Below are 112,052 nucleotides of genomic sequence, written 5' to 3'. Positions count from 1 at the left end.
ATCGCCCGCGACAACGGCGCACGCATCGTTGCCGATCCATCGATTGCGCTGGACGCGATCACGCAGCAGCAATCGACCTTTTCGCGGCGCGACATGGCGAAGTTCGCGCACCGGCACAGCGACGGCATCGAGCAGTTCAACGAGGTGATGGGAGCAATGCGGAACGCGCCCGATCTTGTCGAATTGGGTAAGGACGGACGCGGCGAGGATCGTTTCACCACGCGCGACATGATCGAGGCCGAACAGCGCTTGCATCGCTCGGCGCAATTTATGGCCGAGCGCGAACGTCATGCAGTTGGTGATGCGGATCGCGATGCTGCATTGGCCCGTGCCGAACAGCGCGGCCTTGTCCTTTCCGGCGAGCAGGCGGACGCGCTGGCGCATGTCACGGACGGGCGCGATCTTGGTGTTGTCGTCGGCTATGCCGGGACGGGAAAGAGCGCGATGCTCGGCGTTGCGCGCGAGGCATGGGAAGCGGCGGGCTATCAGGTTCGGGGTGCTGCGTTGTCCGGCATTGCTGCTGAGAATCTGGAAGGCGGATCGGGCATCGCGTCGCGCACCATCGCCAGCATGGAACATGGCTGGGGACAGGGCCGCGACATGCTCTCGAGCCGCGACGTGTTGGTCATCGACGAGGCGGGCATGGTCGGCACGCAGCAGTTGGAGCGGGTACTGTCCCATGCCGCCGAGGCCGGCGCGAAAGTCGTTTTGGTCGGCGATCCGCAGCAGTTGCAAGCAATAGAGGCGGGTGCGGCGTTCCGTTCGATCCATGAGCGCCACGGCGGCACGGAAATCGGCGAGGTGCGCCGCCAGCGCGAGGACTGGCAGCGGGACGCCACGTGCGATCTGGCGACCGGCAAGACCGGCCATGCGATCCATGCTTATGACCGCCACGGTATGGTGCATGTCGCCGAGACCCGCGAGCAGGCGCGCGGCGAATTGATCCAGCGCTGGGACCGCGAACGGCGGGCCAGTCCCGACGCCAGCCGCATCATCCTCACCCACACCAATGACGAGGTGCGCGCCTTGAACGAAGCGGCGCGCGACAGGATGCGGGACGCTGGCGACCTTGACCACGAGGTGCGCGTCACCGTCGAGCGTGGCGCGCGGACCTTCGCCGCCGGAGATCGCATCATCTTCCTGCAAAACGAGCGCGGGCTTGGCGTGAAGAACGGAACGCTCGGCACGGTTCAGGAAATCAGCGCGCAGAGCATGACCGTGCGCGTCGACGATGGGCGTTCCGTCGCCTTCGACCTGAACGACTACAAAAAGATCGACCACGGCTATGCCGCCACGATCCACAAGGCGCAGGGCATGACGGTGGACCGCACCCATGTCCTGGCGACGCCGGGCATGGACGCCCATAGCAGCTATGTCGCGCTGTCCCGTCACCGTGACGGCACGGACCTGCATTATGGCCGTGATGACTTTGCCGATCAGAACCGGCTCGTTCGCACCCTGTCGAGGGATCGCGCCAAGGACATGGCGACGGATTACGAACGCGCCGATCCAGCGCAGAGCTACGCCGAGCGGCGCGGCATCACCTTCCGCGAGCGCGTGGTCGAGATCGTCAGGAAGATCGTGCCGGAGAAGGTGCGCGGCATGTTCGACGGCCCGCGCTCACCGGCTGACACCACGCCCGGCGACAACGCCATCCCGTCGCCACAGCGGGCAGCGCCGGAAAGGACAGTGGCGGCAGACCCGGAGGCGGCGTTGCGCAAGGCGCGTGCCGACGCGCTCGTGCGCCATGCCCGCGCATCCGACGCTATCATCGAAGCCAAGCAGCAGGGGCTTGCGCCTTCCGACGAGCAGCGGCGCGAACTCGGTGCGGCACGGCGCGCCTTCGACGAGGTGCGGCCCCACGGATGGCAGGATGCGGAAGCCGCTTACAGCAAGGACAACGGCCTCGCGCGTGAGGCGGGTGGTGGCAGGATCGGTCGTGCAATCCGCGCCCTCCAGCTCGAAACCGAAATCCGCACCGGGCGGAATGCTGATCCGGGGATCACGCCCAGCGCCCGCGCCGACCGCTTCGTGGAGCGCTGGCAGAACCTTAGCCAGAACAGCCAGCGCCAATATGCGGCGGGCGACTATTCCGGCTACAAGGCCGCGCGCTCACAGATGGGCGACATGGCGAACAGCCTGCAACGCGACCCGCAGCTAGAATCGCTCCTCGCCGGTCGCAGGAAGGACCTCGGCATCGGCGGTGACTTCGATACAGGCATGGGCATCGGCAAGGACCTCGCCCTCAGTCATGGCCTTGGTCTGGGCCGGGGGATCGGGCTATAGACCAGCGGCATCAGAAGCGTTGATTTGATGTCGGCGGGATAGCTGAAAGTCCGAGCTTATCGTCACCTTTGCGCGGGAGGCAGATCGTCCCAACGGATGCGCAGGAACCGGCCAGTTCGCTTCGGCAAAAGTTTGCGGTCGATCATCCGCCCGGCGACCTGAAATTCCTCGTTGATCTTGACCACGAGCAGTTTGCTGAAATGCCGCGCCGTATCCACCACAACCAAGTCTTTGGTCTTGAACGGGGTTATGGTCTTGATCTCGACGTGATCGTTCCCGAGCCTGCCGTCAGAACCCTGCGCATAGGTCTTGTTCAACTCGATGCCGTAGGTGATTGCGCCAAATAGCTCGCCGATGTCGCCATAGACGGAGAGGTGCAGCCCGGTTTCGAGGTGATAGCTCTCGGCAAGGGAAATCAAATCTTCAAAGTAGGGAATGATCGAGCGTTTCGCGTTCGGGTATTTCGCGCCCCACTCCTTGTAGCGCAGTTGCTCATCGATTTCGGACCATGTCACCCATTCTCCGTCGTCGTAGAACGCACGGTCTGCCCAGTCGATTTCCTCCAATTCCGTGCATCCTTCATGCTTGCCTGTCAGGTTTCGGATTCTATGCCCATCCTATTTACCGCCGTTTCTTCGCCGTAGCACGACGACAGCTAAAACTCTATTGCACAAAGGCAATTCCTTCTTCTGTCTGGCTCAATCGCAATCAGAAACAGCCAGCAGGAGGCAGCGTCGCCATGCGTCAACCAGACCGTATTATCCGTCTGAAAACCGTTCTCGCCCGCACCGGGCTTTCGCAGTCCACCATCTACCGCAAGATCGCCGAGGGCACGTTCCCGCCACAACTCAAAATCAGCGCCAACGGCACAGGCTGGCACGAATCCGAGATCAACCGCTGGATCGCCAATCCCGCCGGGTGGCGGCAGCGCTCGCGCAACGAGTTCGACTTCCTCGATGACTATTGATCGCAGGGACGACAACAGGCCCGTGGCGGCATCCCGATCCCGGCACGCAAAACGCCCGCCCACGGCATCGGAACAGCTTGAGGAACTGCTGGGCTATCCGTGGCCATTCCCCGGCAGACCGCCCAAGCACGACCTCTCCACATGGACCGTTACCGACGACTGGCCCGATCCCGTTCCCGTCACGGAAGCCGAGATCGAGGTGTTCGAGCGATGGTTCGGCGACCTGCTCGATGAGTTATTCGGCCCCGGCGGTTGATGCTCCCGGCGTCGAATCGGCGTTGAAATCCGCCCTTCAATGGATTACATGTAGTCACATATGTCTACATATGGAGGCGCGACATGCTGACCATCAACCTCAGAGACGCCAAGGCTGGATTCTCCAGCCTCGTTGATGAAGCCGTCAAAGGAGAAATCGTGACCATCACCCGTCATGGCAAGCCCGTTGCAGCCCTGGTTTCGGTCGAGGCGGCGGAGATCGCGCGCAAGGCGCTCGATCGCAAACGGGCGGGTCTTGTCAGCTATCTCAGGACGTTCCCAGGCGGAGAGTTCCCGCGCAACCGCAAACCATCGCGGGATGTCGAGCTTTGAGCGGCTTCCTTCTCGACACCAACGTCGTCTCCGTGCTGGCCCCGTCGAAGTCGGACGCATCCGCTGACTTCCTCACCTGGCTGGACCGCATGGACGCCGATGGACGGCTATTTCTGTCGGTCGTCTCCATCCATGAGATCGAGAAGGGAATCGCGCTCCTCGACCACAAGGGGGCAACGGCGAAGGCCGCGAGCCTGAAAGCATGGCTCAGTGGCCTTGTCTCCACATACGATGACAAGATCATTGGCTTCGATGCGCAGGCCGCCGCAATCGGCGGGCGGCTGGAAGCAAAGGCGCTTGCGGCCGGTCACGACCCCGGCATGGCGGACGCCGTGATTGCCGGGACCGCCGCAGCGCATGAACTCGTCATTGTCACACGCAACACGAAGCATTTCCTGCCATTCGGTGTCGCCGTGTTGTCGCCTGACGAGGCTGCCGCACAAGGGGGTCCGGCATGACCGCTTCCACCGTGTCGCTACGCGCCGCCCTCTATCTGCGTGTCTCGACGGCGCGGCAGGCCGAGCATGATGTTTCCATTCCCGACCAGAAGCGGCAGGGCGAAGCCTATTGCGAGGCGCGCGGCCTGCAACTGATCGAGACCTTCGTGGAGCCGGGCGCATCGGCCACCAACGACCGCCGCCCCGAGTTCCAGCGCATGATCGAAGCGGGCATATCGAAGCCCGCACCCTTCGATGTCGTCGTGGTCCACTCGTTCAGCCGCTTCTTCCGCGATCACTTCGAGCTTGAGTTCTATGTCCGCAAGCTGGCGAAGAACGGCGTGAAGCTGGTTTCGATCACGCAGGAAATGGGCGATGACCCCATGCACGTCATGATGCGGCAGATCATGGCGCTGTTCGATGAATACCAGTCCAAGGAAAACGCCAAGCACGTCATCCGGGCCTTGAAGGAGAATGCCCGGCAAGGCTTCTGGAACGGCTCGCTTCCGCCTATCGGCTATCGCACCGTCGCCGCCGAGCAGCGCGGCGCGAAGACCAAGAAGAAGCTGGAGATCGACCCGCTGCACGCCGACACGGTGCGGCTGATCTACCGGCTGGCCCTGCATGGCGACGGCACCACCGGCCAGATGGGCGTCAAGAACATCGTCAGCTACCTGAATGCTCGACGAATCTTCACTCGTGATGGTGGCCGCTGGGGCATCGGCCAGGTTCACCGCATCCTGACCCGCCGCACCTATATGGGCGAGCACGAGTTCAACAAGCGGACCAAGACCAAGGAATTGAAGCCGGTCAGTGAAATCGTGATGGTCCCCGTCCCGCCGATCATCGACCGTGACACGTTCGACACCGTGCAGAAGCTGCTTAAGGCCCGCAATCCCAAGGTCACGCCTGCCGCCGTCATCAGCGGCCCCACCATGCTGACCGGCCTGATCCATTGCGCCAAGTGCGGCGGGGCTATGACCATCCGCACAGGCAAGGGCGGGCGCTATCGCTATTACACCTGCTCGATCAAAGCCCGGCAGGGACCGACCGCCTGCGAGGGCATGGCGGTGCCGATGGACAAGCTGGACGATCTGGTCGCCAGCCATCTTGAAAACCAGCTTCTCCGGCCCGAGCGGCTGGAAACCATCCTTGCCGCCGTTCTCGACCGGCGGGAAGAACATGCCGAGCGCCGCCGCGAGCATATCGCCGAACTCAACAAGCGCGCCACCGAATCGGAATTGCGGCTCAAGCGCCTCTATGACGCCATCGAAGCGGGTGTGGCCGATCTGGACGACCCGGCGCTGAAAGACCGCATCGACGGTCTCAAGGCGATCCGGGATCAGGCCAAGGCCGACGCCGAACGAGCGCAGGCCATGCTCCAGAACTCAGGCCAGAAGGCGGTGACGCCGCAGATGCTGCGCACATTCGCCAGGAACGCCCGCCAGAGCATCCGGCTCGAAGGGGGAGGCTATCGCCGCGACCATCTGCGCGCGCTGGCTCAGCGCGTCGAGGTCGATACCGGCGAAGTCAGGATCATGGGATCGAAGTCCCGGCTGCTTCAGGCGTTGGTATCGGGCGGTGGCGTAAACGCAGTGCCCACTCAGGGACTGAAGTGGCGGACAGAGAGGGACTGCCGCCACATCGTTTAAAATCAATCACTTAGCAGGCCGTGACTGCTACAAGTTTGAGGGGGAAGTGTAGCAGTCTGCCGCGCGCTTTCAAGGTGGTCCAAGCAGGTAGCAGCAGGCTGCGGCCATCATGCTTGGTTGAGTTCAAAGCCAACGTATCGTGAAAACTCCTCGGGATACTGAGCCAGCACCATAGTGAGGTGCGCGAGCGCGGCCGCTTCATAGCGATCAGTTGACGGCGGATTGGGGCTCGCCTTGACCGCCTCGTCGTAAGCTTGAAGCCCTGCGAGATAGATGTCTGAGCCATCCCCCAAAGCATATACAACGCCCCAGCGAGCGGACATGCGTTGCTGCTCAGTCGCTCGGCTATCAAGGGCTTGGTCGATTATCGTTGTGGCGTCCAAACGCAACTGTGTCGGCTCTAAGTAAGGCTTGGCCATGCGTGTAGATTGAACGGCGGCGTATCCTTTAGCTGCCATAAGCATGTCAGGTTTTAGATAGCCGTCATCGCCCGTCTCGATCCCAGCCTTCTTCGCAGCGCCCAGAGCAGCGCCCTCTCTGGCCCGCCGCGCGTCCAACGCCGCCCTGATCCGCTTCCGCGCGTCCGACGATCCAGCGGCCTGCACAATCATCGGGCTCATGCCCTGTTGAAGCATTCGGTGCGATACGGCGGTGGTTGCAGCCAGTTCGTTCAGCAAAGCATTGAATTCGCCAGCACTCAGTTCACGCTGTGCGGCGGTAAGTTGGGCTCTCGCATCATCATCGAACATCTGAATGGAGGCTGCGCGCTGCTTTTGCCGTTTGGCTTGGCCCATGACCCACCAAACGATTGCCCAAACGATAACGCCACCAATGATCCAGCCCAGCACAACACTCTCCTAATCTGTGCCCCTAACTCGCGGCCTAGTGGTTAAGCTCGCGTTTCCAAGGATAATGCGGGAGAGTGACAAGGTTGAATGTTCTGTCTATGTTCCTTGCAGCGATTGCGAGGCTGCTATGACCATTTTCGACCATTTCCCAAAAACGCCTATCGACATCGTAGCCCCAGACGGCACGCTTCGCTGTTCGACCACCGGCATCATCAGCGCCAATGAAATACAAGTTCCTGATGCATCTGTCGATGTGGAGGCTGGGGACGAAGTTCGGCGGCTTCTTCCAAGTGGAAAAGAGGAAGTCTTCATTATACGGGATGCCGTTTATTCTGACGGCTTAGGTCCTATCCCGCCGCATTATAGCCTCAAGGTGTTTCGTAAGGGATCGTTTGCCCGGCACACGGGCGGGCACTACATCAATGTGTCGGGAAGCAATGCGCGTGTTAACTTGCACTCAACGGACAACTCAACAAACACCGTCAGCACCACGTCGATATTTGCCCAGGTCGCGTCCGCCATTGAGCAAGGGGTGGAGGACGAGGCTGAGCGCGCGACCCTCCTTGAAGCCTTAAAAGCCATAGAGGCGAGCAATAGCGCGGAAGGGAAAGGGCAAGCCTATCAGCGGCTAATCGCAAACGCTGCCAATCACATGACCATTCTTGCGCCGTTTCTCGGCCCCTTGACCCAAGCGCTTTCACAGTAACCCCCGGCCGAAATTCGGCTTAGCTATGCGAGGGTAGACCTCCGATCCTAAAAGGCATCGGCTCCCCCGGTATCCCCTCCGGGCTGGCCGCAAATCATCATGCCACCAAGGCATTGCCTGCCGCCGCCATATCGCCAGCGACGCCGCCAGAAACGACAGGCTCACAAGTTGTAGGTTATGCGCTATGGCTCATAAGATATATTGACGCCGCATTGAGCCGGGCTTATGAGCCAGCTTGTAGCGTCACCTAACTTATGAGCCAGTCATGCACCGCATCGCCTACTACCGCGTCAGCACCGGGGATCAGAGCATTGAGAGCCAGCGCCTCGCCCTTGGCGGGGACTTCGATCAAGAGTTCAGCGACGAAGGCGTAAGCGGCGGGACGCTGGCGGTTAAGCGGCCGGGCTTCGCTGACCTGCTAAGCAAGGTTCGGTCTGGCGACACCGTTCATGTCTATGCGGTTGACCGCCTCGGCCGGGACGCTTTGGACGTTCAGGCCACCGTTCGCCTCCTTATCGACAAGGGCGTCACCGTGGACGTTCACGGCCTCGGCCCCATTGGTCGCGGCGTCGGGGAGTTGATCCTCGCCGTTCTGGCCCAAGTCGCAGACATGGAGCGCCAGCGGATCAAGGAGCGGACACAGGCAGGCCGCGCCGCCGCTAGGGCCGCTCTGGAGGCCACCGGCAGGACGCACAGGGGGAAGGAAAGCCTTGGCCGCCCGATGGCTCAGGACGCCGCCGCCGTGGTCGCATGGCGCAAGGAGAACGGGGCCAGCATCGCCCAGACCGCCCGGCACTTCGCCCTCTCCCCCGCCACGGTGAAACGCTACTCGGCAGCGGCGGCGTAGGCCGGGGTCGCAGCGGCCACGCTAGGCCCGTTTTCCGGCCCGCTCACGACCTTCTCTAGCCCGCTCGACCTTGGGGGCGCCGACGCCTTCCCGGCGCTCCTCGGGCTTCTCTGCGGCGAATAACGGGATGCGACATTCTGGCTCTCCCAGCGGGACCGCGTGACGCCTGGACCTGAGGACCGGCAGGATATTTTCGACCGGCGCGCCATCCGGGAAAAGCCAATGAAATCAATCGGGACGAGTTTCGATACCCTCAAGCACAAGGGAACATCGCACCGGCTCGGCCGGTCCTGAAACGATACCCTCGGGCACAACATAACGTCCGCCTTAGGCGGGGAGCCTACGCTACGGCTATGATCGCAAAGGGGGGCCGCAAGGCCGCGATCACCAGAGGCCATCCCGACGATCCGACAACTCAAGAACACCTTGGGATTGACCGTCGAGGCTCTGCTTTCCTTACGCCAAACAGACTGATCTGTGGGGGGTAAGGGGGGCCAGAGTTCCTCCCTTCTAATCCTCCAATCTAAGAACACCTATTAGGGCTTACGCCTTGGGATAATACACCCAGCCGCCCTGCATCTGCCCTCTGAGACTGACGAGCCGTAGAGCCTCAGTCCCTGTTGGCGGCCCATGTCATTCCTAGCGGGCCGTGGGGCCATGCCATCCGTTTAACAACGGCGGAAACAGACGCATGAGCGAGGGCTATCTTTATGCCTTCGCGGGACACCTTTCGACTAACCGCCTTTGACTTAGCCGCAGGCCCCATCGGCCCGCCACGATATTACCAAGGATATTCCAATGACCATTCGCACCATTGATGACGGGGTTCTCAATAGCCCCGAGGCCGAGGCGTATTTCACCACCAAGGCTGACCGCCGCGTTCTTATCGGCTTCCGCGCCGCCCTCGAAATGCTGGCCATTCCCCTGCCGGAATACGCCCGCCGCAAAGAGACGGGCCGCCCGACGACGACCAAGCTGATCGCCCGCCAATATGCCGAGGACAATCCCCAGCCGCGCACCGGGGACACGCTATCTCCTCGCTCCGCATCAACGGGCCTCAGCGCGCAACAACGCCGCGCCCAGCCCAAGACCGGGGATGCTCGGGAAATCACCCGGCAGGCGTCCCTCTTCCGGCAGGCGTTCGCCACGCAGGGCTAACTCCCCCGCCACAACCATTCTCCTTTCCCCTCAGAGGCTCGGCATCCCCGCCGGGCCTTCTTCTTTTCAGGACAACTTTCATGACCAAGACCACCACCCGGCCGCTGGCCGAACTGCAAGCGGACTTCGTTCGCGTCGGCGCTCTGCTGAAACAGGCCCGCGAGGACGCTGAAACCCTGCGCCGCCTGTCGATGGCGGAAGCCCAGGCCGAAACGCTGGCCGCCGAACTGGACGCCATCAAGCGCCAGATGGACCGCGCCTTTGCCGATGAGGACAAGGCCAAAGAGGACGCCTTCATTGCAGGCATCAAGGACGTTCGGATCACCGAAGGCGATCAGCGGGACAATCTGATCCGCCGCACCTTCACCGTCGCCGTTACCCGCACAGGGAATGACGGGCTGCGCGACTGGGAAACCACCGCTGAGAAGACGGGCCTGACGAGCCTTAAGCCCGAGGAATACGCTTGGCTGCTTCGCCATCCTGAGCGCATCCCGGCGTCTATTCTGGCGCTGGCCGATGATCCGCGCACCGCTTTCCAAACCTACTTCGGCGGCAAGAAGCGGGGCTATTTCCGTGGGGCGTAATCATCGCAGGGCCAAGCGCCCGGCTTACCTCCGCTATGGCGAACTGGCTGTGCCGGACATCAATAGCCGCTATGTCCGGCCGGATCACCGGGCCAGCACCTTGGATGAACTGCGGGAGCGTTGCGGCCCGCTTGGACCTCAAGCTGTCGTCGCCGCTGAATACGGGGCCGCCGTCGCTTGGGTCGCGAAGGGCTATCCTGACACCCAAGCCCTCACCACGTCCCTCGGCCGCAGGGGTGTCCTCTATGCCGCCGGGAACGCCAACAACATCATCCGCCTTGGGGAGGCCAAGCCCCTGCCGGAAGACATGACGCCCCCGCAGCGCAGTCGCTTGGCCGCTGCCGCCGCCGAAGTTGTCGCCACATATCGGCGCGCCGGTTCCCCCGGCCTGCTTAAGCACATTCACAGCACACAGCACTTCGTCCATTCCTGCGCCGTCAACGCGGCCTTGGAGGAAGCCCAGCCAGAAGGAGAATGCCAATGAGCCTGACCATGAAACAACGGGTGAAGGTCAACGCCGCCCTCGCCACCATCCACGCCCACGGCCTCGACCCCTTCGCGGTCCACCAACGCGCCGTCGCCCTGCGCCAAATCCATGAGCCGCGCCGGGCCTTTGAGATCGCCCTCAATGAGTTCGCCGCCCAGCATCCTGACGTTGGCGTCATCGTGGGCAACATCGCCCGCATCGTGGAAGCGGCCCCGGCTAACGACTTGGCCCGCTATGACCACGCCCTCAACGTCTATCGGGACACCGGGGACGACGCCGCCATTGACGCCATCGCTGAGAGCGTCCTCGCCGCAGAGATCGACCTAGCCGTTCAGGCCGGGGAACTGTCGGCGGCGGACGCCCAAGCCGCCAAGATGGACGCCGCCCGCGAACTGGCGGAACGCGGCGCGCCCCTGTCGGACGGCGCTAAGGCCGCTCTCGGCCGAGAAGGCTTTGAGTTCCCAGAGGGTCAGGCCCCAGCCCAGCAGGTCCAGCCCGCCGCCATGCGGCCAGAGGACCTTTACGCCAGCCAGACCAGCAGCCCCGGCGTCCCGGTCACAGGCATCGTGGCCCCCGGCGCTCAGGCCCGTATCGACCGCGACAGGGCGTCGGACTACTCCGCGCAGGGTCCGCACGGCAGCGCCGCGCAATCCCAGCCGCAGGCGTTCGGCTTCGCGTCCGCAGGCCCGGCCGCCGTTATCTGAGTAACGCCCGCTGGGGGGCCTTGCCGCCCCTGACGAGCGACCGCCCGGCCGAGGTCAAACCACCACCCCAGCGCCCCGCTTTCCGGCCTTCTCGGCTATCTCACGGAAGCGGGCGGGGGCGGCAAGGTGAAGCCCGGCACCCGATACAGGGCCATGCCCTCGACTAGCGGCCGCAACGGATATTCCAGACCGCCATATTGGTTCGCCACGTCCCCGGTTTCGTGGCCTGTGATTTCGTTGGACACCTCTGTGGGCACGTCCACGTCGCGGGCGTAATGCTTGAAGCTATGGCGGAAGGAATGGAACACAACGCGGTCATCGGTGACGCCGCAAACCTTGCGGAGGTAGCGGCTGAACCACTTGGACCAGTTGCCCATAAGTTCGCCCTCGGCTGTCGGGTTGATCTTATGGAAGATGCGCGCACGGCGCTCTGCCTTGGCGGCCGCCACCACCTTGAGGAAGCCCAGGGCGATTAGATCAGCATGGATGGGGACACGTCGCTCGCTCCCCTCATTCTTGACCTTCTGGCCGCGCTCTTCGTTCTCCGCGAAGCGCATAACCCAAGCAGATTTTTCGGTGTCGCCATCGCTGAAGTAGGCTTCCTCATAGACGTCATCGGGATGAAGCTGACCTAGTTCTGTTTGGCGTGCCCCTGTGTAGAGCGCGAGCAAGGGAAGCCAATAGGCCGCTTCTCCTGCGCCACCGATGGGACGAGAACCGGCCTTGTGGACTGGGCCGCTGAACAGCGCCTTTAGTTCGTCCTTGTTGAATTCGCGTCTCTTGTCCTTGGCGCGTTTCTTCTCGGGAAGCTTCTTCAATTTGGCGGGGTTCGCGGGGATCAGGTCATTGTCCACCGCGTAATTGAACAACGTCCCCAAGAACGGGATGATGACGTTTATGTTTTCCGGGGTTTTGCCTTCGTCTAGCAGCGCATCTTTGAACGCAATGACGTGCTGCTTGGTTACATCTTGGACCGCCAGCTTGCCCACGACGGCCTCGAACCGCTTAACCGTCCGCGTCAGGTCCCGCACCGTTCTCGGCTGCGGCGTCCGCTCGGCCTTCCATTTGTCCAGCACATCAGCGAGCGGGACGCGGGGGCCGCCTGATGCTGTGGGCTTGACGGCGGGAGCCGCAGCAAGTGCCGCCGCGCCTTCGCCCGTAAGGATCGCCAGCGTCGCCACCCGCATCCCCTCGGCCTCAGGCAATGAAAGGCCCACGGCATCGCCCCCGTCGAGGATAGCCTGATAGGTTTCCAGCCCTTCGCGGGCCTCAAGGTTGAAGTCTTCCAACCGCCCGGCTGCGAGATATTCCGCCCGCTTTTTCCGTAGGCCGACAAGCGCCCGCGCCGCATAGGCATCTATGTCTATGGGCTTGGCCGCCGCCTTGGCTTCGACAGCGGGGGTCCTGTCGGCTGCGGCCATAGCCGCCCGCGCCTCTGCAAACTCCCGATCCAGAGCGGCCCATAGGGCAACATGGAGCCGTTTGGCCTCAGCCGGGTCCGCCGTCCCTAGCGCTTTGGTGATTACTTCCCTGCCGTCATAGGCCGGGCGGAGGTCCTTGGGGATGATGCGGCGCGTGGTATATCGCCCGCCCTCGCGTCGAAAAAGGCCAGTCAACACGTCTGCTTTCTCCGTATCGAGTGTAGCAGACATTCGGCCCCTAACGATTGTAAGTGACTGATTTTCCAACAAACTCTTTCAGATCAAGAGCTTGTAACAGCGTGGCGGACAGAGAGGGATTCGAACCCTCGGTAGGCTTTCACCTACACACGCTTTCCAAGCGTGCGCGATCGACCACTCCGCCACCTGTCCATGTCGCCAGTCACTGCGAGGTCGCGTCACTACCTATCTGTATTGGCGGCGTCAATCCGGATTGGGCGGTTTAGGGCAGATTGGCGGTGGGTTGAGGGGTTGGGCCGCCCTCGGCGGTCGCCTGACGGATGGCGGCGGCGGCGGCGTCGATGACGACGCGCAGGCGGGGCAGCATGGGCGCATAGTCGGGCCACAGGGTGTAGATGGGGCGGTGGCCGGCGACGGCGTCAGGCATCAGGGCCGCCAGGCGGCCCGAGGCGATGTCGGCGGCGGCCAGCCATGACGGGATCAGACCGACGCCGCGCCCCGCGCGGATGGCGGACAGGGCAAGAGCCGCGCCGTCCAGCACCAGGCGCGCGGGCGGGGCCCAGACCACCTCCCTGCCCGCCTCTGTGAAACGCCACGAGGCGGGGCGGCCGTCGATGGCGGTGGCGATCAGCTCATGGTCCTGCAGATCGCTGCGGCCCGCTGGCGCACCGCGCGCGGCGATGTAGTCGGCCGAGGCGCACAGGGCCAACCGCTGCACGCCGATGCGCCGCCCGATCACCCCCGCGACATCAGGCGGGTCGCCGATGCGTATGGCCAGATCGACCTGCCCGCCGCGCAGGTCCACAGGCGTGCGGTCCAGACTGAGGTTCAGCGACAGGCGGGGATGTTGGTCGGTCAGGGCGAACAGGGCCGGGGCCACGATTTCCGCGCCCAGCAGGGGCGGCAGGGTCACGCGCACAAGACCGGCGGGTTCGCTGGCGGACAGGGCCAGCGCCTCCTCCACCGCGCGGACGGAGCCGATGGCGGTGCGGCAGACGGCGCGGTAATGCTCGCCCTCTGGCGTGATGCGGAAATGGCGGGTCGAGCGTTCGAACAGACGCACGCCGATGCGGCCCTCCAGCCGCGCCACGCCCTTGGCCACCGCCGATGCGGTCAGGCCCAGCGATCCTGCCGCCCGCGCGAAACCGCCATGGTCGCAGACGGCCAGGAACAGCCGCACATCACCGCCGGGCCCGATGTCACCCATCATCATTGCCGAAAATCCTTCGCCACAGACCGGATAAATGAGCACGACTGGCGCGCATAGTTCCGCATTATGACCCATCCGCATGGAACACAGAACCTATGCGATCATCGGCGGCGGCTCGGGCATGGGTCTGGGCGTGGCCCGGGCGCTGGTCAGGCGCGGCGATCATGTGCTGATCGGCGGGCGCACCCAGGCGCGGCTGGACGCGGCGCAGGCCGAGTTGGGCCAGGCGGCGCGCATCCGTCCGGTGGACACGACCGACCGCGACAGTCTGGCCGCCTTCTTCGCCGACGCACCTGCCCTGTCCGGCCTGTTCACGCCGGGCGCCGACTATCAGACGGGCGGGTTTCGCGAGTCGTCGCCGGAGACAGCCGAGAGCCCGTTCAGGAACAAGTTCTGGGGTCAGTACTGGGCCGTCCACGCCGCCCTGCCCGTCCTGGCGCCGAATGCGGGGGTGGTGCTGATGTCGGGCGCGGCGTCGGTCAGGCCGCTGGGCAATCCGGCATACGCCGCCTGCAACGCCGCAATCGAGGGGCTGACACGGGCGCTGGCGCAGGAACTGGGGCCGATCCGGGTCAACTGCCTGTCGCCCGGCACGGTGGACAGCGACCTGTGGCGGCGCCGCCCGGACGAGGTGCGCGGCCCGGCCTTCGACGCTTATGGCCGCCTGTCGGTCGTGGGGCGGCCCGGCCATGTCGATGAACTGGTCGAGGCGGCGCTGTTCCTGTTGGATAATGGCAATATGACCGGTGCGACCCTGTATTCAGATGGTGGCTACAGCCTGCGCTGAGGCCCGATTGCGCGGCTGTCGGGCGACTGCGACCTGATGGCGCGCGCAGGAACCGGCGGGTTTAGGACGGCTTGTTTCTCTGCACCCACAAAGGAGAAACCGATGACCGACATCAATCAAAAGCCCGATCCCAAGACCGAACACGACGACGACAAGGCAACCACAAAGCCGCCCCGCAAGCTGCGCACGAACGCCGCCGGCAAGGCGCCGTCGGCGCCCGCGACAGGCGGCCTGGGCGCGGCCGGCGCAGGCGGTCCCAAGGGGTTTGGAACAGGCAGTTAAGGCCTTCGCCTGTGCTGAGGCTCAGTAGCGCAGCAGGCGGTTCAGGAAGGCGTCGGCGCGCGGGCTGCGCACGCCGCCCTCAGCAAAGAAGGCCTTGGCGGGCGCGTCGTCCAGAATCCGCCCCTCGTCCATGAAGACCACGCGATCGGCGACACGGCGGGCGAAGCCCATCTCGTGCGTGACGCAGATCATGGTCATGCCGTCCGCGGCCAGACCGGCCATGACGTCCAGAACCTCGGCGACCATCTCGGGGTCCAGCGAGGAGGTCGGCTCGTCGAACAGCATGACCACCGGGTCCATGCACAGGGCGCGGGCGATGGCGACGCGCTGCTGCTGGCCGCCCGACAGCTGGGCGGGGCGTTTGTCGCGGTGGTCGATCAGGCCGACCCGCTCCAGATAGATCAGGCCGCGCGCCTGGGCCTCGGCCTGGGACCGGCCCAGCACCTTCACCTGGGCCAGGGTCAGGTTCTGCATGACCGTCAGGTGAGGAAACAGCTCGAAATGCTGGAACACCATGCCGACGCGGCTGCGCAGGCGGGTCAGGTCGACCTTGGGGTCGTCCAGCCGAACGCCGTCCACGGTCACCGCCCCCTGCTGAAACGCCTCCAGCCCGTTGACGGTCTTCAGCAGGGTGGACTTGCCCGAACCGGACGGGCCGCAGATGACCAGCACCTCGCCCCGCCGCACCGACAGGGCGCAGTCGTTCAGCACCTGGAAGGCGCCATACCATTTGCTGACGCCCTGAATATCGATCACGACCGGGACGTCGGCGGGGGGCTCATCGGCGGGGGCGGTCATGCGGGCAGGCTCCGGTAGCGACGCGCCAGCCGTCCGGCGGCGAGCTCAAACCCCGCGCACAGAATGAAATAGAGGACGGCGACGAACAGATAGATTTCGGCGGGATAGACCATGACGCGGTTCGAAACCTGGGTGGCGACGAACGACAGCTCGGCGACCCCGATCACATAGGCCAGCGAAGTGTCCTTGGTCAGGGCGATCCACTGGTTGACGACAGAGGGCGCCATGCGGGGCAGAACCTGAGGGGCCACGACCAGCCACAGGGTCTGGCGGCGCGACAAGCCCAGCGCAGAGGCCGCCGCCCACTGACCGCGCGGCAGGGCCTCGATCCCCGCATGTACCGTATGGGCCAGATAGGCCCCGCCGATCAGGGACAGGGCGGCAACGACCGAACCCACGCCCGGCACGTCCAGACCAAAGGCGATCGGCGCCAGGAAATAGATCCAGAAGATCAGCATCAGCACCGGAATGGCCCGGAACAGGCCCAGCCCCAGCCTTAGCACCGCCAGCCATGGCCCGCGCAGCACCGACAGCAGGACGCCGAACACCAGCCCCAGAACCCCGGATAGGGCCGCCGACAGCACCGTCAGGATCACGGTCAGGGCCGCGCCGCCCAGCGGTCCCTGCGGCCACGGTCCGACCAGGAAATAGATCAGATTGTCGGTGATGACGGAGGGGTTCATCGCGCAGCCCCCGTCGGCGGGCTCGAACGCCCCCACGCCAGCTGGCTGAACCCGCCGATCAGGGCCACCGCCCCGATGTAGAACAGGGTCGCCAGACCAAAGGCCTGAAACGCCTGGAACGTCTCGGTCTCGACCTGACGCGCGGCATAGGACAGTTCGGCCAGACCGATGGCCATGGTCAGGGACGAGTTCTTGACCACATTCATCACCTGTCCCGCCAGCGGCGCACGGGCGATGCGGACGGCCTGGGGCAGGATGATGGATATCCAGATCTGGGTCGAGGTCATGCCCAGCGCGCGGCCCGCAGCCGTCTGGCCCGGCGCCACGCTGTAGATGCCGGCGCGGAACTCCTCGGCCATGAAGGCGGCGCTGTAGAGGGACAGGCCCAAAAGGCCCGCCAGCATCTCGAACGGCGGCCATGGCGCCCCGAAGGCCTCGACGCCGATGCGGTGCGGCGCATTCAGCCACGCCATCAGACTGTCAGGCAGCAGGGCCGACACCCCGAAATACCAGAAGAACAACTGCACCAGCAGCGGCGTGTTGCGAAACGCCGACAGCCAGGCGGCGGCCAGACCCGCCACCGGCCTGGACGGCGACAGACGCAGCACGCACAGCACAAAACCCAGCACCAGAGCGATCACCGACGCCAAAGCCGACAGGCCCAGGGTCACCCCCAGGCCGTCGATCATCCAGCCGATGTAACGCGGCGCAAGAAACCCGTCGAACATCGAGAAAATCAGTGGGCGGCGACAGCCGCGCTTTCACCGATCCGGTACGAGCGCGCCAGGGGCGTGCGGGTGTCGGGACCGAACCAGCGGTCATAGATGCGCTGGGCCTGACCGCTGGCCTCCAGCTCGACCAGGGTGGTGTCGACGAAGGTCTTCAGCGCCGCCTGCCCCTTGGGAATGCCCACGCCGATCAGGTCCTGCGAGATGGAGAAGGCCGGGATTTCATAGCCCGAGGCGTCGGGCGCATTGGCCAGCACGCCGATCAGCTTGGGTCCGTCCTGGCTGATGGCCTGCACATTGCCGTTGCGAAGGGCGGTGAAGGCGAAGGGGGTGTCGTCATAAGCGACCAGAACAGCCTGCGGATATTTCTCACGCAGATTGATCTCGTTGACCGTGCCCTTGTCCACGCCGATGCGCAGGCCGTTCAGCTGGTCGGGCGAGGTCAGGGTTCCGGTCTTGGCGATGAACTGCTGGCCAGAGGCGAAATAGGGGATCGAGAAATCCACCTGTTTGGCCCGCTCCTCGGTGATGGTGAAATTGGCCAGAACCAGATCGACCTTGCCCGACGCCAGCAGGGGAATGCGGTTGGCCGGATTGGTCGGGGTGATCTCCAGCTTGACCCCCAGCTTGTCGGCCAGGGCCTGGGCATAGTCGACGTCCAGCCCCTCGATCTTGCGGGTGGTCGGATTGACCGAGCCGAAGGGCGGATTGCTGTCGAAGGTGGCGACCCGCAACACCCCGGCCTGGCGGATGGCGGCGAGACGATCCTGCGGCGCGTCATTGCGCCCGCAGGCGGCGACAGCCAGCGTCATCATCAGGGTTATGGCGGTCAGTGCCAGACGCATCGGTCATTACCTCAGGACGGGAGAAGGTCCGGGACCGATCAGCGACCGGGGCCGCAGGGTCAACCGCAGAAAAACTGACCCGGTTTTAGAAAAGATATTGGCCAGCACGCCTATCCGAACGTGGGGGTCCGGTACGCAGACGTGCTGGCCGCCGACGACGCGATCACGAAGCCCAGGGGCGGCGATACTGAGTTGCGACGTAGGCTTTCGAGGCGTCCAGCCAGCCTTTGGCAAACTTGCGCAGGGCAGCCGTCAGGGACAGACGGTGGAGGGCGGACGGGGCGTGTGCGTGATGCAGGGTCATGGGGAGGAACCTTGTTTCAGTCGGGGAGGACTGATCGCAATTCATCACAAACCCGGACCTTCCGCCAACGAATGGATCGACGCAGATGATAAGCTGTGATTATCATCTGCCATGCGCCCGCTTCCGCCCCTCGCCGCCGTCCGCGTGTTCGAAGCCGCCGCCCGGCATGAGAACTTCACCACAGCGGCTAATGAACTGGGCATGACCCAGGCGGCGGTCAGCCACCAGATCCGGCTGCTGGAGGAACGACTGGGGATGCAGTTGTTCCGGCGCGAGAAACGCCGCGTCATCCTGACCGACGCCGCGCGTCGGGCGGCGGCGGGCATCGGACGCGGACTGGACGAGATCGAGGCCGCCTTCGCCGAACTGCGGGCCGAGGATCAGGGCACCCTGACCATCTCCACCACCCAGACCTTCGCCAACGCCTGGCTGGCCTGGCGTTTGGGCAGTTTCCAGATGGATCATCCCGAAATGGCCGTGCGCCTGCTGGTCAACAACAGCCTGTCGGACTTTGCCTCAGAGGGTCTGGATGTCGCCATCCGCTCGGGCATCGGCCCGTGGGAGGGGCTGGATGCGCACCGGCTGCTGACCCAGGACTTCACCCCCATGTGCAGCCCCGCCTTCCTGAAGCGCCACGGCGGCCATCTGACGCCCCAGGATCTGACCCGCCTACCCCTGATCAGCGCCCATGACCCGGCGTGGCGGCAATGGCTGAGCGACGCCGGCATCGACGCCCGCCCCCTGAACGTTCCGGGCGTGCGTCTGGACTCCCAGGCCAATGACGGACACGCCGCCATGGCCGGTCAGGGGGTGGCGATCCTCAGCCCCTTCTTCTGGCGCATGGACATGGCCGAAGGGCGGCTGGTGCGGCTGTTCGACCAGGTTTCGACCCTGGGCCACGCCTACTGGATCGTGTGCCAGCAGCATCGGCGCTCGGTGCCCAAGATCAAGCGGTTCCGCGACTGGCTGCTGACCGAAATGGACGGCTGATCCGCCCCGGCTGCCCGCTTTCAGTGAACCGGACGCGCCAGCTCCAGCGTGTCATAGACATGGGTGACGTCGTCGAAGCGCACGCGCGGCGGCTGGCTGCCGATATGGCCGGTGGTGAAGAAACGTCCCGTCGCGGACAGTTTCAGCGGATCATCGATCTTGTCGTTGTTCCAGCCCAGCAGCAGCAGTCCGCCCGGCTTCAGAATGCCCGCCATGGCCGTCATGGCCTGTTCCTGCGACGCGGGTGAATCCACGCCGAAGCCCAGCACCCCGTTGCAGACGATGGCGTCGAAGCGCAGGTCGTCGAAGACCTGGTCGATCTGGCACAGGTCGCCGGTCTGGTGACGGCCTGCCCGGCCCCAGCGCGCGGCCTTGGGGTCTATGTCGGTGGTCCAGACCTCGGCGCCCCACTGCTCCAGCGCCGGATAATCCTCAGCCGTATAGGCCCGGCACCCGACCCACAGGATGCGCCCGCCACGCGCCGCCAGCGCCGGAATATAGGCCGAGGCCAGCAGGCGGCGGTCGGGCAGGTCGCGGATGCGATCCGCGCCCCTCTTGCGACGCTGGAACAGGCCTTCAAACCGAACGGACAGGGCGGACAGGAGATCGGTCATCAAACAGGCCTGGTCAGGGTCGGACTAATGCGCGGGGCGCGGTCGACGGGTGGCTAGGGAACGGCTTTCGGTCAGGCGCAGACGCAGATCGTCCAGTTCTGCGGCGCGCAGGGCGGGCGCATGGGTCTGGGCGACGAAGGCCTGGGCCTCACGCGCCATGTCTGCCCGTTCGGCGTCATGGCGGACAAGATGCTGCATGGCCGCAGCCAGCCCGTCGGCCTCGGGCGGATCGACATAGATGGCGTGCGGGCCGCTGGCCTCGCGCAAGCCCCCTCGCCCTGACGAGATCAGGGCCGCGCCCGCCGCATGGGCCTCCAGCGCGGTCAGGCCCAGGGCTTCGGCGACGCGCGAGGGCACGACGGCGATGGCGGCGCGGCGGGCCACGGTGATGACCTGATCAGGCGACGCGGACCTGTGGATTTCAACCCGGTCGCCGAACCGGTCCAGTGCGCGCAGGTGCGGCTCGGCCCAGTCCCTGTTCCGCTCCCACTCGCCCAGCATCAAGGCGCCGCGCCAGTCGGGCGCCTGGTCCAGCGTCTCGGCCAGGGCCGCGCAGAAGGAATCGACCCCCTTCTCCTCCAGCGTGCGGCCGGAGAAGAAGATCAGGTTTTCGCGCTTGCCCGCATCCCCGCGCCAGACCTCGACGTCGATGGGATTGCAGATCACCACGGCGGCGGCGCCGAACCCCGGATAGTCGCGCAGGAACTCTTCGCGCGCCGCCTTGCTGACGAAGATCAGCCGATCGAACGCCTTCAGCCGCGCATGATAGCGCCAGCGGTCGATCAGGTTGGAGGCGGGCTTGAACCGCGTGTGGCGATAAAGGACGTGCACACGCCCCGGCAGGCGCCTGGCGATGTCCGCCGCCCCGGCCAGCTGCTGGTGATATTCGATCACGTCGGGCTGGAAGGCCTCCAGCGCCGCGACCACGGCGGCGGTGTGGCCCCGCTTGCCCAGACCGGACGGCACGAACAGGGTCTGATCCGGCGCGGCGGGGTTGGCCGCCCCCTCCTCGCAGACGAAACGGATGTCGGCGCTGAAACGGCTCCAATGGTTCAGGGTCAGGGCGACCCGCTCCATCGAATTGATCTTGCCGACGTCGAACAGGCTGCCGCGCGGCAGGACGACGGCGATCTTCATGCCGCATCCGCTTGGTTGCGCCGACGCGGACCGTTCAGCCCGAACAGGCGACGCAACTTGTACTGCAGCTTGATCCGCTTCTCGGCCGGCGACCGACGCAGCCCCTTCACGTCGATGACCGTCAGCCGATCATCGCCCGACACCGTGTGCAGCCCGTCGGCGAACCCGTCCAACAGCCCCTTCGGCGTGATCCTGTGCACCAGGCTGGCGGCGAAGTCGGTCGGGGTCAGGGCGTCGATCCTCAGCAGCCGGATCGCTGCGCCATAGGTCGGGCGGCATTCCTGCACCGGCAGATAAAGGACGCCCTCATGCGCGAACGCCGTCCCGCCCGGCCGCGATTCCAGGAACCCCGTCCGGACCGGATTGCCGGGATGCGACGTCCACGGCCCCTTCAGGTCGTCGGCATAGGCGACGTGCAGTTGACGCATGGCCCGGTCGTCCGGTCCCGGCAGGGCGTGGAACATCCACCACCGCCCGTCATGCTTGACCACGGTCGCGTCGATGGCGGGCAGGTCCAGCAGGCGCTGAACCGGCGTCCAGCGATCCGGGAAACGCTCGCACCGATACAGGGTCAGGCCGCCGCTCTTGTAGCCTTCCGGCAGCATATACAGTTCGCCGCCGTCCTCGATCAGACTGGGATAGGACAGGTGGAACGGCTCGGCCAGCGCCAGCCCCTGCCCGATCAGGTCGTCGCCTCGGTACTGATAGTAATGGATTTCCCCCCGCCGCACGCGATAGTCGAAGCCCTCGACGAAGATCGTCGTCACCCCGTCGCGCTCGATCCCGAACGGGTCGGCGATGAACTGGAAACTGCGCGGGCACGGCGGCAGCCAGACGATTGCGTCCGCCGTCAGCGCCTCCGGCTCAAGCACATGGTTTATCGGTCGCCGGGCGAAGCCGACCCGCCATTCGTCATACATGGCGTGCGCTCAGCGAAGTTCCGGCAGACGCCGCATCAGGGACCGTTGCAGCCGCAGACCCCGATCCGCCGCCGTCTTGGACTTAGTGCGCCCGCAGTAGCGCAAGCCCTTGCCCCATAGCGTATGGATGGGGTCGGCCAGATGCGGATGGCGGTCGTGCTGGTGGACGATGGGACTGAAACCGCCCGTGGGATTGACCACCCTGCCCTCATGGAAGTGCAGCATATCCCCCGGCGTCATGCCGATGGTGGCGACCCGGCGATAGTTGGGCTGGACCGACGCCCGGACCAGTCCGTAGTGGATGGCCATGTTGAAGACGGCCTGATCGGCCCCGAAGGCCCCACCGATTTCTGAGCGAGGAATGGCTGCCAGCATCAGCATGGTGCGGCACAGGCGCAGCACGTCGTCGCGCGGACCGATGATGGTGCCGACGCACAGGCAGGCTTTGTCGGCCAGGCTGGCGGCGATGTCCTCGCCGAACACGGCGGTCAGATGTTTGGTGTTGAAGGCGTGGGCGCCCAGGTCGCCGCCGTCCCACTCGTTGAAGACTTCCATCTGCGCCGGACGCGGCGCGAACGGATCGCCCTGAAAGACGACGTCGCGCACGTCGGTCACAAAGACGCTGTCCGCATCGGGCCAGCGTTCGATCAGGTCGGCATAGGCGGAAAAGCGCGCCACCACCGCATGAGGCTCCCAGCCCGCAGTCGGTTCGGGATGGACGGCGACGACCTCGTGTTCTTCCAGCAGGGCCAGGACATCGTCGCGCCGGTCGACCACCAGGGCGATGGTTCCGTCGAACCACGACCGCAGCGAGCGCACGAAGGGCGCGATCACCGCCGCGTCATAGCCCGTCGCATAGCCCAGCACGAGATCGGCGCGCTCGGTCCGTTCGGGCGCGACCTTTTTCGCCGACGCCAATACGCGGGAAAGCCAGCCGAGATAGGCGGTTTTCGGCGCAACGGTCGTCATCATCGTCCTCGATCGAGTTTGCGGCTCTTGCGGCCCCTCGACTCAGATGACGCCGCCATCTGGCGCTTGCCTCACGACTTTCGCCACGGCATTAAACAAACGCAGTTCGAACAGGCTGTGCTGCGCCTGGCGACACGCGCATGGGCGTCCAGCGGAGATGAGTTCAGTTTGCCCCCGTTCGACCCGCCCCGCCTCACCACCGTCTATCTTGAGATGCGCGACGATCTGGGTCGGTTCGCGGCGTCGCGGCTGGGCGGACGCGGCGATGTCGAGGATGTCCTGCAGGAACTGTTTCTGAAGGTGTCGCGCACCCCGGCGGACGCCGAAATCCGTGATCCGCGCGCCTACCTCTATCGCCTGACCAACAATCTGTTGCTGGACCGGTGGCGCTCCAGCCGCCGTTCAGCGGCGCGCGACGGCGCCTGGCGGGTGGCCATGCACGGCGCCGAAGACGGCGACGACGTCGATGACGCCCCCTCGGCCGAGGCCGTGGTCGCGGGACGCCAGCGGCTGCAGACCCTGATGACGGCGCTGGAGCAGCTGCCTGAAAAGACCCGCACGATCTTTCGGCTGCACAAGTTCGACGGCCTCAGCTACGCCGAGGTCGCTGAAAAACAGGGCATATCCCGCAGTTCTGTCGAGAAGCACATGATGGACGCCCTGCGTATTCTGGCCGCGAGGATGCGCAAATGAGCAGACGTCTCGACACCCGCTCACCCGTCGGTGACAGTATTCTTGGAGGCGCCGCCCGCGTGGCGACGTCGTATCCATGGGTGCTGCATGGTGCAGCACAGGGATGGGCGGGCGCATGACGCAGCACAGGCAAGTCGAGGAGCAGGCGCTGACCTGGTTCGTGCGCCTGAGCGACGTCGAGGCGTCGGAGGCCGACTGGCGCGCCTTCGGCGACTGGATCGCCGTCTCGCCCGCGCACCGCACCGCCTATGACGCGCTGGAGCAGGTCTGGGTCGATCTGGACGACGCCCTGGCCGCCGAACCCGTCGCGCCCGCCGTCGTCCCCATGACCACGGTGACGCCGCTGCGGCGCGCGGCCAACGACGATGTGCGCGTGACGCGCCGTCGCGCCTGGCTGTTCCCGGTTGTCGGCATAGCGGCGGCGGCTGCCCTGACGGCGGGCCTGTGGCCCCAGTTCATGGATCGGCCCCTCACCTATCAGACCCAGGACGCGCCGCAGACCATCACGCTGGAAGACGGATCGACCGTCAAACTGAACCGCCATTCCAGCCTGCAGGTCCGTTTCAACGACGGCCGCCGCCAGGTGGCGCTGAAGGACGGCGAGGCCGCCTTCGACGTGGCGCATGACGCCGGCCGCCCCTTCACGGTCGAGGCGGACGGGCGCGAGGTCCGCGTGATCGGCACCGCCTTCAACATCGTCAGCCACAATGATGATTTCGTCATCGGCGTGGAGCGGGGCGTCGTCTCCGTCCAGCCGAAGTCGGCCAGCGCGCCCGTGCGCCTGACGGCGGGCCAGCGACTGCATCAGGTCGGCGGCGACGCCGTAGAACTGGGTGCCGTCGACGCCGACAGCGTCTCCAGCTGGAGCAGCGGCGTTCTGGTTTACCGCGACGCCTCCATCGCCGATATCAGTCGTGACCTGTCGCGCTATTTCGACAAGCCGTTTACAGTGGCCGCCTCCGCGCGAGGCCTTCGTTTCACGGGCGCCCTGCGCATTGCAGATGAAACGACCATGTTGGCTCAACTTCGCGACTTTTCTCCCGTCACCGTAGAGCGCACCCCGACCGAAGTGCGCCTGTCCGCACGCGTCCCCGGCTAGGCTGATCGCCTAGCCTTCGTCGCACATGCGTGGCTTGATGGAGCCGGCCCTTGGCGGCCTGGTGACGCTGCTGCTTGCGGCGTCGCCTGCGCTTGCCTCGTCGCCCCGAACCTTCAGCGCTAACATCCCCGCCCAGACGGTGCGCGGCGCCCTGCTGGACCTGGCGGTTCAGGCCCGGGTGTCGCTGGGCGGCGATGTGGCGGCCTGCACCGGCGCCTCGCCCCGTCTGACCGGGTCCATGCGGCTGGATACGGCCCTGACGCGCGTGCTGGCCGACAGCAACTGCGTCTATCAGATCCGCCCCGACGGCGCGGTCATCATCCGCCGCGCGGCGCGCCCGGCCGCCCCGCCGCCAGCGCCGCCCGCGCCCGCCGCCCGCCCGCCTGCGCCGGTTACGGCCCTCAGCCCGACGCTGAGCGACGTCATCGTCACCGCCACCCGCAGTTCGGAATCGCCCCAGACCGCCCCCACCGCCCTGACCGCCTTCACCGGCCAGCAGATCATCGAAAGCGGCGCGGTCGGCGCCTCGGATCTCAGCGCCCTTGTCGCGGGCATGACGGTGACCAATCTGGGATCGGGCCGGAACAAGATCCTGCTGCGCGGAATGTCGGACGGCGCCTTCACCGGCCAGACCCAGTCCACTGTCGGTCTTTATCTGAACCGCGTCCCCCTGACCTACAGCGCCCCGGACCCGGACCTGAAGCTGATCGACATCAACCGGGTCGAGGTGGTGCGCGGCCCGCAGGGCGTGCTGTACGGCACCGGCCCCATCGGCGGGGTGCTGCGCATCGTGCCCCAGGCGCCGGACACGGAAAAACGCCTGCTCAGCCTGTCGGCGGGCTATGCCGACACGCGGGGCGGCGATCCCAGCGGGGAGACGGCGATCGTGGGCAACCTGCCGCTGTTTGACGGTCGGGGCGCGGTGCGGCTGGTCGCCTATGAGGAGGAGACGGGCGGCTATATCGACGACGAAGCCCTGAACCTGCGCCGGGTGAACAACGGCCGACGCTCGGGCGGGCGCCTGTCCTACAGTTTCGACCTCACGCCCGAATGGAACCTGTCAGGCGGCGGGGTGGGCCAGCAGATCAAGACCGAAGACACCCACTACATCTACCGCACCGTCAACGGCGCCCGGCGCGAGAACCTGGTGCGCGAGCCGCACGAGAACATCTTCAGCATGGGTTACGCCCGCCTGGTGGGCAATGGCGACTGGGGTCGTCTGGAGGCCACGGCGGCGCGGGTCAGCCATTCCTTCGTCAGCCGGTATGACGCCTCCAGCGGCCTGAAATTCTTCGGCTCCAACGGACGCATCGGCGCCCTGGACGACCACCGCGACATCGACCTGAACGTGCTGGACATCGCCTATAGTTCGCCGCGCGGCCAGCGTCTGCGCTGGCTGACCGGCCTGTTCTGGTCCGACACGGTGATCGAGAACAACGTCGACCTGACCGCCCTGTGGCCGACGCAGTACGCCGTCTATGACGAACACCGCCAGGACTGGCAAAGCGAGTTCGCCGGCTTCGCCCAGGCGACCTATGACCTGACCGACGACCTCAGCCTGATTGTCGGCGGGCGCTATTATGTCGTCGATTACGAGACCGCCTCCATGGTCCGTCAGGGCAAGGATGAGCGCCCGTTCGACGGTAAGGGCCGCACGTCCGGCTTCTCGCCCAAACTGGCCTTGAGCTGGCGGCCTGACGACAACTGGTCCTTTTACGGCCAGATCAGCCAGGGCCACCGCGCCGGGGGTTTCAACACCGCCGGCCCCATCAACGACCTATTCGCCAGCGCCGTGGTCAAGCCCTTGCGCGCCTATGGCGGAGACTCGCTATGGAACTATGAGTTCGGCGCCAAGGGCGTGATGCAGGATGGACGCATCCAGATGCGCGCGGCCCTGTTCTACGCCGACTGGCGCAACCTGCAGAGCGACCAGTTCCTGCCCAGCGGCCTGTCCTACACGGTCAATGTGGGCGACGGGGCCAACACCGGGCTGGAGATCGAGGCGAACTGGCGCCCTATCGAAAGCCTGGAGATCCGAACCAACGCCCTGCTGGCCCATCCGCGGGTCACCAAGTCGAACGACCTGTTCAACTCAAAGGGCAACTCGGGCCTGCCGGGCGTGCCTGCGGTGTCGACCAACATCAACGTCAGCTGGCGCCGTCCGATGAGCGACCGGATGGACCTGATCGCCGATGGGTCCGTCGCCTATGTCGGGCCGTCGCGCCTGACCTTCGACGCCGAGAAACGCCACAAGATGGGGGACTATGTCACGGCCCGCGCCTCAATCGGCGTCGAGACGGGGCACTGGCGGGCCAGCGCCTATGTCACCAACCCCTTCAACACCTCAGCCAACACCTTTGCCTTCGGCGATCCCTTCCGCCTGCCCGAGGCCCTGACCACCACGCCGCTGCGTCCGCGCACCATCGGCCTGACCCTGACCTGGACGACGAACTAGAGCCAGTCGAGCTTCGTCCCACAAGCGTCATTCCGGGGCGTCCGCAGGGCGAACCCGGAACCCAGGAGACTCTCATCCGGCGGGGGGATGCGTTTAAGGGGCGCGACCGTAGCCCTGGGTTCCGGGTTCATCGCTTCGCTCAGCCCCGGAATGACAATCTGAGAGATCAGCCACACGAATATCGATTAGGCTAGGCGTCAAACGCAAGACGGCGGCCCTTGCGAGCCGCCGTCCGACGATCAGAATCCGGTCCCGATCAGGTGACCTTCTTGGCCACCGTGAAGCCCAGGATCAGGAACACGGCGAAGACGATCAACGCCAGCACCGCCAGGAACTTGGCGATGCCCGCCGCCGCCCCTGCAATGCCGCCAAAGCCCAGCAGACCGGCGACGATGGCGATCACCGCAAAAATCAAAGCCCATTTCAGCATGTCGTCTCTCCTTGATGGGAGACGAACGATTCGATGCCGGGCCGGTTCCAGAAGATGGCATTTCATGGACAAGACCAAAAACCTGCGTCATGTGCGGCGTCATGACGCACAGCGAACCCCAGACCTTCTCGCCTCTCGAAAAGCGCGTGACCCTGATCGGGTTGATGATCGTCTTCCTGTTGTCCGCGCTGGACCAGACCATCGTCTCGACCGCCATGCCGCGGATCGTGGCCCAGCTTTCGGGGCTTGAGCTCTATCCCTGGGTGACCACCGCCTATCTGCTGGCCTCGACGGTCATGGTGCCGATCTATGGCAAGCTGTCGGACATCTATGGCCGCAAGCCGATCCTGGTGGTGGGCATCGCCATCTTCATCATCGGCTCGGTGCTGTGCGGGCTGTCGGGCGAGTTCGGCGACCTGCCGCTGCTGGGCGGCGGCATGGTCCAGCTGATCGTCTTCCGCGCCATTCAGGGTCTGGGCGGCGCCGCCCTGATCACCTCGGCCTTCGCCGTCATCGCCGATCTGTTCCCGCCGCGTGAGCGGGCCAAGCTGGGCGGCCTGTTCGGCTCCACCTTCGGTCTGGCCAGCGTGATCGGCCCCCTGATCGGCGGCTTCTTCACCGACCTGCCGACCGCCCATCTGCTGGGCTACGAGGTCGCGGGCTGGCGCTGGGTCTTCTACATCAACCTGCCGCTGGCGGGCCTGGCCCTGTTCATGATCCTGGTGAAGATGCCGCGCCTGACACATCGTGTGGGCGGCAAGATCGACTTCGCCGGGGCCGCGCTTCTGATCACCACCTTCGTGCCCCTGCTGCTGGCCCTGAGCTGGGGCGGCATGGCGGGCTGGAATGCGCCGCACATCCTGGGCCTGTTCGCCCTGGCTGCGGCGTCGCTGGTCGTCTTCCTGATCGTGGAGGCGCGGGTCGGCAACCCCATCATATCGCTGGACCTGTTCAAGAACCGCACCTTCGCCACGGCCAACCTGGCGGCCTTTTTGATGTTCATGGCCTTCATGGGCATGGTGTCCTTCCTGCCGCTTTATCTGCAGACGGGTCTGGGTCTGGCGGCGACCACCAGCGGACTGGCCATGACGCCGCTGACGCTGGGCCTGATCCTGACCGCGACGGCCAGCGGCTTCCTGGTCAACAGGATCGGCCGCTACAAGATGGTCATGGTCGCAGGCGCGGCCCTGACGGCGTTCGCCGCCTTCCTGCTGTCGCAGACGCCGTCGGACGCAGGCCTGTTCGACATCATGTGGCGCGTGACCCTGCTGGGTCTGGGGCTTGGCCCGGCGCAGAGCGTGTTCAACCTGGCGACCCAGAACGCCGTGCCGCGCGACAAGCTGGGCGTGGTGACCAGCGCGGGCCAGTTCTTCCGTCAGGTCGGGTCGACCGTCGGGGTGGCGGTCTTCGGCGCTGTCCTGACCCACAATCTGGCCGCCCCGATGAAGACCGCCCCGAACGCCGAACCGACCGCCCAGGTCCGCACCCTGTCGCTGGCCGAACTGGAGCGGATGGCGGTCGAGGCCCATCAGTCGACCCGGAACGGCGCCCCCGTCGCCGTCGATCCCGAAGTGCGGGAGGCGGTCAGCAGCGCCATCCTGGGCGTCATCTTCGCCGGGTTCATCGTCTGTCTGCTGGGCTTCGCCGCCACCCTGCTTGTGCCAGACCTGCCTTTGCAGGCCAGCCGCAGACCCGAGCCCCTGAACGTGCGCGCCCTGGGCGAGGCGCCCGGCGAACCACCCGCAAGCTGAGCCGCATGACCCGCCCAAAGAGTAAAATATTCGTGCGCTGATCGGCGCCAGCCCGTTTCGGTAACAAAGAATTTGCCGGAGATTGATAGCCCGGCAATCGCCGGAGTATCGCGATGTCCCCCATTCACAGCAGTATGGACCCCATTAAGGCATCGCCTGACGGGGACGAACAGCGTGAGGAGGTCGCGCGGGACTGCCTGTGCGACGAGCGGCTGGCGGTCCTGGACATGGCGGGGGTGGGCCACTGGCGCATCGACTGGGCCACCCGCGCGATCAAATGGACCGACACGACCTTTCGGCTGCACGGGCTGAACCCGGCGGACGGCGAGCCCAGTCTTGAAACCTTCCGCACCATGTTTCCAGAGGAGGACCGCGCCCGGATGGCTGCGGCGATCCAGCAGGTGGTCGCCACCGGACAAGAACAACATTACCGCCTGCGCCTGAACCGGCACGACGGCGTGCAAAGGCACGTCATGGTCCAGGCGCGCCCTGAACTGGCCCCAGACGGCGCCCTGAAGGCCATCTTCGGCGCGGTGACCGACATCACCGACCTGGAGCAGCAGGTGATCCAGGCCCGCAAGGATGAGGCGCGCTACAAGCTGCTGGCCGACAACGTCGCCGACGTCATCACCCGCGTCCGGCCCGACGGCACAAGCAAATACATCTCGCCCGCCATCTATAATCTGTTGGGCTGGACACTGGAGGAGATGTCGGGCGATCCGCTCGACTACGTCTATCCGCCCGACCGCAGGAAGGTCAGCAAGGCGATCCAGGACGCGCTGAGAACGGGCGAGCAGAATCGTCTGGAGCACCGCGCCGTCCACCGCGACGGCACGGTCATCTGGGTCGAGTGCACCTTCAGGGCCACCGTCAACGCGCAACACGGGCGTGAAGACGCCATCGTCGTCATCCGCGACATCAGCGACCGCAAGGCGATGGAGGCCGAACTGCGCGAGGCCAAGGAGCGGGCCGAAAGCGCCGCCGCCGCCAAGAGCGAGTTCCTGGCCAACATGAGCCACGAACTGCGCACGCCCCTGACCAGCGTTCTGGGCTTCTCCAACCTGCTGACCTCCAGCAAGGCCCTGCCGGAGACGGAGCGCGGCTATGTCCACCGCATCGCCACGGCGTCGAAGGCGCTGCTGGCCGTCATCAACGACGTGCTGGACTATTCCAAGCTGGAGAAGGGGGCCATCGACCTGGACCCCCGCCCTTTCAATCCGGTCCAGTTGACCGACGACGTCAGGGAGATCATCGAGACCCAGTGCGCCGCCAAGGGACTGGCGCTGCAGGTCGCCGTCGACCCCGCCCTGCCCGCCTCTCTGCTGGGCGACGAAGGGCGGCTGCGTCAGGTGCTGCTGAACCTGCTGGGCAACGCCGCCAAGTTCACGGCCCAGGGCGCGGTCTGCCTGCACGTGGGGGGACATCCGGGCGATCATGACGACTGGCGCCTGAAGATCACGGTGACCGACACCGGCATAGGCATGACGCCGGACACCCTGGCCAATGTGTTCGAGCGTTTCGCCCAGGCGGACCCCTCGACCACGCGCCTGTACGGCGGCACCGGCCTGGGGCTGGCGATCTCCAGATGTCTGGTCGAGGCGATGGGCGGCCGTCTGTCGGCGGTCAGCCAGCTGGGCGAGGGGTCGACCTTCTCGTTCGAGGTCGGCCTGCCGCTCAGCGTCGGGGCCGCCGCGCCCCTTAGGGATGAGATCGGCGGCCTGAAGGGTCAGCCGCGCATTCTGGTGGTGGACGACACCCAGGCCAACCGCGAGCTGTTCTCGACAATCCTGACCAAGCTGGGCGTCCAGGCGACCACGGTCGACAATGGCGCAGAGGCGCTGAACGCCCTGCGGTCCGGCGCCTATGATCTGGTGCTGATGGACGTGCAGATGCCGGTGATGGACGGCCTGACCGCCACGCGCGAGATCCGTCGTCTGGAAGCCCCCGGCGACCGCCGCATCCCCGTCATCGCCCTGACCGCCAATGTCCAGCCGGAGCAGATCGCCCACTGCCGGGCCGCCGGGATGGACGACCATCTGGCCAAGCCGCTTCAGATGCCGCTGCTACTGGCCGTCCTGTCCAAATGGCTGGGCTGAGGCGCGCAGGGGGCGGACCGAAACCCGCCCCCCGCGCCCGCAATCACCACTTCACGCTGACGCGGCCATAGACGAACCGCCCGTTGAAGCCGAAAGGCGAGAAGGACGAATAGGGCGAACCGCCCGTCGACCCCAGGAAGGCGGCCGGCGTCTTCTTCGGATAGGTGTCCAGCAGATTGTCCGCGCCCAGGGCCAGCACCACGCCGTTCGACAGGGTGTAGCGTCCCTCCAGATCGACCACGCCGCGCACGCCCGTGCGCACGTCGCCGCTGCCATCCGCAGGCGTGCCTGCGTTCAGGGTGTCGCCATAGAAGGTGGTGCGGGCCGTCACGCCGAACGCCTCATAGCTCCAGTCCGTCTGGAAGTTGACCTTCCACTGCGGCACGCCCCGCTCGAAGCGGACGCGCTCGCGGCGGTCGAACAGATCGACCTCCTGCGGCAGGACCGTGGTCGAGGAGAAGGTGCGCGTCGTCGGGTAGCGGGTGACCTTGAAGTCATTGATGTTGCCCGCGACCGTGAAGTCGAACCGGCCGACATCGGCGCTGTTCCAGCGATAGCGGCCGACGATGTCGATGCCCTTGGTCTTGCTGTCGACGCCGTTGATGAAGAAGCGGGCCGAGGTGGCGCCGCCCGGCACCGAGTCCAGCAGATCAGCGATGATCTTGGCGTTGGTTCCCGCCGCCGCCGTGCGGTTGCCGCTGAGCAGACCCGACAGGATGATCCGGTCTTCGACATTGATCTGATAGGCGTCGATGGTCAGCTCGAACCCGCCGTAGCGCCACACGGTGCCCAGCGAATAGTTGACCGAGGTTTCCGGCTCCAGATCCGTTCCACCCAGTGCGCGCCCGATGACGCTGTTGGAGGGGAAGGTGCCGGATTCGGTGAAGGTGGTCGGACCGCCCGGCGTCGCAGGCGGCACCAGGGTGATCGAGGTCTGGGTGAAATACTGCTGCTGCAGGCTGGGCGCACGGAAGCCCGTCGACACCGCGCCGCGCACGGCCAGGTGCGGATTGAAGTCGTAGCGCCCGGCGACCTTGCCCGTCAGGGTGTCGCCGAAGTCCGAGTAGTTTTCGTACCGCAAGGCCGCCGAGGCGGTGAAGTTCTCGACCAGTTCGCCTTCGACATCGAGATAGACGCCGACATTGCTGCGGTTCTTGGACAGGACGTTGGAGGGCGCGAAACCGCCATAGCCCTGCGACGCCGACCCCTTGCCCGCCACCGGGCCGCGATCATACGACTGGGGCTCGCCCGCGCCGATCTCATAGGTTTCGCGGCGGGCCTCCAGACCAAAGGCCACGTTCAACGGACCGGCCAGACCCACCTCATAGGCGCGGTTGGCGTCGATGCCGAACACCAGTTGGTCATAGGTCACCGAACCGGCGTAGAAGTCGGTCTTGGACTGGGCGCCGTATGAGGCGTTGATGGTGTCGTGGACGCTGTAGTCCAGCGCGTTGCGGCCATAGCCCAGGCTGACGTCGATATCGAAGCCGCCCGCCTGTCCGCGCACGCCGCCGTTGGCCGTCAGGTCCTGGGTGTCCACGCCGATCAGCGGCAGATAGCCGTCCGGGAAGATTTCCGGCACGCTCTGCGTCGGCTGGGTCAGCGGATTGCGATAGCTGGCCGCCGACAGGGCCGAACGCTCCTGATAGCCCGCCCAGCCATAGGCCGACCAACTGGCGTTCAGCGGCTTTCCGGCGTTGGCGTAGATCGACCAGTCGGTGCTTTCCGGGTCGCCGAATCGGCCCGTGATCCGCTGCGGCACGGCGGTCGGGTTCAGGTCCGCGCGGTTGCTGTAGTCGCGGTCGCGGTATTCCGCCGACACCGTCAGGAAGCCGTCGGCGCCCAGGGCGAAGCCCTGCCAGGCCGAAACCGTCAGTTGCTTGCCGTCGGTGAAGTCCTTCTTGCCCGCATTGGGCAGGTTCACGCTGGAGAGATACGAACCATAGGTCGCCGAGGCCCCGCCGCCGCTGGAGGCTTCGCGCAGACGCAGGTTGATCACGCCCGCAATGGCGTCCGAGCCGTATTGGGCCGATGCGCCGTCGCGCAGCACTTCAACCCGGTCCAGGGCCGAACTGGGGATGGCGTTCAGATCGACCGGGGCCGAGCCGCGCCCGACCGTGCCGTTGGTGTTCACCTGGGCCGAGACGTGGCGGCGGATGCCGTTCACCAGCACCAGGGTCTGGTCCGGTCCCTGTCCGCGCAGGGTCGCCGGACGCACCGAGTCCGTGCCGTCGGTCAGCGACGGGCGCGGGAAGGCGATGGACGGCACGGCGACGGCCAACTGCGACGCCAGTTCGGTCGTGCCGCGCTGCTGCAGCGCTTCGCTGGTGACGACGTCGACGGGCACCAGGGTGTCCAGACGGGTGCGGCCCGGAACGCGCGTGCCGGTGACGACGACTTCGTCAACATCAGAGGCGCTGGGCGCGCCTGCGCTTTGGGCGGCGGCGCCGGTCGCGATCGTCAGAACCGCTGTCGATGCGGCGGCGAACAGAAGGGCGCGATGGCCGGTGAATTGTCTCATGAAAAATCCCCTTGAACAGAAAACATGACAAGCCCGGGCGATCGGTTCGTGCCGTCGCCTTCCGTCTGCTGTCGTGTGTTACGTGGCCGCTGGTGACAGCGGATGTGCCGAAAACCCGGCCTAAAGCCGTGTCAGAGCCTCGATGTCTCGACATCGGATGATGCGCATTCGTGATCCCCTTTAAGTCAGTCGTCGAACTGACGCCCCCGTCAGATCATCCCCATCATCGCGACCACAGGGCCGCGGTCAACGGTGAAGCTTTTTAGAAATACTGTCGTTATCATCAGTTTTCAAGGCAACCTGCACGCGTCCGAATGCATCGCATGGGCAGCTCTAGCACGCCGCACTGGGCTCAAATCACGGCGGAGAATCTCCACCGCGTTCAAATATATGGAATTTTACAGCGTTCGCGTCGCTCGGACGGCGTCATTCACAGCGGCGTCCTGCATCGCCTCAGCGAGCTGGAAACTGGAGGGCGAGAAATCATGACAGGACGCAAGCCTAGCCCGTCATCCTCATGGAGGCGAAACCCGGCCCGAGCCGCAATTCGTCGGCGATGACTGGTTTCCCCGTCAGAAGTCTTCGCGGCCCTAGTCTTCGCGGCTCTGACGGGGTTGGGCAGAAGGTCGAACGCATCCCCCTATGCCCGCTGTCAAAGTCTCTGCATCGCCGCCGACGGGCCGCACCGCAGGACGGGTTCGACTGTAGATTTCTGGCGCCCCGCCCGCACCATCATCGCGGCGCTTCCGCCATCTGGCTGGAGCCGGTGCGGTCGATGCCGTAGCGCAGGCGCGGCATGTTCTGGGCGGCCATATAGGCCTCAAGCTCGGCGCCGTCGCCGGGCTGGAACAGCATCAGGAAACCGCCGCCGCCCGCCCCGATCACCTTGCCGCCGGTCACGCCCAGGTCGCGCTTCACATGGTCATAGAGGTCGTCGACGGCGGACCAGCTGATCTTGCCCGACAGCTTCTTCTTCTGGGTCCAGTGCTCGTCCAGCATCCGCCCCCAGCCGTCCAGATCGCCCGCGGTCCAGGCGTCGCGGATGCGGTAGCCCAGGTCCTTGATGAAGCCCAGGCTGTCGCTGACCGTCTCGCGGCGGGGCGCAGCCTCTGACAGCATGGCCGTGTGCTGGTCGGCCAGAACTACGGCGGCGTCGCGGCGCAGGCCGGTGTAATAGATGTGGGTGTGTTCGATGAACTCGGCCTCGACCGCCGCATCCAGATCGACGCGCTTGACCACCACCTGACCGTCCGGCGCGATGTCCAGCGTGGTCAGGCCGCCGAAGGCCGCCATATACTGATCTTGCTTGCCGATGCCCTTGTTCAGGACGCGGATCTCAAGATCGCAGGCTTCCTCGGCCAGGGCCTGGGGCGAAGGTTTGCGCCCCTTCAGCCCGTGCAGAGCGTTCAGGAAGCCGACCAGAAAGCTGGACGAGGAGCCCAGCCCCGTGCCGCCCGCGATATCGGCCAGAGACGCCGTCTCGACCCGGTCATCAAAGCCGTGCGCCATCAGGGCGGCGCGCACCAGTTCGTGCTGCACCTCGGTGGCGCGGTGCGACACCTCCGGCTGGGGTCCATAGACCACGACCCGGTCGTCGAAGGCCGGACGGTGGGCGACGACGCGGATGTATTTGTCCAGCGCCATCGCGAAGATGAAGCCGCCGTCGTGCCGGTAATAGCTTTCCAGGTCCGTGCCGCCGCCCCCCAGGGTGACGCGCAGCGGCGTGCGGGTCGTGATCATGACGCGGGCCTCAGGCGGCCGGAGGGGCGACGGGCGCAATCTGCTCCCAGTGGCCCTTGTGCAGGGCCAGAGCGGGGTGGGACACCAGCAGGTGCCAGACCACGGCGGCCAGACCTTCGACCAGCGGCGTGATCAGTTCGGGATCGACGGTCGGCACGACGACGCAGGCGTCCGCCGCCTGGGCCGTATAGCCGCCGTTGCGGCCGACGATGCCGGTCACGGTCGCGCCGCGCGACTTGGCCAGTTGGATGGCGCGCACGATGTTGGCGCTGACGGGCGGTTCGATGCTGCCGCCGCCGACCGAGAAGATCAGCAGACCGTCTTCAGGCTTCAGGCGGCTGGTCTCCAGCCAGGTCGAGAAGGTGCCTTCCCAGCCCTCATCATTGATGCGGGCGGTCAGTTCCGAGACGTTGTCGGTCGGGCAATAGGCCTCGAAGCCGCAGATCTTGCGGAAGTCATTGGTGGCGTGGCTGGCGTGGCCGGCGCTGCCGCCGACGCCGATCAGGAACAGGCGCCCGCCGCGCTCGCGCACCTCGGCCAGGCGCTGGGCCATGGCCTCAACGGCGTTGCGGTCGATGGCGGCCATCGCCTTTTCAGCGGCGGCGAAGAAATGATCAGCGAACATGAGCTGTTTAGTCCTGAAGTTCTGGCGTCAAGGCCGCCAGCGAAGTGTGAAGAATCCAGGCCGCGGCCTGACGAAGATCGGGGACCACGACATCCGCGCCGCTCCCGCTGTTGTAGTCACGGCCCAGAAGAACCGTATGGGCGCCCGCCGCCCGGCCGCACTGAACATCGCGGTCCATATCGCCGACCATCCAGCTGGCGGACAGGTCGATGTTCCAGCGCGCCGCCAGATCCAGCAGCATTCCGGCCTTGGGCTTGCGGCAATCGCAGGCGTCGATGTTGTCGTGCAGGCAGGCCCGCACCTCGTCCACCGGAACCGTCTGGATCAGGGCGGCGTGGATGGCGTCCAGCGCCTGGGCCGTCATCATGCCGCGCCGCACGTCGGGCTGGTTGGTGACAACGAAGGTCAGGTAACCCGCCGCCCGCATGGCCCGCACCGCCTCCGCCGCCCCGTCCGCGATCCGCAGTTCGTCCACGGTTCGCGGCGAGGCAGGCTTGCCGTCCCGCCAGACGACGTCGTTCAGCACGCCGTCGCGGTCCAGAAATATGGCGGGGCGCCCGGACATGATTACAGGCTGAACCCGGCGGCGACGGCGTCGGCGCGGAACATGGCCACGGTGTCCAGCGACAGATCGGCCAGATCCTTGCCCGCCATGTCCAGCTTCTTGAGGATGTCCGGCGTAGCGGTGATGATGTGGCAGCCGCATTCGGCGGCCTGGAAGACGTTCAGCACCTCGCGGGTCGAGGCCCACAGCACCTCGGCCAGGGGCTTGCGCGCCGCCATGGCGACGGCGGCCCGCATGACCGGCACGGGGTCGACGCCGGTGTCGGCGATGCGGCCTGCGAAGACCGACAGGATGGCGGGGGTGTCGTCGGCCAGAATCTCGATCGCCTCGGCGACCTGCTCCAGCGTCAGCATGGCGGTGATGTTCAGCTTGACCCCGTCAGCAGCCAGAGCCTTGGCCATCGGCAGGCTGGACTGGCCCTTGGTGTTGGTGATCGGGATCTTCACATAGACATTGTCGCCCCAGCTGGCGATCAGTCGGGCCTGACGCTCCATCTCGGCGAAGTCGTCGGAGAAGACCTCGAACGACAGCGGCATGTCGGGGATCAGGGTGATCAGCTGACGCGCGAAATCGGCGTAGTCGGTGATCCCGGCCTTGAACATCAGGGTCGGATTGGTGGTGAAACCCGTCACATGCCCCTGATCATACAGACGCGAAAAGTCCGCGAGGCTGGCGCCGTCGCCGAACAGCTTCAGCCCGTCGAACGACGGCGTGCGGGCCGCTTTAGCGAGAGCGGATTGATCGACCTGGGTGAGCATGGGTGTTCCTAGAAATAACGTGCGCTCTCTCATGTCCAAGATACGTGCCGCACGAGCACTGTTCTTTGAATTCGTTAACGCGGCAGGGGCGAAAAACCGTCGCAAGTCTTCAGGACAGCGGGGCGCCTTCGTTGATGTAGCCGATGGGCTGACGCCACGTCAGCTTGCCAAGTCCATGTTCCAAAAGGATGCGCCAGCGCAGACGATGGGCGGACCGGCTCTCCAGGGTGATGAAGGCCAGCACGCCGCCGACAACGGTCTGCATTAACCCTTTTACGAAAAGCTCCACCCTGGCCAGGGTCGGATTGGCCGCGCCATCGACGTAGATCGAGACATAGTGTTGCGTTTCGCGACGGGTGCGGATCAGGCGGTAAGGGATTTCTGTCCTGTTCCGGGACACGACTTCGGTCACTCTGGCGCGCGCCGCCCAGACGATGCGTCGCCCCTGCCGGTGCAGGCGCACGAACAGTTCCGCGTCCTCGCCGCCCGCATCGCCGAACGCCTCTCGCATCGCCGCCTCTCCATTCGGGAAACAGCGCGCCATGTCGAAGATGGAGTTGCCGGTGCCCAGACCATAGCGCGGCCTGCCGGTTGGGCCGGTCAGTTCGACCTCGGCCAGATCGGGCAGGTGCAGGTCGCGCACGAACTGACGCCCCTGCGGATCATAGGCAGGCGGCGCGCCCGCCTCGAATACGGCGAAACGCGGGCCCACGGCGATGTCGGCGTCGGTGGCCTGAAGGGCGCCGACCAGGGCGTCGGTCCAGTCGTCGGCCGCCGTCTCGTCATCATCAATGACCGCCAGCCAGCGCCCGCGCGCCTCGGCGAAGCCCCGGTTGCGCAGGGTCGCCATGTTGCGCGTCAGGTCAGACACATAGCGGATGGGCCATTGGGTCTGGGACGAAATGGCCTCCACCACCGCCCGGCCGCTGCCGCTGGGGTGATTGTCGACCACGACGATCTCGATGCTGAGATTCAGGCGATTCTGCTGGGCCAGACACGACATCAGCGTCGCCTCTAGCCCTGCGGGCCGGTCATAGGTCAGAATGGCCAGCGTCAGGTCGGGGGACGCCCCGCTCACGCCGCCTTCTCCTCGATGAAGCCGATCGGTGCTGTCCAGGTCAGCTTGCCCAGCCCCTTGGCCATGCCGATGCGGTGATCATAGCGGTGTTGGCGGTCCAGAAACTCGCCGCTGGCCACATAGAGACCGGCGTGGACCGTCATCTGGGCCAATCCAAGCAGCGCCACCTTGGCCGTGGTCAGGGGTTTGTTGGCGCTGGTGTCGATCCGGCACACGGCATAGTGCTGCGATCCCCGCTTCATCCGCGTGACCATATAGTCGGGACGCGCGCGGCTCTGTTCGATGAATTCATGCACCACGGCGCCGGGGCACCAGACAAAGCGTTTGCCCGCCATCGCCAGCCGAAACAGCAGTTGGGTGTCCTCGCCATTGGCGTTGCCGAAGGCCACGCTGAACGGTTCAGGCCCGGACAGGCAGGTGGCGACCCGGAAGGCGGCGTTGCCGCTGCCCAGACCCTTGCCGCGCTTGCGCAGCCGCCCGAACATATGGATTTCCTCGTCCGCCGGCATCTGGAAGTCGAGCGTGTAGCGCCAGCCTTCCGGGTCCCAGTCGGGCGCGCGCCCGCCCTCGAACTCCGGCAGCTTCGGCCCGAACGCCGCGTCGGCGCCGGTGCGGTCCAGACAGGCGGTCAGTTCGGCCAGCCAGTTTTGCTGCGGCTCTTCATCATCGTCGATGAAGGCGACGTAGCGCCCCTGGGCCGCTGCGATCCCCTTGTTGCGGACGATGGAGATGTTGCGGCGCGGATCGGCCAGATAGGTCATGGCCACGCCCGTCTCGACCGCCAGCCCCCCGACCAGAGACCGCGCCAGTTCGTCGGGGTGGTTGTCGACGACGATGATCTCGAACCCGCCCCAGTCGCCGCCCTGCGTTGCACAGCCGCGCAGCGTCCGCTCCAGCAGATGCACCCGGTCATAGCTGAGGATGACGACGCTGATGTCCACGCTCATACGCCCGTCCCCCGCAGCACCACGCCCGCCGTGCGGAACAGGATCTTCACGTCCAGCCACAGCGACCATGTCTCGATATAGCGCACGTCCAGCCGCACCCAGTCGTCGAAGTCGCTGATCCGGTGGCGGCCCTCGACCTGCCACAGACAGGTGATGCCCGGCTTGACCGTCATCTTCCCCATCTGGAAGGGTGTGAACTGGGCGTACTCATGGGTGCGCGGCGGACGCGGCCCGACCAGGCTGAGGTCGCCCTTCAGCACGCTCCAGAGTTGGGGCAGTTCATCCAGGCTGTAGCGCCGCAGGAACCGGCCCAGCGGCGTGATGCGTGGGTCGTTCTCCATCTTGAAGGCCGGACCGTTCATCTCGTTCTGCGCCTGCAGGGCCGCTTCCTGCTGGTCGGCGCCGACGCCCATGGTGCGGAACTTGTAGCCCCGGAAGCGGCGGCCGCCCTGCCCCACCCAGTCCACGCCGTAGAAGGCCGGACCCGGCGACGTCGCCTTCACCGCCAGACCGATCGCGGCCAGGAAGGGCGACAGCACGATCAGCAGCGCGCCGGAGATCGCCACATCCATGGCCCGCTTCAGCGCCAGCCCCCCGCGCACATCGCGTCCGCCCGCCAGTCGCGGCGGCGTCAATTTGTCGTGGGGCATGGGAAAGGCGGCGTCGATCATGTGCGGCATCTTATCAAGAACCAGGCCACGCCACCTGCGTCACCACGATCCCGGCAAGCAAATTGCATTCATGCTGCGCGTAGAGCACAGCAGTCGCATCAATGAACAGTCTTCCCACCAGCCGCACCCTTGTCTCCTGGCCAGAGGTCCATTTCGCGGGCCTGCGTTTCCATGCCCTGTCTCTGGACGAGGCCGTCGCGGCCGTCGCAGCCCGTCCGGCCAGCCTGCCCTTTGATATTCTGATCACGCCCAACGCCGAGCACGCCTGGCTGCGCCGCAAGGATGACGAGTTCAACCACATCAGCGCCAACGCCTGGCTGAGCACCAATGACAGCCGCGTCCTGAAACAGGCCGCGCGGTTCGGCGGTGTCGATCTGGGATTCGCACCCGGCGCCCATATCGTTGATATCCTGTTTCAGCGCATTATCGCCCCGAACGAGGCCATCACCATCATCGGCGGCGAAGACGAAGTGATCGCCGATCTGGCCCGCCAGTTCGGCCTGACCAACATCGCCCACCACAATCCGCCGATGGGCTTCATCAACAAGCCCGAGGCCGTCGCCGCCGCCATCGACTTCGTCGCCGCCCACCCGGCCCGGTTCGTCTTCGTCGCCATGGGTCCGCCCCAGTCGGAGAAATTCTGCCAGCGGCTGATCGAAGACGGGCGCGCCACGGGCCTGGGCCTGTGCATCGGCAGTTCGATCAGCACCATCATCGGCCGCACGCCCCCCGCGCCGCAGTGGGTGGAGGATCGCGGTCTGGTCTGGCTGTACCGTCTGGCGCGCGAGCCCCAACGGTTGTGGAGACGCTATCTGCTGCGCGGCTTCTATGGTCTGGGACTGGGTATGATCGACGCCCTGTCGTTCCGCCTCAGGCTCAAGACGCCTGACAGCCTGAAGTGACCGGAACCTCCGCCAAGGAAGACTGGCTGAGCCGCATCGACGCCGTGCAGGAGGCGCGCGGTCATCAGGCGGATCAGGTCCTGGCCCTGTGGGCGGGAGCCGTTCTGGTGCTGATGCTGCTCTATATCTGCATCGGCCCCAATCCATATCAGCACGACATCACGCTGGACCCGCTGACCGGGGGCGCCGAAACCTCGCCGATCAACCGGCTGGTCTGGCTGGGGCTGCTGGGACTGTCGGCGCCGATCCTGTGGTTCAGGCGCGCGGACCTGCCGGGGATGGCGCTGCGGCTGCTGCCCCTGCTGATCCTGTTCGGCTGGTTCGCCCTCACGACGCGATGGGCGCTGGACCCCGCCGTCTCGACCCGGCGCCTGATCCTCTATGTGATCAATCTGCTGATCTGCATCGCCATCACGATCGGACTGAAGGACAGCCGCCGCCTGCATCTGGCCCTGGCTGTCGGATGCGCCATTCTGGTGGCTATCGATCTGGCGTCATGGGCGGTCATGCCCGGAATCTCGATGACCGACCTGGGTCTGGCCGCCATTCATTCCCACAAGAACACCCTGGGCGCGGTGATGCTGCTGTCGGGCTTCGTCTGCGGCGCCTATGCCTGGTCGCGTGAGACGTGGAAGGCGCGGCTGTTCTGGTGGGCGGTGACGTTCCTGTCGGTCGTGCTTCTGGTCGCCAGCCAATCGAAGACCAGTCTTGGCCTGTTCGCCGCCCTGGTCAGCGCCACACCCGTCATTGTCGTCATCATGGCCCAGAGAAGGATCATCCGTTACGGCCTGATGGTGCTGGGCGCGCTGATTGCGGCCAGCCTCGTGTTCGGCTGGCTGGCCTTCTGCTACATGACGGCGGCTGATCCATGGGCGCCGTTTGCGGGCATCACCTTCACCCAGCGCACCGACGTCTGGGCCTTTGTCTGGGACGAGTTCGTCAAGCGACCCATTCGCGGCTGGGGCTTCGGCGGCTTCTGGGACATTGACCCCGGCGTCCAGCCCAGCCTGCAGACCGACGCCTGGTTCGCCCAGCCTGACGCCTTCACCAACGAGGCGCACAACGGGTTTCTGGATCTGGCGGTGACGACGGGTCTGGTCGGGCTGGTCGGGTCTGTCATCATCCTTTTCCGCTGGCTGGGCGGCGGTCTGGCGCTGATCGGCCAGACGGTCGGCGGACCGCAGCATCAAGCCTTCGGCGCGGCCCTGGTCCTGGGCGTGTTTCCCTTGATGGTGTTCGGCCACAACTTCATGGAAAGCAGCTATTTCACCGCCAACTCGATCTTCGGCACGGTGCTTCTGCTGCTGGGGATCGAGATCGAGCGTCGGTTCATCCGCGCCTAGGTCGGGGCCTGGCTTCGGACGACAGCCGCCGGATCAGGACGACCAGAACCGCCAGCATAGCCGCCGCCTCCAGCGCCTGCCCGGCCGCCGTGCCCAGGATCGCCCCGCCTGCCCCCAAGTGATGAATGCCCCACAGCACGCCGGCGGCGGCGACGGCGGAGGCGGCGGCGTTGGCCAGGGCCAGGGCCTTGAACGCCTTCAGGATCTGCAGCCCCGTCGACACCACCACCTGCATGAAGCCGAAGGCCGCGCTGATCCCCCACAGCGGCAACATCCAGCGGGCGTCGGCGTATTTGTCATCGAACAGGAAGGCGGTGATCATCGGCCACGCCGCCCAGATCACGCCCGCCCACAGGATCGAGAATACCACGCCCGCCAGGGCTGACACGCCGAGCAGGCCGACATAACCGCGCCAGTTCCTGGCCTCGCGTTTCGCCACCAGATCGCTGCGCGCCGCCATGCTCCATGACGAGGCCAGCAGGGGTGCGGGACGCAGGAAGGTCTGACTGAACGACAAGGCCGCCAGAACGCCCGGCCCATAGGCGGCGCCCACGGCGAAGACATAGAAACGCGCCAGGATTTCCGTGCTCGACACGCCCAGGAACAGCCAGCCGGACTGTCGCACATAGGCCAGATAACCGCCCAAGGCGCCGGACAGGCCATGCCGCAGCCCCGCGCTGGCCCGCCACAGCCCCGCCAGTCCGATTAGGGCGTAGGCTGCGCCCATCAGGCCCAGCACATGCTCGGCGGTCAAAGGCCTGAAGACGAAGGCGCCCCCCCCCAACAGGATCACCGCGACCACCAGAACCGCGCCGGTCTGAACCGTCGCCGTCAGCCCCTCGCCCCGGCTGAAATAGGTCAGGCGGACATATTGCTGCAGCAGATAGGCGGGCACGAACAGGACGGCGGTCCAGACGCCGAACGCCCCGGCGCGACTGGCGAACCCGGCCCCCAGCGCCGTGCCGATCGCGGCCAGCAGCAAAAAGACGCCGGTCGCGGCCAGCATCACCCGCTCTGTCTCCAGCCGCAGCGGATCATGGCCCTTTGCGGCGGGCAGGACCTGCAGATGCGCCACGCTGACCGCGTTCTGGACGCTGGCCAGCACATAGGCGACCGCGAACCAGAAGATGCAGGCGCCGAACTGCTCCGGCGTCATCAATCGACCCAGAACCAGAACGACACCCAGGTTCAGCAGCGAGAACAGTCCCTGCTCGACGATGGCCGTCAGATAGCGCGACGCGCCCGCAAGCCGAGACAGGCCGCTCATCGGAAGCGGTTCAGGTCGTAGCTGAAGCCGAAGTTGAAGGGCAGGATGCCGTTCAGATACTGGCGCACGAACAGATTGACCTCGGCGATCCGGCTGCGCGGCACGAAGACCAGATCGCCAGGATGCAGCAGAAAGTCCTGACGCTGGTCGGCGTTGATCAGGGCCCCGGCGTCCACGATGCGCGAGGCCAGGCGTCCGTCGGCGACGCGGCGCAGGATGACGACCTTGCCCGTGCCCGCCGTCTCCGCGAAGCCGCCCGCCGCCAGGATGGCCTGGGCGGTGTTCATCTCGCCCCGGATCTGCACCACGCCCGGCGTCTTGACCTCGCCGCCGACATAGATCTGGGACGCGCCATAGGTGACGACGCTGATCTGGACCTGGGGATTGCGCAGCACCGGCGCATAGGCCTCGGTCAGCCGCTGGCTGGCGTCGCGCACGGTCAGGCCGCCGACCGGAATGGGCCCGACGACCGGAAACGCCCCCTGCCCGTCCGGGCCCAGGGTCACATCCTTGTCCAGCCCGTCCTCGACGATGAACGACAGACGCAGCGCATCGCCCGCCCCCAGCCGGTACTGGTAGTCGTCCCGCCCCCAGGGCGCGAAATCATAGGGTTGCGCGCTGTCGCGCCCGCCAGTGGAGGCGCAGGCGGAGGCCAGCAACGCCAGAGCGATCACACATAGTCGCCAGGGGGACATCGGCTCTCCATCTCCGACCGACTCGCGTGCGGCCGCATAGCGCATCTTTCTGTACTTTCGCGAAGAAAGCCAATGCCGCGCTGGCCTTTATCATGCGACTCAGAGACATATAGGATGGGCTGGAGTGACAGCCTCGGCCCGGCCGCCGGGATCCGTCCGCCCAGAGCCCGCGTATTGACCGATCAAACCCCGACAGATGTGCGTGAACGACGTCCTTCCCACCAGGGTCTGACGGTGACGATCCGCGATCTGGCGACGCCGGTTTTCTATCACTGGCGCAAGGCGCTGATCGCCCTGCTGATCCCTGTGCTGCTGGCCCTGGCGGCGGCGACCTTCGCCAAGCCGGTCTATACAGCCCAGTCGCGGCTGCTGATCCTGTTGGGCGACGAATATGTGTTCCGCCGCTCGGTCGGCGATGATCCGAACGGCGGTCTGCCGACCTTTGACCGCGCCCAGATCGTCCATGCGGAAATGGAGATTCTCGGCTCGCGTGAGCTGCGCGAAAAGACCCTGACGGACATCGGCCTGGCCCGCGTCTATCCCAAGATCGGCGATGGCGCCGTGGGCATGAACCGCGCCCTGGAGCAGTTGGACCGCGACCTCAGCATCCAGAACGTGCCGCAGTCGAACACGATCGAGGTGCGGCTGCGTCACGGCGATCCGCAGGTCGCCGCCGATTTCGTCAATCGCCTGGTGCGCAGCTACATCGCCAACCGGCGCGAAATCTTCCAGCGCTCCGACAGCGCCGCCGTCACCGACCAGCAGCGCGAACTGGCCGATCAACTGGCGGCGACCGAAAGCCAGATCGCCGACCTGTCCAACCGCTACGCCATCGGCGACTTCGACCAGGAGGTTCAGGCCGTTCAGCAACAGCAGACGGCCCTGACGGCCCAGGTGGCGGCGCAGTCGCAGTTGATCGCCACCGCCGCCGCCCGCGCCGACCGCCTGTCGGACCAGTTGCGCGCGGCCAATCCCGAGATTCCGCTGAACACGGACCAGACCCGGTCCCAGCAGGTCACCGCCCTGACCCAGAATCTGATGCTGCTGCGCGAGCGCCAGCGCGTCGCCGCCGCCCGCTATGCCGCAGACTATCCGCTGGTGGTCGAACTGAACCGCCAGATCGCCGATCTGGAGGCCCAGATCGCCGCCGCGCCTCAGTCCCAGACCGATCTGGTCCGCAGCGGCCCCAATCCTGTCCGTCAGCAGATCGAGACCCAGCTGGCCACCACGCGCGGCGAACTGGCGGGCCTGCGCGCGGGCAAGGCCCAGGTCGATCAGGCCCTGTCCAACTCACGCACGCGCCTGGCCCAACTGGTCGAGATCGGCCCGCGCTATCGCGAACTGGTGCGCCAGCGCACCCTGACCGAAACCGCCTATCGCAGCGTCGCCGGAAACGCCGAGGACACCCGCCTGCAGAACAGCATCGCCGGAGCCAACGCCAACGTCCGCGTCATCGAGGCCGCCCAGATCCCCACCAAGGCCCGCACCGGGCGTATGCTGATCCTGGCCGCCGGTCTGCTGGTCGGCATTCTCGCGGCGCTGGCCGTGATCATCGTCTCGGCCGCCGCCTCGCCGGTCATGGTCACGCCGCGAGACGTGGAGAGCCGACTGCGCAATCCTGTGCTGGCCGCCGTACCGCTGATGGACGACGAAAACCAGACGCTGATGCCCCGCTGGCGGCCCTTGCCGCAGCGCCTGACCGGCGACGACGCCGCCCTGGTGCTGCGCCGCCTGCGCGAGACGCCCAGCGGATCAGGCGTCATGGTGGTCGCCGGTCCCGAAGACGGCGTGGGCGTGACCAGCATCGCCCTGGACCTGGCTATCGCCTCGGCCTTCCGCTCCGGCGTGCCGACCCTGTTGATCGACGCCGAACCCATCGCCTCGGACGGAATCGCCCTGGGCCTGCATTCGGCAGGCGCGCAACTGACCAAGATCGCCAGCAGCCCCTATGTGCTGCAGGTGGAGAACAGCAATCTGCACGTCACCACGCCGATGGCCCGCGCGGGCTCCAATATATCTGAGGCGCGCTGGCGGACCTTCATCGACGGCCTGCGTCCGCTTTATCCCGTCATCATCATCGACGCGCCCGCCCTGCACCGCTCGACCGTCGCCCTTCTGCTGGCGCCCCTGGCCGAAGCCTCGGTGATCGTGGTGGAGGCCGAGGAAACCCGCACCGCCGTCGCCGCCAACCTGATCGAACGCATCACATCCGCCGGAGGCAAGGTCGCCGGCGTGATCCTGAACATGCGCAGCTTCCACATTCCGCGGTTCATCTATTCGCGGATTTGATCGCGAAGGCCGACTTGATTCCTCAGGCCGTTTCGACCGCGCGCCAGTGCTCCAGGCGGCGCAGGAAGACCGCCGGGTCCTTGGGCGTCACCAGTTTGGAGGGGTCGTGGAAGATGCGGTCGTGCAGGCGCGTCAGGGTGAACCGCAGGGCCGCCGCCTCGCCCAGTCTGGGCAGGGCCGCCCGCTCTGCGTCGCTAAGCGGGCGCACGGATTCATAGCCGCGCTGGAAGGCGGCGATGGCGCCCGGCATGGCCCGTCCTTCGGCGTCGAAGCCCCAGGCCGACAGGGCGATGGCCAGGTCATAGGCGAAGGCGCCGTTGCAGCCGAAATAGAAGTCGATGACCGCCGACACCTGTCCGCCCTCGAACAGGATGTTGTCGGGGAAATAGTCGGCATGGATCGGCCCGCCCGGCAGGTCGGCGCCGAACACATCACCCAGCCGCGCCAGAGCCGCCTCGACCTGATCCAGCAGCACGCGGTCCTCACCCGACGCCCCCGCCGCGCAACGGTCGGCCAGACGTCGCCACATGGCCGGTCCCACCGGGTTCTCGCGCTGGATTTCGAAGCCCGCCGCCGTCTGGTGCAGGCGCGCCAGAACCGCGCCCGCCGCCGCCTGTTCGGCCTCTGACGGGTGGCGCAGCCAGGCGCCGGTCTTCCATTCGATCACCGCCGCCGCCCGTCCGTTCAGACGCCCCAGCCACGCGCCCGCCCGGTCTTCGATCGGCGTCGGACAGGGAAAGCCGCGCGCCGCCAGATGGGCGGTCAGCCCCAGACAGAAGGGCAGAGACGCCTCGTCCGTGCGACCCTCGAACAGGGTCAGGACGAAACGTCCGTTCGCCGTCTCCAGCCGATAGTTGGTGTTCTCCACCCCCTCGGCGATGGGCGTCAGTTCGACCACCTCGCCCAGGTCGTACCCGGCCAGGAAGCCCTTGGCCTCGTCAATGGAGACAGGGGTGAAGACAGCCATGATCTAGTTCAGGCCTGCATCGGCGCGGCGCAGGCGCACGATTTCCGCCAGATCGGCCATGATGCTCTCGGTCGTGGCCCAGCGGCCGGCGCCGCGGCCCCGGCAACGCCAGACGCGGCCGTCTGCGCCGTAAACCTTCAGCGCATTGCCCTCGCCCCGCAGGTTGGAGAACAGCGGATCGCCGTGATCGGCGCTCAGCGACACCGAAGGCGTGATGGCCCCGTCCTTCAGATAGGCGGCGCCCAGCTGGCGCACCCCGCCGCTGGCGTCGGTGGCTTCCGTCAGATGGTCGCGCGGCACGTCTTCGACCGCAGGAGAGACGCCGAAGGCTTCGAACGCCAGCAGGCGCACCTTGGCCGCCGCATCCAGACCTTCCAGGTCCGACGAAGGGTCCTCCTCGGCGAAGCCCGCCGCACGGGCGTCGGCCAGGGCCTCGGAGAAGGCGGCGCCGTCGCCCAGACGCTCCAGCATGAAGTTGACCGTGCCGTTCAGGACGGCCTCGAACCCGACCACCTCGCCCGCCGCGCGGGCGGCGCGCACCGTCTCGACCATCGGCGCGCCGCCGCCGACCGAGGCCGACCAGAAGACGCGTTTTTTCTTGAGCTTGGCCAGATCCTGCAGGCCGCCCGGATCACGGCTGACCGCCTGTTTGTTGGCGCTGGCCACGTCGCAGCCGGCCTCCAGCGCGGCGCGGATCAGGGCGTGACCGGCCTCGCCCTCGGACAGGGCTTCGAGGACAATGTCAGGTTTGCGTGACAGAAGCTCATCGGCGTCGGCGGTGAACAGCGACTGCGGACAGGCCACGTCGCGCACCTTGTTCGGATTGCGCACCAGCACCCCGACCACGTCATAGCGTGGGTCCGCCAGCAGCCGCCCCAGCACCCCGCCGCCGACCACGCCGCAACCGGCGACCGCCACCTTCAGCGGCGGCAGGGCGGGCGCAGGGCCGGGGGGCGCCGAGCGTTCGCCGATGACCGTGCCGTCGGCCCGGTCCAGGGCCGCGACCTCGATCTCCACGCCCCGGCTTTCGCCCAGGTCGATGGCGTCATGCTGCACCAATGCGCCGCCCAGCTTGCGCGCCACATCCCACGAGGCGCGGCGGTAACGCAGGGCCGGGGCGGCGTGATCATTGGGGTCGTGGTCGTAGAGACCGTCTACGTCCTTGACCAGGCGCACCTTGTTCAGACCCAGCTCCGCCGCCAGGAAGACCGCCGTCAGATCCGATCCGCCGCGTCCCAGCAGCGCCACCTTGCCGTCCGATTTCACGGCGCCGAAGCCGGGAACCACCACCACCTCGTGCCGGTCCAGCGCCTGTTTCAGATGATCGGGACGCAGGCCGCTGGGGCGCGAATGCTCCGGCTCGCCCTCGGCGACGATGCCCAGCTCCCTGACCGACAGGGCGCAGGCGTCCAGGCCGATCCGGTCGCAGGCGATGGCCACCAGGGCCGCCGACTTCTCCTCGCCCAGGGCCACATAGCCGGGCAGCAGGTCGTTGGAATGCGACAGGCCCAGCGCGCGCGCCTCCGCCAGCAGCCGGTCCGTCGCCCCGCCGAAGGCCGAAACCACCGCCACCACCTTACGCCCGGCCCGCACATGGCCATAGACGGCGGATGCGACCAGCGGCGCCTCGGCCGGGCTGCGCAGGATGGACGAACCGAACTTCAGCACCACGACCTCGGCGGTCTGGGCGGCTAAGGCCGGTTTCTCAGGGTTCTCTACGACAGCGAGTGAGACGGACATCGGGTTTCTCGGGTTTCGGTGGGGTGCGTGGGGTCAAATCAAAAAACCCCGCCTGGCGATCCGGGCGGGGTTGGGGTTCTGCCTTGCCGGGGTTCCGGCGTGCTAAACTCGTCCCGCCCTGGGGGGCATGGTGGTGGTCGTACCGGTGATAATCATGCCGAAGGGCGTCGCGGTGAGCGCGACGGCGGAAGTTGCGGCGATGATCGAGCGCTGTTGCACAGACGGGATCCGGTTAAATCTGAGCCTTAGGGTGATGGCTCGCCCCCCATCCTGTCAAGCGCGCTTGGATGAATTTTTCGTCGCGTGGGATTTTCGGTCCATTTCACCCCTTCAACCTGCGCAGCATCCCTAATGTGGGGTGGAATTTTTCTCTTGACGAAATGACGCGCTGCAACCAACGTAAAGTCACTCATCAAGACCAGCCGAGGGATTAGGCCCTTTGACGCTGGGGCAACCATCGGACTAACCCCCGAAACGGTGCCAACTCCTGCGGGGTCCTTCGGGCCGCGAGAGATGAGTGGAGCATCGACGAGGCGACGCTCCACGATCTGTCACCGCATCGAGAACTTGCTGAGGCGAGACGATGCGGAAGACGATGATGACCCTTGCTGAAACATCCCTGCTGGAAGACCCCGACTGTCGGGTGGAGCCGATTGACGCCCCCGTCCGCGAACGGGGCGGCGCACGTGACGTCATCGTCGCCATTCCCGCCGACTTCCGCCTGGCCTCAGGCAAAAAACTGAACCAGCCCAACATCGTAGGCCGTCTGCACGGCCGTGCAGGCGCGCCTGTCGTGGTCGTCGCCGGCGGCATTTCAGCCGGTCGTTTCGTCCACCGGACCGAGACCAACGGCCTGGGCTGGTGGTCAGGCGCCGTGTCGGTGCGCGGCCCCATCGACCTGTCGCGCTATCAGGTCCTGGCCGTGGATTTCGCGCCCGGCGCCGAGTTCCTGGACACCCCCGTCACCATCACCACCCAGGATCAGGCCCGCCTGCTGGGCCTGGTGCTGAACCATCTGAAGATCGAGCGCGTCTCCGCCTTCGTCGGCTGTTCGTATGGCGGCATGGTCGCCCTGGCCTTCGCCGAGCTCTACCCCGACTGGGCCGAGCAACTGATCGTCGTCTCCGCCGCCCACCGCGCCCATCCGCAGGCCACCGCCTGGCGCGGCATCCAGCGCCGCATCCTGCAGTTCGCCGTCGACGCCGGTCGCCCCGAAGAAGGCGTGGCCCTGGCCCGTGAACTGGCCATGACCACCTACCGCACCGCCGAAGAGTTCAACGACCGGTTCGAGACCACCGCGCCCGACAGCGTCGGCGGGGCCTATCCGATCTGCGAATATCTGACCGCGCGCGGCGAGGCCTATCGCACCCACACCACCCCGGCCCGCTGGCTGTCGATGTCCGATTCCCTGGATCGCCACAGCGTCACGCCGGAGAACATCACCACCCCCGTCACCCTGATCGGCTTCACCTCCGACCGTCTGGTGCCGATCGACGACATCCGCGAACTGGCCGCGCGGCTGCCGACCCTGTGGCGCTTCGTCGAAGCCCCCTCCCTCTTTGGCCACGACGCCTTCCTCAAGGAGGACGCCTTCGTCGGCGACATCCTCCGCACCGCCTTCAAGGATATCAAAGCATGACCCGCCGCCCCGCTGATCCGCACACCATCGCCGCCCGCACGGGCGTGGATTCGGACACGGCCCACGGCGCTGTCATGCCGCCCCTGTACCTGTCGTCCAACTATTCCTTCGCCGGCTTCGATCAGAAGCGGAAATATGACTACAGCCGCTCGGGCAATCCGACCCGCGACGTCCTGGCCGAAACCCTGGCTGAACTGGAGGGCGGCGCAGGCTGCGTCATCACCGCCACCGGCATGGCCGCCGTCGACCTGCCGCTGAGCCTGCTTGTGCCCGGCGACCTGCTGGTCGCGCCGCACGACTGTTACGGCGGCACCTGCCGCCTGCTGACGGCCCGCGCGCGTCAGGGCCACTTCGAGCTGCTGCTGGTCGATCAGGGCGATCCTGAAGCCCTGGAGGCCGCCCTGGCGCTGAAGCCCAAGCTGGTGCTGATCGAAACCCCGTCCAACCCGCTGCTGCGTCTGGTCGATGTCGCCGACATCTGCACCCGCGCCCATGCGGCGGGCGCCAAGGTCGTCTGCGACAACACCTTCCTGTCGCCTGCGCTGCAGAACCCGATCAAGCTGGGCGCCGACTTCGTGGTGCATTCGACGACCAAGTTCATCAACGGCCATTCCGACGTGGTCGGCGGCGCCGTCGTCTCGGCCGATGCTGCGGATCACGAGACCCTGGCCTGGTGGGCCAACTGCACCGGCGTCACCGGATCGCCCTTCGACGCCTATCTGACCCTGCGCGGCGTGCGCACCCTGTTCGCCCGCATCGAGCGCCAGCAGGCCACCGCCGTCCGCATCGCCGAGCTTCTGGACGCCCACCCGGCGGTCAAGGTCGTCCACTATCCGGGTCTGAAGTCGCACCCGACCCACGCCCTGGTCGCGGCCCAGCAGGCCGGTCCCGGCGCCATGCTCAGCTTTGAGCTGAACGGCGGCACGGACGCGGTGCGCGAACTGGTCGAAGAGCTGGAGATCTTCACCCTGGCCGAATCGCTGGGCGGCGTCGAAAGCCTGATCGCCCACCCGGCCACCATGACCCACGCCGCCATGACGCCGGAGCAGCGCGCCACCGCCGGAATCGGCGACGGCCTGGTGCGCCTGTCGGTCGGATTGGAGCACGTCGAGGACCTGATTGCGGACCTGATCCCGGCTCTGGACGCCCTGGCGCCGCAAAAGGCGGAAGCAGCGTAATTTTTCGCTTGCAGAAGGGGCCGATCCGGGGCAAATGCGCCGCCCCAGCCGGTCCCTTCGTCTATCGGTTAGGACGTCAGGTTTTCAACCTGAAAAGAGGGGTTCGACTCCCCTAGGGACTGCCACTGGAGCATTCAGGATGCTCCAGTCTGATCTGGAGCCTGTTTGACGGCGTCGATGAGATCGCGAGGCGATTTCCTCTCCGCCAGATCAGGCTCTGGCCTCACCCGCCGGCTGGGAAACAATCGCGTCGTTGAGCATCTGCTCCGGTCACGGATTAACCAATCAGTAACCAGTATGTCCGGATCGAGGCGGTAAGCCTTTCGATTCATGGACTTTTTTCGGACGCAGTCAGGAACTATCCACAGAGCCTGTGGTTAATTCCACATCTCCTCCGCGCAGAAGCGCACCTTCCTCCTGCATTCGAGACACTGATGTTCATCGCCATCGCCCGCCCGGCGGTGGAGCCCAAAGGCCCCGACGCCGTCGCCGTCCCCGGCTCTCCCGCCATCTTCGAACTGTCGCCCCGTGCACTTCACGCACGCCTGCTCGAAAACGCCGCACAACGCCGCCTGCGCGGCATGGAGCGGCGGCGTGAGAAACGGATGGACGACGCCGACTATTGGCTGCACGCGGCGCCGATCGCCGTGATGAAGGCCAGCGCCCTGCGCGGCCAGACCGGTTTCTTCGCCCTGCCCTGACGGGCCTCAGCGAAACTCCATCAGATAACGCGACAGCGTCGCCTTCAGCTTGGCCTGCACGCGTGAAAGACCCTGCGGCCCCGTGCGCACACGGTCGCGCGCCTCTGCGCTCCATCGCGCCCGCACTAGGCCCATCAGTTCGGGATGGCGGTCATACTGGTGCACCACCGGACTGATCGAGCCGTCAGGATTGGTGATGCGGTCCTCGTCCACGCCGACGCCGTCGATGCACTGGCCCAGGGTGGCGACCCGCGAATAGTTGGGCCGGACGCAGGCCGCGACCAGCCCCTGATGCACGGCCAGTTCCAGCGACGCCTGGTCGATGCCGAAGCCCCCGCCGACGCTGGAGCGGGGAATGGCGCCCAGCGTCAGGATCAGGCGGCACAGGCGCGCCACGTCCGCCGCCGGGCCGATGATGGTGCCGGCGCACAGACACGGCCGGTCGGCGATGGTGTCGGTCACCTCGTCGCCCGCCAGCGCGCGCAGATATTTGGAATGGAAGGGGTTCTGTCCCAGGCTGTGGTCCTCGTCCTCGACGAAGACCTCCAGGCCCGTGATCGGCTGGGCGAAGGGCGAGGCCTGGAACACCACGTCGCGCACATCCGTCAGCAGGACGTTGCGCAGCGCAGAACGGCTTTCGATCAGGCGCGCATAGTCGCCGAACCGCGCCACCACCGGCAGAGGCGCCCACCCGGCGCAGGCGGTCGGGTCCAGCGTCTCGACGCCCTGCGACGCCAGCCATGCGCGGAAATCAGGATCGGGATCGACGAACAGGCCGACAGGCCCGTCATGCACCGCCCGCAGCGAGCGCACGAAGGCCTCGACATCGCACCGGCCATAGCCGGTCGCATAGCCCAGAACCAGGTCGTCGGGGCCGCCCGCAGACGCCGATGCATCCACGGGGGCCAGCGCGCGGGCCAGCCAGCTCAGATAGGTTGAGCGGGCGGCCCCTCGGCTCACGCGCGTTCGATCAGGTCTGCAAACCGGTCGAACAGATAAAGGCTGTCCGTCGGTCCCGGAGAGGCTTCCGGGTGGTGCTGCACGCTGAAGATCGGCTTGTCCTTGACCGCGATGCCGCAGTTGGTGCCGTCAAACAGGCTGACGTGGGTTTCGGTCACGGCCTCCGGCAGGCTGTCGCGGTCGACGGTGAAGCCGTGGTTCATCGACACGATCTCGACCTTGCCCGTCGTCAGATCCTTGACCGGATGGTTGGCGCCGTGGTGCCCCTGCTCCATCTTCACGGTCTTGGCCCCCAGGGCGATGGCCAGCATCTGGTGGCCCAGGCAGATGCCCATCAGGGGCTTGCCGCTGGCGACCAGCTTCTGGATTTCCGGCACGGCGTATTCGCCGGTCGCCGCCGGGTCGCCCGGACCGTTGGACAGGACCACGCCGTCAGGATTGCGGGCCAGAACCTCTTCCGCCGTCGTCGTTGCGGGGACCACGGTGATCTTGACGCCGGTCGAGGCCAGGGCGCGCAGGATGTTGCGCTTCACCCCATAGTCGATGACGACCACGTTCTTGCGGCCCTGCGTCTTGGGGTGGCCCTCCGGCCATTCCCACAGGCCTTCGTCCCATTCGAACGCCTGCAGCGTCGAGGCGGGCTTGGCCAGGTCCAGGCCCACCAGCCCCGTCCAGGCCTTGGCCTGGGCGACCAGAGCGTCGAGGTCGAAGTCGCCATTGGGATCGTGGGCGATGACCGCATGGGGCGCGCCCTTGTCACGGATGATCTTGGTCAGGGCGCGGGTGTCCACGCCCGCCAGGCCGACAACGCCGCGACGCTTCATCCAGTCATCGAAGCTGGCGTCCGAGCGATAGTTGGCCGGGTCGGTCGGCACGTCGCGGAAGATCGCGCCGCGCGCCGAGGTGTCCGAACCGCCGCCGATCTGTTCGATGTCTTCCAGATTGGTGCCGACATTGCCGACGTGCGGGAAGGTGAAGGCCAGGATCTGGCTCATGTACGACGGGTCAGTCAGGATTTCCTGATAGCCGGTCATGGCGGTATTGAAGACCACCTCGCCCAGGGCCGAACCGGTCGCGCCGACACCGATTCCCTGCAGGATGGTGCCATCGGCCAGGGCCAGGACGCCTGTCGCGCCGGGAAGAATCTTCGTCGTCATGGGCGCACTCCTACACGCAAATCCAGCCAGAACCGAGGCAGATCGCCGCAGAGCGTGTTCGCGTCTGCACAGCGACCGCGCGGCGGCCCCCGTGAGATGCAATCATGCTTCGGGCAAACGGCGGCGTCGTTAAGCCCTGCCGCCCCTTCGGTCAACGACCATCGGTGATCGAAGGCGGCCCAATCAGCCGGAATGTCGAGGCGACGCCCCCCTGGGCGTGCGGCGCGACCCAGACATCGAACAGGCCAGGCTCGATCCGATAGGCCTCGTCCGCCCCGATGAAGCCCAGTTGGCGGGGGTTCAGGGTGAAGCTGACCTTCTCCTGCTGGCCGGGCCGCAGGCGTATCCGCTTGAAGTCCTTCAGCAGCCGCCCCGGCTGGGTCAGGCTGGCGACGCGGTCGTGGATATAGAGCTGCACCAGCTCCTCTGCCTCACGCCGTCCCCGGTTGGTGATCATGGCGGCGATCTCAATCGTTCCCGTCCATTGCAGCTGGTCCGTCTCCATCTGGATCGGGCCATAGACGATGTCGCCGTAGCTCAGGCCGAAGCCGAAGGGATAGAGGGCCGTATTGGGCGTCTCGCGATAGCGGGCCTTGTATTCCTCTTGCGCCAGATCGGGATTGGCGGGGCGGCCCGTGGTCTTGCGGTCATAGGAATAGGGTTGCTGGCCCGAACGATGCGGGAAGCTGATCGGCAGGCGCGCCGACGGTCCGTGGTCGCCGAAGATCACATCGGCGACGGCGTTGCCCATCTGCTCACCCAGGAACCAGGTCACGACAATGGCGTGGGCGTTCTTGACCGCCCCTTCCAGCGCCAGCGCCCGTCCGTTTCGCAGCAGGATGACGACGGGTTTGCCGGTCGCCGCCACGGCCTCGACCAGCGCCTGCTGCGGCGCAGGCACGACGATTTCGGTGCGTGACTGGGCCTCGCCGGACATCTGCTGGCCTTCGCCGATGGCCAGCACCACGACATCAGCGGCGCGGGCGGCGGCGACGGCCTGTTCGATGCCGCCATTCAGCGGTGCCTCGATGCCCGAACCCCGAGCAATGCTCAGCAGGGACGGGTCATCCATCGCCGCGCGGAACCCCGCCTCCAGGGACACCCGCCGCTCGGGCATTCCCCAGATCGACCACGGCCCCCAGACGTTGTCGACGTCATCGGCGAACGGGCCGATCAGGGCGATCTTCTGGCGCTTGTTCAGCGGCAGCAGGCTGTTGTCATTCTTCAGCAGGACCACCGACTTGCGGCCCGCCTCGCGCGCCAGTTCGACGTGCTGGCGCGCGCCCACCACAGCCCGCTCCCGCTCCGGGTCGGTGCCGCGATAGGGATCGTCGAACAGGCCCAGCGCCGCCTTGACGTTCAGGACCCGGCGCACCGCCTCGTCCAGCCGCGCCATCGACACTTCGCCCGACCGCACCAGCCCCGGCAGATGCTCCAGGTAAAGGCCCGACACCATCGACACATCGACCCCGGCGTTGAAGGCCAGGCGTGCGGCGTCGCGGGCGTCCTCGGCGAAGCCGTGGGCCACCAGCTCCTGCTCGGAGGTGTAGTCGGACAGGACGAAGCCCTCGAAACCCCACTCCCCGCGCAGGATGTCGGTCAGAAGCTTGCGATTGCCCGAGGCCGGGACGCCGTTCACATCGTTGAAGGCGCTCATGATCGCCAGCGCGCCCGCATCGACCGAGGCGCGGAATGGCGGCAGGAAGACCCCGCGCAGGGTCTGCTCGCTCATGTCCGTCGTATTGTATTCGACCCCGCCGATGGCGGCGGAATAGGCGGCCATGTGTTTGGCGGTGGCCAGAACGGCCTCGGGATCATCCAACCCCTTGTCGCCCTGGAAGCCATGCACCCGCGCCGCCGCCAGCACATTGTTCAGCAGCACGTCCTCGCCTGCGCCCTCGACGTTGCGGCCCCAGCGCTGATCGCGCGCCACATCCACCATCGGCGCATAGGTCTGGTGAACCGCAGAGGCCGCCAGTTCACGCGCGGCGGCTCGGGCCGTGCGACGGCACAGATCCGGGTCGAACGAGGCCGCCTCGCCCAGCGGCACTGGGAAGATGGTGGTCATGCCGTGGATCACGTCCGCCGCGAACAGCAGCGGGATTTTCAGGCGGCTCTCTTCCACCGCCACCTGCTGAATCCGGCGCCCGGCCTCGGCGCCGACGCCGTTGAACAGAGAGCCGACCTTGCCCTCGCGGATCAGGGCGGTGACGCGGGCCGGGTTGCCCTGTCCGTCCAGCGGGTTCACCGCCTTGGGCAGCCAGCGGAAGGGGTCGGCCAGCAGGTTCAACTGCCCGGCCTTCTCCTCCAGCGTCATGGCGCCGATCAGATCCTCGATCCGCTGGCGGTGACGCTGGGCGGCGGGGGTGGATTCGGCGATTGCAGGCATGGGGAGGATTCCGGCGCCCATCAAACTTAGAAGGCCGAGGCCAGACAGGACATTTCTACGCGAAGCGGCGGTCTTGGAAAATGGCGTATCCGTCATGGGTTCCCAAGGTCTTGGACAAGGCAGATTGAAGGCCTAGCCCCCCGCGCCCCACGGCATCAAGCCCTGACGTTCAGCGCAAGCTTCGCCCCAGACGTTCACCCCAGGGCGATGTCCAGGAACATCATCCCGACCAGGCCGATCATCAGGCCGATCATGGAGCCGTCGCCCTTGGACTGATGGCGGGTCTCGGGAATGATCTCGGCGGTGACCACATAGATCATGGCGCCTGCGGCCAGACCCAGGCCCCACGGCAGGGCGCCTGGCATGGCGCCGACCACGCTGGCCCCGATCAGGCCGCCGACGGGCTCGACCAGGCCCGAGGCCAGCGCCGCCAGAAAGGCCGCCCATCGGCCATAGCCCAGGGTCGCCATCGCCGCCGAGACGGCCAGCCCCTCCGGCATGTTCTGGATGCCGATGCCGACGGCGGTCGACAGGCCCTGCTGCATGTCGCCGCCGCCGAAGCTGACGCCGACGGCTGCGCCCTCTGGGAAGTTGTGCAGGGTGATGGCGATGATGAACAGCCAGATGCGGCGCGACAGATGCCGCGACCCGGCCGGCCCGATGGCCAGCATGTCGACCGGCGCGAACCGGTTCATCAGCCCGATCACCGTCGCCCCGATCAGCACCGCCCCCGCCATCGTCCCCGCCGCCCAGGCCTGTGACGCGCCGCCCGCCTGCAGCACTTCCACGCCGGGGATGATCAGGGAGAAGAAGGAGGCCGCCAGCATGACCCCGGCGGCGAAGCCCAGCAGCACGCTCTGGGTCTGCACGCCCGGTTTCCTGAAGAACAGCAGCGGCACGGCGCCGACAGCGGTCATCATGCCCGCCGCCAGACTGCCAAGCGCGCCAGCGGCGACCGGGGAAAGGGATTCCATCATTTCACTGGTCTGAGGGGCCAAGCAGCAAGAGACAAGCCTGAATGAGGGCGTTAGAGAAACCGTCATGTCGAATATGGCCTCCACCCTGTCGAAACTGGACGCGGCTTGCGCGCTGACCGGCGCGCGGCGCGTCGTGGTCAAGATCGGCTCGTCCCTGTTGATCGACGCCCAGACGCGCCAGCCGACGCGCGACTGGCTGGCGGCGATCGCGCGCGATCTGGCGGTGCTGAAAAACGAAGGGCGTGATGTGATCGTGGTCTCGTCCGGCTCCATCGCCCTGGGACGCGGGCGGCTGCCGGGGCTGGGCGTGCGGCTGGAGGACAAGCAGGCGGCGGCCTCGGTCGGGCAGTCCCTGCTGATGGCGGCCTGGTCGACGGCGCTGGAGCCGCATGGTCTGGTCGCCGGTCAGGTGCTGCTGACGCGCGACGACACCGAACGCCGTCGCCGCTGGCTGAACGGCCGCGCCACCATCGACGCCCTGCTGGCCCACGGCGTCATCCCCATCGTCAATGAGAACGACACGGTGGCGACCGAGGAGATCCGTTACGGCGACAACGACCGGCTGGCGGCGCGGGCGGCCCAGCTGGCGCGCGCGGATCTGCTGATCCTGCTGTCGGACGTGGACGGCCTCTACACCGCCGATCCGCGCCGCGATCCCGCCGCCGCCCATCTGCCGCTGATCGAGACCCTGTCGCCCGAGGTCATGGCCATGGGCGGGGGCGCCAATGCGGATGCGGGCGTCGGCACCGGCGGCATGGCCACCAAGCTGGCGGCGGCCCAGATCGCGCGTTCGGCGGGCTGCGCCACCATCATCGCCTCAGGCCAGACCCTGTCGCCGCTGACCGCCATCCGCGAGGGCGCGCGCGCCACCCTGATCTCAGCGCCCAACGGCCCCATGGCCGCCTACAAGCAGTGGATCGCCGGCAGTCTGTCGCCTGCGGGCGAGCTGCGCCTGGACGCCGGGGCCGTCACCGCATTGAAGGCGGGCAAGAGCCTGCTGCCCGCAGGCGTCACCGCCGTATCCGGCGACTTCGAGAAGGGCGACTGCGTGCGCCTGAGCGACCCATCCGGCCTGCCGGTCGGGGTGGGCCTGGCCGCCTACGCCGCCGAAGACGCCGCCCGTATTCGCGGACGCCGCAGCGATGAGATCGAGGCCATCCTCGGCTATCGCGGCGCCTCCGTCCTGATCCACCGAGACGACATGGTGTTGAGCGACCGATGACCGACCTGACCGCCCATATGCTTGAACTGGGCCGCCGCGCCCGCGCCGCCGCCCAGGGCCTGCGCGATGCGCCAGCCGCCGCCCGCACCCGCGCGCTGGACCTGCTGGCCGAAAAACTGAAGGCCGCCGAGGCGCCGATCCTGGCCGCCAATGCGAAAGACGTCGAGGCCGCCCGCGCAAACGGCATGACCGAGGCCATGATCGACCGTCTGGCCCTGTCGCCCGCCCGAATCGCAGGCATGGCCGAGGCGGTGGCGACCATCGCCGCCGTAGCCGACCCTCTGGGCGTGGAGACCGAACGCTGGACCCCGGCCAATGGTCTGGACATCGCCCGCGTCCGCACCCCCATCGGCGTCCTGGGCGTCATCTATGAGAGCCGTCCCAACGTCACCGCCGACGCCGCCGCCCTGTGCATCCGCTCGGGCAATGCGGCCATCCTGCGCTGCGGCTCCGACTGTCTGCAGTCGTCGCTGGCCATTGCGGCCCTGGTCGCAGAGGCCCTGGCCGAGGCCGGACTGCCCGCCGACGCGGTGCAACTGGTCGATACGCCCGACCGCGACGCGGTGGGCCTGATGCTGGCGGGACTGGACGGGGCCATCGACCTTCTGATCCCGCGTGGCGGCAAGAGCCTGGTCGCGCGCGTTCAGGCCGACGCCAAGACGGCGGTGCTCAGCCATCTTGAGGGGCTGAACCACACCTATCTGCACGAAGCCGCCGATCTGGACGTGGCCCGCGCCGTCGCCGTCAACGCCAAGATGCGGCGGGTGTCCGTGTGCGGCGCGACCGAGACCCTGCTGGTGGACCGGGCGGGGGCAGAGCGCCTGCTGCCCGCCGTCGCCGCCGATCTGATCGCCGCCGGATGCGAACTGCGCGGCGACGATGAGGCGCGCGCCCTGGTGTCGGCGATGAAGCCCGCCGACGACGCCGACTGGACCACCGAATATCTGGCGCCCATCCTGTCGGTCCGGGTCGTCGATGATCTGGACGCCGCCGCAGACCACATCGCCCGCTATGGCTCGGGCCATACCGAGGCGATCATCACCACCGACGCCGGGGCCGCCGAACGGTTCGCCTCAAAGGTCGACAGCGCCATCGTCCTGATCAACGCCTCGACCCAGTTCGCCGATGGCGGCGAGTTCGGCTTCGGCGGCGAGATCGGCATCTCCACCGCCCGCCTGCACGCGCGCGGCCCGGTCGGCGCCGAGCAACTGACCACCTACAAATATGTGGTGCGGGGACAGGGCCAGATCAGACCCTAATGATCTCCCTCCCCGTTCGGGGAGGGTGGCTGAGCCGAAGGCGAAGTCGGGTGGGGGCGGCTGCGCTGAGCAAGAGCAACCCTTCCTGAAACGAGAAGGAGCGGCTCGTCGCCGAGCCGCCCCCACCCGGTCGCTGGCGCGACCACCCTCCCCGCAGGGGAGGGAGATTTAATGCGTCAACTCAACCGCGCTGCGGCAGAGCATAAGCAATCACATAGTCGCCTTCCGGCGTCTCCATGAAGTGGTGGCCGGCGGCCACGATCACCAGATACTGGCGGCCGTTCTGCTCATAGATCATCGGGTTGGCCTGGCCGCCCGCAGGCAGGACGTCCGACCAGACGGTCTTGCCGGTCTCGATGTCGATGGCGCGGATCAGATCGTCGGTCGCCGCAGCGATGAAGATCAGACCGCCCGCCGTGACGACCGAACCGCCGTTGTTCGGCGTGCCGATCTCAAGCGGCAGCATCGACGGGATGCCGAACGGGCCGTTCTTGCGGGCCGTGCCGAACGGACGGTCCCACAGGGTCTTGCCGCTCTGCACGTCGATGGCGCGGATGCCGCCGTAAGGAGGCTCCTTGCACAGCACGCCGGTGAAGGGCATGCGCCAGCCCGCGTTCACATTGATCGCATAGGGCACGCCCTGCTGCGGGTCGCCCGCACCCTCGCCCTTGGAGCCCTTGCCCGGCTGTTCAGCCTGATAGCGGGGGTCGTCGCGCGAGAACCAGCCCAGCTTGTCGGCCTCGGCGCGCGGGACCAGACGGTTGTAGTTGGGCATGTCGTTGTAGTTGGCGATGATCACGCCGCGCGCCGGATCGAGCGCCAGGCTGCCCCAGTCGGAACCGCCGTTGTAGCCCGGATACTGGATCCAGTGACGGTCGACCGTGGGGGCGGTGAACTCCCCCTCATAGGACGCCTTCTTGAACTGGATGCGGCAGATCATCTGGTCGATGGGCGAGATGCCCCACATGTCGCGTTCGTGCAGCACCGGCTTGGCCAGCGTGTTGAACAGCGAATAGGGCTGGGTCGCCGCACGCTGGGCGGGCTCGACGCCGCCGCGCGGTGCGGGACGGTCCTCGACGCCGTGCAGCGGTTGGCCCGTGCGACGGTCCAGCACGAAGATCTCGCCGCGCTTGGACGGCAGGATCACGGCAGGCACGACGCCCGACGCGGTGGGCAGGTCCACCAGGGTCACCTGCGAGCCCAGGTCATAGTCCCAGACGTCCATGCGGACGGTCTGATAATGCCAGCGCGGCTTGCCAGTAGTGACGTCCAACGCGACCAGGGCGCTGGAGTACTGGTTCTCCTGCGGACGACGCAGGCTGGAGTAATAGTCCGCCGCCGAGTTGCCCATCGGCAGGTAAACCAGGCCCAGGCCTTCGTCCGCCGTCGCCGTCGTCCACATGTTCGGGGTGCCGGGGGTGTAGGTCTGGCCTTCCGGCGGGGTGGTGGTCGTCTCGGGACGCATCATGTCCCAGGCGAAGCGCAGCTGGCCGGTGACGGCGTCATAGCCCTGGATCACGCCAGACGCGTTCCAGCGCTTCTGCCCATCCAGAACCTGGTGGCCGGTCACGATGACGCCGCGCACGATGACGGGCGGCGAGGTGATCGACACCATGCCCGGATAGGGATCGCCCATGCCGACCTTGATGCTGACTTCGCCGTTCGTGCCGAAGGCCGGGCAAGGCACGCCGGTCTTGGCGTCCAGCGAGATGATGCGGCCGTCCAGCGTGCCTTCGATGATCCGCGTGGCGCAGGGCTGGGCCTGATCCGCGTTCGGCACGGCGTAATAGGTCACGCCCCGGCAGGCCGCCGTGTAGGGGATCTGGTCGTCCGGCACCTTGGGATCATAGGCCCATTTCTGCTGGCCGGTGTTGGCGTCCAGCGCGAACATCTTGTTGCGCGCCGAGCAGAGATAGACGGTGTCGCCGATCTTCAGCGGCGTGGTCTCGGCGCCGAAACGCTCGCCCGGCAGGTCGCCGGTGCGGAAGGTCCAGGCGCGCTCCAGCTTGCCGACATTGTCCCGGTTGATCTGGGTCAGCGGCGAATAGCGCTGCGCGGCGTCCGAGCCGCCATAGGCGGGCCAGTCGACGCCCGCCTTGATCAGGGCCGGATCACCAAAGGGACCGCGCGCGCTCGGCACCGGGCTGTCGACGCGGGCCTGATTGGCCTGACCCACGACCAGGCCGAAGACGACCGAAACCACAGCCAGGGCGATGATCCCGATGCCCGCCTGTTTGCCGCCGCCGCGCACTCTCACCACCGGCAGGGTGGCGATCACCAGGAACAGCAGGACCAGCGGCCCGACCAGACGCGGCACCAGGGCCCAGCCGTTCAGCCCCTTCTCCCACAGGGCCCAGACCAGGGTCAGCAGGAAGGTCGCGCCGTAAATCCAGACGCCCTTGATGTCGCGAAACACAAGGAAAAAGCCCGACACGATCAGCGCCAGGCCCGCAATCAGATAATACCAGGAGCCGCCCAGTGCGGCGAGCTGCACGCCGCCGATCGTCAAAACCAGTCCGATCACGGCAAGCAGCAGGCCGAGAAGCAGCGTCAGCCAACCTCCCAACCCGGTCGGCGAAGTCCATCGTGGCATGGAAGCCCCCTCATCTAAGGATCAGGGTTTTGCAACGCTTGGGTGCAGAGGCGGTTCCATATTGTCGCACCCCCGGAACCGCTGAAGACCATTGCTTCAACGCGCCGCTCAGTCACACGTTTTCAGCGCACAACGCGGCGCGCGCGAATGTTTCTTGCTATTTTCGCAACTGAGAACCGCTCACAGCAATAATATTTGCCTGATATGGGCTGATTGCTGCATATGCGAAAAGTGACCCATAAAACCATAAAGCAAGGCGGGACTTTCGTCGTAGAGCCGCGCCGCCTCTCCAAGGCCTCAGCCGAACTGCGTGCGCGCGGATTCGGGGAGATTACGATTCCCCATTCGACCGAGACGGCCGAGAAACAGGCGTCACGCTGCACCGACTGCGGGGTGCCGTTCTGTCAGAACGCCTGCCCGCTGCAGAACAATATCCCCGACTGGCTGCGCCTGTCGGCCGAGAACGAGCCGCGCGAGGCGTGGCGCGTCGCGTCCCTGACCTCGACCATGCCCGAAATCTGCGGCCGCATCTGCCCGCAGGACCGGCTGTGCGAGGGGGCCTGCACGCTGAACGTCTCGGGCTGGGACGCCGTGACCATCGGCTCGGTCGAGGCCTGGCTGGGCGATCAGGCCTTTGCGAACGGCTGGGTCGAACCGATCCGTCCCAAGGCTGAACGCGTCGAGACCATCGGCATCGTCGGCGCGGGGCCCGCAGGCCTGGCCGCCGCCGACCGCCTGCGCAGCGAAGGCTATCAGGTCGTCGTCTATGACCGCCACGACCGTGCGGGCGGCCTGCTGATCTATGGCATCCCCGGCTTCAAGCTGGAGAAGCATGTGGTTCAGCGCCGCGTGGACCGTCTTATCGAAGGCGGGGTCCAGTTCGTCCTGGGCTGCGACGTCGGCAAGGACGTGACCCTGAGCGAACTGCGCGACCGCCACGACGTCGTGCTGCTGGCCATGGGGGTCTATCAGCCGCGCATCCTGTCGGCGCCGGGCCGTGGCCCGGACTCGACGGTCGAGGCCCTGCAGTATCTGACCCATCAGAACCGCCGCGACCTGGGCGACGCCGAACAGGCGGGCTGGTACGAGGCCAGCGGCAAGCGCGTCGTCGTGATCGGCGGCGGCGACACCGCCATGGACTGCGTCCGCACCGCCATCCGTCAGGGCGCGGCCTCCGTGACCTGCCTCTATCGCCGCGACCGCGAGAACATGCCGGGTTCGGCCCGCGAGGTTCAGAACGCCGAAGAGGAAGGCGTCGTCTTCGAATGGCTGGGCGCGCCCAAGGCCCTGCTGTCGCAGGGCGACCGGGTCACCGGCGTCCGCGCCGCGCGGATGCAGCTGACCGAGGCGGCCCCCGGCGAGCGTCGCGACATCGTGCCGGTGCCCGGCGCCGATTTCGACATTCCCGCTGACATCGTCATCGAGGCCCTGGGCTTCTCGCCCGAGCCGTTCGCGGCGCACGAACCGGATCTGCGCCTGCGTGACGACGGCACCATCCGCGTCGGCGCCGTCAGCTTCGCCACCAGCCTGCCGGGCGTCTTCGCCGCGGGCGATGCGGTGCGCGGGGCCTCTCTGGTCGTCTGGGCCGTGCGCGAAGGCCAGGACGCCGCCGCCGAGATTGATCGCTACCTTAAGACCCGCACCGAGGAGGTCGCGGCATGACCCAGTGGCTTGATAAGTACGAACAAACCCGCGACCGTCTGGAAGCCGGCAACGCCTATGACCGCAGCTCCGAGCGCGACGCCTGCGGCGTGGGCCTGGTCTGCTCCATCGACGGCAGCCCGCGTCGCGACGTGGTCGAATATGCGATCCGCAGCCTGAAGGCCGTGGCCCACCGGGGCGCGGTCGATCCCGACGGCCTGTCGGGCGACGGCGCAGGCATCATGGCCGAACTGCCCCAGGCCTTCTTCGCCGAACAGGTGGCCTCCATCGGCCAGTCCCTGCGTCCCGGCCCGATCTGCGTGGGCCAGGTCTTCCTGCCGCGCACCGACCTGGGCGCCCAGGATCGCGCCCGCGCCATCGTCGAGACCGAGGCCCTGCGCGCCGGTTTCTGGATCTATGGCTGGCGCCAGACGCCCATCGACCTGTCGGTCGTCGGCACCAAGGCGGGCGCGACCCGGCCCGAGATCGAACAGATCATGCTGGCCCCGCCGCTGGACGACGCCGGCCAGCCGCTGGACGGCGAGGCGCTGGAGCGCGAACTGTATCTGTGCCGCCGCCGCATCGAAAAGACGGTCAAGGCCGAGAACCTGTCGGCCGTCTATATCTGCACCCTGTCCGCGCGCTCCATCGCCTACAAGGGCATGGTGCGGGCCGAACTGCTGGGCGACCTGTATCCCGATCTGGAGGACCCGCGCTTCGTCTCGGCCTACGCCGTCTTCCACCAGCGCTATTCGACCAACACCTTCCCCGAATGGAAGCTGGCCCAGCCCTTCCGCATGATGGCCCACAACGGCGAGATCAATACGCTGAAGGGCAATCTGAACTGGATGAAGTCGCACGAGATCCGCATGGCCGCCCAGGCCTTCGGCGACCGTGACGGCGAGGTGAAGCCGGTCGTCCAGCCGGGCGGCTCCGACTCCGCCGCCCTGGACAACGTCATGGAGGTGCTGGTCCACGCCGGTCGCCCCGCGCCCATGGCCAAGGCCCTGCTGATCCCGGAAGCCTGGTCCAAGGACGACGTGGTCATGCCCGAGGCGCACAGCGCCTTCTACGCCTATTGCAACGCGGTCATGGAGCCGTGGGACGGTCCGGCCGCCATCTGCGCCGCCGACGGCCGCTGGATCGTGGCGGGCAAGGACCGCAACGGCCTGCGTCCCCTGCGCGCGGTCGAAACCGTCGACGGCCTGCTGATGGCGGGCTCTGAAGCCGGTCTGGTGCCGATCCCCGAAAGCCGGGTGAAGCGCCGCCTGCACATCGGCCCCGGCAAGCTGATCGCCGTCGATCTGAAGCATGGCCGCGTCTATGACGAGCATGAGGCCATCGAGGCCCTGTCCGCCGTCCATCCCTACACCGAATGGCTGGGCAATATGGTCGATCTGGAATCGATCATCGGCCCCGGACCGGAGCCGCGCTCGGCCTCGGGCGAAGACCTGACGCGCCGTCAGATCGCCGCCGGCTACAGCCGTGAAGACCTGGACCTTCTGCTGGACGCCCTGGTGCGTGACGGCAAGGAGGCGGTCGGCTCCATGGGCGATGACGCCCCGCCCGCCGTCCTGTCGGCCCTGCCGCGTCCGCTGTCGCATTACTTCCGCCAGAACTTCAGCCAGGTCACCAACCCGCCGATCGACCCCTTGCGGGAATCGGGGGCCATGAGCCTGAAGACCCGGTTCAAGAACCTGGGCAACATCCTGGCCGTCGAAGAGGCCCAGACCGACGTCTTCGTGCTGGACAGCCCCGTCCTGACCAACGGCATGTACGAGCGCATGATCGACACGGTCGGCGCCGGTTCGACCGTGGTCATCGACTGCAGCTATGACGTGCCGTCCGACACGGCCCGCCCCGGCGCCGGTCTGCGCGCTGCGCTGGACCGGATCATGGACGAGGCCGAGGCCGCCGCCCGCAACGGCGCCGCCCTGATCGTGCTGACCGATCAGCAGGGTTCGGCCCAGCGTCTGGCCGCGCCGATGATCCTGGCGACCGCCGGGGTGCATGGCCGCCTGACCACGGCGGGCCTGCGCTCCTACTGCTCCATCGTGGTCCGCACCGCCGAGACGCTGGACCCGCACGGGTTCGCGGTTCTGGTCGGCGTCGGCGCCACCACCGTCAACGCCTGGCTGGCCCAGGACCTGTTCCAGGAACGCCTGGATCGGGGCCTGTACCCGGGCATGACGCTGCGCGACGCCTGCCTGAACTATAAGGCGGGGATCGAGGCTGGGCTGCTGAAGACCCTGGCGCGCAAGGGGATCAGCGTCATCTCCGCCTATCGCGGCGGGTGCGAGTTCGAGGTGCTGGGCCTGTCGCGCGCGCTGACGGCCGAGTTCTTCCCCGGCGCCCCGTCGCGCATCTCCGGCATCGGTCTGGCCGGTCTGGAGCAGGCGGCGCTGAAGCGTCACAGGCTGGCCTGGGGCGAGGCCCTGCCCTCTCCCGCCATCGGCGGCTTCTTCAAGATCCGCGCGGGCGGAGAGGCTCACGCCCACGAGGCCAAGACCATCCACCTGCTGCAGGACGCCTGCAACCGGGGCGACTATCGCCGCTTCAAGCAGTTCTCGGAGGCCGTGCGCAATCAGGCCGACGTCTCCCTGCGCGACCTGCTGGACTTCCGCGAAGGCGTCGCCATTCCGGTCGATCAGGTCGAGAGCGTGTCGGACATCCGCCGCCGCTTCCTGACCCAGGCCATGTCGCTGGGCGCCCTGGGCCCCGAAGCACATGAGACGCTGAACATCGCCATGAACCGCATCGGCGCCCGTTCGGTGTCCGGCGAGGGCGGCGAGGATCCCGAACGCTATCACCCGCGCCCGAACGGCGATGACGCCAACTCGGCGGTCAAACAGGTGGCCTCGGGCCGGTTCGGCGTCACCGCCGAATATCTGAACCAGTGCCGCGAAATCGAGATCAAGGTCGCACAGGGCGCCAAGCCCGGCGAGGGCGGCCAGCTGCCCGGCTTCAAGGTGACCGAGTTCATCGCCCGGATGCGCCATGCCGTGCCCGGCACCACCCTGATCTCTCCGCCGCCGCACCACGACATCTATTCGATCGAGGACCTGGCCCAGCTCATCTATGACCTGAAGGCCATCAATCCCGACGCCCGCGTCACGGTGAAACTGGTGTCCGCATCGGGCATCGGCGCCATTGCGTCGGGCGTGGCCAAGGCGAACGCCGACGCCATCCTGATCGCCGGACACAACGGCGGCACCGGCGCCTCGCCCCAGACCTCGATCAAGCACGCGGGCCTGCCGTGGGAGATCGGCCTGGCCGAGGCCCATCAGGTGCTGACGCTGAACAATCTGCGCGGCTCGGTCACCCTGCGCACCGACGGCGGGGTCCGCACGGGCCGCGACGTCGTCATCGCCGCCATGCTGGGTGCCGAGGAATACGGCGTCGGCACCGCCGCCCTGATCGCCATGGGCTGTCTGATGGTGCGCCAGTGCCATTCCAACACCTGCCCCGTCGGCGTCTGTTCGCAGGACGACCGTCTGCGCGAGAAATTCACCGGCACGCCCGACAAGGTGGTGAACCTGTTCACCTTCATCGCCGAGGAGACGCGCGAAATCCTGGCCTCGATCGGCGCCCGGACGATGGACGAGATCATCGGCCGCACCGACCTGCTGCGTCAGGTCCGCCGCGGCGGCGCGCACCTGGACGACCTGGACCTGAACCCCCTGCTGGTTCAGGTGGACGAAGGGGCGGCGGGCAAGTGGGCCGACAAGACGACCCGCAAGCCCATCGCCGAAAGCCTGGACGCGCGCGTGCTGAAGGACGCCGTGCGCTTCCTGGATCGCGGCCAGACGCTGGAGCTGTCCTATCCGCTGAACAACACCCAGCGGACCGTGGGCGCCGCCGTGTCCTCGGCCATCGTGCGCCGCTTCGGCGCCCAGGGACCGGCGGGCCGTCTGAAGCTGCGTCTGGAAGGCATCGCGGGTCAGAGCTTCGGCGCCTTCGCCGCCAAGGGTCTGGAGCTGCACCTGACGGGCGAGGCCAACGACTATGTCGGCAAGGGTCTGTCGGGCGCCGAGATTTCGGTCCGCACGACCGAATGGCGCGAGGATCAGCTGATCTGCGGCAACACGACCCTGTACGGCGCGACCTCGGGCCGGCTGTTCGTCGCCGGTGCGGCGGGCGAGCGGTTCGCCGTCCGCAACTCCGGCGCCGAGGCCGTGGTCGAGGGTCTGGGCGCGCACGGCTGTGAATATATGACCGGCGGACGCGTGGTCGTGCTGGGTTCGGTCGGCTGGAACCTGGCGGCGGGCATGAGCGGCGGCGAGCTGTTCGTGCTGGATCAACCGGGCTTCGCCGAACGGGCGCTGAACGGCGATCTGGCGGGCGTGACCGACATCGACGAGGCGGCGGCCGAGCGGCTGCGCGAACTGATCGAGGCCCATCTGGCGGCGACGGCGTCCCCGCTGGCGCGTCGTCTGCTGGGCGACTGGGCCAACACCCTCAGCCGGTTCGTCCGCATCGTGCCCCTGACCGACATCGTCGCCAGGACGGAACGGCTGAAGACCAGCGCCTGACCCCCTATTTCCCCGCCGTCTCCTCGGCGGCGGGGATTCCATGCCCAGGGCTGCAAACCCATCCCCGCTGCCCACAGGCCGGGATGGTTGATCCGGGCGCAGCCTGCCCCCATCTTCATCTGTGACCGGAGGTCTTGCCGATTGCGGGAGACAGGCCGGTCGGTCGCTTTTCCGAGGACCCAGATGACGACCCGCACCATTCTGTTCGACAGCCCCTTCCTGCTGGGCTTTGACCATACCCGCGCCCTGATCGACCGGGCCGCCAAGGCCGCAGCGGAATCCTATCCGCCGTATAATGTCGAACAGATCGGTGACGCCGGGGTCCGCATCAGCCTGGCGGTAGCCGGGTTTTCGCCCGACGAACTGGCCATCACCCTGGAAGGCCGCCAGCTGACCATCGCTGGAAAGCGCGACGATGCGGGCAAGAGCGAGCAGGCCTTCCTGCACCGGGGCATCGCGGCGCGCGGCTTTGTCCGCAGCTTTGTTCTGGCCGACGGGCTGGAGGTTCAGGGCGCGCGGGCCGAGCACGGCCTGCTGCACGTCGACCTGATCCGCCCCGAGGCCGAGCGCGCCGTGCGGCGCATCCCGATCACGGCGGGCTGAAAATATCGAAGTTCGAACCGCTCAGGGTTCTGAGCGTTCATCAGTAATGAAGGAGGCGGTCCTATGACGCCGTTGATGATGACCAAGGAAGATTTTGCAGGCCTGGGCGCCCCCGACCTCGTCTATGTGCGCGAGGTGAAGGCGTCGGACCTGATGGAGGACGCCGTCGAGATCAGGGACATGAGCTTTGATCCCGGCCAGTCCCTGTATGCGGTGCACAGCGCCGACGGCGAACGCCTGGCTGTGATGCTGGACCGCGACACCGCCTTCGCCGCCGCCGTGGCTCACGAACTGGAGCCGGTTTCGGTTCACTGAGAAAGACTGGAGGGCGGCCCCGCGATGGGAATGCGCCGCCTTCCAGAGCCGTGATCAGGCCGCCGTCGCCGGGGCGTCGTCCTTGACGAACAGAGCCTTGATCGCATCAACGGTGCGCGCCTGACGCAGTTGTTCGCGCAGTTCCGACGACCGCAGCGCCCGCGACACCGCAGCCAGAGCCCGCAGATGTTCGGCGCCGTCCTTGGGCGGAGCGAACAGGGCCAGCAGCAGATCGACCGGACGGTCATCCACCGACTCATAGGCCACCGGCGTATCCAGACGCACGAAGACCGCCGTCACGCGGTCGACTTCTTTCAGACGGGCGTGCGGAACCGCCACGCCCGAGCCCAGGCCCGTCGAGCCCAGGGCCTCGCGCTCCAGCAGCGCCTCCAGCACGCGCCCCTCGTCCACGCCCAGCGCATGGGCGGCGGCCTCGGCCACAGCATTCAGCGCCTGACGCTTTGATGAGGCGCCGCCGCGCAGCACCACGCCGTTAGGCGCGAGCAAATCTGCGATATCCATTGGAAACCCGGTTCTCAAAAATAGACTGGCGGTTGCGGGCGCCCGTTTAGAGGCTCCCGCAACAAAGTCAAACTAGGCCGTGCCTTTTGCCTGGCCGTTCAGTTTGCTGGTCCGCTCAGGATCGATCCAGCCGACGTTGCCGTCCGGCCGTCGATAGACGACCGACAGACCGCCATGCGCCGCGTTGCGGAACAGCACGACGGGATAGCCCGTCATGTCCAGCTCCAGCACCGCCCGCCCCACCGTGATGGTGCGGATCTCGTGTTCGGTCTCGGCGATGACCATGCCCACCGGCGGCGGGCCGTCGTTCTCGCTGGCGTCGCCGAAGACGTCGTCGTCCACGCTGTCGGGGTCACGCAGCACGATGCTGCGTGCGACCTCGCGGGCGGCGTTTTCAGTCTTTTCGGGCGACAGACCCTTGGGCCCGATATGGTGGTCCTTGAGTCGGCGCTTGTAGCGACGAACCCGTGTCTCGAGCCGATCCAGTGCCTCGGTGAAGGCCGAGTGGGCGTCGCCGCCGAACCCGGTCGTCACCAGCGTCTGACCCGACGCGAGACGGACCCAACAGTCCACCTTGAAGTTGTGGCCGTCCTTGGAGACCACGACCTCGGCGCCATCGCCGCCGCGGGCGAAGTATTTTCCGACCCCGTCTTCGAGTTCCTGGGAGATGCGCGAGCCTAACGCTTCGCCGACATCCACTTGCTTGCCGCTGACTTGGACTTGCATGCCGATAGAACGCGCCCGACTGGATTTGGTGTCAATCCAGATCACCGTTTTGTGGTCACGCTTGTCAGGCCGTGCGGAGCATCCTGCGGCGCTCGACGGAGGACGGAATCCTCAAGGCTTCCCGATACTTGGCGACGGTACGGCGGGCGATGTCGATGCCCGTCTCCTTAAGTATTTCGACGATCCGGTCGTCGGACAAAACGTCGCCATCCAGCCCCTCGCCATCAATCATTGTTTTTATCCGGTGACGGACCGCTTCGGCCGAGTGGGTCGAGGCGCCGTCCACCGATTGAATGGCGGCGGTGAAGAAGAATTTCAGCTCGAACACGCCGCGCGGGGTGGCGACATATTTGTTCGACGTGACGCGGCTGACGGTGGATTCGTGCATGCTGATCGCGTCAGCCACCGTCTTCAGATTGAGGGGCCGCAGGAACTCGACGCCGAATGCCAGGAAGGCGTCCTGCTGGCGCACGATCTCGGAGGCGACCTTCAGAATGGTCTTGGCGCGCTGGTCCAGCGACTTGACGAGCCAGTTGGCCTGGGCCGCGCAGTCGGCGACGAAGGTCTTTTCGGTGTCTGAGCGCGCGCCCGCCTGGACCAGACCGTGATAGCGTTTGTCGACCAGCAGACGCGGCAGGGTGTCGGCGTTCAGCTCGACCCGCCATCCCCCCGCCGGATCGGCGCGGACATGGACGTCGGGCACGACGGTCTGGGCCGGTTCGCCGCCGAAACCCGCGCCGGGACGCGGCGTAAGGGCCTTCAGCTCGGCGATCATGTCCGACAGGTCGTCGGCGTCCACGCCGCAGATCTTGCGCAGTCCCGCCAGGTCGCGCCGCGCCAGCAGGTCCAGATTGTCCAGCAGGGCCGCCATGGCCGGATCAAACCGATTGCGGTCGATCAGCTGCAGCTTCAGGCATTCCGGAACCGAGCGGGCCATGACGCCCGTGGGTTCGAAACCGTGGCAGACGCCCAGCACCGCCTCGATCCGCTCAAGCGGCACGCCCAGCCGGTCGGCGAATTCGTTCAGTTCGCCGCGCAGATAGCCGCCCTCGTCGGTGGCGTCGATCAGGGTCAGGGCGATGCCGTGGTCGGCGGGGCTGAATCCGGCGGACGAGGCCTGGGCCTGCAGATGCTCCCACAGCGACAGTTCGTGGGTGTCGGGGCGTTCGAGGTCGCCGCCTTCGAAGGTCTGGCCGCCCTTGCCCGCGCTGGACCAGTCGGACAGGCCGGGCTGGGCCTCGTCGGTCATGCGGTCGCTGGTGCGCTCGCCCGGCGCGGCGTCGCCGTAAACATCGTCGGACCCGGCGTCCATCGAAGCCACGGCTTCATGGCCCACGCCGTCGCCAAAGGACATTTCACCGTCGGCGGTCGCGGTTTCGGCCTGTTGCGGGGCGTCCGGCCCCTCGCCTTCAGGCTCGTCACGTTGCAGCAGCGGATTGCGCTCCAGCTCGGCCTCGACGAATTCCTCCAGCTCGAGATTGGACAGTTGCAGCAGCTTGATCGCCTGCTGCAGCTGGGGCGTGATGACCAGCCCCTGCCCTTGTCTGACCTCTAACCTTTGACCGATCACTTCGTTTTTCCCACCGAACGCTGAACTGGCCCGGAACTTGCTGGGGCCAGAATGTCGCCAAACCGGTTAACGGGACGCCAACAGCAACGCCTCCCCGTCAGAAACGGCGCGTTGGATAGGTTGACGACGCCGCCCCCTCCCTCTCCCGTCATCCCTGGGCTTGTCCCAAGGATCCATGCTCCCGGTGTTTCGGGTGTGCGCCTTGCTGACAGACTGGGAGCATAAATCCTCGCCACAACGGCGAGGATGACGGGTTTGCGGTGTGTGGGACGCCCGGAATGAGGCTGTGGCGATGCGGAACGAACCCCTCCGTCACGGCGCAGGAACGCGCCGCGCCACCTCCCCATGAAATGGGGAGGAGAAGGGCCTCAGGCGTACATTTCGCCCAGATAGACCCGGCGGACCTCGGGGTCGTGAATGGCTTCGTCGGACGTGCCTTCGAACAGGACCGAGCCGCCGGAGATGATGGAGACGCGATCGGTGATCTCCAGCGTCTCGCGCACATTGTGGTCGGTGATCAGCACGCCGATGCCCTGGCTGGCCAGATAGCGGATGACCGAGCGGATGTCGGCGATGGCCAGGGGGTCGATGCCGGCGAAGGGTTCGTCCAGCAGGATGAAGGACGGGCGCCCCGCCAGGGCGCGCGCGATCTCGACGCGGCGACGCTCGCCGCCCGACAGGGCTGTGGCCGGGGCGTGGCGCAGGTGGTCGATGTGCAGCTCGTTCAGCAGGCGGTTCGTCTCGGCTGCGATCTGGCTGCGGTCATAGTTCAGCTCGACCACCGACTTGACGTTCTGCTCGACCGTCATGCCGCGGAAGATGGAGGCTTCCTGGGCCAGATAGCCCAGGCCCATGCGGCTGCGCTGATACATGGGCTGGCCGGTGATGTCCTCGCCGTCCAGCCAGATCGACCCGGCGTCCGGCGGGATCAGGCCGGTGATCATGTAGAAGCAGGTCGTCTTGCCCGCGCCGTTGGGGCCGAGCAGACCCGCGACCTCGCCGCGCTGGACGGTCAGGGAGACGTCGCGCACCACCTGACGCTGGCCGAAGCTGCGGGCGAGGTTGCGCACACGCAGGCCCTTGTCCGCCTTGGAGGGGGCCAAGACCGGCTCCGCGACCGGTTCGTCGCGGTTCAGTGCGGAAAGTTCCTTGCGCGCCAAGTCTGCGAACGGCCTCTAGTTGTTGCCGGGATAGAAGACGCCCTGGATGCGGGTTCCGGCGGAGCCGCGCGGGGCCCCCGCCATGGTCGCGGCGTCGGTGTTGACATTATAGTTCAGCCGCCCGCCCGTCAGGACGTTCTGCCCCTGGGTCAGGATGACGTTGCCGGTCACGACGACTTCGCCGTTGTTGATCGTATAGACGGCGCGGTCGCCGCGCATCGACTGGGTCGGGGTGACGAAATAGACGGTTCCGGTGGCCTCGACCCGGTCGGGGTCGCCCGCCGCATTGCGGAACATGGTGATGGCGTCGGCGCGCAGGCGGTTGCCGCCTTGCGTCACCTCGGCGCGGCCGCGCAGCGAGATGCTGGCCGGCGTCTGCTCGCCCGAGTCGGCGCCGAAGGCGATCGGCTGGTTCGAGGTCTGTTTGTTCACCTGGGCGTCGCCCACGGCCGGAAGGGCCAGGACCGCCAGGGCGGAGACCGCCGCCAGTGCTTTGAACTTCATCGCCATCATCCGCCTGATCCCGAGGGATTGATCGTACCGCTTATCTTCTTGTCGCCCTGCCCGTCGAACACCACGCGCTGGCCCTGATCATAGATCGCATAGGACGAAGCGTTGATGGTTCCAAGAGGCCCCGCGCCCTGAACCCCCTTTGAACCCGTGATCACGCCGGTGTCCGTATTGACCACCGCCTCCGGCGTCGTCAGCACGAAGCCGGTGCCGCCGTCCGAGATTTTCACGTCAGGACCAAGGGTTACAGTGCGGGCCTGCTCATTATAGGTCCCGCCGCCTGCCGTCAGCTCCGTCACCTTGCGTCCGCCCAGGTTCAGTTTCAGCGCCGGTCCGACCAGGCGGAACTGGCCGGTCGCGGCGTCGCGGATCGCGCCCTGCGCCCCCACGGTGAAGGCGCGGCCCTGCGAATCCTGACCGTGGAACAGGGGCTTGTCCAGGCGGACCTCGTTGCTCTGGCTGGCCTTGCGCTCCACGCCCGACATGACGGTGCGGAACACGGTCCAGGTCAGGGCGCCGCCCGCCAGCACCAGGATGATGATGGGCAGGACCCGCCGATACAGCTTCACCCGCCGCGAGCGCGCGCGCCAGCGTTCGCCCGCCAGGGCGACGCGGGCCTCGTCGGCCTCGATCCGGGACTGATCGGCGGGTTCGGTCAAGCGCGCCTCAGCTGTGGGCGAAGATGTCGATCTCGTCCCAGCCGGCGAGGTCGAGCGCCGAACGGGTCGGCAGGAAGTCGAAACATTTGGCCGCCAGCTCGGCGCGGCCTTCGCGCTCCAGCATCTGATCCAGACGGGCCTTGGCCGCGTGCAGATACAGAACGTCGGAGGCGGCGTAGTCCAGCTGGGCCTGGGTCAGTTGCGGCGCGCCCCAGTCTGAAGACTGCTGGGCCTTGGACAGGTCCACGCCGACCATCTCGCGCACCACGTCCTTCAGACCATGGCGGTCGGTGTAGGTGCGGGCCAGTTTGGAGGCGATCTTGGTGCAATAGACCGGGCGCGTCTCGACGCCCAGGTGCAGCTGGAACATGCCGATGTCGAACCGGCCGAAGTGGAAGATCTTCACCACCTTCGGATCGGCCAGCAGCCGCTTCAGGTTCGGACAGTCATAGGCGGGGCGGTTCAGACGCACGACATGGGCGTCGCCGTCGCCGGCGGACAGCTGGACCACGCACAGGGGGTCACGGCCGAAACGCAGGCCCATGGTTTCGGAATCGACAGCGACCTCGGGCCCCAGGTCCAGATCGTCGGGCAGATCGCCCTCGTGCAGATAAACAGTCATGCGGGGCTTCTTACACGCGCAGGCGACGGGACGGAACGGCCAGATGTCGAAGGCCGCACCGATAAACGCACAGCTGCGTGCAAATGCCGATTCACCCAAACTGCCTCAAGCAGCAAGCCGCCGCGCGGCTTGCGATAGGCGAAAAATGAAAACGGCGCCGTGTTCGAAAACACGACGCCGTTTATAATATGGTGCCCAGAAGAGGACTCGAACCTCCACGGCCGTTAAGCCACTGGCACCTGAAGCCAGCGCGTCTACCAATTCCGCCATCTGGGCCCCGTCGGCAGCGCCTTGCGGCGTTTCCATCGGGAAGGCGCGTCATCTACGAGAGGGCTCGGGCCGGGTCAACAAGCTTTTTTCAGTTTGTGCGTTTTCTTGCGCAAGCGGAGCAAAAAGCGCGTCGGAGTAGCGCTCACGCATTGTTCCGGTTAGGTTTTTGACGATTTCCACGCCCCTCCTCCCCAATCAAGGCGTCGCCAAATGATGTTCATACTGCGTTGCGCGGCCGGTCTCGCACTGGCCGGGCTGTTCGTCGCCATGCTCGGCCCCTTTCAGGGGGCGGAGGAGAATCTGGGTCTGGATGACAAGTCGGCCCATGTGATCGGCTTCTTCATCATCACCGCCTGCCTGACGCTTCTGTTTCCCAAGCTGGGCCTGTGGCGCACCGCCTTTGTCGCCATCGCGCTGGGCGCAGGGGTCGAGGTGGTGCAGGGCCTGACGGGACGATCGGCCAATCTGTACGATCTGCTGGCCGACAGCATCGGGGTGGCGCTGGCCTCGCTGACGCGCGTCGTCGTCCAGCGGATCCGCCCCGGATTGGTTGACGCGGGTTAAGCCTGTTTTCTAACCCGTCCTTGAAGCCTGCTGCTGCATCCTGCGTCCATGGTGGATTCACCCTTCATCTCCCCGGCGCACGAGCGTCGATCCGCGCCGCGACCGCAGTTCCGCAAGCGTCGGCGCAGGCGTGAGCGCGTGCACATGCTGGGGCAGCTGGTCGATCTGGTGAAGCCCGAGGAAGTGCTGCACCACGTCCAGACGGCGGTGGCCGAAGGGCGCAAGACCATCGTCGCCAACCACAATCTGCACAGCCTGTATCTGATCCAGAAGAACCCGGAGATGCGCGCCTTCTATGCGCAGGCCGAGATGGTCGAGGTCGATTCGACGCCGATGATCTGGTTCTCACGGACTCTGGGCCTGCACAGCCGGGGCTTCCACCGCTGCACCTATCTGGACTGGCGCGACCATTTCTGGAGCGTGGCCAACCGCAAGAAATGGCGCATCGCCTATGTCGGCGGCGAGCCCGGCGTCAGCGAGGCGGCGGCCGAACGGCTGAACGCCGTCTATCCCCACGCCCGGATCCTGCCGCGCCACGGCTTCTTCGACGCCAGCGCAGGTTCGGCGGACAACGCCGCCCTGATCGCCGACCTCATCGCCTTCAAGCCGGAAATCCTGTTCGTGGGCATGGGAATGCCGCGCCAGGAGGCCTGGATCCTGCGCAATCTGGAGCTTCTGCCCAACTGCGTCATCTTCTCTGTCGGCGCCGCCTTCGACTATGAGGCCGGAACCCAGAAGCCCGCGCCGCGCTGGATGGGCCGGGCCGGGGTCGAGTGGGCCTATCGTCTGGTGCAAGACCCCAAACGCCTGTTCCGCCGCTATTGCGTCGAGCCCTGGACCTTGATTCCACTAGCGATTTCCGACATCCGCGCCGCGCGCCGCCGCAAGGCCGGTCTGGCCCCGAAGGCGGCGCGTGAGTTCGGCGCCCCGCCGGTCACCGGCTATCGCCGCTGACAGCCGACGATAGAATTTCCTACTTGTCCGGTAGGCATTTCTGACCAAGATCGAAAACCGAACCGCGCCGGATTGCGTTATGAGTGCGGGACGAGTGGTCGAGTTGGGAGCGCCTATGCCGCAAACCGGAACGCCAGACGGGCGCCAGAACGTGGCCGTGGTCGGGGCAGGATTCAGCGGTCTGCTGACGGCGATCCACCTGTTGCGGCTGAACGCCAGGCTCCGCGTCACCCTGATCGAGCGGCGCAAGGTCTTTGGTCCCGGCACGGCCTATGACACCGGCAACCCCCACCATCTGCTGAACGTGCGCCTGGACAATATGGGCGCCTTTCCCGATCAGCCGGGGCATCTGGCGGACTGGCTGGCGGAACAGCCGTCATGGCGGGCGCAGGACGGCTTCATCACCCGCGGAGTTTACGGCGACTATCTGCAGCACCTGCTGGACCAGGCGCTGGACGGCGCGCCCGAGCGTCTGACGCTGGCGGCGTCCGAAGCCAGGGCTCTGGACCGCGACGGCGCGGGCTGGACCCTGACGCTGGACGACGGCGGGACGGTGCAGGCCGAGGCGGTCGTGCTGGCCCTGGGCAATCTGGAGCCCGCCTCCCCGCCCGGCGTCGACGAGGCGCTGCGCAACTCGCCCCTCTATGTCGAAAACCCCTGGCGGCTGGAGGCCGAGGCGGCGGAGGGCGCGCGCGACATCCTGCTGATCGGGGCGGGCCTGACCATGGTGGATGCGGCCCTGTCGCTGCGGCGGCCCGGACGCCGCTTCACCGCCCTGTCGCGCCACGGCCTGCTGCCGCGCGCCCACGCCACCGTGCCGCCCGAACCTTATGTCGAGGCCTTCTCAGGCGGTCCGTCCGACGTGTTGAAACAGGTGCGGCAGGCGACCCAGACGCACGACTGGCGCGCCGTGTTCGACCACCTGCGCCATTCGGCCCGCCCGCTGTGGCGGTCGTGGACGGCGGTTCAGCGCAAGCGGTTCCTGCGCCATCTGCGCCCCCTGTGGGACGTGCATCGCCACCGCCTGTCGCCCGGATCGGCGCGCGACATTCATTCGATGCTGGCCTCCGGCGAACTGACCGTGCTGGCGGGCAAGCTGTCCGAGACGGCGCTGGACGGCCGATCGGTGGAGGCGGCCTGGCGTCCGCGCGGGCGTCGCCGGGCCATCCGGGGACGCTTCGACCTGGTGGTCAACTGCACCGGCCCGCTGGGCGTCATCCAGCAGAGCCGCGAGCCCCTGATCGCCGACATCCTGAAAAAGGGATACGGCCGCCCCGACCCCCTGGGCCTGGGGCTGCAGGTCGACGGCGACGGCCGCCTGATCGGCCAGGACCGCCCGACCGACGGCCTCTACGCCATCGGCCCCCTGACGCGCGGCGCCTTCTGGGAGATCACCGCCGTGCCCGACCTGCGCGCCCAGGCCCTGGACCTGGCCGAACATGTGGCGGCGGCGGGCGCAACCGGGCAAAGCGGCGCCGCCGACTGGCCTCGGACCGATCCAGCGGCCATAGTTCGCGGAACATAAGACCCGGCGGAACATTCGGGTCGCTGGCGACAGGGACCAGAGACACGTGCGGTTCAATCAGTATTCGGCTTTCGGCCTCTGCATCCTGGTCTTCATCGTCGGCGTGCTGCTGGCGCTGTATTATCCTTGGACATGGTTCCTGCCGGTGATCGCCGGGGCTTTGACCCTGCTGGGCGTCGCCGACCTGATCCAGCCGCACCATTCGATCCGTCGCAACTATCCGGTCATCGGCCATGTCCGCTGGCTGGCGGAGATGATCCGCCCGGAGATCCGGCAGTATCTGATCGAGTCCGACCAGGAGGCCGCGCCCTTCTCCCGCAACCAGCGCTCGCTGGTCTATGCCCGCGCCAAGAAGGAGGGGTCGGAGCGGTCGTTCGGCACCCAGATGGACGTCTATAGCGTCGGCTATGACTTCATGGGCCATTCGATCCGGCCCGCGCCCGCGGCGGACCCGGCGACCTTCCGCATCCTGATCGGCGGCGACCAGTGCGCCCAGCCGTATTCCGGGTCGGTGTTCAACATCTCGGCCATGAGCTTCGGCTCGCTCAGCGCCAACGCCATCCGCGCCCTGAACAAGGGAGCCGCCCTGGGCGGCTTCGCCCATGACACCGGAGAGGGCGGCTACAGCCCCTATCACCGCGAACACGGCGGCGACATCATCTGGGAGCTGGGCAGCGGCTATTTCGGCTGCCGCACCGAGACGGGCGCCTTTGATCCCGACAAGTTCGCGGCCCAGGCGGCCAACCCCCAGATCAAGATGATCGAGATCAAGCTGAGCCAGGGGGCCAAGCCGGGTCACGGCGGCATTCTGCCCGCCGAAAAAGTCAGCGCCGAGATCGCGGCGACGCGCGGCGTGCCGATGGGCCAGGACTGCATCTCGCCCTCCACCCACAGCGCCTTTTCGACCCCGCTGCAGATGATGGAATTCATCGCCAAACTGCGTCAGCTGTCGAGCGGCAAGCCGATCGGCTTCAAACTGTGCATCGGCCAGCCGTGGGAGTTCATGGGCATCGTCAAGGCCATGCTGGCGACGGGCATCCGCCCCGACTTCATCGTGGTCGACGGCGGCGAAGGCGGCACGGGCGCGGCGCCGGTCGAGTTCACCGACCATCTGGGCACGCCGATGCGCGAAGGCCTGCTGTTCGTGCACAACACCCTGGTCGGCGCCGGTCTGCGCGATCAGATCCGCATCGGCGCGGCGGGCAAGATCACCAGCGCCTTCGACATCGCCAGCGTCCTGGCCATAGGCGCCGACTGGGCCAATGCGGCGCGCGGCTTCATGTTCGCCCTGGGCTGCGTCCAGTCCCTCAGCTGCGGCACCAACCGTTGCCCCACCGGGGTCGCGACCCAGGACCCGCTGCGTCAGCGCGCGCTTGTCGTGCCGGACAAGGCCGAGCGGGTGCACCAGTTCCACCGCTCCACCCTGAAAGGCCTGTCGGAGATGCTGGCGGCGGCGGGCATCCACCACCCCAGCGACCTGCGCCCCCACCATCTGGCGCGCCGCATCAGCCAGACCGAGATCAAGCTGTTCTCGCAGTTGCACGTCTTCCTGCGCCCCGGTGAACTGCTGACCGGCGAAGAGGGCCGCAGCTTCTATTCCGAAAGCTGGCGCCTGGCCCGCGCCGACCGCTTCGACCTGGAAGAGCCTGCGGCCACGCGGGTGTAAGGCGCCACAAGCCCGAGCCTGCCGCAGGGGCGGCAGGGCCGCACATAAGGCCAACCATGTCGTTGATTTTATAGCCAAATATGATTTGGCGACCCCGGCAGGACTCCAACCTGCGACCTCGGCTTTAGGAAAGCCTTGCTCTATGCAGCTGAGCTACGGGGCCGTGGGGATTGCACTAGCGGTTCAGGACGCGGGGGGGAAGATGCCCGGCGGCACTTCGTGCAAATCCGCAGGCGAGCGCGGCGGCGCGGTGACGGCGGGGCGCCCTCTTGTGGTTAATCCACGTTAAGATACAATATCTTGCAGTGAACAAATCACGAATCGAACGATGTCAGCGATTCGGTCCTGATTCGTTTCACCCCTGTTCCGCGCGAACGGCCAAGCTGTTAACCGACGCTGGGTTCGTCATCCGGGCTGAACGAGGATCGCCCCTAGAACAGTTCGACGTCGTCGCTGACGGGCGCGCTTGCCGGGTTCAGACCGACCCCGGCGCCGAGGCGGACGGACAGATGCGCCAGGGGCACGGCCAGCACGGCCTGATCCGGCGCCTCGCCCTGCCCCAGACGTTGCAGCACGCCGGACAGGGCCTCGATCTCCTGCGCCAGGACATCCAGCGACTGGGCCTGGGTCAGGGCCGCCGAACGGTCTTCAGGCGCCGTCTGGCGGATCAGATCGCTGACCATGGCCTCGACCCCGTCAATGCGGCCGCGCGCCTGCAACAGCGCCTCGGCGACGGCGCGCAGCAGGGCGGCGTGATCGGCAGCCAGGCCCATCAGAACAGCTCCAGCGCGCCGGCGTCCGCGAACGGACGGGCGCGGACCGGGATGTCCAGCGCCTGGGTGTCGGTGACGCCGCGTTGGCGGGCGCGACCGGTGACGGGCCAGTAGTGCAGCCGCCGCCCGCCCTCGCCGCGCAGACTGCCGCCGACCACCGTAATCCCCTCGTCGCGCAGGAAGCGTTCGGCGAAGTCGGCGTTGGCGCGGCCCACGTCGCGCAATCCGTCGAACATGCGTCCGCCGCCGAACAGCTTGGCCTCCAGACGCTCGCGCCGCCCGCCCGCCTTGAGCACGTCGTTGATCAGAAGCTCCATCGCATAGGCGCCGTACCGGCGGCCCGCGTCCGTGCCCGCGCCGTCGCCTTCCGGCAGCAGGAAATGGTTCATGCCGCCGACGCCGACCACCGGATCGCGCAGGCACATGGCGACGCAGGAGCCCAGGATGGTGCTGAGCACGACCTCGGAATCAGACGTGACGAAATGCTCGCCCTGGCCGACGTGAATGCGCTTCTCTGCGCCGTCATTCCGGGCGGCGTGGATCATGTCAGGGGGCCGAACACCGCTTCCAGCTTGGCCTTGAGCTGGGCCACGGTGAAGGGCTTCACCAGATAGTTGTTCACGCCGTACTTCACGGCCTGCTGCACCAGTTCGCGGTCGGCGCGGCCCGTCAGCATGATGAAGGCGGTCTTGGCGGTGGGCGGGTGGACCCGCACGGCGCGCAGCAGGCCCAGCCCATCCAGGTTGGGCATGTTGTAGTCGGAGATGATCAGGTGGGCGGGCCGGGTGATGACCTCGCGCAGAGCGATCTCGCCGTCGGCGGCTTCACGGATTTCGCGCACGCCCAGCTGCTGCAGGCTGGTGCGGACCAGCGAGCGCATGGTCATCTGATCATCGACGACCAGGCAGTGGATATTGGCGGCGGCGGGCATGGATACGCTCCCGGAGGTCAAACAGGGTTTCGCGCGGCGGGGGCGGCGCAAAGGTCGAGAATGGCGGGCGACAGGCGGTGCAGCGGCAGCTGCCGCTCCACGGCGCCCAGTTCGTAGGCGGCGCGCGGCATGCCATAGACGACGCAGGTCGCCTCGTCCTGGCCCAGGGTGCGGGCGCCGGCCTGACGCATGGCCATAAGGCCGCGCGCGCCGTCCTTGCCCATGCCGGTCAGGATCACGCCGGTCATCGGCCGCTTCAGCCGGGCGACGGATTCGAACATGACATCGACCGAGGGACGGTGGCCGTTGATCGGATCGGTGGCGACCAGGCGGCAGCGCGGCGACGGACCGGACGACAGCTCCAGATGGGCCACGCCGCCGGGCGCCAGATAGATATGGCCGGGCTTCAGCAGATCGCCTTCCCGCGCCTCGCTGACGGTCGGGGCGCAGAGGCGGTCCAGGCGGGCGGCGAAACTAGCGGTGAAGCTGGCGGGCATATGCTGGGTGATGACGGTCGCCGGACAGTCGGCGGGAAAGCCGGACAGCACCGTGACCAGAGCCTCCACGCCGCCGGTCGAGGCGCCGATGGCCAGGACGTGAGACGGATCGACGACATAGCCGCGCGGGGCGTCGGCGGCGGCGGGCGTGTCGCCGCGCGCACGGACCCGCGACCGGGCGGCGGCCTTGACCTTGACGATCAGTTCGCCGAAGGCGTCGGCGCGGGCGACGGCGGGCTTGGCCACCGCATCCACGGCCCCGATCTCCAGCGCCGCCAGGGTCACGTCCGTGCCCGCCGCCGTCAGGGTCGAGACCATGACCACCGGCATCGGCCGCAGCCGCATGATCTTCTCCAGGAACTCCAACCCGTTCATATTGGGCATCTCGACATCCAGCGTCAGGACATCGGGGTTCAGGGCCTTAATGGCGGCGCGCGCCTCGATCGGATCGGCGGCGGCGCCGACGACCTCGATGTCCGGGTCCTGGCGCAGGGCCGCGGAAATCAGGTTCCGCATCGTCAGACTGTCGTCGACGACCAGCACGCGCACCGCGCTCACGCCCCTGCTCCCAGGCGATAGGTGGTCAGGCCCGAGGTCTGAAGCTGACTGGCGGCGGGGCCGGTGACCCGTTCGGAATGGCCGATGTACAGGGTCGCGCCGGGCGTCATGACGGGGGTGAAGCGCGTCCACACGCGCTCCTGCGTCCTCTCGTCGAAATAGATGACCACGTTGCGGCAGAAGATGACGTCGAACCGGCCCTTCATCGGCCAGTGGCCGATCAGGTTCAGTTCGCGGAAGGCGACCAGACGCTTCAACTGGGCGCCCGCGCGCCAGCGTCCGCCCTCGGCCCGGTCGAAATAGCGCCGCCACAGGACGGCCGGCGCAGGCTCCAGCGCTTCTTCGGAATAGGCGCCGTCCGCCCCTTGCGCGACCATGTTGGGGTCGATGTCGGTAGCAAGAATACGCACGTCCAAATCTGCCGCTTCCGGCAGGACCGACAGCACGGTCAGCGCCATCGAATAGGGCTCCTGCCCGTTCGAGCAGGCGGCGGACCACAGGCGCACACGCCCGCCCGCCCGCGCGCGCTCGGCCAGCGTCGGCATGACCCGGTCGCGCAGGTCGTCGAAATGGTGCGGCTCGCGGTAGAAACGGGTGACGTTCGTGGTCAGGGCCGCCGTCATCTTCTGGCGCTCGTCCACCCCGTCCACGCCCTCGATCAGGGCGCAGTAGTCCCGGAAGCTGCGCAGGCCCAGCACCCGCAGCCGTTTGGCCAGGCGGGAATAGACCAGGGCGGCCTTGCCCTCGCTGAGGGCGATGCCTGCATGGGCGTGCAGCATCTGGGCGATCTGGCTGAAATCCTCGGCGGTGAAGACGAACTCGCCTTCGACCAGGGAACCTCGGCCGGCGACGGCGGTCATGCGGCTTGGGCCTCGCGTTCCGGCAGGACGTGATCCAGTTCGATCAGGCTGATCATCCGGCCGTCGATGGAGAAGATGCCCTTGACGAAGGACTTCACATGCTCGCTGGCGACGTCGGGCGTCGGCTGCACCGAGGCCTCTGTCATCTGCAGGATGTCGGACACGGCGTCGACCAGCAGCCCCACCGTGCGGCCGCCGATATTGGCCACCATGATGACGTGGCGGGCCGTGGGCTCGGACGTCTCAAGCCCGAAACGCGCGCCCAGGTCGATGATCGGCAGGACCGTCCCGCGCAGGTTGATCACGCCCTTCATATATCCGGGCGAACGCGGCAGGGGGGTCGCCGGGGTCCAGCCCCGGATCTCCCGCACCGACATGATGTCGACGCAGAACTCCTGACCGCCGATGCGGAAGGCGATCAGTTCACGATTTGCGGTGTCGTTGGCTTCGGTCATGGTTCAGCTCGCCAGCTTGAAGTCGGAACGGACGCCGGAACGGCGGATGGCGACCAGGGTGTCGACATCCAGGATCAGGGCGACCCGGCCGTCGCCCAGAATGGTGGCGGCGGCGACGCCCTCCACCTGTTGGTAGTTGGTTTCAAGGCTCTTGATGACGACCTGGCGCTGGCCCTGGATCGCATCCAGCAGCAGGGCGGCGCGCTGGCCGGATTCGGTCTCGACAATGACGGCTATGCCCTGTGTCGGGTCCATCGGCGCGTCGCGGAAGCCCATGACCAGCGCCACGTCCACCACCGGCACATAGGTGTCGCGGAAGCGGATCACCGGGTCCAGACCCCCGACATGATGCAGGTCCGCAGCCTGGGGCGTCAGGCTTTCGACAATGGCCGGAAGCGGCGCTATCAGGGTCTGTTCGGCGGCGGTCGTGACCATGCCGTCCAGCACCGCCAGCGTCAGCGGCAGGCTGAGGGTGAAGGTCGAACCCTTGCCGGGCGCCGAACTGATGGAGATGCGGCCGCCCAGGGCGTGGATCGAGCGTTTGACCACATCCATGCCCACGCCCCGGCCCGAAATATCGGACACGGCGTCGGCGGTGGAGAAGCCGGGCAGGAAAATCAGATTGTCCACCTGTTCATCGCTGAGCACGGCGTCGGCGGCGATCAGATCCTTGTCCACGGCGATCTTCTTGACCCGCTCGCGGTTGATGCCGCGCCCGTCGTCGCTGATCTCTATGACGATGCGGCCCGAGCGGTGCAGGGCCGCCAGACGCACCGTGCCTTCCGGGGATTTACCCGCAGCGAGCCGTTCCGCAGGCGTCTCAAGCCCGTGATCGATGGCGTTTCGCAGCATATGAGTGATGGGTTCGGCCAGACGTTCCACCACGGTCTTGTCGACCTCGGTGTCCTCGCCCGCGGTGACCAGACGAACCTGTTTGTGCGTCATGTCGGCGACTTCGCGCACCAGACGCGGCATCCGCTGGAACACCGACTTCACCGGCTGGGCGCGGATGGCCATGACGCTGTCCTGGATCTCGCGCGTCAGCAGCTCCAGGTCTTCCAGACCCAGGGCGATGCCGGACGAGCGGGCGAGACCGCTTTCCAGAACCCGTTGCGACAGCATGGCCTGCTGGATGACCAGTTCGCCCACGGCGTTGATCAGCCGGTCCACCCGGTCCAGATCGACGCGGATGGTGACGGGCGCAGGCGCCGTCGGCGCACTGGCGACAGCGGGCGCGGGCGTTGACGCAGGCGTCGGGACTGCCGCAGCGGCCGCCGGGGCGGCTTCAGGCGCCGACAGCGGCGCCAGCGGCTCCGCAACCGCCTCGCCCTGCACGCGGGCCAGCAGAGCGGCGATGTCCAGGTCGTCGCCGGCAGGCAGGACTGCAGGCCCCTCCTCCTCGAACACGAAATCAGCTTCGGCGGGCGCGCCCAGCGGCGTGAGCGTCAGGTCGCAATCGGCCTCGACGAAGTCGAACACCTCCCGCACCGTCGCCTCATCCACCGCCGCGTGCAGTTCGACGGTCCAGGCCAGCCAGCCCTCCTCGACCGCCAGCGCATCCAGGGCGGGCAGCTGACTGTCGTCCAGAACCACGGTGGTGGGGCCCAGCCGCCCCAGTTCGCGCAGCAACAGGCCCGTCTCATTGGCGCTGGCGTACATGCGGCCGTGCGGCCTCAGTTCGATGCGCCAGCCGGACGCCGGTTCAGGCAGGGGCGCCAGGGGTTCGTCCAGCGCCATGTCGAAGGCCATGGGGGTGAAGCCGAAATCGTCTTCATCTTCCTCGACCACGGGCGCAGGCGCCTCGCCGCCGTGGGTCAGCAGCTCCATCTCGGCGACCAGACCGGCCGAGCGCGCCTCGTCCACCTCTGGAACCAGACCTTGAGCCGCCTGAACATGGTCGGCCAGCACGTCTGAGGCCCGCAGCAGGGTCTTGATCGTGACCGGATCACAGGGTTTGCGCCCCGCGCGCAGCTCGTCCATCAGCGTCTCGAAGACGTGGGCGAAGCGGACCAGGGCCTCCAGCCCGAACGCCCCCGCCCCGCCCTTGACCGAGTGAACGGCGCGGAAGACGGCGTTGATCGTCTCAAGATCGGTCTGCCCCTGTTCGAGCAGCATCAGCTTCGATTCCAGCTCCGCGAGCAGTTCGTCGCATTCCTGGAAGAAGGTGACCTTGATGGCTTCAAAGGCGTCCATGGCGCTGTGTCAGACCTCTCTGTGGCTAGGCCGCGACGCGGCGCACCGCGTCGACCAGTTTGACCGGGTCGAACGGCTTGACGATCCAGCCCGTGGCCCCGGCGGCGCGGGCGCGGGACTTCTTCTCGGCGTCGCTCTCGGTCGTCAGGACCAGGACCGGCGTGGTGCGGTGGTTCGGATCGGCGCGCATCCCCTCGATGAAGCCGAAGCCGTCCATGCGCGGCATGTTGATGTCGGTGATGACCACATCGGCGCCCTTGGCGGCCAGGGTCTCAAGCCCGTCGACGCCGTCCACGGCCTGGATGACGGTGTAGCCCGCCTCCTCCAGCGCCAGCAGCAGCATGTCGCGCATGGTGCGTGAATCATCGACGGTCAGAACGGTCTTGCTCATGCGAGCGCCCCCTCGGAATCGAACGCAGGCGCGCCGAAGGCGGCCCACTGCTCGGAGAAACTATCGGACGGATATGCTAACCTTAGGTTGATTTCATCCTGCCGCCACAAGCTTAACGCGGACAGCAGGACCTGAAGGCACAGGCCGCCCAGGCGTTCAACGCCCGAGGCGTCCACCACCAGAACCCGGCCGCGATGGGCCAGAAGTTCGGCTTTCAGGGGCTCGGCCGCTGTCAGATCCAGCACCGGCGACAGGGTCAGAACAACGGGGGCGGCATCGCTCATCAGAACTCTTCCCATCCATCTTCAATGACTTGAGGTTGCAGGGCCGCCCCGCCGCGACCGATGGTCCGCATGACCTGGACCGTGCGTTCCGACGGACGGGGCGGATAGGCGGGCGCGGACGCGCGGGCGTGGCTCACGGCGGCGGCGGGCTGGCGCGGGGCCGTCCCGCCGACCTGGAACTGGGCCACCGAGGCCTGCAGGGTTTCGGCCTCCTGCTCCAGCGAATGGCTGGCGGCGGTCGATTGTTCGACCATGGCGGCGTTCTGCTGGGTCACCTGATCCATCTGGTTCACGGCGGTGTTGACCTGGCCCAGACCGACGGCCTGTTCCTGGGCCGAGGCCGCGATTTCGGTGACCAGGCTGTCGATCTCGGCGACGCGGTCCACGATGCGGTGCAGGGCCTCGCCCGTTTCGCCGACCAGTTTGACGCCCGCGCCGACCTGTCCGGTCGAGGCCGAGATCAGGACCTTGATCTCCTTGGCGGCTTCGGCCGAACGCTGGGCCAGGGCGCGCACTTCGGAGGCGACGACGGCGAAGCCGCGTCCCGCATCACCCGCACGCGCGGCTTCCACGCCTGCGTTCAGGGCCAGAAGATTGGTCTGGAAGGCGATCTCGTCGATCACGCCGATGATCTGGCCGATCTGCACCGACGACTTCTGGATGGCGGTCATGGCCGAGACGGCGTCGCGCACGACCACGCCGCTCTTTTCCGCATCGCCGCGCGCGACCTGCACCACGCCGGACGCCTGTTTGGCGCCCGAGGCGGTCTTGTTGACCGTGGCGGTGATCTGATCCAGCGCCGCCGCCGTCTCCTCCAGAGACGCAGCCTGCTGTTCGGTGCGGCGCGACAGATCGTCGGCGGCCTGAGAGATTTCCCCCGCGCCGGAGCGGATGGCCGACACATTGGACACCACCACCGACACGGCCTGCTCCAGCTGGGCGATGGCCGCGTTGAAGTCGTTCTTCAGCCGTTCGGCGCGCGGGGCGACCTCGGCGGTGAAGCGGTGCGTCAGGTCGCCTTCGGCGAGGGCGGTCAGACCCGCGGCGAGCGCCTTCAGCGCCACCGTGTCCTCGGCGGCCAGACGGGCCTTTTCGGCTTCGTTGGCGGCGCGTTCCTGTTCGGCGGCGGCGCGCTGGGCCACGGCTTCGGCTTCCAGACGGGTCTTTTCGACCGCGGCGTCGCGGAAGGCGGTGATGGCCTGGGCCATCTGACCGAACTCATCCCTGCGGCGCACCCCGGCGACCTCTATGGCCGTCTTGCCCGCCATAAGGCTCTTCATATAGCCGACCATGGTCATGATCGGCTTGACGATGGCGCGGCTGGCGGCCCAGCCGGCGGCGAGCGCGATCAGCAGGGCGGCGATCATGCCGGCGATCACGCCGATCATCACATTGCGGGCGGCGTCGTTCTGGGCCTTGCGGACCACGTCCAGCGCGGCGCTGTTGTCGGCCTTGATCTCGTCGATGGCGTTCAGCATCGGCAGGAAATAGCCGTCAGCTATGCCCTTGCGGCCGACCATCTGCTCGGCCTCAGCGCTCTTGCCGTCGCGAACCAGGACCTGACCGACCTGGACCACGTCCTTGTACCAGGCGGCGTTGGCGCGCTCTGCCGTGTCCACCGAACCGGCCCGCTCGGACGGCAGGCTGGTCCTCAGTTCGTCCAGCGCCGTGCGGAACTTGGCGCGATGCCGGTCCAGACGTTCGATATAGTAGGGGTCCTGCGACAGCAGGAAGCCGCGATAGGCGTTCTCCTGCTCGATCAACGCGACTTCAGCGACGGCCGCCGTGCGGTTGATCTGATTCTCGGCGCTGCGGGCCGCGCCTGCGTGTTCGGACGACAGGATGTTGACGATGATCACCGCCCCCATGACGCCGATGGCCCCCAGGACCACGGCGAAGGCGAGGAACAGCTTTCTGCTGACGGAGAGGTTTTCCAGGAATTTCAATGCAGACGACCCTGATTAATCAAACACGCGCGAACGGAGACAGCCGTCCGGCCCCGCGCCTCAGCCGGTGAAGAGGTTTTGTCTTTGGAGCTTTGCGAAGGCCGAACATCGTCATGCCGACCCCAGCCCTGGCGCAGGCCGAAACAGGCCGAACCGGCGGCTGCTGGGGCGACGCGCGCGCAAAGGATAGGAGAGATATTCATGACCGACCTTGGAAGCTTTGCACTATGCCGACCAAGGATGAGTCGATGATTAATACCCACGATATGAGAAGGCTTACTGTCAAAGCTCGACTTATGCTTAACGCACGTTAAGGTTGACGATGCAGCGCGAATGGATTGCGGTCGGTGGCGATCCATCCTGCGGCAAATAGCTTTGCAGTAATTGCTATCTACGTGTTTCCACTTACGAAATCGCCTGCTATCAGGAAACAAGTCGAAAATATGTCGAGCGGATGGCCAGGATGATTTCGCGAGGGCGGGATCCGACATGACGCAGGTGCGGTCAGCACGGCCCGCGGGACCCAGACGCCTCTGGGTCGACCCACTGGTCCGCCAGCCTTGGTGGCATGGGGTGCTGATCGCAACAACCTCCGTCGGCGTCGCCGTTCTTGTCCGCCACAGTCTTGAAGCCAGCTGGCATTTCTACTTCCTGCCGCTGCTTCCGGCGGTCATGGCGACCGCCCTGCTGGCGGGCCGATGGTCCGTCGCCCTGGCCATCGGTCTGGCCGTCGTCGCCAATGTGATGCAGGTGCGCGGCGTCAGCGACCAGGACATCGCGGTCAACTCCATCCTGTTCGCCCTGATCTCATGGGGCATCGCCGAGGTCTGTCAGCGCCTGACCCAGGCGCTGCGTCAATCGGGGCGGATCTCCCATGACCTGTTCGTGCGCGAAGCCGTTCTGGACACGATCCTGACCTCCGCCCCCATCGTCACCCTGGACCGTCAGGGCCATATAAGACGCATCACGCCCGTCGCCGCCGAGCTTCTGGCCGTCGCCCCGGACGCCGCCGCCAACCGCCCCTTCTCCGCCTTCGTCAGCGGCTTCGACCCCGCCCTGCTGGACAAGGTCGGCAAAGGCGGGATTCTGGACCCGCCGCCCCCGCGCCGATGGACCGCCGCACGCCCGGACGGCTCGGTCGCCTCGCTGATCATCCGCGCCGACATCCTGCCCGACGACATCGAGCCCGAACATGCGGTCCTGTCCCTGGCGGACCAGACCCAGGCCGAGGCGGTCAAGGATCGAAGCCATGATCTGGCGCTTCACCTGAAACGGACCTGGCGGCTGAACTCCCTGGGCGAAATGGCCGCCACCCTGGCGCACGAACTGAACCAGCCGCTGGGCGCGGCGACGGTCTATCTGCAAGCCGGGCGGAACGCCCTGAAGCAGACCGGCGTCGAGGATGACAACGCCGCCGAGGCCTTTCAGCTGGCCACGTCCCAGCTCCTGCGCGCCGGAGAGATCATCCGGCGGATGCGCGACCAGATCACGACCGGCGCCCATGACCTGGCCGAACAGCGGGTATCCTGCCTGGTTGAGGAGTTGGCGCCCGTCTTCACCATGATCAGCCGCGACGCCGACGTGGCCATCCGCCTCGACATTCAGGACGAAGACGACCACGTCCTGATTGACCGCATCCAGATCCAGCAGGCCCTGTCCAACCTGGTCCGCAACGCCGTAGAGGCCGTCTCAAACCAGCACGAAGGTCTGGTCGCCGTCATCGGCCGCTCCGTGCAGGGCCAGGGCTATGAGCTGACGGTCGAGGACAACGGCCCCGGCATCCCCAAGGACCGACTCGACGTCCTTTTCCAACCAATGATGACCACCAAGGCGGGCGGCATGGGCCTGGGCCTGTCGGTCACCCGCTCCATCATCGAAAGCCACGGCGGCCAGATCATCGTGGGCCGCAGTGCGTCCGGCGGCGCATCCTTTTCATTCCGCCTTCCCCCCATCACGGAGTTCGAGGCCGCATGAACCCCTATTCCGTATTCATCATCGACGACGACGAGGCCATGCGGCACGCCATGCTGCTGTTGTTGCGCGGCGAAGGGTTCCGCGCCCGCGCCTTCGTCAGCGCGACGGACTTCCTTGAAAACCTGCCGGTTGAGAAGTCGGCCTGCATCATCACCGACATCCGCATGTCCCAGACCAGCGGCGTCGAACTGGTCGAACGGTTGAAAGCCCTGCGCGGCCCCGCCTGGCCGATCATCGCCGTGACCGGACATGGCGACGTGTCCCTGGCGGTGCAGCTGATGAAGGCCGGGGTCGTCGACTTCATCGAAAAGCCCTTTGACCCGAACCGGATTCTTGAGGCCGTGCGCAGCTGCATCAACCAGATGAGCGGGGCCGAGGCCGAGCGGGACATGAAGGATGCGACCTGCGCGCGCCTGGCCACCCTGACCCCGCGCGAACGCCAGGTCTTTGACGCCCTGATCGAGGGCAAGTCGAACAAGATGATCGCCCTCGACCTGGAGATCAGCCCGCGCCGTCGAAATCTTCCGCGCCAAGCTGATGCAGAAAATGCAGGCCCACAGCCTGCCGGAGCTGGTTCGCATGGGAATGCGCGCCGCCTCGGGCCCGATCGGTTAAATCCGGCGGCGGACTTGAGCCGCGACGGAAACGTCGCCACCTTAAGTCGGTTATGAGTGACCGCTCCGCAGGCCTGGCTCCTTCCCGCGTCACTGCGGTGCTGGGGCCCACCAATACTGGCAAGACCCATCTGGCGGTCGAGCGGATGCTGGGTCATGCCTCGGGCATGATCGGCCTGCCGCTGCGGCTGCTGGCGCGCGAGATCTATGAGCGGATCGTCAGGCTGCGCGGGGCCTCAGCCGTCGCCCTGATCACGGGCGAGGAGAAGATCGTCCCGACGCGCCCGCACTATTTCGTCTGCACGGTCGAGGCCATGCCGCTGGAGCGGTCGGTCGAGTTCCTGGCCATCGACGAAATCCAGCTGGTCGCCGACCCCGAGCGCGGCCACGTCTTCACCCAGCGCCTGCTGCACGCGCGGGGCCGGTTCGAAACCATGTTCCTGGGCGCCGGCACGATGGAGCCGCTGATCCGCCGTCTGGTGCCGGACGTGGAGATCGTGACGCGGGACCGCCTGTCCACCCTGTCCTACGCCGGATCAAAGAAGCTGACCCGCCTGCCCCGCCGCAGCGCCATCGTCGCCTTCTCCACCGACCGGGTTTACGCCATCGCCGAACTGATCCGGCGCCAGAGGGGCGGGGCGGCGGTGGTCATGGGCTCGCTCAGCCCGCGCACCCGCAACGCCCAGGTGGCCCTGTATCAGTCGGGCGAGGTCGACTTCCTGGTCGCCACCGACGCCATCGGCATGGGGCTGAACATGGACGTGGACCATGTCGCCTTCGCGGGCCTGCGCAAGTTCGACGGGCGGCGGACCCGCTGGCTGCACGCCCATGAGATCGGCCAGATCGCCGGGCGTGCGGGCCGACATCTGCGCGACGGCACATTCGGCGTCACCGCCGAGGCCGAGGACCTGGACCCCGATCTGGTCGAACAGGTGGTCGAGCACCGGTTCGATCCGGTCGAGGCGGCGGAATGGCGCAACGCCCGTCTGGACTTCGACACCCTGCCCGACCTGCTGCGTTCGCTGACGGTGACGCCGGGACGGGCGGGCCTCAGCCTGACGGCCGAGGCGTTGGACGAGACCCTGCTGCGCCGCCTGATCAAGGACGAGGAGATCGCTCGCATCGGCCGGTCGCGCGGGGCCATCATGCGGCTGTGGGAGGCCTGCCAGCTGCCGGACTTCCAGAAGACGACGCTGGATGAGCACAGCCGTCTGGCCAAGGACGTCTTCACCGCCCTGACCGGAAAGCGGGGGCGGCTGACCGACGACTGGATGGCGCCGCGCTTCGCCTTCGTGGACCGTGACGACGGCCAGATCGACCAGTTGTCGGCGCGGCTGTCGGCGGTGCGCACCCTGTCCTACATCGCCAACCGGCCCGACTGGGTGCACGACGCCCAGGGCTGGCGCGACAGGACCCGCGCGCTGGAGGACCGGCTGTCCGACGTGCTGCACGAGCGGCTGACGGCCCGGTTCGTGGACCGCCGAACCACCGCCCTGATGCGCGCCCTGAACGTGCGCGACGACACATTCGCTGGCGTCGCCGACGACGGCGAAGTCACGGTCGAGGGTCAGGTGGTGGGCCAGCTGGAAGGCGTGCGTTTCCAGATGGAGAAGGGGTCATCCGCCCTGGAGGACCGCACCCTGCGCCAGGCCGCCGTCCGCGCCGTGACGCCCGAGATCAACCGGCGCCTCGGGCGTCTGGCCGCCGAACCCGACGAGGCCTTCGCCGTGACGCCCGACGGTTCGGTGCTGTGGCGCGGCGTCCTGACCGCCCAGATCGCGACCAGCCCGCAGGGGGCCGATCCCTTCTCGCCCCAGGTTCGGCTGCTGGGCGACCTTGGCCCCACCCCGGCGCGAGAGCGGGCGCGGCGGCGGCTGGAGGCGTGGCTGGCCTCAGAGGCGGGCCGGGCGCTGCGTGATCTGCGCCGCCTGCGTCAGGCGGTCGAGACCGGCGCCCTCAAGGGCCTGCCGCGCGGCGTCGCCTTCCGCCTGATCGAGGCCGGGGGCCTGATCGACCGGCGCGAGGTGGAGCGTGATCTGGCCGCGCTCAGCCAGGTCGAGCGCCGCACCCTGAAGACCTTCGCCATCCGCGTCGGCGTCCATTCCGTCTGGCTGCCGGGCCTGCAGAAGCCGCGCGCGCGCCATTTCGCGCAAGGCTTCGTCGATGCGCCCCTGATCGCGGCGACGCCCGACCTGATCCCTGCGCCCAGCTTGTCCGAACCGCCCTCCCCGCGCCTGCTGTCCGCCCACGGCCTGCGTCTGGCGGGCCGCTGGCTGGCGCCGGTCGAAACGCTGGAGAAGATGGCCGAACTGCGCGCCGCCAACCACGGGCGCCTGTCCGACGAGGCCCTGACCGATCTGGGCTGGAGCGCCGATCAGGCGAAACAGGTCATCGCCGCCCTCAAGACCGAACGCGCCCGCCAGCCGGACAAGCCGGGCCAGACGCCGCGCGCCGTCAAGGACTCGCCCTTCGCCGCCCTGGCCGCCCTGACCGAGGCGCCCGCCCCCGCCGCCAAGCGGCGCCGCCCCCGGCGAAAGGCGCGCGCTTGAAGGCCGACGCCTGCCGCATCGACGTCTGGCTGTGGCGCGCGCGGTTCGTGAAGACGCGCGGGCTGGCGGCGGATCTGGTGGAGCGCGGGGCGGTGCGGCTGACGCATCAGGGGCGCGAGACGCGGCTGGATAAGGCCAGTCGTCTGGTTCACATCGGCGACGTGATGACCTTCGTCCAGAACGGACGGGTCACCACGCTGAAGGTCGATGCGCTGGGCGAAAGACGCGGGCCCGCCGAAGAGGCCCGCGCCCTGTATTCGCCGGTTACTTCTTCAGATTGAACTCGCCTTCGAGGTGCAGCTTCACCTCGTCCGACACGGCCGGCAGGGCGTAGTTGATGCCGAAGTCCGAACGCTTGATCGTGGCCACGCCGTCGAAACCGGCCTTGTAGGCGTCGCGCACGGCGCCCGCCTGATTGAAGGTGACCTCGATGGTCACCGGCTTGGTCACGCCATGCAGGGTCAGGTCGCCGACGACGGTGGCCTGATTGGCGGCGCCCGGATGCACCGTCACCGAACGCGAGGCGAAGGTCGCCGTCGGGTGGTTGGCGACATCGAAGAAGTCAGGCGTCAGCAGGTGGGCTTTCAGCCGGTCGTCGTTCGGCGCCACGTCGGCCAGCGGCACCGTGGCGGTCAGGGTGCTGGCCGACGGATTGCGCGGGTCCAGCTTCAGCTCGGCCTTCACGTTCACGAACTGGCCCGTATAGGTCGAGAAGCCCAGGTGGTTCACCGACCAGGTGATCTTGCCGTGACCGGAATCCAGGTCATAGCTCCCGGCCGTCACCTCGGCGGGGTTCTGGGTCAGGGCGGCCTGGGCCACCACCGCGCCGCCCGCCGCAAGGCTGAGAGCCAGGGCGCCGGCAAGGGCGGATTTGATGATGAAGGAGCGCATGGGGTGGGTTTCCAGTAAGGGAAGTTTGATATGCAATCACAACAGTTGCGAATGAGGTCTGCGATTGTCAAGCGACGCTTTCTAAAGCCGTCGCCAGTTTTGCGAACGGCTCTCGGTTTAAGCCCCGCTGTTGACAGTTGGTTGCATGGCCGCCATGTCGCAGGCCTCCCAGCCGCAACCCAGATCTTTTCAGCCGCCCAATGACCTACATCGTCACCGACGCCTGCGTGAAATGTAAGTTCATGGACTGCGTGGAAGTGTGTCCGGTGGACTGCTTCTACGAGGGCGAAAACTTCCTGGTCATCGCCCCGGACGAATGCATCGACTGCGGCGTGTGCGAGCCGGAATGCCCCGTCGACGCCATCGTGCCCGACACCGAGGACGAGCCGGACGGCAAGTGGCTGCAGGTCAACGCCGAATACGCCAAGGTCTGGCCCAACATCACCGTCAAGGGCACGCCGCCCGCGGACCGCGAACAGTTTGAACGCGAGACGGGCAAGTACGAGAAATACTTCAGCCCCAAGCCCGGAAAGGGCTCCTGAAGGCCGCCGTCACACGGGACAAGCCTTGCTGCAATTCCATGACGCCCCTGTGGACGTTTTGAAATTCCGCAAATTTGTGATAGGTTCTGTTTCATTGGATCGGGCGGTCTGCGAAATCTTCGCGCCGCCCGTGTTTGCGACAGTATCCCGCCCATGAAGACGGGATCGGCCAGAGGTTTGGTGATCCGTTTCCGTATCTGACGTCTGACATTCATTTCATCCGTCGGCTCCCACCGCCGGTCGAGATGCTGTTTGCGTTTGCTGCGCCTTCGCTTCGCCTGTCCCTGACCGGGAAAGGACGAATATGACGAGCAAGACTGGTCTGGAGTTCAAGGTTGGCGACGCGGTCGTCTATCCGGCGCACGGCGTTGGCAAGGTCGCCGCGATCGAGACGCAGGAAGTCGCCGGCATGTCGCTGGAAGTCTATGTCGTGACCTTCGACCACGAGAAGATGACCCTGCGCGTTCCGACCAAAAAGGCCGTGACGGCCGGCCTGCGTTCGCTGGCCGCCGACGACGTCGTGACCAAGGCCCTGACCACCCTCAAGGGCCGCGCCCGCATCAAGCGCACCATGTGGTCGCGTCGCGCCCAGGAATATGAAGCCAAGATCAACTCGGGCGACCTGATCTCCATCGCCGAAGTGGTCCGCGACCTGCACCGCGCCGACACCCAGCCGGAACAGTCCTATTCCGAGCGCCAGCTCTATGAATCGGCCCTGGACCGCATGGCCCGCGAAGTCGCCGCCGCCAACAAGATCGACAAGGACGCCGCCGTCGAACTGCTGGCCAAGTCCCTCAGCGCCAAGAAGCCGATCCCGACCGCCGAAGCGGCCTAAGGCTCGACCTCAGACAAACGAAAAGGCCCCGGAGCGATCCGGGGCCTTTTTGCATCGGGCGCCGGCCCAGCCGCTGACGCCTCAGAAATACTCGGCGTTGGCCGGGCACTGGGCGCTGATGCGGCGGGCGGTGATGCTGGCGGGGATATAGGGGGTGCCGCGCACGACCTGGGCGCCGCCCCGGAAGCTGAAGCTGGTTTCCGTATAGGTCCCGCTCAGGCGCACATTGATGCGGCGGTTCTTGTGGTCCGAGCAGGTTCCCTCGAACCGCGCATTGCCGTCGCCGACCACGCGGGTCGGATAGGTGCAGCGCCATTTGTTGGTCGAGATGCCGCCGAAGAATCGGTTGATCTCGCTGGGGCGCACGCATTTCTGCAGCGTCTCGCGCTGGCCCACGGCGTTGGTGGTATATTCCCAATAGCCCGGCAGGACTTCGCTTTGCGCCGCCGTCTGGGCCGTCGCCTGGGCGGGCGCCATCGCGGGCGCGGCCAGCATGAAGCCGCCCGCGAGCACGGGGGCCAGGACGGCCAGAGTCTTGCGCGCCAGAGTCTTGCGAGCCAGAGCCTTACGAGACGGGGTCAGACGGGACATGGCGGCCTTCTGTTCAGCTTTCATCTTCATGATATGGTTCATGCAGCACGGGAATTGAATGGCCGCTGAACGGCGGGGTTCCCTGCCGTGCAGACTCGCCAGAGTCGCACCCCCTGCACCAAACAGCCAAGACTCGGCTTGACGCCGAACCGGCTGATCCCTTATACGGCCCCCTCTCGCGCGGGCTATCTCCCGCGCGTACTTGTTTCACGCGTCTGTTCCCCGCTTTGGGACCGGCCGCCGCACCTTAAGGATCTGACGATGTCGCGTCGTTGCGAACTCACCGGTATCGGCCCGATGGTCGGCCACAACGTGAGCCACTCGAACATCAAGACCAAGCGCCGCTTTCTGCCGTCGCTGAAGACGGTCAAGCTCACCTCGGATTCGCTGGGCCAGACCTTCAGCCTGCGCATCTCGAACGCTGCGCTGCGCACCCTGGACTACAAGGGCGGCCTGGACATCTTCATCGTCAAGGCCCGCGACGAGCAGCTCTCGGTCGCCGCACAGCGCATCAAGCGCCAGGTCAAGGCCAAGCTGGCCGAGCAAGCCGCCGCCTGATCGGCGACTGCTGAATCTATTCTGGAAAAGGCCGGCGGAAACGTCGGCCTTTTTCTTTGCCCTTTTGACGTGACGGCCTATCCCTTGCCCCCAGCATCAACAAGGGCGACGGCCGAATGCCATCCAGCATCCATCGCGCAGCAGCAGCGGCCGCCGCCGCATCGGTCCTGGCCCTGAGCGCAGGCGCCGCATCCGCCCAGACGGAGCAACTGCGCGAATCGACCGCCTTCACCCTGGCCACCGACCAGCCGCGCACGGCCGAACAACTGGCGATGCAGTTCGACAAGGCCGATCTGTCGATCAAGGTGATCCCCGACGACAAGGCCATCGACGCCGTCGCCGTGCTGGACTTCACCGCCCTGGCCCCGCTGGACCGGCTGGTGGTCGAACTGGACACCCTGCTGACCATCTCATCCGTGCAGGTGGACGGGGTCGAGGTCGCATCCGACCGCTGGACCAATCCGGAAGGCCGCCTGACCGTCGACCTGCCCCAGACGCTGCCGACCGGGGGCAAAACGGCCCTGCGCATCGCCTATGCGGGCCAGCCGCGCGTGGCGCCGCGCGCCCCCTGGAACGGCGGCTTCGTCTGGTCGACCACCCCGTCCGGCGAACCGTGGATCGCCACGGCGGTCCAGGGCGAGGGCTGCGACCTGTTCTGGCCCTGCATCGACAGCCCGCACGGAGAGCCTGGCCGGGTCGATCTGCACATCACTGTGCCCTCCAACTTGTCAGCGCCGTCCAACGGGCGGTTCCTGGGCAAACAGGACCACGGCGACGGCTGGACCACCTGGAACTGGACCGCGAAACAGCCCAACACCTACGCCGTCGCCCTGAACATCGGCCCGTACGAACAGGTCACCGCCGATTACGCCAGCCGGTTCGGCAATAGGATCCCGATGGCCTACTGGCATCTGAAGACCGATGACCCGGCCAAGGTTCAGGCCCTGTTCGCCGAGTTCCCCAGGATGCTGGACTTCTTCGAGGCCACGGTCGGCCCCTACCCCTTCGGCGACGAAAAGATGGGCGTGGTCGAGACCCCGCACCTGGGCATGGAGCACCAGACCATCAACGCCTATGGCAATGAGTACAAGCTGGACGGACGCGGCTATGACTGGCTGCTGCAGCACGAGTTCGCCCACGAATGGTTCGGCAACCAGCTGACCAATCAGAACGCCGACGACATGTGGCTGCATGAAGGTTTGGGCAGCTATATGCAGCCCCTCTATGGCCGCTGGCTGCACGGCGACCGCTATATGCAGACCGAACTGGCCGACCAGAGACGCGGCCTGATCAACAAATACCCCGTCGTGTCCGGCAGCCCAAAGACCGAGGGCGAGGTCTATAATTCAGAGAACGGCCCCGGCAATGACATCTATTCCAAGGGTTCGCTGATCAGCCATTCTCTGCGGATGCTGATCGGGGACGCCGCCTTCCACCAGGCGGTGACTCGGCTGGTCTATGGACGGCCCGACCCGCGTCCGGGCAATTTCGCGCCGATCTACCGCTCGACCCAGGACTTTCTGGACATCGTCAATGATGTGACCGGCAAGGATTATGGCTGGTTCTTCCACGGCTATCTCTACAACGCCGCCCTGCCGGTGCTGAGCGAAACGCGCGAGAACGGGCGGCTGAAGCTGGCCTGGACCACCGGCGACGGCGCGGCCTTCCCCATGCCGGTGGAGGTCGAGATCGACGGAAGCCTGCGCACGGTGGCCATGACCGGCGGTCAGGGCCAGATCACGGTCCCAGACGGCGCCCATGTCCTGATCGACCCGGCCAACAAGCTGCTGCGCCAGTTGGACTTCATCGACGCCTATCAGGCCTATCGGGCGGAGCAGGCGGCGAAATAGGTTCAATCGACATTCAGTCGGTCGAAATCTTAGATCGTCATTCCGGGGCTGAGCGAAGCGAAGAACCCGGAAGCCAGGGCTGCGGCGCCGTTGTTGGGCGTATTCGGCGCCGGATTGCGAGCCTCCTGGGTTCCGGGTTCGTCCTACGGACGCCCCGGAATGACGATTTGGGGTCGAATGTCGATTTCCCCTAGGCCTTACGCCGCCTCCACCGTCACCGACTGGCGCACGAAGGCGCAGCGTTCCTGGGTCGTCAGAAAGGCGATGTCCGCCGCGTCCCGCCCGCAGGCGATCCGCACCAAACCCTCGACCGGCGCCAGGCCCGTCGCGTCCACCAGCCACCAGCCGTTGTCCAGCCAGACCTCGAAGATGGCGTGGAAGTCGGGCGGGCTCAGCTCAAACGCATAGGCGCTGACCGCCCGCGCCGGAATGCCCGACGCCCGGCACAGGGTCATGCCCAGATGGGTGAAGTCGCGGCATACGCCCGCCCGGTCGATGAAGGTGCGCGCCGCCGTGGTTTCGGTGTCCGAGACCCCGCGCTCATAGTCGATGTTGGCGGTGATCCAGTTCAGGATCGCCAGCACGCGCGCCCCGCCCGAGGTGTCGCCGAACTCACGCGTCACGAACCGCCCGAACTGGTCCGACGGGCAATACCGGCTGGGCTGGAGATAGGGCAGGACCTCGGCGGGCAGATCGCCCCAGTCGTGCTGTGACACGTCGGGCGGCAGGCCCTTCAGCACCCCGTTCTCGACCACCGCCTCATAGGTCAGCCTGACCTCGCCCGAGACATGGCAGCGCAGGGTCCGCGCGCCGAAATCGACGTCCTCGTCCTCGTGCGCCTCGACCGGCGGGTCAAAGGTCAGGCTTTCGTGCAGGATGTCCTGACCGGGCCAGTGCGCGACCTGAATCTTGTAGATGGCGTCGGTCGGCGGATCGAAACGGTAAACAAGCTCGGCGCGGACGCGCAATTTCATGAAGTCACCGGACTGGAGGAGAGGGCGAGGGCCGTCGCCCCAACGCCATGCGACTGAGGCCGTTCGATGTCTGAACGCCTGAACCCGATGGCACAGCGGCCCTGTGGCGTCCAGCCGCAGGGGCGGCTAAGACCCCGCCATGTCCGCCGTCCTGCCGCGCCCCTCCCCCCGCGCGTTCGCCCTGATCGTTCTGGTCTTTTCCGCCTGCGTGCTGGGTCTGGCGCCGATTCTAGTGCGCCTGACCGAGACGGGACCGGCGGCGGCGGGCTTCTGGCGGTTTCTGTTCGCCCTGCCGCTGCTGACCCTGCTGGCGGCGCGCGAACCCAGGGGGTTGGCGGCGCGGCCGTCGAAATGGGCGCTGATCGCGGGCCTGTTCTTCGCCCTGGACCTCAGCTTCTGGCACTACGGCATCGTCATGACCTCGGTCGCCAATGCGACGGTGCTGTGCAACCTGACGCCGGTGGTGGTGACCCTGTTCGGCTGGTTCGTGCTGAAGGAGAAGCCGCATCGGCTGTTTCTGGTCGCCCTGGCCCTGGCCATGGGCGGCGCCTTTGCGATGGCGGCGGGCGCTGACGGCGGACAGGGCACGAACCCGGTGCTGGGCGACATCTTCAGCGTCTCGGTCGCCCTTTGGTACTCCGGCTATTTCCTGGCGGTGAAGGCGGCGCGCGCCACGTCCGGCGCCATGCAGATCACATTCTGGGCCACGCTGGTCGGCACGCCGCTGCTGCTGATCGTGGCCCTGTCCCTGGGCGAGACCATCATCCCCGCCAGCCTGGGCGGATGGGCCGCCTGCATCGCCATGGGCGTGATGCACGTCTTTGGGCAGGGCGGCGTGGCCTGGGCGCTGGGCCGTCTGCCCGCCTCCATCACCGCCGTGACCATTCTGGTGCAGCCGGTCGTGGCGGGCCTGCTGGGCTGGTGGATCTTCCATGAGACCCTGACGCCGGTTCAGGCGGTCGGCGGGGTGCTGGTTCTGGGCGCGGTGGTCCTGGCCCAACGCAGCGCCGCGCTGAAAGCCCGCTCAGCCGCATAGCCGCCAAAGCAAAACAGGCGCGGAAGCCGTAGCCGCCGCGCCTGCCTCTGAAACTATGTGCTCAGCAACTCTTAGAGAAGCTTGAGGTCGATCGCCGAGGTTTTGCCGCGCTGGTTTTCCAGCTCGTATTCGACCTTGGCGTTCTCATCGAGCCCCTGAAGGCCCGCCTTCTGAACGGCGGTGACGTGTACGAACACGTCGGAGCCGCCGCTATCGGGCTGGATGAAGCCGTAGCCCTTGGTGGGGTTGAACCACTTGACCGTACCGGTCGCCATGTCTGCGTCTCCGTAAACGCGCTTTTCCAGGCAGACCTCCCTGCGGGAGACCCGTCAGTCCATCTGGACAGCTCGTTCACGCGAAGGAGCAAGACATGGGTATGGACCCCATGCAAAATCCGGACTGCAAATATGTTGTCACCCGGCTTTTCGAGACGGTCAACTGCTAAAACGACGGCCGATTTGCATGATTTCTGGTTGATTGAACCTCAACGGCAAACGCCACGCTTGGCGCCGTCCAGGTGCAGATGGTCGGCGTGGGCGGCGTTGTAGTCGGGCGACAGGGTGGTGGAGAAGACCCCGCAGGCCCCGTCGCGCACCCTGTGCAGCAGGCGCGAGCCCGCCATGCCCGCCGGGCCTTCGCCGTCCCAGTCGGCTTGGACGCTGATGCTGCGCCCGTCCGTCAGGGTGACTCCGGCCACGTCCAGAGCGTTGGCCTGCGCATGTTCGCTGGGCCGCGCCGCCTCGTCCTGCGCGCCATAGATGCGGCGGCACGCGTAGCTGCCAAGATTGCGGACCCGCGCGGGGGCGGCGCCCATCTCCTCGCGGGCTGTCGGCTGCAGCACCTGCCGGTCCCACAGGACGTAACGGACGGCCAGCGGACACTGCATGACGACATTCGCAGGCGCCAGCGGCGTGACCGCCCCGCCCGTGATCCGCACCGCCCCGCGCACGACGCAGAAGCCGCCGTCGTCCCGATCCTGCGCGCGTTCGACCCTGACCCCGGCGTCCCGCAGCAGGCGCAGGCAGGCGTCGGTCGCCTTTCCCACCTGTTCCGGCGAGGCGTCGGGCGACAGATCGAACCACGCGACCTTGGCCGCCGTCGCACGCCCCAACGGCTGGTCCAAATCCAGCGGCCTCCACGGCAGGTCCTGAGGCGGGGCGAAGACGTGCAGCAGGCCGAACGCGGCGCAGGCCAGCATGACGGCCTGCCACACCAGATCCCACAGATCAGCCAGACCCCGCTTCATGCCGCTCCTGTCCGGGCCGACAACGGCCCCGCTGGCAAACGCCGCAGGACCGCGATCCGTTCATCGCCCTGCCGGTCGTGCGGCGATCAGCCCGCCATCTCAGCCTGCAGCGCCGCCATCAGCGCCGCCGCGGGCAGACTGCGGGCCAGGGGCGCGCCCTGCCCGGCCCACTGGGCGCCGTACCCGCCTTCGCCCCGCGCCTTGGCGGCGGCGTTCAGGGCCTTTCCGGCGTCATAGGCGATGGGATAGGCGGCGGCCGGCGGCACGTCGCCCTGCCCCCAGAGCGTGAAGCGGTTGCGCAGGCTGCGGGCGGGGCGGCCCGAGATGGCGCGGGTCATGGTCGTATGGGTCGCGCCCTCGCCCTGCAACGCCGCGCGATAGGCCTCGTCCGCCGCGCTTTCGGGGCAGGCGATGAAGGCGGTGCCAAGCTGGGCCGCCACGGCGCCGAGGTCCAGAACCGCGCGCACGCCCTGCCCGTCCATGATCCCGCCCGCCGCAATCACCGGCAGGCCCGACTTCTGAACCAGCAGCCGGGTCAGGGCCAGGACGCCCAGCTGGTCGTCCGGCGCGTCGGGATCGAACACCCCGCGATGACCGCCCGCCTCATAGCCCTGGGCCACCACGGCGTCGACGCCCGCCGCCCGAGCCGCCAAGGCTTCGTCCAGGCTGGTGGCGGTGGACAGGAGAGTGATCCCCCCCTGTTTCAGCGCCGCGATCCGCGCCGCATCCGGCAGACCGAAGTGGAAGCTGACCACCGCAGGCGCCGTCTCGACCAACAGGGCCAGCATGTCGTCGTCATGGGCGAAGCTGCGATAGATGGTGCGCAGCTGCTCTGGCGGCTGGGCGTCGAACCCGGCGAACAGAGGCCGCAGCGCCTCCCGCCACGCCGCCTCGCGCGCCGCGTCCGGCGTCGGGTCCTCATGCACGAACAGATTGACGTTGAAGGCGCGGCTGGTTCGGGCCTGCACGGCCGCGATCATCGCCCGCGCGCCCGCGTCGTCGGTCGCCCCCACGCCGATGGAGCCCAGCCCGCCTGCATTGGACACCGCCGCCGCCATGTCCGGCGTCGACACCCCTGCCATCGGGGCCTGAATGATGGGGACAGTCAGCGACAGGCGTTCAATCAGGGTCATGCGGTGCAGTTAGGGTTCGCCCCGCCCCATCGCCACCGCCCGCGCCCCCTTTATTACGCGGGCGCCGCGCCCAGCGCCCGCACCAGACCCGGCATCAGGCCGTTCGCCGCCCCCGCCTCCGGCCCCTGATTGCTCAGGCCGATGAAGGCCACGCCGCGCACGGGCGCCACCGCCGCCACTGCGTGCCACAGGGTGTTCGACCCCTCGTGCATCAGCACCGGCCCCGACGCCCAGGGGGCGTGGGGCGGCGCGATCCAGCCCCCGGCATAGGGCGTGTCCGCGCCAGGGCTCGGCGTGCTGAGGGCGGCGATGCTTTCGGGCTTCAGCCAGCCGCCGCCGTCGGTCAGGAAGACCTTCAGCCAGGTCGCATAGTCGGCCAGCGACATATGGGCCGTCCCCGCCGGACCCAGGGCCAGCGGATTGTCCGATCCGGGGCTGGCGGGGTCCATGGCGACGCGGTCGGCGCCCTCGCCCTCATGCCCCCAGGCGTTGGCCCCGCCCTTCACATTGTGAGCAGGCGCGCCGAACCCGGCTGAGGTCAGGCCCAGCGGCGTGAAGACCTCGGCCTTCATGGCGTCTTCCCACGATCCGCCGGTGATCTGTTCGATGGCGGCGCCGACCAGGATGTAGTTGACGTTGGCGTATTCGAACGCCCCCCTCGCCCCCGTCGGCGGCTTGGCCAGGGCGGCCTCGGCGATGGCGCGGCGCTGGACCGTCCAGGGGCGCGGGTCGTCGCGCGAAGTCATGAAGAAGACCATGCCCAGGGCGTCTTCGTCCTTCAGCCCCGCGCGGTGCTGGATGAAGTCGGTGATGGTCACGCCGCTCCACGCCGGATCAATGGCTGCGCCGGGGAACAGGGTGCTCAGCGGCGCATCCCACGCGGCCCGCCCCTGTTCGACCAGCCGGGCGTAAAGCGCCGCCGTCATCGCCTTGGTGTTGGACCCCAGGTGCCAGCGGTCGTCCGGCGTCGCCGCATCGCTTCCGCCCACCTGCCGCACGCCGCGCACCCCCGACCAGATCAGGCCGTCGCGCGTCACCACGCCGCCCGCCAGGGCGACCGGCGCCTTTTCAGCGAACAGTTTGTCCAGCACGGCCTCATAGGCCGAGGCTTCTGCGGCGGACGCCGCCCCGACCGGCAGGGTGCTGGCCAGGCCTGAAATCAGAACGGTTCGGCGGTCCATGATCATGCCCTTCTCCACTTGCACGCCCGCACCCTAGCGGCGGCGACGCATCGGAACACGTTAGAATCCCGTCATGTTTCAGCGCCGCTTGCCCTGACCGCCTCATCGGGTCAGTCTGACCCCATGGGAAAGAAATCAGACGCCTACGCGACCGAACTTGAGCAGCTGCAGCTCGCGATTGTCGAAACGCAGTCCTGGACCATCAAGAACAATCTGCGCGTCGTCATCGTGCTGGAAGGCCGCGATACGGCGGGCAAGGACGGGGCCATCAAACGGCTGACCGAATATATGTCGCCGCGCCAGACGCGCGTCGTCGCCCTGCCCAAGCCCAGCGACCGCGAAACCAGCCAGTGGTATTTCCAGCGCTATGTCCCCCACCTGCCTGCGGCGGGCGAGACGGTCATCTTCAACCGCTCCTGGTACAACCGCGGCGGGGTCGAGCCGGTGATGGGCTATTGCACGCCCGAACAGTACGCCCAGTTCATGACCGACGCCCCGCGTTTCGAGCGGATGCTGACCGACGACGGGATCATCCTGATCAAGATCTGGCTGGACATCTCGCGCAAGGAGCAGGCGAAACGGCTGAAGGAACGCCGCGTCGATCCGCTGAAACAGTTCAAGCTGTCGTCGCTGGACGCCGAGGCCGAGGCCCGGTTCGACGCCTATTCCGACGCCCGCGACCGGATGCTGGACGAAACCGACCGCCCCTTCGCCCCCTGGACCGTCATCGCCACCGACGACAAGAAGACAGCGCGCCTGAACCTGATCCGCTACATCCTGTCGGTGCTGGACCATGTGACCCAGGACGTGAAGAAGCCGGACCCCGACGTCGTCCTGACCGCTGACAGGGCCAAGGGCAAGCTGGCGCGCTGAGCGGGCGACGCCAATCAATCCCGGCGGTGCAGGCGACGCCCCGCCCACGCATCTGCGCCTGCGTAGATCAATCAATTCAACGGTTAAGACAATTCTAGACGGAATCGACGCGCCTGAGCTTTTATCCGTGTCATCATCACGCTGAGATGTTCCGCCCCTTGTCCGCGATACAGGCCTGGGCCGGGATTTCAGACTATTCAGACGAATTGGACTCTGTTTTTTCCGCCGGCCGGATCTGAATCCGGTCGGGCAGGTGACGAACCGCCCTCCAACCCCTACCTAGCGTCCATGACCGTTCCCGCCTCCCCGCCGCCCATCCTCGACGCCGCCGGCGTCGACGCCGACGAAGCCCTGTCCATCCTGAAGACGGCCCTGGCCGGGGCCGACGACGGCGAGCTGTTCTTGGAACGCTCCGAGAGCGAGAGTCTGGTGTTAGACGACGGGCGGCTGAAATCCGCCGCCTATGACGCGACCGAGGGTTTCGGCCTGCGGGTCGTGGCGGGCGAAACCGCCGGATACGCCCACGCCAACGAAATCTCCGCCGCCGCCCTGCGCCGCGCCGCCGACAGCGCGGCCCTGGCCAAGGCCGGTCACGCAGCCCTGGTCGCCGAGGGGCCGCGCGCCACCAATCAGAAACTGTATGGCGAGGTCGATCCCCTCGCCTCGCCCGCCTTCTCGGACAAGATCGCGCTTCTGGCCGAGATCGACGCCTGGGCGCGGGCGCGCGACCCGCGCGTGGTCCAGGTGTCCGCCTCTCTGGTCGGAGAGCGACGCGCCATCGAGATCCTGCGCGCCGACGACCGGGCCGTGCGCGACATCCGCCCGCTGGTGCGGCTGAACGTCTCCGTCACGGTCGAACAGAACGGCAAGCGCGAAAGCGCTTCATCGGGCGCGGGCGGCCGCGCGGGCTTTGAGGAATGGATCGCGCCCGAGCGCTGGCAGGCCCAGGTGGACGAGGCTCTGCGTCAGGCCCTGGTCAATCTGGACGCCATCGACTGCCCGGCGGGCGAGATGGACGTGGTTCTGGGCGCGGGCTGGCCCGGCGTCCTGCTGCATGAAGCCATCGGCCACGGCTTCGAAGGCGACTTCCACAGAAAGGGCTCATCCGTCTTCAACGGCATGATGGGCAAGCGCGTCGCCGCGCCCGGCGTGACCGTGGTGGACGACGGCTCCATCGCCGACCGTCGCGGCTCATTGTCCGTGGACGACGAAGGCACCCCGACCCAGCGCAACGTCCTGATCGAGGACGGCATCATGGTCGGCCTGATGCACGACCGGCTGTCGGCGCGTCAGATGGGCGTCGCCGCCACCGGCAACGGCCGCCGCCAGTCCTTCGCCCACATGCCGATGCCGCGCATGACCAACACCTTCATGGAGGGCGGCCGGGATTCGAAGGCCGACATGATCGCCAATACGAAGCGCGGCCTCTACGCGGCCAACTTCTCGGGCGGCCAGGTGGACATCACCAACGGCAAGTTCGTCTTCCAGTGCAACGAGGCCTATCTGATCGAGGACGGGGTCATCACCGCCCCGGTGCGCGGCGCCACCCTGATCGGCGACGGCGCCACGGCCCTGACCAAGATCCAGATGATCGGCGACGACTTCGCCTTCGATCCGGGCGTCGGCGTCTGCGGCAAGGCCGGACAGGGCGTGCCGGTCGGCATCGGCCAGCCCAGCCTGAAGATCGGCGGCCTGACGGTGGGCGGCACGGCGGTCTGACCGCCGCGCCTGCGCCCGGTTCCTATTCGCCTACGGGGCGCCACTCCGGCCCGCGCGGATCAAGACCGGCGGCCTCCAGCCGGTCCAGCACCCCGTCCGGCTCGGCCAGCACCCGCAGAGGGGCCACCGCCAGGGTCACCCCCGGCTGGCCCAGCGCCTGATCCGTGGCCTCCAGCCACTTCTGGCGCAGCATGGGGGCGACCTCGGGATCACCCGAAGGCCAGCACAGGTTCAGGGCCTGATCCAGCGGATTGGCCAGCACCGCCGCGACACGCAGATGGCTCCAGTCATCCAGCCGTTTCGCCGCCCCCTCGGGTCCGGCCTGCGCGGCCTCGACCGTCATCGCCAGACAGGCCAGATAGGTCTCTGGGGGGGCCGTCAGAAGCCCGTCGATCAGTTCGTCGCCGCGCACCACGCCCACGGCGTCGCCGGGGATGCGCGCCCGCCGCGCCTTGTCGCTGACCACGCCCACCACGGCCCGGCCCCGGCGCTCCAGCCCCGTGCGGTCCATCAGGTCCAGGCTCTGGATCAGCGGCGGTTCGCGCCGCCAGTTCTGCGACCGCTCTCCCGCGTGCAGGGCCTCCAGCTGCGCCATCAGCTCGGGCGAGGCGTAGTCGGCGATGGTGCGGCCATCCGGCAGGCGGGTGATGGTGCGGATGCGCCAGATCAGGCGCAGCACGTCGGCGGGCGAGGCCCGGCCCTCGATCGGGTACATCACCCGTTGCGCGCGCAGGGTCGCCTGTTCCAGCGCCTCGGGCCGCCATTCATAATTGCGCGGCACCCCGCTGATGGAGCCGACCAGGATCACGGTGCTGTCGCCCCGATCCACAGTCCAGATCGGCAGCCCCGCCCGGCGCGCCACCACGACGATGTCATCGACAGAGGCCGGCGCCTCAACGGACGGCGCAGGCGGCGGCGCAGTCTGGGCGACGGCCGCGCCGCCCAGAGCCGCGCTGAATACCAACGTCAGAAATAGGGACTTCATATTGCTCTCGAACATTACAGAGCCGTATAGTTTCATAGCTGCCAGTATAGGCACGTGAATTGCCTGTAATGATGTCGCCGATTTAATCCACCTTTCCGCCTTGTAACTGGAGATGAACAGCGGCAATCGGCACACCCTGCGTCAACAGATCGAGGGGAAACCGATGACCAAGACCATTCTGCTGGCCACCACCGCCCTGCTTTTCGCAGGCGCCGCCCATGCTGAAACCACGCCCCAGGTCGCGGAAGCGCTCGTGCCGACCAGCCCCAATGGTCAGGCGCCGCTGATCGACTCCGCCCAGCGCGGCGTGCTGGTGTTCACGCCCGACTTCTTCGCCTCGCAGCAGCCGAACACGGCGTTGGACATGGTCAACCGCATCCCCGGCTTCTCGGTCGACGACGGCTCCGGTTCGCGCGGCTTCGAAGGCGCGGTCGGCAATATCCTGATCAACAACTCGCGTCCGGCCTCCAAGAACGACACCGGCTCCAACGTGCTGAACCGCACCCTGGCCAGCCAGGTCGAGCGGATCGAACTGATCCGCGGCGGCGCGTCCGGCATCGACATGCAGGGCTATGCGGTGATCGTGAACGTGATCCTGAAGTCGACCAGCAGCCGCCAGTCGATCCTGACCTGGAACGCCCAGTTGTTCGAAGGCGGCCACGATGTCTTCGGCGGCTCCTATCAGTTCACCGCGAAGAGCGGCGAACGCAGCTGGGGCGTCGTTCTGTCGGATGGCACGGGATCCAGCGATTCCAACGGCGTGGGCCGTTCGATCCGCACCGACGCCGCCGGAAACATCTTGCGCGACGAACGCTTCGAGAATGACGGCTGGGGCGGCGGCAACTCGATCCGCGGCAACTATTCGGGCCCTCTGCTGGGCGGCAAGCTGGAGAGCACCGCCCGCTATGGCATAAATGATTGGCAGAGCTGGTCGGAGTTCAGCTCGCCCACATCCCTGCGCCGCAACGACTATGCCGAGAAGGGCCATTCCGGCGAACTGGGCCTGACCTGGACCCGGCCGCTGAACCCGCGCTGGCAGCTGGAGACGCGGTTCATCCACGAGTTCAGCGACTTCGACAACGTCTCCACCGGCAACCAGACGCGTAACGGCGTGACGGCCCCGGAAGAGCAGTTCAAATCGAACGGCGATTCGTCCGAAACCATCCTGCGCGGCCTTCTGCGCAACGAACGCTCGTCCGCCCTGACCTTCGAGGTCGGCGCCGAGGTCGCCTACAACATGCTGGACGTCCACCAGGGCTTCACCATCGGCGGCGCGCCCATCGAACTGCCCAGCGCCTCGGTCAAGGTCGAGGAGACGCGCGGCGAGGCTTTCGGCAAGACGACCTGGCGCATCAATCCCAAACTGACGCTGGAAGGCGGCGTGCGGCTGGAGGCCTCGACCATCAAACAGTCGGGCGACGCCAACCAGGAGGAAAGCTTCTTCTTCGCCAAGCCGCGCTTCCTGGCCACCTGGACGCCGATGGAGAACAACCAGTTCCGCTTCCGCTTCGAGCGTGAACTGGGGCAGTTGGACTTCAGCGACTTCGCCGCCGCAGCCGAGCTGGACGACGGCACGCTGTTCGGCGGCAATGTCGATCTGCGCCCGGAACAGCGCTGGATCACCGAGGTGAACTACGAACGCCGCTTCTGGGGCAATGGCATCGTCGCCATCGGCTATCGCCACGACAAGATCATCGACGTGATCGACCGCCTGCCCCTGCCCGGCGACCTGTCGGCGGTCGGCAACATCGGCGACGGCACGCTGGACCAGCTGTCGCTGAACGTCATCGTGCCGCTGGACAAGTTCGGCATTTCGGGCGCACGATTCACCTTCAAGAACAACTGGAACAAGACCAGCGTCACCGACCCGACCGCGGGTGAGGACCGCCCCATCTCAGGCGTTCGCGCCAGCCAGGC

At 66.9% G+C, this 112,052-nt stretch carries 104 protein-coding genes, 4 tRNA genes, 1 pseudogene and 1 riboswitch (2 of these 110 only partly in view); of the genes and pseudogenes, 49 read left to right on the top strand and 60 right to left on the bottom strand.

Annotated features, from left to right (window positions below; genetic code table 11):
• Positions 1-2,286 carry the 3' portion of a Ti-type conjugative transfer relaxase TraA gene (traA, locus tag JKF87_RS00820; protein WP_201097172.1) on the top strand. It extends 690 nt beyond the left edge of the window, so 2,286 of the gene's 2,976 nt are visible here — the last part of the coding sequence; its start codon lies off the left edge, out of view; its stop codon occupies positions 2,284-2,286.
• Between the two features lie 62 nt (positions 2,287-2,348).
• Here the strand turns inward: traA and JKF87_RS00815 are convergent, their stop codons facing one another.
• Entirely contained in the window at positions 2,349-2,852 is a 504-nt protein-coding gene (locus JKF87_RS00815) for a hypothetical protein (protein WP_201096467.1), read from the bottom strand.
• Between the two features lie 173 nt (positions 2,853-3,025).
• Here JKF87_RS00815 and JKF87_RS00810 point away from each other — a divergent pair, with 173 nt between their 5' ends.
• From JKF87_RS00810 to JKF87_RS00790, 5 genes are all read left to right on the top strand, one after another.
• Positions 3,026-3,253 (top strand): helix-turn-helix transcriptional regulator, encoded by a 228-nt coding sequence (locus JKF87_RS00810; RefSeq protein ID WP_201096465.1) that lies wholly within the window; start codon positions 3,026-3,028, stop codon positions 3,251-3,253.
• On the top strand, positions 3,243-3,509 hold the full coding sequence (locus tag JKF87_RS00805) for a hypothetical protein (RefSeq protein WP_236261002.1): 267 nt from the start codon (positions 3,243-3,245) through the stop codon (positions 3,507-3,509). The genes JKF87_RS00810 and JKF87_RS00805 overlap by 11 nt, the downstream gene beginning before the upstream one ends.
• Before the next feature lie 83 nt (positions 3,510-3,592).
• Positions 3,593-3,841: a type II toxin-antitoxin system Phd/YefM family antitoxin gene (locus tag JKF87_RS00800; protein ID WP_201096464.1), complete on the top strand. Its 249-nt coding sequence runs from the start codon at positions 3,593-3,595 to the stop codon at positions 3,839-3,841.
• Positions 3,838-4,299, top strand: coding sequence for a type II toxin-antitoxin system VapC family toxin (locus JKF87_RS00795; RefSeq protein ID WP_201096462.1), 462 nt, complete (start codon positions 3,838-3,840; stop codon positions 4,297-4,299). The genes JKF87_RS00800 and JKF87_RS00795 overlap by 4 nt, the downstream gene beginning before the upstream one ends.
• The gene (locus JKF87_RS00790; RefSeq protein ID WP_201096461.1) at positions 4,296-5,930 is read left to right on the top strand and encodes a recombinase family protein; all 1,635 of its coding nucleotides are present in this window, start codon (positions 4,296-4,298) and stop codon (positions 5,928-5,930) included. The genes JKF87_RS00795 and JKF87_RS00790 overlap by 4 nt, the downstream gene beginning before the upstream one ends.
• 107 nt (positions 5,931-6,037) lie before the next feature.
• Here JKF87_RS00790 and JKF87_RS00785 read toward each other — a convergent pair whose 3' ends face one another.
• Complete coding sequence (locus tag JKF87_RS00785) at positions 6,038-6,778, bottom strand: hypothetical protein (protein ID WP_114818570.1); 741 nt, start codon at positions 6,776-6,778, stop codon at positions 6,038-6,040.
• 127 nt (positions 6,779-6,905) lie between these two features.
• Between JKF87_RS00785 and JKF87_RS00780 the strand changes: the two genes are divergently transcribed.
• The 6 genes from JKF87_RS00780 (at position 6,906) to JKF87_RS00755 (ending at position 11,264) form a co-directional block, all read left to right on the top strand.
• The gene (locus tag JKF87_RS00780) at positions 6,906-7,484 is read left to right on the top strand and encodes a hypothetical protein (RefSeq protein ID WP_162790714.1); all 579 of its coding nucleotides are present in this window, start codon (positions 6,906-6,908) and stop codon (positions 7,482-7,484) included.
• A gap of 265 nt (positions 7,485-7,749) precedes the next feature.
• Complete coding sequence (locus JKF87_RS00775; protein WP_201096460.1) at positions 7,750-8,331, top strand: recombinase family protein; 582 nt, start codon at positions 7,750-7,752, stop codon at positions 8,329-8,331.
• 798 nt (positions 8,332-9,129) lie between these two features.
• Positions 9,130-9,489, top strand: coding sequence for a hypothetical protein (locus JKF87_RS00770; protein ID WP_201096459.1), 360 nt, complete (start codon positions 9,130-9,132; stop codon positions 9,487-9,489).
• Positions 9,490-9,569: 80 nt separating this feature from the next.
• Entirely contained in the window at positions 9,570-10,073 is a 504-nt protein-coding gene (locus JKF87_RS00765; RefSeq protein ID WP_201096458.1) for a hypothetical protein, read from the top strand.
• Entirely contained in the window at positions 10,006-10,557 is a 552-nt protein-coding gene (locus JKF87_RS00760; protein ID WP_201096456.1) for a hypothetical protein, read from the top strand. The genes JKF87_RS00765 and JKF87_RS00760 overlap by 68 nt, the downstream gene beginning before the upstream one ends.
• On the top strand, positions 10,554-11,264 hold the full coding sequence (locus JKF87_RS00755; RefSeq protein WP_201096452.1) for a hypothetical protein: 711 nt from the start codon (positions 10,554-10,556) through the stop codon (positions 11,262-11,264). Before JKF87_RS00760 ends, JKF87_RS00755 begins: the two co-directional genes overlap by 4 nt.
• Before the next feature lie 95 nt (positions 11,265-11,359).
• Here JKF87_RS00755 and JKF87_RS00750 read toward each other — a convergent pair whose 3' ends face one another.
• The 4 genes and pseudogenes from JKF87_RS00750 to JKF87_RS00740 all read right to left on the bottom strand — a co-directional run bounded on the left by JKF87_RS00750 (position 11,360) and on the right by JKF87_RS00740 (position 14,096).
• The gene (locus JKF87_RS00750) at positions 11,360-12,685 is read right to left on the bottom strand and encodes a site-specific integrase (RefSeq protein ID WP_201096451.1); all 1,326 of its coding nucleotides are present in this window, start codon (positions 12,683-12,685) and stop codon (positions 11,360-11,362) included.
• Positions 12,686-12,703: 18 nt separating this feature from the next.
• Positions 12,704-12,916, bottom strand: a pseudogene (locus tag JKF87_RS18610) (DUF6538 domain-containing protein); the annotation flags it as partial.
• A 69-nt stretch (positions 12,917-12,985) separates the two neighbouring features.
• Positions 12,986-13,075, bottom strand: a tRNA-Ser gene (locus JKF87_RS00745).
• A gap of 70 nt (positions 13,076-13,145) precedes the next feature.
• The gene (locus tag JKF87_RS00740) at positions 13,146-14,096 is read right to left on the bottom strand and encodes a LysR family transcriptional regulator (protein ID WP_201096448.1); all 951 of its coding nucleotides are present in this window, start codon (positions 14,094-14,096) and stop codon (positions 13,146-13,148) included.
• A gap of 76 nt (positions 14,097-14,172) precedes the next feature.
• On the opposite strand from JKF87_RS00740, the gene JKF87_RS00735 reads away from it, so the two are divergent.
• Together JKF87_RS00735 and JKF87_RS00730 are read left to right on the top strand one after the other, a co-directional pair.
• The gene (locus JKF87_RS00735) at positions 14,173-14,880 is read left to right on the top strand and encodes an SDR family oxidoreductase (protein WP_201096447.1); all 708 of its coding nucleotides are present in this window, start codon (positions 14,173-14,175) and stop codon (positions 14,878-14,880) included.
• Between the two features lie 102 nt (positions 14,881-14,982).
• The gene (locus tag JKF87_RS00730; protein ID WP_201096446.1) at positions 14,983-15,162 is read left to right on the top strand and encodes a hypothetical protein; all 180 of its coding nucleotides are present in this window, start codon (positions 14,983-14,985) and stop codon (positions 15,160-15,162) included.
• A gap of 21 nt (positions 15,163-15,183) precedes the next feature.
• Here the strand turns inward: JKF87_RS00730 and JKF87_RS00725 are convergent, their stop codons facing one another.
• From JKF87_RS00725 to JKF87_RS00705, 5 genes are all read right to left on the bottom strand, one after another.
• Entirely contained in the window at positions 15,184-15,960 is a 777-nt protein-coding gene (locus JKF87_RS00725; RefSeq protein ID WP_236261001.1) for an amino acid ABC transporter ATP-binding protein, read from the bottom strand.
• Entirely contained in the window at positions 15,957-16,643 is a 687-nt protein-coding gene (locus tag JKF87_RS00720) for an amino acid ABC transporter permease (protein ID WP_201096444.1), read from the bottom strand. The genes JKF87_RS00725 and JKF87_RS00720 overlap by 4 nt, the downstream gene beginning before the upstream one ends.
• Complete coding sequence (locus JKF87_RS00715; protein WP_201096442.1) at positions 16,640-17,371, bottom strand: amino acid ABC transporter permease; 732 nt, start codon at positions 17,369-17,371, stop codon at positions 16,640-16,642. Before JKF87_RS00715 ends, JKF87_RS00720 begins: the two co-directional genes overlap by 4 nt.
• A gap of 8 nt (positions 17,372-17,379) precedes the next feature.
• Positions 17,380-18,216, bottom strand: coding sequence for an ABC transporter substrate-binding protein (locus tag JKF87_RS00710; RefSeq protein ID WP_201096439.1), 837 nt, complete (start codon positions 18,214-18,216; stop codon positions 17,380-17,382).
• A gap of 163 nt (positions 18,217-18,379) precedes the next feature.
• On the bottom strand, positions 18,380-18,520 hold the full coding sequence (locus JKF87_RS00705; RefSeq protein WP_201096436.1) for a hypothetical protein: 141 nt from the start codon (positions 18,518-18,520) through the stop codon (positions 18,380-18,382).
• A gap of 111 nt (positions 18,521-18,631) precedes the next feature.
• On the opposite strand from JKF87_RS00705, the gene gcvA reads away from it, so the two are divergent.
• Complete coding sequence (gcvA, locus tag JKF87_RS00700) at positions 18,632-19,510, top strand: transcriptional regulator GcvA (protein WP_201096434.1); 879 nt, start codon at positions 18,632-18,634, stop codon at positions 19,508-19,510.
• Between the two features lie 20 nt (positions 19,511-19,530).
• Here the strand turns inward: gcvA and JKF87_RS00695 are convergent, their stop codons facing one another.
• The 4 genes from JKF87_RS00695 to JKF87_RS00680 are packed head-to-tail and all read right to left on the bottom strand — an operon-like array spanning position 19,531 to position 23,153.
• Positions 19,531-20,124: a class I SAM-dependent methyltransferase gene (locus JKF87_RS00695; protein ID WP_201096432.1), complete on the bottom strand. Its 594-nt coding sequence runs from the start codon at positions 20,122-20,124 to the stop codon at positions 19,531-19,533.
• 24 nt (positions 20,125-20,148) lie between these two features.
• Complete coding sequence (locus tag JKF87_RS00690; RefSeq protein ID WP_201096430.1) at positions 20,149-21,261, bottom strand: glycosyltransferase family 4 protein; 1,113 nt, start codon at positions 21,259-21,261, stop codon at positions 20,149-20,151.
• Entirely contained in the window at positions 21,258-22,181 is a 924-nt protein-coding gene (locus JKF87_RS00685) for a glucosamine inositolphosphorylceramide transferase family protein (RefSeq protein ID WP_201096428.1), read from the bottom strand. Before JKF87_RS00685 ends, JKF87_RS00690 begins: the two co-directional genes overlap by 4 nt.
• Positions 22,182-22,190: 9 nt before the next feature.
• On the bottom strand, positions 22,191-23,153 hold the full coding sequence (locus tag JKF87_RS00680) for a hypothetical protein (RefSeq protein ID WP_236261000.1): 963 nt from the start codon (positions 23,151-23,153) through the stop codon (positions 22,191-22,193).
• 165 nt (positions 23,154-23,318) lie between these two features.
• Here JKF87_RS00680 and JKF87_RS00675 point away from each other — a divergent pair, with 165 nt between their 5' ends.
• From JKF87_RS00675 to JKF87_RS00665, 3 genes are all read left to right on the top strand, one after another.
• Complete coding sequence (locus JKF87_RS00675; RefSeq protein WP_236260999.1) at positions 23,319-23,843, top strand: RNA polymerase sigma factor; 525 nt, start codon at positions 23,319-23,321, stop codon at positions 23,841-23,843.
• 115 nt (positions 23,844-23,958) lie between these two features.
• Positions 23,959-24,942, top strand: a complete 984-nt coding sequence (locus JKF87_RS00670; RefSeq protein WP_201096426.1) for a FecR family protein — start codon at positions 23,959-23,961, stop codon at positions 24,940-24,942.
• A gap of 37 nt (positions 24,943-24,979) precedes the next feature.
• Positions 24,980-27,397 carry a TonB-dependent receptor gene (locus JKF87_RS00665; RefSeq protein WP_201096423.1) on the top strand — a complete coding sequence of 806 codons (2,418 nt, stop codon included), beginning with the start codon at positions 24,980-24,982 and terminating at the stop codon, positions 27,395-27,397.
• A gap of 256 nt (positions 27,398-27,653) precedes the next feature.
• Here JKF87_RS00665 and JKF87_RS00660 read toward each other — a convergent pair whose 3' ends face one another.
• On the bottom strand, positions 27,654-27,827 hold the full coding sequence (locus JKF87_RS00660; RefSeq protein ID WP_201096421.1) for a DUF1328 family protein: 174 nt from the start codon (positions 27,825-27,827) through the stop codon (positions 27,654-27,656).
• A gap of 101 nt (positions 27,828-27,928) precedes the next feature.
• Between JKF87_RS00660 and JKF87_RS00655 the strand changes: the two genes are divergently transcribed.
• Entirely contained in the window at positions 27,929-29,578 is a 1,650-nt protein-coding gene (locus tag JKF87_RS00655; protein WP_201096419.1) for an MDR family MFS transporter, read from the top strand.
• Positions 29,579-29,712: 134 nt separating this feature from the next.
• Positions 29,713-31,674: a hybrid sensor histidine kinase/response regulator gene (locus JKF87_RS00650; RefSeq protein ID WP_201096417.1), complete on the top strand. Its 1,962-nt coding sequence runs from the start codon at positions 29,713-29,715 to the stop codon at positions 31,672-31,674.
• 43 nt (positions 31,675-31,717) lie between these two features.
• On the opposite strand, the gene JKF87_RS00645 is transcribed toward JKF87_RS00650, so the two are convergent.
• From JKF87_RS00645 to JKF87_RS00610, 8 genes are all read right to left on the bottom strand, one after another.
• Positions 31,718-34,195 (bottom strand): TonB-dependent receptor plug domain-containing protein, encoded by a 2,478-nt coding sequence (locus tag JKF87_RS00645; protein WP_201096415.1) that lies wholly within the window; start codon positions 34,193-34,195, stop codon positions 31,718-31,720.
• Between the two features lie 732 nt (positions 34,196-34,927).
• On the bottom strand, positions 34,928-35,935 hold the full coding sequence (locus tag JKF87_RS00640; RefSeq protein WP_201096412.1) for a GHMP family kinase ATP-binding protein: 1,008 nt from the start codon (positions 35,933-35,935) through the stop codon (positions 34,928-34,930).
• A gap of 10 nt (positions 35,936-35,945) precedes the next feature.
• Positions 35,946-36,560 carry an SIS domain-containing protein gene (locus JKF87_RS00635; RefSeq protein WP_201096409.1) on the bottom strand — a complete coding sequence of 205 codons (615 nt, stop codon included), beginning with the start codon at positions 36,558-36,560 and terminating at the stop codon, positions 35,946-35,948.
• A gap of 7 nt (positions 36,561-36,567) precedes the next feature.
• On the bottom strand, positions 36,568-37,125 hold the full coding sequence (locus JKF87_RS00630) for a D-glycero-alpha-D-manno-heptose-1,7-bisphosphate 7-phosphatase (RefSeq protein WP_201096407.1): 558 nt from the start codon (positions 37,123-37,125) through the stop codon (positions 36,568-36,570).
• Positions 37,126-37,127: 2 nt separating this feature from the next.
• The gene (locus JKF87_RS00625; protein ID WP_201096406.1) at positions 37,128-37,883 is read right to left on the bottom strand and encodes a transaldolase; all 756 of its coding nucleotides are present in this window, start codon (positions 37,881-37,883) and stop codon (positions 37,128-37,130) included.
• Between the two features lie 109 nt (positions 37,884-37,992).
• On the bottom strand, positions 37,993-38,961 hold the full coding sequence (locus JKF87_RS00620) for a glycosyltransferase family 2 protein (RefSeq protein WP_201096405.1): 969 nt from the start codon (positions 38,959-38,961) through the stop codon (positions 37,993-37,995).
• Entirely contained in the window at positions 38,958-39,908 is a 951-nt protein-coding gene (locus JKF87_RS00615) for a glycosyltransferase family 2 protein (protein WP_201096404.1), read from the bottom strand. The genes JKF87_RS00620 and JKF87_RS00615 overlap by 4 nt, the downstream gene beginning before the upstream one ends.
• A complete protein-coding gene (locus JKF87_RS00610; protein WP_236260998.1) occupies positions 39,905-40,579 on the bottom strand; it encodes a sugar transferase in 675 nt (224 codons plus the stop codon). Before JKF87_RS00610 ends, JKF87_RS00615 begins: the two co-directional genes overlap by 4 nt.
• Before the next feature lie 101 nt (positions 40,580-40,680).
• Here JKF87_RS00610 and JKF87_RS00605 point away from each other — a divergent pair, with 101 nt between their 5' ends.
• Together JKF87_RS00605 and JKF87_RS18550 are read left to right on the top strand one after the other, a co-directional pair.
• Complete coding sequence (locus tag JKF87_RS00605; protein ID WP_201096402.1) at positions 40,681-41,481, top strand: WecB/TagA/CpsF family glycosyltransferase; 801 nt, start codon at positions 40,681-40,683, stop codon at positions 41,479-41,481.
• Positions 41,478-42,824: an O-antigen ligase family protein gene (locus tag JKF87_RS18550; RefSeq protein WP_201096400.1), complete on the top strand. Its 1,347-nt coding sequence runs from the start codon at positions 41,478-41,480 to the stop codon at positions 42,822-42,824. The genes JKF87_RS00605 and JKF87_RS18550 overlap by 4 nt, the downstream gene beginning before the upstream one ends.
• On the opposite strand, the gene JKF87_RS00595 is transcribed toward JKF87_RS18550, so the two are convergent.
• Together JKF87_RS00595 and JKF87_RS00590 are read right to left on the bottom strand one after the other, a co-directional pair.
• Positions 42,811-44,091: an MATE family efflux transporter gene (locus JKF87_RS00595; RefSeq protein WP_201096398.1), complete on the bottom strand. Its 1,281-nt coding sequence runs from the start codon at positions 44,089-44,091 to the stop codon at positions 42,811-42,813. The two genes, JKF87_RS18550 and JKF87_RS00595, sit on opposite strands and share 14 nt — an antisense overlap.
• The gene (locus JKF87_RS00590) at positions 44,088-44,786 is read right to left on the bottom strand and encodes a polysaccharide biosynthesis/export family protein (RefSeq protein WP_201096397.1); all 699 of its coding nucleotides are present in this window, start codon (positions 44,784-44,786) and stop codon (positions 44,088-44,090) included. The genes JKF87_RS00595 and JKF87_RS00590 overlap by 4 nt, the downstream gene beginning before the upstream one ends.
• Before the next feature lie 174 nt (positions 44,787-44,960).
• On the opposite strand from JKF87_RS00590, the gene JKF87_RS00585 reads away from it, so the two are divergent.
• Positions 44,961-47,075 (top strand): GumC family protein, encoded by a 2,115-nt coding sequence (locus tag JKF87_RS00585; protein ID WP_201096396.1) that lies wholly within the window; start codon positions 44,961-44,963, stop codon positions 47,073-47,075.
• Between the two features lie 22 nt (positions 47,076-47,097).
• Here the strand turns inward: JKF87_RS00585 and thrB are convergent, their stop codons facing one another.
• Both thrB and JKF87_RS00575 read right to left on the bottom strand, forming a co-directional pair.
• On the bottom strand, positions 47,098-48,042 hold the full coding sequence (thrB, locus tag JKF87_RS00580; RefSeq protein WP_201096395.1) for a homoserine kinase: 945 nt from the start codon (positions 48,040-48,042) through the stop codon (positions 47,098-47,100).
• A gap of 3 nt (positions 48,043-48,045) precedes the next feature.
• Positions 48,046-49,782 (bottom strand): amino acid kinase family protein, encoded by a 1,737-nt coding sequence (locus tag JKF87_RS00575; protein ID WP_201096394.1) that lies wholly within the window; start codon positions 49,780-49,782, stop codon positions 48,046-48,048.
• Positions 49,783-50,188: 406 nt separating this feature from the next.
• Positions 50,189-50,302: riboswitch (SAM riboswitch) on the top strand.
• Positions 50,303-50,380: 78 nt separating this feature from the next.
• Between JKF87_RS00575 and metX the strand changes: the two genes are divergently transcribed.
• The 4 genes from metX (at position 50,381) to JKF87_RS00555 (ending at position 53,300) form a co-directional block, all read left to right on the top strand.
• On the top strand, positions 50,381-51,421 hold the full coding sequence (metX, locus tag JKF87_RS00570) for a homoserine O-succinyltransferase MetX (protein WP_201096393.1): 1,041 nt from the start codon (positions 50,381-50,383) through the stop codon (positions 51,419-51,421).
• Complete coding sequence (metB, locus tag JKF87_RS00565; protein WP_201096392.1) at positions 51,418-52,599, top strand: cystathionine gamma-synthase; 1,182 nt, start codon at positions 51,418-51,420, stop codon at positions 52,597-52,599. The genes metX and metB overlap by 4 nt, the downstream gene beginning before the upstream one ends.
• Before the next feature lie 50 nt (positions 52,600-52,649).
• Positions 52,650-52,724, top strand: a tRNA-Glu gene (locus JKF87_RS00560).
• A 309-nt stretch (positions 52,725-53,033) separates the two neighbouring features.
• Positions 53,034-53,300: a hypothetical protein gene (locus JKF87_RS00555; RefSeq protein WP_201096391.1), complete on the top strand. Its 267-nt coding sequence runs from the start codon at positions 53,034-53,036 to the stop codon at positions 53,298-53,300.
• Positions 53,301-53,306: 6 nt separating this feature from the next.
• On the opposite strand, the gene JKF87_RS00550 is transcribed toward JKF87_RS00555, so the two are convergent.
• The 4 genes from JKF87_RS00550 to JKF87_RS00535 form a co-directional block, all read right to left on the bottom strand.
• Positions 53,307-54,260, bottom strand: coding sequence for a hypothetical protein (locus JKF87_RS00550; RefSeq protein WP_201096390.1), 954 nt, complete (start codon positions 54,258-54,260; stop codon positions 53,307-53,309).
• The gene (carA, locus tag JKF87_RS00545) at positions 54,257-55,417 is read right to left on the bottom strand and encodes a glutamine-hydrolyzing carbamoyl-phosphate synthase small subunit (protein WP_201096388.1); all 1,161 of its coding nucleotides are present in this window, start codon (positions 55,415-55,417) and stop codon (positions 54,257-54,259) included. The genes JKF87_RS00550 and carA overlap by 4 nt, the downstream gene beginning before the upstream one ends.
• A gap of 151 nt (positions 55,418-55,568) precedes the next feature.
• Entirely contained in the window at positions 55,569-57,806 is a 2,238-nt protein-coding gene (bglX, locus tag JKF87_RS00540; protein WP_201096386.1) for a beta-glucosidase BglX, read from the bottom strand.
• A 194-nt stretch (positions 57,807-58,000) separates the two neighbouring features.
• Positions 58,001-58,783, bottom strand: coding sequence for a ZIP family metal transporter (locus JKF87_RS00535; protein ID WP_201096384.1), 783 nt, complete (start codon positions 58,781-58,783; stop codon positions 58,001-58,003).
• A 73-nt stretch (positions 58,784-58,856) separates the two neighbouring features.
• Here JKF87_RS00535 and proB point away from each other — a divergent pair, with 73 nt between their 5' ends.
• On the top strand, positions 58,857-60,005 hold the full coding sequence (proB, locus tag JKF87_RS00530) for a glutamate 5-kinase (RefSeq protein WP_201097162.1): 1,149 nt from the start codon (positions 58,857-58,859) through the stop codon (positions 60,003-60,005).
• Positions 60,002-61,264: a glutamate-5-semialdehyde dehydrogenase gene (locus tag JKF87_RS00525; protein ID WP_201096382.1), complete on the top strand. Its 1,263-nt coding sequence runs from the start codon at positions 60,002-60,004 to the stop codon at positions 61,262-61,264. Before proB ends, JKF87_RS00525 begins: the two co-directional genes overlap by 4 nt.
• Before the next feature lie 181 nt (positions 61,265-61,445).
• Here JKF87_RS00525 and JKF87_RS00520 read toward each other — a convergent pair whose 3' ends face one another.
• Positions 61,446-63,857 carry a membrane-bound PQQ-dependent dehydrogenase, glucose/quinate/shikimate family gene (locus JKF87_RS00520; RefSeq protein WP_201096380.1) on the bottom strand — a complete coding sequence of 804 codons (2,412 nt, stop codon included), beginning with the start codon at positions 63,855-63,857 and terminating at the stop codon, positions 61,446-61,448.
• 231 nt (positions 63,858-64,088) lie between these two features.
• Between JKF87_RS00520 and JKF87_RS00515 the strand changes: the two genes are divergently transcribed.
• The 4 genes from JKF87_RS00515 to JKF87_RS00500 all read left to right on the top strand — a co-directional run bounded on the left by JKF87_RS00515 (position 64,089) and on the right by JKF87_RS00500 (position 70,948).
• Positions 64,089-65,519 carry an NAD(P)-dependent oxidoreductase gene (locus tag JKF87_RS00515; RefSeq protein WP_307417121.1) on the top strand — a complete coding sequence of 477 codons (1,431 nt, stop codon included), beginning with the start codon at positions 64,089-64,091 and terminating at the stop codon, positions 65,517-65,519.
• Positions 65,516-70,030 carry a glutamate synthase large subunit gene (gltB, locus tag JKF87_RS00510; RefSeq protein ID WP_201096376.1) on the top strand — a complete coding sequence of 1,505 codons (4,515 nt, stop codon included), beginning with the start codon at positions 65,516-65,518 and terminating at the stop codon, positions 70,028-70,030. Before JKF87_RS00515 ends, gltB begins: the two co-directional genes overlap by 4 nt.
• Positions 70,031-70,213: 183 nt before the next feature.
• Positions 70,214-70,633 carry an Hsp20 family protein gene (locus tag JKF87_RS00505; protein ID WP_201096374.1) on the top strand — a complete coding sequence of 140 codons (420 nt, stop codon included), beginning with the start codon at positions 70,214-70,216 and terminating at the stop codon, positions 70,631-70,633.
• Positions 70,634-70,696: 63 nt separating this feature from the next.
• A complete protein-coding gene (locus JKF87_RS00500) occupies positions 70,697-70,948 on the top strand; it encodes a DUF1150 family protein (RefSeq protein ID WP_201096373.1) in 252 nt (83 codons plus the stop codon).
• A gap of 54 nt (positions 70,949-71,002) precedes the next feature.
• Here the strand turns inward: JKF87_RS00500 and JKF87_RS00495 are convergent, their stop codons facing one another.
• From JKF87_RS00495 to JKF87_RS00460, 8 genes are all read right to left on the bottom strand, one after another.
• The gene (locus JKF87_RS00495; protein WP_201096372.1) at positions 71,003-71,470 is read right to left on the bottom strand and encodes a PTS sugar transporter subunit IIA; all 468 of its coding nucleotides are present in this window, start codon (positions 71,468-71,470) and stop codon (positions 71,003-71,005) included.
• A gap of 72 nt (positions 71,471-71,542) precedes the next feature.
• Entirely contained in the window at positions 71,543-72,196 is a 654-nt protein-coding gene (gene hpf, locus JKF87_RS00490; protein ID WP_201096371.1) for a ribosome hibernation-promoting factor, HPF/YfiA family, read from the bottom strand.
• A gap of 64 nt (positions 72,197-72,260) precedes the next feature.
• Entirely contained in the window at positions 72,261-73,766 is a 1,506-nt protein-coding gene (gene rpoN, locus JKF87_RS00485) for an RNA polymerase factor sigma-54 (protein WP_201096370.1), read from the bottom strand.
• Between the two features lie 368 nt (positions 73,767-74,134).
• On the bottom strand, positions 74,135-74,869 hold the full coding sequence (lptB, locus tag JKF87_RS00480) for an LPS export ABC transporter ATP-binding protein (protein ID WP_236260997.1): 735 nt from the start codon (positions 74,867-74,869) through the stop codon (positions 74,135-74,137).
• A 72-nt stretch (positions 74,870-74,941) separates the two neighbouring features.
• Positions 74,942-75,430, bottom strand: coding sequence for an LptA/OstA family protein (locus JKF87_RS00475; protein WP_201096368.1), 489 nt, complete (start codon positions 75,428-75,430; stop codon positions 74,942-74,944).
• Between the two features lie 5 nt (positions 75,431-75,435).
• A complete protein-coding gene (gene lptC / locus JKF87_RS00470) occupies positions 75,436-76,095 on the bottom strand; it encodes an LPS export ABC transporter periplasmic protein LptC (protein WP_201096367.1) in 660 nt (219 codons plus the stop codon).
• Positions 76,096-76,102: 7 nt separating this feature from the next.
• On the bottom strand, positions 76,103-76,717 hold the full coding sequence (locus JKF87_RS00465; protein ID WP_201096366.1) for a ribonuclease D: 615 nt from the start codon (positions 76,715-76,717) through the stop codon (positions 76,103-76,105).
• Between the two features lie 189 nt (positions 76,718-76,906).
• Positions 76,907-76,993 (bottom strand) — tRNA-Leu (locus JKF87_RS00460).
• A gap of 204 nt (positions 76,994-77,197) precedes the next feature.
• On the opposite strand from JKF87_RS00460, the gene JKF87_RS00455 reads away from it, so the two are divergent.
• The 4 genes from JKF87_RS00455 to JKF87_RS00440 all read left to right on the top strand — a co-directional run bounded on the left by JKF87_RS00455 (position 77,198) and on the right by JKF87_RS00440 (position 81,696).
• Positions 77,198-77,551, top strand: a complete 354-nt coding sequence (locus JKF87_RS00455; protein ID WP_201096364.1) for a VanZ family protein — start codon at positions 77,198-77,200, stop codon at positions 77,549-77,551.
• A gap of 144 nt (positions 77,552-77,695) precedes the next feature.
• A complete protein-coding gene (locus JKF87_RS00450; protein ID WP_236260996.1) occupies positions 77,696-78,505 on the top strand; it encodes a WecB/TagA/CpsF family glycosyltransferase in 810 nt (269 codons plus the stop codon).
• 115 nt (positions 78,506-78,620) lie between these two features.
• Positions 78,621-80,030 carry an FAD/NAD(P)-binding protein gene (locus tag JKF87_RS00445; protein ID WP_201096360.1) on the top strand — a complete coding sequence of 470 codons (1,410 nt, stop codon included), beginning with the start codon at positions 78,621-78,623 and terminating at the stop codon, positions 80,028-80,030.
• Between the two features lie 46 nt (positions 80,031-80,076).
• Positions 80,077-81,696, top strand: a complete 1,620-nt coding sequence (locus JKF87_RS00440; protein ID WP_201096359.1) for an FMN-binding glutamate synthase family protein — start codon at positions 80,077-80,079, stop codon at positions 81,694-81,696.
• 86 nt (positions 81,697-81,782) lie between these two features.
• Here the strand turns inward: JKF87_RS00440 and JKF87_RS00435 are convergent.
• The 11 genes from JKF87_RS00435 to JKF87_RS00385 all read right to left on the bottom strand — a co-directional run bounded on the left by JKF87_RS00435 (position 81,783) and on the right by JKF87_RS00385 (position 90,584).
• Positions 81,783-81,859: transfer RNA gene (locus JKF87_RS00435), tRNA-Arg, on the bottom strand.
• A gap of 268 nt (positions 81,860-82,127) precedes the next feature.
• On the bottom strand, positions 82,128-82,469 hold the full coding sequence (locus tag JKF87_RS00430) for a hypothetical protein (RefSeq protein ID WP_201096358.1): 342 nt from the start codon (positions 82,467-82,469) through the stop codon (positions 82,128-82,130).
• Positions 82,469-83,014 (bottom strand): chemotaxis protein CheD, encoded by a 546-nt coding sequence (locus JKF87_RS00425; protein ID WP_201096357.1) that lies wholly within the window; start codon positions 83,012-83,014, stop codon positions 82,469-82,471. The genes JKF87_RS00430 and JKF87_RS00425 overlap by 1 nt, the downstream gene beginning before the upstream one ends.
• Positions 83,011-83,400 (bottom strand): response regulator, encoded by a 390-nt coding sequence (locus tag JKF87_RS00420; RefSeq protein ID WP_201096356.1) that lies wholly within the window; start codon positions 83,398-83,400, stop codon positions 83,011-83,013. Before JKF87_RS00420 ends, JKF87_RS00425 begins: the two co-directional genes overlap by 4 nt.
• Before the next feature lie 17 nt (positions 83,401-83,417).
• Complete coding sequence (locus JKF87_RS00415; protein WP_201096355.1) at positions 83,418-84,455, bottom strand: protein-glutamate methylesterase/protein-glutamine glutaminase; 1,038 nt, start codon at positions 84,453-84,455, stop codon at positions 83,418-83,420.
• A complete protein-coding gene (locus JKF87_RS00410) occupies positions 84,452-85,315 on the bottom strand; it encodes a CheR family methyltransferase (protein ID WP_201096354.1) in 864 nt (287 codons plus the stop codon). The genes JKF87_RS00415 and JKF87_RS00410 overlap by 4 nt, the downstream gene beginning before the upstream one ends.
• On the bottom strand, positions 85,312-85,770 hold the full coding sequence (locus tag JKF87_RS00405; protein ID WP_201096353.1) for a chemotaxis protein CheW: 459 nt from the start codon (positions 85,768-85,770) through the stop codon (positions 85,312-85,314). The genes JKF87_RS00410 and JKF87_RS00405 overlap by 4 nt, the downstream gene beginning before the upstream one ends.
• A gap of 3 nt (positions 85,771-85,773) precedes the next feature.
• The gene (locus JKF87_RS00400; protein ID WP_201096351.1) at positions 85,774-87,963 is read right to left on the bottom strand and encodes a chemotaxis protein CheA; all 2,190 of its coding nucleotides are present in this window, start codon (positions 87,961-87,963) and stop codon (positions 85,774-85,776) included.
• Positions 87,964-87,988: 25 nt separating this feature from the next.
• Entirely contained in the window at positions 87,989-88,354 is a 366-nt protein-coding gene (locus JKF87_RS00395) for a response regulator (RefSeq protein ID WP_201096350.1), read from the bottom strand.
• A complete protein-coding gene (locus JKF87_RS00390) occupies positions 88,351-88,638 on the bottom strand; it encodes an STAS domain-containing protein (protein WP_201096349.1) in 288 nt (95 codons plus the stop codon). The genes JKF87_RS00395 and JKF87_RS00390 overlap by 4 nt, the downstream gene beginning before the upstream one ends.
• Positions 88,638-90,584: a methyl-accepting chemotaxis protein gene (locus tag JKF87_RS00385; protein ID WP_307417115.1), complete on the bottom strand. Its 1,947-nt coding sequence runs from the start codon at positions 90,582-90,584 to the stop codon at positions 88,638-88,640. Before JKF87_RS00385 ends, JKF87_RS00390 begins: the two co-directional genes overlap by 1 nt.
• 573 nt (positions 90,585-91,157) lie before the next feature.
• Here JKF87_RS00385 and JKF87_RS00380 point away from each other — a divergent pair.
• The 4 genes from JKF87_RS00380 to JKF87_RS00365 are packed head-to-tail and all read left to right on the top strand — an operon-like array spanning position 91,158 to position 96,002.
• The gene (locus tag JKF87_RS00380; RefSeq protein ID WP_307417113.1) at positions 91,158-92,558 is read left to right on the top strand and encodes a two-component system sensor histidine kinase NtrB; all 1,401 of its coding nucleotides are present in this window, start codon (positions 91,158-91,160) and stop codon (positions 92,556-92,558) included.
• The gene (locus JKF87_RS00375; protein WP_236260995.1) at positions 92,555-93,229 is read left to right on the top strand and encodes a response regulator transcription factor; all 675 of its coding nucleotides are present in this window, start codon (positions 92,555-92,557) and stop codon (positions 93,227-93,229) included. The genes JKF87_RS00380 and JKF87_RS00375 overlap by 4 nt, the downstream gene beginning before the upstream one ends.
• On the top strand, positions 93,226-95,721 hold the full coding sequence (locus JKF87_RS00370; protein WP_201096347.1) for a helicase-related protein: 2,496 nt from the start codon (positions 93,226-93,228) through the stop codon (positions 95,719-95,721). Before JKF87_RS00375 ends, JKF87_RS00370 begins: the two co-directional genes overlap by 4 nt.
• Positions 95,718-96,002, top strand: coding sequence for an RNA-binding S4 domain-containing protein (locus JKF87_RS00365; protein ID WP_201096346.1), 285 nt, complete (start codon positions 95,718-95,720; stop codon positions 96,000-96,002). The genes JKF87_RS00370 and JKF87_RS00365 overlap by 4 nt, the downstream gene beginning before the upstream one ends.
• Here JKF87_RS00365 and JKF87_RS00360 read toward each other — a convergent pair.
• Positions 95,986-96,612: a YceI family protein gene (locus tag JKF87_RS00360; protein ID WP_201096345.1), complete on the bottom strand. Its 627-nt coding sequence runs from the start codon at positions 96,610-96,612 to the stop codon at positions 95,986-95,988. The two genes, JKF87_RS00365 and JKF87_RS00360, sit on opposite strands and share 17 nt — an antisense overlap.
• 200 nt (positions 96,613-96,812) lie before the next feature.
• On the opposite strand from JKF87_RS00360, the gene fdxA reads away from it, so the two are divergent.
• Both fdxA and JKF87_RS00350 read left to right on the top strand, forming a co-directional pair.
• Positions 96,813-97,154 (top strand): ferredoxin FdxA, encoded by a 342-nt coding sequence (fdxA, locus tag JKF87_RS00355; RefSeq protein ID WP_201096343.1) that lies wholly within the window; start codon positions 96,813-96,815, stop codon positions 97,152-97,154.
• A gap of 304 nt (positions 97,155-97,458) precedes the next feature.
• A complete protein-coding gene (locus tag JKF87_RS00350) occupies positions 97,459-97,989 on the top strand; it encodes a CarD family transcriptional regulator (RefSeq protein ID WP_055753908.1) in 531 nt (176 codons plus the stop codon).
• Positions 97,990-98,070: 81 nt separating this feature from the next.
• Here JKF87_RS00350 and JKF87_RS00345 read toward each other — a convergent pair whose 3' ends face one another.
• A complete protein-coding gene (locus tag JKF87_RS00345; protein WP_236260994.1) occupies positions 98,071-98,610 on the bottom strand; it encodes a DUF3617 domain-containing protein in 540 nt (179 codons plus the stop codon).
• 231 nt (positions 98,611-98,841) lie between these two features.
• Here JKF87_RS00345 and rpmB point away from each other — a divergent pair, with 231 nt between their 5' ends.
• On the top strand, positions 98,842-99,138 hold the full coding sequence (gene rpmB / locus JKF87_RS00340; protein WP_201096339.1) for a 50S ribosomal protein L28: 297 nt from the start codon (positions 98,842-98,844) through the stop codon (positions 99,136-99,138).
• Positions 99,139-99,254: 116 nt separating this feature from the next.
• Positions 99,255-100,988 carry a M1 family metallopeptidase gene (locus JKF87_RS00335; protein WP_201096338.1) on the top strand — a complete coding sequence of 578 codons (1,734 nt, stop codon included), beginning with the start codon at positions 99,255-99,257 and terminating at the stop codon, positions 100,986-100,988.
• A gap of 197 nt (positions 100,989-101,185) precedes the next feature.
• Here the strand turns inward: JKF87_RS00335 and JKF87_RS00330 are convergent, their stop codons facing one another.
• Entirely contained in the window at positions 101,186-101,962 is a 777-nt protein-coding gene (locus JKF87_RS00330; protein WP_201096337.1) for a transglutaminase-like domain-containing protein, read from the bottom strand.
• Positions 101,963-102,101: 139 nt separating this feature from the next.
• On the opposite strand from JKF87_RS00330, the gene JKF87_RS00325 reads away from it, so the two are divergent.
• Positions 102,102-102,998: a DMT family transporter gene (locus tag JKF87_RS00325; RefSeq protein WP_201096336.1), complete on the top strand. Its 897-nt coding sequence runs from the start codon at positions 102,102-102,104 to the stop codon at positions 102,996-102,998.
• A 71-nt stretch (positions 102,999-103,069) separates the two neighbouring features.
• Here the strand turns inward: JKF87_RS00325 and JKF87_RS00320 are convergent, their stop codons facing one another.
• From JKF87_RS00320 to JKF87_RS00305, 4 genes are all read right to left on the bottom strand, one after another.
• Positions 103,070-103,273 carry a cold-shock protein gene (locus JKF87_RS00320; protein WP_008264090.1) on the bottom strand — a complete coding sequence of 68 codons (204 nt, stop codon included), beginning with the start codon at positions 103,271-103,273 and terminating at the stop codon, positions 103,070-103,072.
• Positions 103,274-103,482: 209 nt separating this feature from the next.
• Positions 103,483-104,244 (bottom strand): extensin-like domain-containing protein, encoded by a 762-nt coding sequence (locus tag JKF87_RS00315; protein ID WP_201096335.1) that lies wholly within the window; start codon positions 104,242-104,244, stop codon positions 103,483-103,485.
• Positions 104,245-104,330: 86 nt separating this feature from the next.
• Positions 104,331-105,377, bottom strand: a complete 1,047-nt coding sequence (locus tag JKF87_RS00310; protein WP_201096334.1) for an NAD(P)H-dependent flavin oxidoreductase — start codon at positions 105,375-105,377, stop codon at positions 104,331-104,333.
• Positions 105,378-105,430: 53 nt separating this feature from the next.
• Positions 105,431-106,564, bottom strand: coding sequence for a serine hydrolase domain-containing protein (locus tag JKF87_RS00305; protein ID WP_236260993.1), 1,134 nt, complete (start codon positions 106,562-106,564; stop codon positions 105,431-105,433).
• Between the two features lie 117 nt (positions 106,565-106,681).
• On the opposite strand from JKF87_RS00305, the gene ppk2 reads away from it, so the two are divergent.
• Positions 106,682-107,431 (top strand): polyphosphate kinase 2, encoded by a 750-nt coding sequence (gene ppk2, locus JKF87_RS00300; RefSeq protein WP_201096333.1) that lies wholly within the window; start codon positions 106,682-106,684, stop codon positions 107,429-107,431.
• Positions 107,432-107,719: 288 nt separating this feature from the next.
• The gene (tldD, locus tag JKF87_RS00295; protein ID WP_201096331.1) at positions 107,720-109,150 is read left to right on the top strand and encodes a metalloprotease TldD; all 1,431 of its coding nucleotides are present in this window, start codon (positions 107,720-107,722) and stop codon (positions 109,148-109,150) included.
• Between the two features lie 22 nt (positions 109,151-109,172).
• On the opposite strand, the gene JKF87_RS00290 is transcribed toward tldD, so the two are convergent.
• A complete protein-coding gene (locus JKF87_RS00290) occupies positions 109,173-110,135 on the bottom strand; it encodes a TraB/GumN family protein (protein ID WP_201096329.1) in 963 nt (320 codons plus the stop codon).
• A 163-nt stretch (positions 110,136-110,298) separates the two neighbouring features.
• Between JKF87_RS00290 and JKF87_RS00285 the strand changes: the two genes are divergently transcribed.
• Positions 110,299-112,052, top strand: partial view of a TonB-dependent receptor plug domain-containing protein gene (locus JKF87_RS00285; RefSeq protein ID WP_201096327.1) — the 5' portion only. 313 nt of this gene lie beyond the right edge of the window; 1,754 of the gene's 2,067 nt are visible here — the first part of the coding sequence; it begins with the start codon at positions 110,299-110,301; its stop codon lies beyond the right edge, outside the window.

The sequence above is a fragment of the Brevundimonas nasdae genome, from assembly GCF_016654005.1.
GTDB lineage: Bacteria > Pseudomonadota > Alphaproteobacteria > Caulobacterales > Caulobacteraceae > Brevundimonas > Brevundimonas nasdae.
Note: the sequence above shows the minus strand (reverse complement) of the source record. Positions and strands in the feature narration are given on the sequence as shown.

What these genes read in the sequence shown, in the direction of transcription:
- JKF87_RS00780 (WP_162790714.1), top strand. Translation starts at nt 6,906, where the DNA reads ATGACCATTTTCGACCATTTCCCAAAAACGCCTATCGACATCGTAGCC.
- metB (WP_201096392.1), top strand. Translation starts at nt 51,418, where the DNA reads ATGACCCGCCGCCCCGCTGATCCGCACACCATCGCCGCCCGCACGGGC.
- JKF87_RS00290 (WP_201096329.1), bottom strand. Translation starts at nt 110,135, where the DNA reads ATGAAGTCCCTATTTCTGACGTTGGTATTCAGCGCGGCTCTGGGCGGC.
- JKF87_RS00770 (WP_201096459.1), top strand. Translation starts at nt 9,130, where the DNA reads ATGACCATTCGCACCATTGATGACGGGGTTCTCAATAGCCCCGAGGCC.
- fdxA (WP_201096343.1), top strand. Translation starts at nt 96,813, where the DNA reads ATGACCTACATCGTCACCGACGCCTGCGTGAAATGTAAGTTCATGGAC.
- JKF87_RS00605 (WP_201096402.1), top strand. Translation starts at nt 40,681, where the DNA reads ATGAACAGTCTTCCCACCAGCCGCACCCTTGTCTCCTGGCCAGAGGTC.
- JKF87_RS00665 (WP_201096423.1), top strand. Translation starts at nt 24,980, where the DNA reads ATGGAGCCGGCCCTTGGCGGCCTGGTGACGCTGCTGCTTGCGGCGTCG.
- JKF87_RS00475 (WP_201096368.1), bottom strand. Translation starts at nt 75,430, where the DNA reads ATGAAGTTCAAAGCACTGGCGGCGGTCTCCGCCCTGGCGGTCCTGGCC.
- proB (WP_201097162.1), top strand. Translation starts at nt 58,857, where the DNA reads ATGGCCTCCACCCTGTCGAAACTGGACGCGGCTTGCGCGCTGACCGGC.
- JKF87_RS00495 (WP_201096372.1), bottom strand. Translation starts at nt 71,470, where the DNA reads ATGGATATCGCAGATTTGCTCGCGCCTAACGGCGTGGTGCTGCGCGGC.
- JKF87_RS00755 (WP_201096452.1), top strand. Translation starts at nt 10,554, where the DNA reads ATGAGCCTGACCATGAAACAACGGGTGAAGGTCAACGCCGCCCTCGCC.
- JKF87_RS00400 (WP_201096351.1), bottom strand. Translation starts at nt 87,963, where the DNA reads ATGGACGCCTTTGAAGCCATCAAGGTCACCTTCTTCCAGGAATGCGAC.
- JKF87_RS00625 (WP_201096406.1), bottom strand. Translation starts at nt 37,883, where the DNA reads ATGCTCACCCAGGTCGATCAATCCGCTCTCGCTAAAGCGGCCCGCACG.
- JKF87_RS00740 (WP_201096448.1), bottom strand. Translation starts at nt 14,096, where the DNA reads ATGATGATGGGTGACATCGGGCCCGGCGGTGATGTGCGGCTGTTCCTG.
- JKF87_RS00590 (WP_201096397.1), bottom strand. Translation starts at nt 44,786, where the DNA reads ATGTCCCCCTGGCGACTATGTGTGATCGCTCTGGCGTTGCTGGCCTCC.
- JKF87_RS00750 (WP_201096451.1), bottom strand. Translation starts at nt 12,685, where the DNA reads ATGGCCGCAGCCGACAGGACCCCCGCTGTCGAAGCCAAGGCGGCGGCC.
- JKF87_RS00370 (WP_201096347.1), top strand. Translation starts at nt 93,226, where the DNA reads ATGAGTGACCGCTCCGCAGGCCTGGCTCCTTCCCGCGTCACTGCGGTG.
- JKF87_RS00615 (WP_201096404.1), bottom strand. Translation starts at nt 39,908, where the DNA reads ATGAGCGTGGACATCAGCGTCGTCATCCTCAGCTATGACCGGGTGCAT.
- JKF87_RS00635 (WP_201096409.1), bottom strand. Translation starts at nt 36,560, where the DNA reads ATGTTCGCTGATCATTTCTTCGCCGCCGCTGAAAAGGCGATGGCCGCC.
- JKF87_RS00315 (WP_201096335.1), bottom strand. Translation starts at nt 104,244, where the DNA reads ATGAAGCGGGGTCTGGCTGATCTGTGGGATCTGGTGTGGCAGGCCGTC.
- metX (WP_201096393.1), top strand. Translation starts at nt 50,381, where the DNA reads ATGACCCTTGCTGAAACATCCCTGCTGGAAGACCCCGACTGTCGGGTG.
- ppk2 (WP_201096333.1), top strand. Translation starts at nt 106,682, where the DNA reads ATGGGAAAGAAATCAGACGCCTACGCGACCGAACTTGAGCAGCTGCAG.
- JKF87_RS00730 (WP_201096446.1), top strand. Translation starts at nt 14,983, where the DNA reads ATGACCGACATCAATCAAAAGCCCGATCCCAAGACCGAACACGACGAC.
- JKF87_RS00710 (WP_201096439.1), bottom strand. Translation starts at nt 18,216, where the DNA reads ATGCGTCTGGCACTGACCGCCATAACCCTGATGATGACGCTGGCTGTC.
- JKF87_RS00500 (WP_201096373.1), top strand. Translation starts at nt 70,697, where the DNA reads ATGACGCCGTTGATGATGACCAAGGAAGATTTTGCAGGCCTGGGCGCC.
- hpf (WP_201096371.1), bottom strand. Translation starts at nt 72,196, where the DNA reads ATGCAAGTCCAAGTCAGCGGCAAGCAAGTGGATGTCGGCGAAGCGTTA.
- JKF87_RS00805 (WP_236261002.1), top strand. Translation starts at nt 3,243, where the DNA reads ATGACTATTGATCGCAGGGACGACAACAGGCCCGTGGCGGCATCCCGA.
- JKF87_RS00695 (WP_201096432.1), bottom strand. Translation starts at nt 20,124, where the DNA reads ATGACCGATCTCCTGTCCGCCCTGTCCGTTCGGTTTGAAGGCCTGTTC.
- JKF87_RS00320 (WP_008264090.1), bottom strand. Translation starts at nt 103,273, where the DNA reads ATGGCGACCGGTACGGTCAAGTGGTTCAACCCCACCAAGGGCTACGGC.
- JKF87_RS00610 (WP_236260998.1), bottom strand. Translation starts at nt 40,579, where the DNA reads ATGATCGACGCCGCCTTTCCCATGCCCCACGACAAATTGACGCCGCCG.
- JKF87_RS00345 (WP_236260994.1), bottom strand. Translation starts at nt 98,610, where the DNA reads ATGAAGATGAAAGCTGAACAGAAGGCCGCCATGTCCCGTCTGACCCCG.
- JKF87_RS00735 (WP_201096447.1), top strand. Translation starts at nt 14,173, where the DNA reads ATGGAACACAGAACCTATGCGATCATCGGCGGCGGCTCGGGCATGGGT.
- JKF87_RS00375 (WP_236260995.1), top strand. Translation starts at nt 92,555, where the DNA reads ATGAACCCCTATTCCGTATTCATCATCGACGACGACGAGGCCATGCGG.
- JKF87_RS00715 (WP_201096442.1), bottom strand. Translation starts at nt 17,371, where the DNA reads ATGTTCGACGGGTTTCTTGCGCCGCGTTACATCGGCTGGATGATCGAC.
- JKF87_RS00335 (WP_201096338.1), top strand. Translation starts at nt 99,255, where the DNA reads ATGCCATCCAGCATCCATCGCGCAGCAGCAGCGGCCGCCGCCGCATCG.
- JKF87_RS00420 (WP_201096356.1), bottom strand. Translation starts at nt 83,400, where the DNA reads ATGCCCGCCGCCGCCAATATCCACTGCCTGGTCGTCGATGATCAGATG.
- JKF87_RS00640 (WP_201096412.1), bottom strand. Translation starts at nt 35,935, where the DNA reads ATGATCACGACCCGCACGCCGCTGCGCGTCACCCTGGGGGGCGGCGGC.
- JKF87_RS00790 (WP_201096461.1), top strand. Translation starts at nt 4,296, where the DNA reads ATGACCGCTTCCACCGTGTCGCTACGCGCCGCCCTCTATCTGCGTGTC.
- JKF87_RS00425 (WP_201096357.1), bottom strand. Translation starts at nt 83,014, where the DNA reads ATGATCCACGCCGCCCGGAATGACGGCGCAGAGAAGCGCATTCACGTC.
- JKF87_RS00650 (WP_201096417.1), top strand. Translation starts at nt 29,713, where the DNA reads ATGGACCCCATTAAGGCATCGCCTGACGGGGACGAACAGCGTGAGGAG.
- JKF87_RS00310 (WP_201096334.1), bottom strand. Translation starts at nt 105,377, where the DNA reads ATGACCCTGATTGAACGCCTGTCGCTGACTGTCCCCATCATTCAGGCC.
- JKF87_RS00720 (WP_201096444.1), bottom strand. Translation starts at nt 16,643, where the DNA reads ATGAACCCCTCCGTCATCACCGACAATCTGATCTATTTCCTGGTCGGA.
- JKF87_RS00685 (WP_201096428.1), bottom strand. Translation starts at nt 22,181, where the DNA reads ATGTATGACGAATGGCGGGTCGGCTTCGCCCGGCGACCGATAAACCAT.
- JKF87_RS00575 (WP_201096394.1), bottom strand. Translation starts at nt 49,782, where the DNA reads ATGTCCGTCTCACTCGCTGTCGTAGAGAACCCTGAGAAACCGGCCTTA.
- JKF87_RS00800 (WP_201096464.1), top strand. Translation starts at nt 3,593, where the DNA reads ATGCTGACCATCAACCTCAGAGACGCCAAGGCTGGATTCTCCAGCCTC.
- JKF87_RS00505 (WP_201096374.1), top strand. Translation starts at nt 70,214, where the DNA reads ATGACGACCCGCACCATTCTGTTCGACAGCCCCTTCCTGCTGGGCTTT.
- JKF87_RS00760 (WP_201096456.1), top strand. Translation starts at nt 10,006, where the DNA reads ATGATCCGCGCACCGCTTTCCAAACCTACTTCGGCGGCAAGAAGCGGG.
- JKF87_RS00630 (WP_201096407.1), bottom strand. Translation starts at nt 37,125, where the DNA reads ATGTCCGGGCGCCCCGCCATATTTCTGGACCGCGACGGCGTGCTGAAC.
- bglX (WP_201096386.1), bottom strand. Translation starts at nt 57,806, where the DNA reads ATGCCTGCAATCGCCGAATCCACCCCCGCCGCCCAGCGTCACCGCCAG.
- JKF87_RS00465 (WP_201096366.1), bottom strand. Translation starts at nt 76,717, where the DNA reads ATGACTGTTTATCTGCACGAGGGCGATCTGCCCGACGATCTGGACCTG.
- JKF87_RS00390 (WP_201096349.1), bottom strand. Translation starts at nt 88,638, where the DNA reads ATGAGCGATGCCGCCCCCGTTGTTCTGACCCTGTCGCCGGTGCTGGAT.
- JKF87_RS00765 (WP_201096458.1), top strand. Translation starts at nt 9,570, where the DNA reads ATGACCAAGACCACCACCCGGCCGCTGGCCGAACTGCAAGCGGACTTC.
- JKF87_RS00595 (WP_201096398.1), bottom strand. Translation starts at nt 44,091, where the DNA reads ATGAGCGGCCTGTCTCGGCTTGCGGGCGCGTCGCGCTATCTGACGGCC.
- JKF87_RS00680 (WP_236261000.1), bottom strand. Translation starts at nt 23,153, where the DNA reads ATGATGACGACCGTTGCGCCGAAAACCGCCTATCTCGGCTGGCTTTCC.
- JKF87_RS00410 (WP_201096354.1), bottom strand. Translation starts at nt 85,315, where the DNA reads ATGACCGCCGTCGCCGGCCGAGGTTCCCTGGTCGAAGGCGAGTTCGTC.
- JKF87_RS00660 (WP_201096421.1), bottom strand. Translation starts at nt 27,827, where the DNA reads ATGCTGAAATGGGCTTTGATTTTTGCGGTGATCGCCATCGTCGCCGGT.
- JKF87_RS00705 (WP_201096436.1), bottom strand. Translation starts at nt 18,520, where the DNA reads ATGACCCTGCATCACGCACACGCCCCGTCCGCCCTCCACCGTCTGTCC.
- JKF87_RS00655 (WP_201096419.1), top strand. Translation starts at nt 27,929, where the DNA reads ATGACGCACAGCGAACCCCAGACCTTCTCGCCTCTCGAAAAGCGCGTG.
- JKF87_RS00555 (WP_201096391.1), top strand. Translation starts at nt 53,034, where the DNA reads ATGTTCATCGCCATCGCCCGCCCGGCGGTGGAGCCCAAAGGCCCCGAC.
- JKF87_RS00525 (WP_201096382.1), top strand. Translation starts at nt 60,002, where the DNA reads ATGACCGACCTGACCGCCCATATGCTTGAACTGGGCCGCCGCGCCCGC.
- gcvA (WP_201096434.1), top strand. Translation starts at nt 18,632, where the DNA reads ATGCGCCCGCTTCCGCCCCTCGCCGCCGTCCGCGTGTTCGAAGCCGCC.
- JKF87_RS00455 (WP_201096364.1), top strand. Translation starts at nt 77,198, where the DNA reads ATGATGTTCATACTGCGTTGCGCGGCCGGTCTCGCACTGGCCGGGCTG.
- JKF87_RS00775 (WP_201096460.1), top strand. Translation starts at nt 7,750, where the DNA reads ATGCACCGCATCGCCTACTACCGCGTCAGCACCGGGGATCAGAGCATT.
- JKF87_RS00670 (WP_201096426.1), top strand. Translation starts at nt 23,959, where the DNA reads ATGACGCAGCACAGGCAAGTCGAGGAGCAGGCGCTGACCTGGTTCGTG.
- JKF87_RS00305 (WP_236260993.1), bottom strand. Translation starts at nt 106,564, where the DNA reads ATGATCATGGACCGCCGAACCGTTCTGATTTCAGGCCTGGCCAGCACC.
- JKF87_RS00360 (WP_201096345.1), bottom strand. Translation starts at nt 96,612, where the DNA reads ATGCGCTCCTTCATCATCAAATCCGCCCTTGCCGGCGCCCTGGCTCTC.
- JKF87_RS00350 (WP_055753908.1), top strand. Translation starts at nt 97,459, where the DNA reads ATGACGAGCAAGACTGGTCTGGAGTTCAAGGTTGGCGACGCGGTCGTC.
- JKF87_RS00445 (WP_201096360.1), top strand. Translation starts at nt 78,621, where the DNA reads ATGCCGCAAACCGGAACGCCAGACGGGCGCCAGAACGTGGCCGTGGTC.
- JKF87_RS00645 (WP_201096415.1), bottom strand. Translation starts at nt 34,195, where the DNA reads ATGAGACAATTCACCGGCCATCGCGCCCTTCTGTTCGCCGCCGCATCG.
- JKF87_RS00430 (WP_201096358.1), bottom strand. Translation starts at nt 82,469, where the DNA reads ATGGGCCTGGCTGCCGATCACGCCGCCCTGCTGCGCGCCGTCGCCGAG.
- JKF87_RS00450 (WP_236260996.1), top strand. Translation starts at nt 77,696, where the DNA reads ATGCTGGGGCAGCTGGTCGATCTGGTGAAGCCCGAGGAAGTGCTGCAC.
- tldD (WP_201096331.1), top strand. Translation starts at nt 107,720, where the DNA reads ATGACCGTTCCCGCCTCCCCGCCGCCCATCCTCGACGCCGCCGGCGTC.
- JKF87_RS00325 (WP_201096336.1), top strand. Translation starts at nt 102,102, where the DNA reads ATGTCCGCCGTCCTGCCGCGCCCCTCCCCCCGCGCGTTCGCCCTGATC.
- rpmB (WP_201096339.1), top strand. Translation starts at nt 98,842, where the DNA reads ATGTCGCGTCGTTGCGAACTCACCGGTATCGGCCCGATGGTCGGCCAC.
- JKF87_RS00535 (WP_201096384.1), bottom strand. Translation starts at nt 58,783, where the DNA reads ATGATGGAATCCCTTTCCCCGGTCGCCGCTGGCGCGCTTGGCAGTCTG.
- JKF87_RS00725 (WP_236261001.1), bottom strand. Translation starts at nt 15,960, where the DNA reads ATGACCGCCCCCGCCGATGAGCCCCCCGCCGACGTCCCGGTCGTGATC.
- JKF87_RS00690 (WP_201096430.1), bottom strand. Translation starts at nt 21,261, where the DNA reads ATGAAGATCGCCGTCGTCCTGCCGCGCGGCAGCCTGTTCGACGTCGGC.
- carA (WP_201096388.1), bottom strand. Translation starts at nt 55,417, where the DNA reads ATGACGACGAAGATTCTTCCCGGCGCGACAGGCGTCCTGGCCCTGGCC.
- gltB (WP_201096376.1), top strand. Translation starts at nt 65,516, where the DNA reads ATGACCCAGTGGCTTGATAAGTACGAACAAACCCGCGACCGTCTGGAA.
- thrB (WP_201096395.1), bottom strand. Translation starts at nt 48,042, where the DNA reads ATGGCTGTCTTCACCCCTGTCTCCATTGACGAGGCCAAGGGCTTCCTG.
- JKF87_RS00810 (WP_201096465.1), top strand. Translation starts at nt 3,026, where the DNA reads ATGCGTCAACCAGACCGTATTATCCGTCTGAAAACCGTTCTCGCCCGC.
- JKF87_RS00520 (WP_201096380.1), bottom strand. Translation starts at nt 63,857, where the DNA reads ATGCCACGATGGACTTCGCCGACCGGGTTGGGAGGTTGGCTGACGCTG.
- JKF87_RS00395 (WP_201096350.1), bottom strand. Translation starts at nt 88,354, where the DNA reads ATGAGCAAGACCGTTCTGACCGTCGATGATTCACGCACCATGCGCGAC.
- JKF87_RS00405 (WP_201096353.1), bottom strand. Translation starts at nt 85,770, where the DNA reads ATGACCGAAGCCAACGACACCGCAAATCGTGAACTGATCGCCTTCCGC.
- JKF87_RS00330 (WP_201096337.1), bottom strand. Translation starts at nt 101,962, where the DNA reads ATGAAATTGCGCGTCCGCGCCGAGCTTGTTTACCGTTTCGATCCGCCG.